97 protein-coding genes, 1 tRNA gene and 1 pseudogene (1 of these 99 cut by a window edge) are annotated in these 103970 nt (G+C 67.5%); 52 read left to right on the top strand and 47 right to left on the bottom strand.

The window, feature by feature from the left end:
• The 3 genes in view from RQP53_RS21425 to RQP53_RS21435 are tightly spaced (each overlapping or abutting the next) and all read left to right on the top strand, a layout consistent with a single transcriptional unit that may run on beyond the window.
• A protein-coding gene (locus tag RQP53_RS21425; protein ID WP_315652737.1) for an ABC transporter permease subunit crosses the window boundary here: on the top strand, nucleotides 1-108 show its 3' end. The gene continues 819 nt to the left of window position 1, outside the view; the window shows 108 of its 927 coding nt (coding positions 820-927); the start codon falls outside the window, past its left edge; its stop codon occupies nucleotides 106-108.
• Nucleotides 108-1097, top strand: a complete 990-nt coding sequence (locus RQP53_RS21430) for an ABC transporter ATP-binding protein (RefSeq protein ID WP_315652738.1) — start codon at nucleotides 108-110, stop codon at nucleotides 1095-1097. The genes RQP53_RS21425 and RQP53_RS21430 overlap by 1 nt, the downstream gene beginning before the upstream one ends.
• A complete protein-coding gene (locus RQP53_RS21435) occupies nucleotides 1049-2056 on the top strand; it encodes a dipeptide ABC transporter ATP-binding protein (RefSeq protein WP_434064137.1) in 1008 nt (335 codons plus the stop codon). The genes RQP53_RS21430 and RQP53_RS21435 overlap by 49 nt, the downstream gene beginning before the upstream one ends.
• Before the next feature lie 26 nt (nucleotides 2057-2082).
• On the opposite strand, the gene RQP53_RS21440 is transcribed toward RQP53_RS21435, so the two are convergent.
• Nucleotides 2083-2868, bottom strand: coding sequence for a hypothetical protein (locus RQP53_RS21440; RefSeq protein ID WP_315652740.1), 786 nt, complete (start codon nucleotides 2866-2868; stop codon nucleotides 2083-2085).
• A gap of 277 nt (nucleotides 2869-3145) precedes the next feature.
• Between RQP53_RS21440 and RQP53_RS21445 the strand changes: the two genes are divergently transcribed.
• The 3 genes from RQP53_RS21445 to RQP53_RS21455 are packed head-to-tail and all read left to right on the top strand — an operon-like array spanning nucleotide 3146 to nucleotide 6429.
• Nucleotides 3146-4729 carry an ABC transporter substrate-binding protein gene (locus RQP53_RS21445; RefSeq protein WP_315652741.1) on the top strand — a complete coding sequence of 528 codons (1584 nt, stop codon included), beginning with the start codon at nucleotides 3146-3148 and terminating at the stop codon, nucleotides 4727-4729.
• Nucleotides 4730-4742: 13 nt separating this feature from the next.
• Nucleotides 4743-5354, top strand: a complete 612-nt coding sequence (locus tag RQP53_RS21450) for a M15 family metallopeptidase (RefSeq protein WP_315652742.1) — start codon at nucleotides 4743-4745, stop codon at nucleotides 5352-5354.
• A 16-nt stretch (nucleotides 5355-5370) separates the two neighbouring features.
• Nucleotides 5371-6429, top strand: coding sequence for a S66 peptidase family protein (locus RQP53_RS21455; RefSeq protein WP_315652743.1), 1059 nt, complete (start codon nucleotides 5371-5373; stop codon nucleotides 6427-6429).
• A 25-nt stretch (nucleotides 6430-6454) separates the two neighbouring features.
• Here RQP53_RS21455 and RQP53_RS21460 read toward each other — a convergent pair whose 3' ends face one another.
• Genes RQP53_RS21460 through RQP53_RS21470 form a run of 3 tightly spaced genes read right to left on the bottom strand, consistent with a single transcriptional unit; the run spans nucleotide 6455 to nucleotide 12316 of the window.
• Nucleotides 6455-7234, bottom strand: coding sequence for a substrate-binding periplasmic protein (locus tag RQP53_RS21460; protein WP_315652744.1), 780 nt, complete (start codon nucleotides 7232-7234; stop codon nucleotides 6455-6457).
• A 49-nt stretch (nucleotides 7235-7283) separates the two neighbouring features.
• The gene (locus RQP53_RS21465; RefSeq protein WP_315652745.1) at nucleotides 7284-9545 is read right to left on the bottom strand and encodes a hypothetical protein; all 2262 of its coding nucleotides are present in this window, start codon (nucleotides 9543-9545) and stop codon (nucleotides 7284-7286) included.
• 2 nt (nucleotides 9546-9547) lie between these two features.
• Entirely contained in the window at nucleotides 9548-12316 is a 2769-nt protein-coding gene (locus RQP53_RS21470) for an ATP-binding protein (RefSeq protein ID WP_315652746.1), read from the bottom strand.
• Nucleotides 12317-12443: 127 nt separating this feature from the next.
• Here RQP53_RS21470 and RQP53_RS21475 point away from each other — a divergent pair, with 127 nt between their 5' ends.
• Together RQP53_RS21475 and RQP53_RS21480 are read left to right on the top strand one after the other, a co-directional pair.
• Nucleotides 12444-13163 carry a PEP-CTERM sorting domain-containing protein gene (locus RQP53_RS21475; protein ID WP_315652747.1) on the top strand — a complete coding sequence of 240 codons (720 nt, stop codon included), beginning with the start codon at nucleotides 12444-12446 and terminating at the stop codon, nucleotides 13161-13163.
• A gap of 7 nt (nucleotides 13164-13170) precedes the next feature.
• Entirely contained in the window at nucleotides 13171-14046 is an 876-nt protein-coding gene (locus RQP53_RS21480; protein ID WP_315652748.1) for a sterol desaturase family protein, read from the top strand.
• Here RQP53_RS21480 and RQP53_RS21485 read toward each other — a convergent pair.
• Both RQP53_RS21485 and RQP53_RS21490 read right to left on the bottom strand, forming a co-directional pair.
• Entirely contained in the window at nucleotides 14012-15022 is a 1011-nt protein-coding gene (locus tag RQP53_RS21485) for an alpha/beta hydrolase (protein ID WP_315652749.1), read from the bottom strand. The genes RQP53_RS21480 and RQP53_RS21485 overlap by 35 nt on opposite strands.
• Entirely contained in the window at nucleotides 15019-16212 is a 1194-nt protein-coding gene (locus RQP53_RS21490; protein ID WP_315652750.1) for an amino acid aminotransferase, read from the bottom strand. The genes RQP53_RS21485 and RQP53_RS21490 overlap by 4 nt, the downstream gene beginning before the upstream one ends.
• A gap of 159 nt (nucleotides 16213-16371) precedes the next feature.
• On the opposite strand from RQP53_RS21490, the gene RQP53_RS21495 reads away from it, so the two are divergent.
• Nucleotides 16372-16824, top strand: coding sequence for a nuclear transport factor 2 family protein (locus tag RQP53_RS21495; protein WP_315652751.1), 453 nt, complete (start codon nucleotides 16372-16374; stop codon nucleotides 16822-16824).
• 39 nt (nucleotides 16825-16863) lie between these two features.
• Complete coding sequence (gene cutA / locus RQP53_RS21500) at nucleotides 16864-17190, top strand: divalent-cation tolerance protein CutA (RefSeq protein WP_315652752.1); 327 nt, start codon at nucleotides 16864-16866, stop codon at nucleotides 17188-17190.
• Nucleotides 17191-17209: 19 nt separating this feature from the next.
• On the opposite strand, the gene RQP53_RS21505 is transcribed toward cutA, so the two are convergent.
• Nucleotides 17210-18334, bottom strand: a complete 1125-nt coding sequence (locus RQP53_RS21505; protein WP_315652753.1) for a DUF2332 domain-containing protein — start codon at nucleotides 18332-18334, stop codon at nucleotides 17210-17212.
• 57 nt (nucleotides 18335-18391) lie between these two features.
• On the opposite strand from RQP53_RS21505, the gene RQP53_RS21510 reads away from it, so the two are divergent.
• Both RQP53_RS21510 and RQP53_RS21515 read left to right on the top strand, forming a co-directional pair.
• Nucleotides 18392-19114 carry a Crp/Fnr family transcriptional regulator gene (locus tag RQP53_RS21510; protein ID WP_315652754.1) on the top strand — a complete coding sequence of 241 codons (723 nt, stop codon included), beginning with the start codon at nucleotides 18392-18394 and terminating at the stop codon, nucleotides 19112-19114.
• Nucleotides 19102-19488: a VOC family protein gene (locus RQP53_RS21515; protein WP_315652755.1), complete on the top strand. Its 387-nt coding sequence runs from the start codon at nucleotides 19102-19104 to the stop codon at nucleotides 19486-19488. The genes RQP53_RS21510 and RQP53_RS21515 overlap by 13 nt, the downstream gene beginning before the upstream one ends.
• Here the strand turns inward: RQP53_RS21515 and RQP53_RS21520 are convergent.
• Nucleotides 19439-20314 (bottom strand): sterol desaturase family protein, encoded by an 876-nt coding sequence (locus RQP53_RS21520; RefSeq protein ID WP_315652756.1) that lies wholly within the window; start codon nucleotides 20312-20314, stop codon nucleotides 19439-19441. The two genes, RQP53_RS21515 and RQP53_RS21520, sit on opposite strands and share 50 nt — an antisense overlap.
• Nucleotides 20315-20371: 57 nt before the next feature.
• On the opposite strand from RQP53_RS21520, the gene RQP53_RS21525 reads away from it, so the two are divergent.
• Nucleotides 20372-20977 carry a Crp/Fnr family transcriptional regulator gene (locus tag RQP53_RS21525; protein ID WP_315652757.1) on the top strand — a complete coding sequence of 202 codons (606 nt, stop codon included), beginning with the start codon at nucleotides 20372-20374 and terminating at the stop codon, nucleotides 20975-20977.
• Here the strand turns inward: RQP53_RS21525 and RQP53_RS21530 are convergent, their stop codons facing one another.
• Both RQP53_RS21530 and RQP53_RS21535 read right to left on the bottom strand, forming a co-directional pair.
• The gene (locus tag RQP53_RS21530) at nucleotides 20978-21466 is read right to left on the bottom strand and encodes a glutathione peroxidase (RefSeq protein WP_315652758.1); all 489 of its coding nucleotides are present in this window, start codon (nucleotides 21464-21466) and stop codon (nucleotides 20978-20980) included.
• A 41-nt stretch (nucleotides 21467-21507) separates the two neighbouring features.
• Complete coding sequence (locus RQP53_RS21535; RefSeq protein ID WP_315652759.1) at nucleotides 21508-22371, bottom strand: DMT family transporter; 864 nt, start codon at nucleotides 22369-22371, stop codon at nucleotides 21508-21510.
• A gap of 303 nt (nucleotides 22372-22674) precedes the next feature.
• On the opposite strand from RQP53_RS21535, the gene RQP53_RS21540 reads away from it, so the two are divergent.
• Nucleotides 22675-23574, top strand: coding sequence for a hypothetical protein (locus tag RQP53_RS21540; protein ID WP_315652760.1), 900 nt, complete (start codon nucleotides 22675-22677; stop codon nucleotides 23572-23574).
• Nucleotides 23575-23794: 220 nt separating this feature from the next.
• Here RQP53_RS21540 and lplT read toward each other — a convergent pair whose 3' ends face one another.
• Nucleotides 23795-25075 (bottom strand): lysophospholipid transporter LplT, encoded by a 1281-nt coding sequence (gene lplT, locus RQP53_RS21545; protein ID WP_315652761.1) that lies wholly within the window; start codon nucleotides 25073-25075, stop codon nucleotides 23795-23797.
• Between the two features lie 237 nt (nucleotides 25076-25312).
• Here lplT and alr point away from each other — a divergent pair, with 237 nt between their 5' ends.
• The 5 genes from alr (at nucleotide 25313) to RQP53_RS21570 (ending at nucleotide 30112) form a co-directional block, all read left to right on the top strand.
• Nucleotides 25313-26428: an alanine racemase gene (alr, locus tag RQP53_RS21550; RefSeq protein WP_315652762.1), complete on the top strand. Its 1116-nt coding sequence runs from the start codon at nucleotides 25313-25315 to the stop codon at nucleotides 26426-26428.
• The gene (gene arfB, locus RQP53_RS21555) at nucleotides 26425-26829 is read left to right on the top strand and encodes an alternative ribosome rescue aminoacyl-tRNA hydrolase ArfB (RefSeq protein WP_315652763.1); all 405 of its coding nucleotides are present in this window, start codon (nucleotides 26425-26427) and stop codon (nucleotides 26827-26829) included. The genes alr and arfB overlap by 4 nt, the downstream gene beginning before the upstream one ends.
• A 158-nt stretch (nucleotides 26830-26987) precedes the next feature.
• Entirely contained in the window at nucleotides 26988-27365 is a 378-nt protein-coding gene (locus RQP53_RS21560; RefSeq protein WP_315652764.1) for a PspC domain-containing protein, read from the top strand.
• 84 nt (nucleotides 27366-27449) lie between these two features.
• The gene (locus RQP53_RS21565) at nucleotides 27450-27782 is read left to right on the top strand and encodes a PspC domain-containing protein (RefSeq protein WP_315652765.1); all 333 of its coding nucleotides are present in this window, start codon (nucleotides 27450-27452) and stop codon (nucleotides 27780-27782) included.
• Nucleotides 27783-27880: 98 nt separating this feature from the next.
• Nucleotides 27881-30112, top strand: a complete 2232-nt coding sequence (locus RQP53_RS21570; protein WP_315652766.1) for a sensor histidine kinase — start codon at nucleotides 27881-27883, stop codon at nucleotides 30110-30112.
• Here the strand turns inward: RQP53_RS21570 and RQP53_RS21575 are convergent.
• Complete coding sequence (locus RQP53_RS21575; protein WP_315652767.1) at nucleotides 30105-31685, bottom strand: oleate hydratase; 1581 nt, start codon at nucleotides 31683-31685, stop codon at nucleotides 30105-30107. The genes RQP53_RS21570 and RQP53_RS21575 overlap by 8 nt on opposite strands.
• 33 nt (nucleotides 31686-31718) lie before the next feature.
• Entirely contained in the window at nucleotides 31719-32399 is a 681-nt protein-coding gene (locus tag RQP53_RS21580; protein ID WP_315652768.1) for a CerR family C-terminal domain-containing protein, read from the bottom strand.
• Between the two features lie 309 nt (nucleotides 32400-32708).
• Here RQP53_RS21580 and pepF point away from each other — a divergent pair, with 309 nt between their 5' ends.
• Nucleotides 32709-34598 (top strand): oligoendopeptidase F, encoded by a 1890-nt coding sequence (gene pepF / locus RQP53_RS21585; RefSeq protein WP_315652769.1) that lies wholly within the window; start codon nucleotides 32709-32711, stop codon nucleotides 34596-34598.
• Nucleotides 34599-34752: 154 nt separating this feature from the next.
• Nucleotides 34753-36951: a M3 family metallopeptidase gene (locus RQP53_RS21590; RefSeq protein WP_315652770.1), complete on the top strand. Its 2199-nt coding sequence runs from the start codon at nucleotides 34753-34755 to the stop codon at nucleotides 36949-36951.
• 50 nt (nucleotides 36952-37001) lie between these two features.
• Here the strand turns inward: RQP53_RS21590 and RQP53_RS24790 are convergent.
• From RQP53_RS24790 to RQP53_RS21605, 3 genes and pseudogenes are all read right to left on the bottom strand, one after another.
• Nucleotides 37002-37088, bottom strand: a pseudogene (locus RQP53_RS24790) (PEPxxWA-CTERM sorting domain-containing protein); the annotation flags it as partial.
• A 583-nt stretch (nucleotides 37089-37671) separates the two neighbouring features.
• Complete coding sequence (locus RQP53_RS21600; protein WP_315652772.1) at nucleotides 37672-38565, bottom strand: DMT family transporter; 894 nt, start codon at nucleotides 38563-38565, stop codon at nucleotides 37672-37674.
• An 88-nt stretch (nucleotides 38566-38653) separates the two neighbouring features.
• A complete protein-coding gene (locus RQP53_RS21605) occupies nucleotides 38654-39286 on the bottom strand; it encodes a LysE family transporter (protein ID WP_315652773.1) in 633 nt (210 codons plus the stop codon).
• A gap of 192 nt (nucleotides 39287-39478) precedes the next feature.
• Here RQP53_RS21605 and RQP53_RS21610 point away from each other — a divergent pair, with 192 nt between their 5' ends.
• Together RQP53_RS21610 and radA are read left to right on the top strand one after the other, a co-directional pair.
• Nucleotides 39479-39643 carry a hypothetical protein gene (locus RQP53_RS21610; protein WP_315652774.1) on the top strand — a complete coding sequence of 55 codons (165 nt, stop codon included), beginning with the start codon at nucleotides 39479-39481 and terminating at the stop codon, nucleotides 39641-39643.
• 49 nt (nucleotides 39644-39692) lie between these two features.
• Nucleotides 39693-41054, top strand: coding sequence for a DNA repair protein RadA (gene radA, locus RQP53_RS21615; RefSeq protein ID WP_315652775.1), 1362 nt, complete (start codon nucleotides 39693-39695; stop codon nucleotides 41052-41054).
• Nucleotides 41055-41068: 14 nt separating this feature from the next.
• Here the strand turns inward: radA and RQP53_RS21620 are convergent, their stop codons facing one another.
• Both RQP53_RS21620 and RQP53_RS21625 read right to left on the bottom strand, forming a co-directional pair.
• Nucleotides 41069-43003 carry a sensor domain-containing diguanylate cyclase gene (locus RQP53_RS21620; RefSeq protein WP_315652776.1) on the bottom strand — a complete coding sequence of 645 codons (1935 nt, stop codon included), beginning with the start codon at nucleotides 43001-43003 and terminating at the stop codon, nucleotides 41069-41071.
• Nucleotides 43000-43800 (bottom strand): substrate-binding periplasmic protein, encoded by an 801-nt coding sequence (locus tag RQP53_RS21625; RefSeq protein ID WP_315652777.1) that lies wholly within the window; start codon nucleotides 43798-43800, stop codon nucleotides 43000-43002. Before RQP53_RS21625 ends, RQP53_RS21620 begins: the two co-directional genes overlap by 4 nt.
• 174 nt (nucleotides 43801-43974) lie before the next feature.
• Between RQP53_RS21625 and RQP53_RS21630 the strand changes: the two genes are divergently transcribed.
• The 6 genes from RQP53_RS21630 to RQP53_RS21655 are packed head-to-tail and all read left to right on the top strand — an operon-like array spanning nucleotide 43975 to nucleotide 47602.
• On the top strand, nucleotides 43975-44397 hold the full coding sequence (locus tag RQP53_RS21630) for a hypothetical protein (RefSeq protein WP_315652778.1): 423 nt from the start codon (nucleotides 43975-43977) through the stop codon (nucleotides 44395-44397).
• Between the two features lie 44 nt (nucleotides 44398-44441).
• A complete protein-coding gene (locus tag RQP53_RS21635) occupies nucleotides 44442-45377 on the top strand; it encodes a branched-chain amino acid transaminase (protein ID WP_315652779.1) in 936 nt (311 codons plus the stop codon).
• 41 nt (nucleotides 45378-45418) lie between these two features.
• Entirely contained in the window at nucleotides 45419-45628 is a 210-nt protein-coding gene (locus RQP53_RS21640; protein ID WP_315652780.1) for a zinc-finger domain-containing protein, read from the top strand.
• A gap of 40 nt (nucleotides 45629-45668) precedes the next feature.
• Nucleotides 45669-46088, top strand: coding sequence for a YybH family protein (locus RQP53_RS21645; RefSeq protein ID WP_315652837.1), 420 nt, complete (start codon nucleotides 45669-45671; stop codon nucleotides 46086-46088).
• A 5-nt stretch (nucleotides 46089-46093) separates the two neighbouring features.
• The gene (locus RQP53_RS21650) at nucleotides 46094-47077 is read left to right on the top strand and encodes a YheT family hydrolase (protein WP_315652781.1); all 984 of its coding nucleotides are present in this window, start codon (nucleotides 46094-46096) and stop codon (nucleotides 47075-47077) included.
• 9 nt (nucleotides 47078-47086) lie between these two features.
• Nucleotides 47087-47602 carry a DUF2946 family protein gene (locus RQP53_RS21655; protein WP_315652782.1) on the top strand — a complete coding sequence of 172 codons (516 nt, stop codon included), beginning with the start codon at nucleotides 47087-47089 and terminating at the stop codon, nucleotides 47600-47602.
• Nucleotides 47603-47618: 16 nt separating this feature from the next.
• On the opposite strand, the gene RQP53_RS21660 is transcribed toward RQP53_RS21655, so the two are convergent.
• Together RQP53_RS21660 and RQP53_RS21665 are read right to left on the bottom strand one after the other, a co-directional pair.
• On the bottom strand, nucleotides 47619-48383 hold the full coding sequence (locus tag RQP53_RS21660; RefSeq protein WP_315652783.1) for a hypothetical protein: 765 nt from the start codon (nucleotides 48381-48383) through the stop codon (nucleotides 47619-47621).
• A gap of 119 nt (nucleotides 48384-48502) precedes the next feature.
• Nucleotides 48503-49051, bottom strand: a complete 549-nt coding sequence (locus RQP53_RS21665) for a c-type cytochrome (protein ID WP_315652784.1) — start codon at nucleotides 49049-49051, stop codon at nucleotides 48503-48505.
• A gap of 267 nt (nucleotides 49052-49318) precedes the next feature.
• Between RQP53_RS21665 and RQP53_RS21670 the strand changes: the two genes are divergently transcribed.
• Nucleotides 49319-49393: transfer RNA gene (locus RQP53_RS21670), tRNA-Arg, on the top strand.
• 475 nt (nucleotides 49394-49868) lie between these two features.
• On the opposite strand, the gene RQP53_RS21675 is transcribed toward RQP53_RS21670, so the two are convergent.
• Both RQP53_RS21675 and RQP53_RS21680 read right to left on the bottom strand, forming a co-directional pair.
• Nucleotides 49869-51320, bottom strand: a complete 1452-nt coding sequence (locus tag RQP53_RS21675; RefSeq protein WP_315652785.1) for a TIGR01777 family oxidoreductase — start codon at nucleotides 51318-51320, stop codon at nucleotides 49869-49871.
• 38 nt (nucleotides 51321-51358) lie between these two features.
• Nucleotides 51359-51961 (bottom strand): DUF4166 domain-containing protein, encoded by a 603-nt coding sequence (locus tag RQP53_RS21680; protein ID WP_315652786.1) that lies wholly within the window; start codon nucleotides 51959-51961, stop codon nucleotides 51359-51361.
• Nucleotides 51962-52128: 167 nt separating this feature from the next.
• Between RQP53_RS21680 and RQP53_RS21685 the strand changes: the two genes are divergently transcribed.
• From RQP53_RS21685 to RQP53_RS21705, 5 genes are all read left to right on the top strand, one after another.
• The gene (locus RQP53_RS21685) at nucleotides 52129-53880 is read left to right on the top strand and encodes a sensor histidine kinase (protein ID WP_315652787.1); all 1752 of its coding nucleotides are present in this window, start codon (nucleotides 52129-52131) and stop codon (nucleotides 53878-53880) included.
• A complete protein-coding gene (locus RQP53_RS21690; RefSeq protein WP_315652788.1) occupies nucleotides 53861-55228 on the top strand; it encodes a sigma-54-dependent transcriptional regulator in 1368 nt (455 codons plus the stop codon). Before RQP53_RS21685 ends, RQP53_RS21690 begins: the two co-directional genes overlap by 20 nt.
• Before the next feature lie 623 nt (nucleotides 55229-55851).
• Nucleotides 55852-56388 (top strand): Spy/CpxP family protein refolding chaperone, encoded by a 537-nt coding sequence (locus RQP53_RS21695; protein WP_315652789.1) that lies wholly within the window; start codon nucleotides 55852-55854, stop codon nucleotides 56386-56388.
• Nucleotides 56385-57092, top strand: coding sequence for a response regulator transcription factor (locus RQP53_RS21700; RefSeq protein ID WP_315652790.1), 708 nt, complete (start codon nucleotides 56385-56387; stop codon nucleotides 57090-57092). The genes RQP53_RS21695 and RQP53_RS21700 overlap by 4 nt, the downstream gene beginning before the upstream one ends.
• 22 nt (nucleotides 57093-57114) lie before the next feature.
• A complete protein-coding gene (locus tag RQP53_RS21705; protein WP_315652791.1) occupies nucleotides 57115-58377 on the top strand; it encodes a sensor histidine kinase in 1263 nt (420 codons plus the stop codon).
• 24 nt (nucleotides 58378-58401) lie between these two features.
• Here the strand turns inward: RQP53_RS21705 and RQP53_RS21710 are convergent, their stop codons facing one another.
• Nucleotides 58402-59424 (bottom strand): type 1 periplasmic-binding domain-containing protein, encoded by a 1023-nt coding sequence (locus RQP53_RS21710; protein WP_315652792.1) that lies wholly within the window; start codon nucleotides 59422-59424, stop codon nucleotides 58402-58404.
• 325 nt (nucleotides 59425-59749) lie between these two features.
• Here RQP53_RS21710 and RQP53_RS21715 point away from each other — a divergent pair, with 325 nt between their 5' ends.
• The 4 genes from RQP53_RS21715 to RQP53_RS21730 all read left to right on the top strand — a co-directional run bounded on the left by RQP53_RS21715 (nucleotide 59750) and on the right by RQP53_RS21730 (nucleotide 63954).
• Entirely contained in the window at nucleotides 59750-61207 is a 1458-nt protein-coding gene (locus RQP53_RS21715) for a circularly permuted type 2 ATP-grasp protein (protein ID WP_315652793.1), read from the top strand.
• A gap of 139 nt (nucleotides 61208-61346) precedes the next feature.
• Nucleotides 61347-62315 carry an alpha-E domain-containing protein gene (locus RQP53_RS21720; protein WP_315652794.1) on the top strand — a complete coding sequence of 323 codons (969 nt, stop codon included), beginning with the start codon at nucleotides 61347-61349 and terminating at the stop codon, nucleotides 62313-62315.
• A gap of 33 nt (nucleotides 62316-62348) precedes the next feature.
• Nucleotides 62349-63194, top strand: a complete 846-nt coding sequence (locus RQP53_RS21725) for a transglutaminase family protein (protein ID WP_315652795.1) — start codon at nucleotides 62349-62351, stop codon at nucleotides 63192-63194.
• 19 nt (nucleotides 63195-63213) lie between these two features.
• Nucleotides 63214-63954, top strand: a complete 741-nt coding sequence (locus RQP53_RS21730; RefSeq protein ID WP_315652796.1) for a proteasome-type protease — start codon at nucleotides 63214-63216, stop codon at nucleotides 63952-63954.
• A 9-nt stretch (nucleotides 63955-63963) separates the two neighbouring features.
• Here the strand turns inward: RQP53_RS21730 and RQP53_RS21735 are convergent, their stop codons facing one another.
• A complete protein-coding gene (locus tag RQP53_RS21735) occupies nucleotides 63964-64395 on the bottom strand; it encodes a GNAT family N-acetyltransferase (protein WP_315652797.1) in 432 nt (143 codons plus the stop codon).
• A 183-nt stretch (nucleotides 64396-64578) separates the two neighbouring features.
• On the opposite strand from RQP53_RS21735, the gene RQP53_RS21740 reads away from it, so the two are divergent.
• Nucleotides 64579-64764 carry a hypothetical protein gene (locus RQP53_RS21740; protein WP_315652798.1) on the top strand — a complete coding sequence of 62 codons (186 nt, stop codon included), beginning with the start codon at nucleotides 64579-64581 and terminating at the stop codon, nucleotides 64762-64764.
• Between the two features lie 258 nt (nucleotides 64765-65022).
• Here RQP53_RS21740 and RQP53_RS21745 read toward each other — a convergent pair whose 3' ends face one another.
• On the bottom strand, nucleotides 65023-65937 hold the full coding sequence (locus tag RQP53_RS21745) for a PhzF family isomerase (RefSeq protein WP_315652799.1): 915 nt from the start codon (nucleotides 65935-65937) through the stop codon (nucleotides 65023-65025).
• 228 nt (nucleotides 65938-66165) lie between these two features.
• On the opposite strand from RQP53_RS21745, the gene RQP53_RS21750 reads away from it, so the two are divergent.
• Nucleotides 66166-67077 (top strand): LysR family transcriptional regulator, encoded by a 912-nt coding sequence (locus tag RQP53_RS21750; protein WP_315652800.1) that lies wholly within the window; start codon nucleotides 66166-66168, stop codon nucleotides 67075-67077.
• Between the two features lie 417 nt (nucleotides 67078-67494).
• Here RQP53_RS21750 and nadC read toward each other — a convergent pair whose 3' ends face one another.
• Nucleotides 67495-68361 (bottom strand): carboxylating nicotinate-nucleotide diphosphorylase, encoded by an 867-nt coding sequence (gene nadC / locus RQP53_RS21755; protein ID WP_315652801.1) that lies wholly within the window; start codon nucleotides 68359-68361, stop codon nucleotides 67495-67497.
• Nucleotides 68362-68385: 24 nt separating this feature from the next.
• Entirely contained in the window at nucleotides 68386-69084 is a 699-nt protein-coding gene (locus RQP53_RS21760) for a fumarylacetoacetate hydrolase family protein (RefSeq protein ID WP_315652802.1), read from the bottom strand.
• Between the two features lie 108 nt (nucleotides 69085-69192).
• Here RQP53_RS21760 and RQP53_RS21765 point away from each other — a divergent pair, with 108 nt between their 5' ends.
• Nucleotides 69193-70347 (top strand): septal ring lytic transglycosylase RlpA family protein, encoded by a 1155-nt coding sequence (locus RQP53_RS21765; RefSeq protein WP_315652803.1) that lies wholly within the window; start codon nucleotides 69193-69195, stop codon nucleotides 70345-70347.
• A gap of 12 nt (nucleotides 70348-70359) precedes the next feature.
• Here RQP53_RS21765 and RQP53_RS21770 read toward each other — a convergent pair whose 3' ends face one another.
• Nucleotides 70360-71118, bottom strand: a complete 759-nt coding sequence (locus tag RQP53_RS21770) for an SDR family oxidoreductase (protein ID WP_315652804.1) — start codon at nucleotides 71116-71118, stop codon at nucleotides 70360-70362.
• 98 nt (nucleotides 71119-71216) lie between these two features.
• Here RQP53_RS21770 and RQP53_RS21775 point away from each other — a divergent pair, with 98 nt between their 5' ends.
• Nucleotides 71217-72374 carry a GGDEF domain-containing protein gene (locus tag RQP53_RS21775; RefSeq protein ID WP_315652805.1) on the top strand — a complete coding sequence of 386 codons (1158 nt, stop codon included), beginning with the start codon at nucleotides 71217-71219 and terminating at the stop codon, nucleotides 72372-72374.
• Complete coding sequence (locus RQP53_RS21780; RefSeq protein WP_315652806.1) at nucleotides 72371-73537, top strand: GGDEF domain-containing protein; 1167 nt, start codon at nucleotides 72371-72373, stop codon at nucleotides 73535-73537. The genes RQP53_RS21775 and RQP53_RS21780 overlap by 4 nt, the downstream gene beginning before the upstream one ends.
• Nucleotides 73538-73557: 20 nt before the next feature.
• Here RQP53_RS21780 and RQP53_RS21785 read toward each other — a convergent pair whose 3' ends face one another.
• Nucleotides 73558-75198: a diguanylate cyclase gene (locus RQP53_RS21785; protein WP_315652807.1), complete on the bottom strand. Its 1641-nt coding sequence runs from the start codon at nucleotides 75196-75198 to the stop codon at nucleotides 73558-73560.
• A 156-nt stretch (nucleotides 75199-75354) separates the two neighbouring features.
• Nucleotides 75355-76869 carry a CoA-acylating methylmalonate-semialdehyde dehydrogenase gene (locus RQP53_RS21790; protein WP_315652808.1) on the bottom strand — a complete coding sequence of 505 codons (1515 nt, stop codon included), beginning with the start codon at nucleotides 76867-76869 and terminating at the stop codon, nucleotides 75355-75357.
• A 141-nt stretch (nucleotides 76870-77010) separates the two neighbouring features.
• Here RQP53_RS21790 and RQP53_RS21795 point away from each other — a divergent pair, with 141 nt between their 5' ends.
• Nucleotides 77011-77958, top strand: a complete 948-nt coding sequence (locus tag RQP53_RS21795; RefSeq protein ID WP_315652809.1) for a LysR family transcriptional regulator — start codon at nucleotides 77011-77013, stop codon at nucleotides 77956-77958.
• A gap of 185 nt (nucleotides 77959-78143) precedes the next feature.
• On the opposite strand, the gene RQP53_RS21800 is transcribed toward RQP53_RS21795, so the two are convergent.
• A complete protein-coding gene (locus RQP53_RS21800; protein ID WP_315652810.1) occupies nucleotides 78144-78704 on the bottom strand; it encodes a flavodoxin family protein in 561 nt (186 codons plus the stop codon).
• Between the two features lie 18 nt (nucleotides 78705-78722).
• On the opposite strand from RQP53_RS21800, the gene RQP53_RS21805 reads away from it, so the two are divergent.
• Nucleotides 78723-79529 (top strand): YecA/YgfB family protein, encoded by an 807-nt coding sequence (locus RQP53_RS21805; RefSeq protein WP_315652811.1) that lies wholly within the window; start codon nucleotides 78723-78725, stop codon nucleotides 79527-79529.
• A gap of 393 nt (nucleotides 79530-79922) precedes the next feature.
• Here the strand turns inward: RQP53_RS21805 and RQP53_RS21810 are convergent, their stop codons facing one another.
• The 3 genes from RQP53_RS21810 to RQP53_RS21820 form a co-directional block, all read right to left on the bottom strand.
• Nucleotides 79923-80822 carry an alpha/beta hydrolase family protein gene (locus tag RQP53_RS21810; RefSeq protein WP_315652812.1) on the bottom strand — a complete coding sequence of 300 codons (900 nt, stop codon included), beginning with the start codon at nucleotides 80820-80822 and terminating at the stop codon, nucleotides 79923-79925.
• A gap of 236 nt (nucleotides 80823-81058) precedes the next feature.
• Nucleotides 81059-82369 carry an Hsp70 family protein gene (locus RQP53_RS21815; protein WP_315652813.1) on the bottom strand — a complete coding sequence of 437 codons (1311 nt, stop codon included), beginning with the start codon at nucleotides 82367-82369 and terminating at the stop codon, nucleotides 81059-81061.
• Between the two features lie 99 nt (nucleotides 82370-82468).
• Nucleotides 82469-83782, bottom strand: coding sequence for a D-amino acid dehydrogenase (locus RQP53_RS21820; protein ID WP_315652814.1), 1314 nt, complete (start codon nucleotides 83780-83782; stop codon nucleotides 82469-82471).
• A gap of 166 nt (nucleotides 83783-83948) precedes the next feature.
• On the opposite strand from RQP53_RS21820, the gene RQP53_RS21825 reads away from it, so the two are divergent.
• Entirely contained in the window at nucleotides 83949-84929 is a 981-nt protein-coding gene (locus RQP53_RS21825; RefSeq protein WP_315652815.1) for a LysR family transcriptional regulator ArgP, read from the top strand.
• Between the two features lie 472 nt (nucleotides 84930-85401).
• Entirely contained in the window at nucleotides 85402-85626 is a 225-nt protein-coding gene (locus RQP53_RS21830) for a hypothetical protein (protein WP_315652816.1), read from the top strand.
• A gap of 50 nt (nucleotides 85627-85676) precedes the next feature.
• Here the strand turns inward: RQP53_RS21830 and RQP53_RS21835 are convergent, their stop codons facing one another.
• From RQP53_RS21835 to RQP53_RS21850, 4 genes are all read right to left on the bottom strand, one after another.
• Nucleotides 85677-86099 carry a universal stress protein gene (locus tag RQP53_RS21835; protein ID WP_315652817.1) on the bottom strand — a complete coding sequence of 141 codons (423 nt, stop codon included), beginning with the start codon at nucleotides 86097-86099 and terminating at the stop codon, nucleotides 85677-85679.
• A gap of 131 nt (nucleotides 86100-86230) precedes the next feature.
• Nucleotides 86231-87001 carry a metallophosphoesterase gene (locus RQP53_RS21840; protein ID WP_315652818.1) on the bottom strand — a complete coding sequence of 257 codons (771 nt, stop codon included), beginning with the start codon at nucleotides 86999-87001 and terminating at the stop codon, nucleotides 86231-86233.
• A gap of 226 nt (nucleotides 87002-87227) precedes the next feature.
• Entirely contained in the window at nucleotides 87228-87989 is a 762-nt protein-coding gene (locus tag RQP53_RS21845) for a UPF0149 family protein (protein WP_315652819.1), read from the bottom strand.
• Between the two features lie 49 nt (nucleotides 87990-88038).
• Complete coding sequence (locus tag RQP53_RS21850; RefSeq protein WP_315652820.1) at nucleotides 88039-88980, bottom strand: LysR family transcriptional regulator; 942 nt, start codon at nucleotides 88978-88980, stop codon at nucleotides 88039-88041.
• Between the two features lie 113 nt (nucleotides 88981-89093).
• Between RQP53_RS21850 and RQP53_RS21855 the strand changes: the two genes are divergently transcribed.
• Together RQP53_RS21855 and RQP53_RS21860 are read left to right on the top strand one after the other, a co-directional pair.
• Entirely contained in the window at nucleotides 89094-89333 is a 240-nt protein-coding gene (locus tag RQP53_RS21855; RefSeq protein WP_315652821.1) for a hypothetical protein, read from the top strand.
• Nucleotides 89334-89508: 175 nt separating this feature from the next.
• Nucleotides 89509-89727 (top strand): DUF6289 family protein, encoded by a 219-nt coding sequence (locus tag RQP53_RS21860; RefSeq protein ID WP_315652822.1) that lies wholly within the window; start codon nucleotides 89509-89511, stop codon nucleotides 89725-89727.
• 94 nt (nucleotides 89728-89821) lie between these two features.
• Here the strand turns inward: RQP53_RS21860 and RQP53_RS21865 are convergent, their stop codons facing one another.
• The gene (locus RQP53_RS21865) at nucleotides 89822-91690 is read right to left on the bottom strand and encodes a phosphoenolpyruvate carboxykinase (GTP) (protein WP_315652823.1); all 1869 of its coding nucleotides are present in this window, start codon (nucleotides 91688-91690) and stop codon (nucleotides 89822-89824) included.
• 477 nt (nucleotides 91691-92167) lie between these two features.
• On the opposite strand from RQP53_RS21865, the gene RQP53_RS21870 reads away from it, so the two are divergent.
• Nucleotides 92168-92698: a hypothetical protein gene (locus RQP53_RS21870; protein WP_315652824.1), complete on the top strand. Its 531-nt coding sequence runs from the start codon at nucleotides 92168-92170 to the stop codon at nucleotides 92696-92698.
• A 117-nt stretch (nucleotides 92699-92815) separates the two neighbouring features.
• Here RQP53_RS21870 and RQP53_RS21875 read toward each other — a convergent pair whose 3' ends face one another.
• The 8 genes from RQP53_RS21875 to RQP53_RS21910 all read right to left on the bottom strand — a co-directional run bounded on the left by RQP53_RS21875 (nucleotide 92816) and on the right by RQP53_RS21910 (nucleotide 103276).
• Nucleotides 92816-93061, bottom strand: coding sequence for a hypothetical protein (locus RQP53_RS21875; protein WP_315652825.1), 246 nt, complete (start codon nucleotides 93059-93061; stop codon nucleotides 92816-92818).
• 91 nt (nucleotides 93062-93152) lie between these two features.
• Nucleotides 93153-94415, bottom strand: coding sequence for a sugar MFS transporter (locus RQP53_RS21880; protein ID WP_315652826.1), 1263 nt, complete (start codon nucleotides 94413-94415; stop codon nucleotides 93153-93155).
• Between the two features lie 53 nt (nucleotides 94416-94468).
• Nucleotides 94469-96856 (bottom strand): GH92 family glycosyl hydrolase, encoded by a 2388-nt coding sequence (locus RQP53_RS21885; protein WP_315652827.1) that lies wholly within the window; start codon nucleotides 96854-96856, stop codon nucleotides 94469-94471.
• Nucleotides 96857-96997: 141 nt separating this feature from the next.
• A complete protein-coding gene (locus RQP53_RS21890; RefSeq protein ID WP_315652828.1) occupies nucleotides 96998-98407 on the bottom strand; it encodes a glycoside hydrolase family 47 protein in 1410 nt (469 codons plus the stop codon).
• Entirely contained in the window at nucleotides 98404-99345 is a 942-nt protein-coding gene (locus tag RQP53_RS21895; RefSeq protein ID WP_315652829.1) for a carbohydrate kinase family protein, read from the bottom strand. The genes RQP53_RS21890 and RQP53_RS21895 overlap by 4 nt, the downstream gene beginning before the upstream one ends.
• Nucleotides 99338-100588 (bottom strand): AGE family epimerase/isomerase, encoded by a 1251-nt coding sequence (locus RQP53_RS21900; RefSeq protein WP_315652830.1) that lies wholly within the window; start codon nucleotides 100586-100588, stop codon nucleotides 99338-99340. The genes RQP53_RS21895 and RQP53_RS21900 overlap by 8 nt, the downstream gene beginning before the upstream one ends.
• Nucleotides 100589-100625: 37 nt before the next feature.
• On the bottom strand, nucleotides 100626-101621 hold the full coding sequence (locus RQP53_RS21905; RefSeq protein ID WP_315652831.1) for a LacI family DNA-binding transcriptional regulator: 996 nt from the start codon (nucleotides 101619-101621) through the stop codon (nucleotides 100626-100628).
• Nucleotides 101622-102169: 548 nt separating this feature from the next.
• Nucleotides 102170-103276, bottom strand: coding sequence for a hypothetical protein (locus RQP53_RS21910; RefSeq protein ID WP_315652832.1), 1107 nt, complete (start codon nucleotides 103274-103276; stop codon nucleotides 102170-102172).
• 328 nt (nucleotides 103277-103604) lie between these two features.
• Between RQP53_RS21910 and RQP53_RS21915 the strand changes: the two genes are divergently transcribed.
• Nucleotides 103605-103925: a DDE-type integrase/transposase/recombinase gene (locus RQP53_RS21915; protein ID WP_315652833.1), complete on the top strand. Its 321-nt coding sequence runs from the start codon at nucleotides 103605-103607 to the stop codon at nucleotides 103923-103925.
• The last annotated feature ends 45 nt before the right edge of the window (nucleotides 103926-103970 follow it).

Genomic DNA, 103970 nt, shown 5'->3' on the forward strand with positions numbered 1-103970 from the left:
GTGGTGACGCTGCCGGGGCTGACCCTGCTGGTCACCGTGCTGTGCATCAATCTGATTGGCGACGGCCTGCGCGACGCGCTGGACCCCAAGCTGCGGAGACTCAGCTGATGAGCCATCACGAGCCAACCCTGCTGCGGGTGCGCAATCTGCGCGTCGAGTTCGGCGCGTTCGCGGCCGTCGATGGTGTCGATCTGGAACTCGGTCGCGGCGAGCTGCTGGCCCTGGTCGGCGAATCGGGCTCGGGCAAATCGCTGGCCATGCTGGCGCTCCTGGGGCTGGTGGATGCCCCCGGCCGCGTCAGTGCCGATGAGCTCAGCTTTGCCGGCCAGGACCTGCTCGCGCTGACGCCGGCCGAGCGCCGCCGCCTGACCGGGCGCGACATCGCCATGGTCTTCCAGGACGCGCAAGCCAGCCTGGACCCGAGCTACAGCATCGGCTTTCAGATCGAGGAGGCGCTGCGCCAGCACACCGGGCTGCGCGGCGCGGCGGCGCGTGCACGGGCGCTTGAGCTGCTGGAGCAGGTCGAGATCCCGGCGGCGGCCGAGCGGCTGCAGGCCTATCCGCACCAGCTCTCCGGCGGCATGAACCAGCGCGTGATGATTGCCATCGCGATGGCCTGCGCGCCGCGGCTGCTGATTGCCGACGAGCCGACCACCGCGCTCGATGTGACGATACAGGCGCAGATCATCGAGCTGCTGCTGAAGCTGCAGCGCGAGCAGGGCATGAGCCTGCTCTTGATCACCCACGACCTCGCCGTGGTGGCCGAGATGGCGGCCCAGGTGCGCCACCAGCTGGCGGTGATGTACGCCGGCCAGATCGTCGAGACCGGCACGCTGCCCGCGCTGTTCGAGGCCCCGCGCCATCCCTATACCGCCGCGCTGCTGGCCGCGCTGCCGGAGATGAGTGCCGGCCAGGCCCGGCTCAGCGCCCTGCCCGGCATCGTGCCGGCGGCACTGGATCGCCCTGGCGGCTGCCTGCTGGCACCGCGTTGCGCCTGGGCGCAGGCACGCTGCCGGGCCGAGCGCCCGGCGCTCGTGCAGGGCCTGCGCTGCCACTATCCGCTGGGCCAGGTGCCGGCGCCGGGGAGCAGGTCTTGAACGATGAAACGCTGATGCAGGCCGAGGGCCTGACGCGCCATTACCGCGTCAGCCAGGGCTGGTTCAAACCCCGGGCCACGGTGCGCGCGCTGGACGGCGTCAGCTTTTCGTTGCGCGCCGGGCAGACGCTGGCAGTGGTCGGCGAATCGGGCTGCGGCAAGTCCACACTGGCGCGCCAGCTGGTGCTGCTGGAGCCGCCCAGCGCCGGCCGCCTGCTGATTGCCGGCCGCGATGCCGCCGGGGCCAGCGCGGCCGAGCTGCGCCAGTTGCGCCAGCAGGTGCAGATGGTGTTCCAGAACCCCTTTGCCTCGTTGAACCCACGCAAGACCATTGCCGCCACGCTGGCCGAGCCGCTGATCATCAACACCCGCCTCGGTGCCGCCGAACGCCGGCAGCGGCTGCTGGCGATGATGGAGAAGGTCGGCCTGCGGCCCGAGCATCTGCAGCGTTATCCGCATATGTTCTCGGGCGGTCAGCGCCAGCGCATCGCGATTGCGCGGGCGATGATGCTGGCGCCGCGCATCGTCGTGGCCGACGAGCCGACCTCGGCGCTCGATGTCTCGATCCAGGCGCAGATCCTCAATCTCTTCATGGACCTGCAGCAGGACAGCGGCTGCGCCTATGTCTTCATCTCGCACAACCTCGGCGTGGTGCGCCATATCGCCGACGAGCTGCTGGTGATGTACCTGGGCCGCGTCGTCGAAAGCGGCAGCAAGGCGGCCCTGTTCGAGCGCCCGCTGCACCCCTACACCCAGGCCTTGATCAGCGCCACCCCGGTGCTGCACGCGGCCCAGCGCCGCCCGCGGATACGCATCCACGGCGAAGCCCCCAGCCCCCTGGCGCCGCCGAGCGGCTGCGCCTTCCACCCGCGTTGCCCACGGGCCGTGGCCCGCTGCGCCAGCGAGGCGCCGGCCCTGCGCGAGGTCGATGGCAGGCAGGTGGCCTGCCATCTGGTCTGAGGCGGTCTGAGGCCGCCTCAGACCACTCAACGTTGAGGCAAGACCTCGGGCACGGCCTTTTCGATCTCGGTCTTCAGCTGCGCAGTGAGCATGTCGAGCTTCTCCTTCATGGTCAACATTTCCCAAGGGTCGGCCAGGCCCTTGTCGAAATCGGCGCGCATCGGAGCGCGGTTGACCACCTTGGAAGCAAGCTGCTTGCCGCTGGCCAGATCAAACAGCGAGAGCTTGAAGTAGGTGAAGGGCGCGATGTAGCCGATGCGCTCGCCGCCTTCTTCGTGGCGACGAACCTTGGCATGGCGGTCGATGTAATAGCCGACACCTTCCAGCCAGCCATTGCCGACGCCAACGCCTTGGGCATCGATCACCACCGCCGGTGCGCGAAATGCCGACAGCATCAGGAAGTGCGTCGCGTGGATCTGCTCAAAGACAGCCTTCAAGCCCGCCGGTGCCGCAAAGCTCGCGCCATCCAGCAAGGCTGCCGCGCCGCTCAGCGCCTCGGACTGGCTGAGCTTCATCAAGCTGTACTGCGCGGCCGGTGCCGCCTGCTTGATCGCGCCCTCCATGGCCAGCAGCGCCGGGGTGTCGAACACGCCATCGCTGAGCTTGAAGTTGTCGCGCAGATTGGCATCGAGCAGGCTGCCGGTATTGACCTGACGGGTCACCACGGCGAAGTTGTCGCCCAGCACCGAGGCCACCGCGATGTGGACCGGCGCCGTCTTGCTTTGTGCCCAGGCCGCCGGTGCCTGCAACAGGCCGGCCAGGGCAAGGGCACTCAGGCCCAGCCCCATCGCGTGTCGACGTGTCCACGGCATATTTCCTCCCAGCATTGGCTTTGTCATTTGATCGTCCACCTTGAATTCATACCGTCACTTGCCAGCGCGCAGCACCGACTTGCTGCCACCCGAACGGTTCGCTTCGCAGTCTATGCAGCGGCAGGCCAATGCCGATGGTCACACCCATTGGGGTGTCACGATTGACCAACAGGCCCGGCCAAGGCCAGACGGCGCCACGCCCGCCCGGTGAGCCTGACCCTCCGCAGCTCATGCTATGGTCGCCTGCCTCCTGCACCGCCCAGGCCCGCGATTCGCCATGCGTCTGTTTCTCTGTCTGCTATCCCTGCTTGCCGCTGCGCCGCTGCAGGCGGCGGCCAAGCCCAAGCCGCTGATCTATTGCAGCGAGGCCAGCCCCGAGGGCTTTGATCCGGGGCTGTGGGATTCGGCCAGCACCAATGCGGCCAACAAGCAGATCTTCCAGGGCCTGGTGGCCTTCAGGCGCGGCAGCACCGAGATCGTGCCGGCCTTGGCCAGCCGCTGGCAGATGGCGCCCGATGCGAAGAGCCTGACCTTCACACTGCGCCCTGGCGTCAAGTTCCATACGACGCCCGACTTCAAGCCCAGCCGCACGCTCAATGCCGACGATGTGATCTTCACCTTCGGCCGCTTTCTCGACCCCGAACACCCCTTCAACAAGACCTTCCCGGCCAGTTTCATCTACCCACAGAACATCGGCCTGGCGCGCATGGTCGAGGGCATGGACCGACTCGACGACATGACGGTGCGCTTTCGCCTGCGCGCGCCCGACGTCACCTTCCTGAGCTATTTCGCGATGGCCTTCGCCGGCATCCATTCGGCCGAGTACGCGGGCCAGCTGCTGGCGCGTGGCCAGGCGGCGCTGATCAACCAGCGCCCGGTCGGCACCGGCCCCTACCGCTTCAAGTCCTATACCAAGGACGAGGCGCTGCGCCTGCAGGCCCATCCCGACTACTGGCGCCAGCGGCAGCAGACCGAGCAGCTGATCTTCAGCGTCAGCCGTGAACCCAATGTGCGGGTACATAAGCTGCTGGCCGGCGAGTGCCAGATCAGCTCGCCGCTGCGCGATATCGATGTCGGCGTGCTCGATGGCCGCAGCGAGGTCACGCTGATGAAGATTCAGGCGCTGAACATCTCCTACCTGGCCTTCAACCTGAGCCGCTCACCCACCAACCGGCGCGAGGTGCGCGAGGCGCTGGACATCGCCATCGACCGCAATGCCATCTTCAAGGCGCTGTTCCCGCGTGGCGATGCGATGCAGGCGGTCAGCGCCTTTCCGCCGGCCGTGCTCGGTTACGACAAGACGCTGAAGAACGAATACAACCCGGCGCGGGCCCGCGAACTGCTGGCCCAGGCCGGCTATGGGCCGGGCCAGGGCCTGGCCATCGAGCTGTGGGCGCTTCCGGTGTCGCGGCCGACCAATCCCAATGGCCAGCTGATGGCCCAGCTGATCCAGCAGGACTGGGCCCGCATCGGCGTCAAGGCCACGATCAAGACCTATGAATGGGGCGAGTACCTGAAGCGCGCCAACCGTGGCGAGCATGACGTCTATATGAGCGGCTGGGGCGGTGAGACCGGCGATGCCGACGAGTTCCTCAGCCCCAATCTGTCCTGCGCGGCGAACAAGAATGGCGTCAAGTTCTGCAATCCGGACTTCGACCGGCTGATCACCGAGGCCCGCGGCAGCACCGATCCACAGCGCCGCATCGCGCTCTACCAGCAGGCCCAGCAGCTGTTCAAGCGCGAGCGGCCCTGGATCACCATGGCGCACTCCACCGTTTACATTCCGGTGCGCAAGGATGTCGTGGGCTTCATCATGTCGCCCAATGGCAGCGTGGACTTCGAAGGCGTCTACCGCCGTTGAAACAGAGAGCCGTATGCCTCCGATGATTGCCTGTGAAGACGTCCCCGGCCACGCCGACTTTGTGCACCTGCTGAGCCTGCCCGGCATCGCGCTGGAACTGCGCTACGCCACGCCGGACAACTTCGTCGGCCGTAACGTCTACGGCGCACTGGACTGCGCCTACCTGCGCCGTGAAGCGGCCGAGGCCTTGCAGCGCTCGGCCGCCTGGCTGCAACAGCACCGCCCCGGGCTGCGCCTGCTGGTGCTGGATGCCCTACGGCCGCAGCGGGTGCAGGAGGCGCTCTACGCCGAGCTGCAGGGCACGCCGCTGACGCCCTATCTGGCCCATCCCGAACGCGGCTCCATCCACTCCTACGGCATGGCCGTCGACGCGACGCTGATCGACGGCCAGGGCCGCGAGCTGGACATGGGCAGCGGCTTCGATGAGATGAGCGCGATCTCGCACCCCGAGTACGAGGCCGAGCTGCTGGCCCAGGGCCTGCTGAGCGCCGAGCAGCTCAGCCATCGCGGCTGGCTGCGCGCGGCCATGCGCGCCGGCGGCTTCTCCACCATACCCAGCGAGTGGTGGCATTTCAATCTGGGCGACCCCGAGCAGCTGCGCCAGCAGTTACCGCGGGTGCTCTAAGACTGTGGAGACCCCGATGTCCCTGCCCCGCCGCCAGTTTGCCCAGACGCTGCTCGCCGCCGCGGCCACCACCGGCCTCAACGCAACAGCCGACGCCGCCGCCACGGCCGCGCCGCCCGCCCTCTTGCGCGCCCGGCGCCTGCACCCCGGCGACACGCTCGGTCTGGTCAGCCCGGCCAATGCCAGCTTCGAGCGCGAACCGGTGGCCATCGCCATCGAATCGCTGCAGGCCCTGGGCTTCAAGGTCAAGACCGGTGTCCATCTGCGCGCCCGCTACGGCCATTTCGCCGGCAGCGACGAGCAGCGCGCCGCCGATATCAATGCGATGTTTGCCGATGACGAGGTGGCCGGCATCCTCGCGCTGACCGGCGGCTCGGGCTGCAACCGCATCGTCGACCGGCTGGACTACGGGCTGATCGCCAGAAAGCCCAAATTTTTCGGCGGCTTTTCCGACCTCACCTGCCTGGTCAACGCCATCCAGCGCCAGACCGGCCTGATCACCTTTCACGCTCCCTTTGCCGGCAGCGAGTGGAACGAGTTCAGCGTGCGGCAATTCAAGGCCATGGTGATGGACGGTGAGGCCGCGCTGCTGCGCAACCCGCAGGGCGAGCGCGGCGGCCAGTTGGTGCAGACCGAGGATCGCATCAGCACCCTGCGCGGCGGCCGCGCGCGCGGCCGGCTGGTCGGCGGCAATCTGGCCGTGCTCAGCTCGATCGCCGGCAGCGCCTATTTCCCGGATTGCCGCGGCGCCATCCTGTTCCTGGAAGAGATCAACGAGTACATCTACCGCGTCGACCGCATGCTGTCGACGCTGCGGCTGTGCGGCGCGCTCGGCCAGCTGGCCGGCGTGGTGCTGGGCAAGTTCAGCAAATGCGAGCCCGGTGACGGCAACTACGGCACGCTGACGCTGGACGAAGTCTTTGACGACTACCTGCTGCCGCTGCAGGTGCCGGTCTACCGCGGCGCGATGATTGGCCACATCAGCCGCAAGTTCACCGTGCCGGTGGGTGCCGAGGTCGAGATCGACGCCGATGCCGGCAGCATCCAGCTGCTGGCGCCGGCCGTGCGTGACTAAGGCCTGTTGACACGACGTCCTGCGCTCAGTGCGGCGCCGCGCAGGCCGCGGCCGGCAGCGCGTAGGCACGAATCAGCTCGGCATTGCGGCCGCTGCGGCAGTTGGCCTGCAAGGCCTCATCCAGCGCCTTGGCATCGGCCTCGCTGACGCGCTGTTTGACCAGCGCAATCGAATAGCCGAACTCGCGCACCGTGCCGGCCGCCTGCAACCCGGCCAGCTTGTGCTCACGCAGCAGGTACAGCGCCACGCTTTCGTTCATGAAGGCCAGGCCTTGCTCGCCATAACGGCCGCCGATCAGCTTTTTCAGCACGGTCAGATTGTCAGGCTCGATATGGCTGTTCAGCGCCACGCCCTGGCTCAGCTCCGCCAGCGCCGCCGAGCTGCCCGAAGGGCCGTAGACGCCGATCTCGCGGCCCTGCAGGCTGTCGCGACCGCTGTAGACAAAGCTCTGGCCGCTGCGGCTGAACAGCGTGTAGCGGGCATCGATCAGCGGCGCGGTGAAGCGGTACTGCGCGCGCCGCTGCGGTGTTTCGAGCAGCGCAAAGATGCCGTCGACCTCGCCCCGCTCGGCCTGGCCCAGCGCACGCCGCCAGGGCAGCACCTCGATCGTGCACTGCCACTGCAGCCGTTCGCAGGCCGCCTTCAGCAGATCGACCATGGGGCCGGCGGCGCGGCCCTGCTGCTCGAAGTTGTAGGGCGCAAAGGGCTCGGTCACAAAGCGCCGCACCGGTGCCGCCTGGCTGGCCGTGGCCAGCAGCAGCACCGCAGCGAACCCGGCCCTGCTGAGCGTCGCAAGCATTTGCATGTCCGCCAGCATAGCAATGCCAGCCCGCGCTGGCCGACGGTTGGCGGTATCAATCCGCGCTCGGTTCGGCCAGCTGCTTGAAACGCTGCACCAGCTCCGAGGCCTGGTCGAGCGCGGCCAGCATGTGCGCCGTCTGCACCGGCACCCGGGCCAGATGGGCCTGCAACTCGGACTGGCGCAGGCGTTGCTCGGCCAGCGCTTGCGCCAGCGCCGCGGTATCCGCCTGCAGTGCCTCGGCCAGCGTCAGGCATTGCAAGGCCGGTGCGTGGATCTGGCCGGCCACGCCGGCGACCAGGCTGCCCAGCTGGGCATGCTTTTCCTGCGCCACCAGGCGGTCCTGCGCCTCGCGCAGGCTGGCATAGCTGCCGGCATTGTCCAGCGCGATGGCGGCGTAGGCGCACAGCGAGTCGAACAGGCTGAGCAGCAGCGCATCGGGCCGTTCGGCCGTCTGCAGCAGCAGCAGGGCCAGCAGCCGGCCATGCAGCTGCAAGGGGCCGATCAGCCTGTCCTGCTGCTGCAGCGGCTGGCCCTCGCGGCAGGCCTGTTCCAGCAGGGCCTGCCAGGCGGCGTCCTGCCAGGGCAGCTCGTCGGGCGACAACAGCGCCTGCCAGCCCGGCGCCTCGCTGCTGCTCGAGGACGACGGCCGCAGCAGCTGCACGGCACGCGGCGCAAACCAGCTCTGCAGCTGCTGGCGCAGCAGGCTCAGCAGGGCCGGCAGTTGCAGCTCGGCGGTCAGGGCCCGGCCCATGGCGACCAGGTCCTGCAAGCGTTCGGACTGGGCCTGCACCAGCTGCGTGCGGCGCTGCTGCTCCTCGGCGAGCTGGCGCTGTCGCTGGGCCTCGGCATGGGCCCGCTCGGTCTGGCTCAGCACCTCGGCCGCCACCGCGCGCTGGCTGGCCTCCTCGCGCTGCAGCAGCCGCTGGGCCGCATTGGCGCGCAACAGCCAGGCGTAGGCGCCGGCGGCGTCGCCCTCGGCTTCATGGGCCTCGGCCAGCGCCCGCAGCAGCGCCACCGGCAGCACATAGCCGGCAATGGCCTCGGCACGCTGCAGTGCCTGGCGCAAATAGTGCATCGCCGGCTGGCCGTCAACACCGGCCGGCGCCGGCAGCCGGTGGCGCAGATGCAGATCGGCCAGCGCGCCCAGCGCTTCGATCTGGCGCAGCGCATGGCCGCTGTCCAGCGCGATGCGCAGCGCCGCCTGCGCGGCCACCTCGGCCTGCGCGGCACGCCCCAGGGCCGACAAGGCCAGGGCCAGGCCGCGCTGGGCATTGATGCGCAGATCGGCCTGGCCGAGCTGCTCGGCGATGCGGTGCAGGCGCTCGAACACCGGCAAGGCCTGCGCGTGTTCGTCGCGATCAAGCCGCAGCTGGCCCAGATAGCGCAGTCCAACCGCATAGAGCCGCGAGCCCTGCAGGCCGCCATCGAGCAGGTCCAGGCCCTCGTTCATCTGCGCCAGCGCCGCATCAAAGCGCTGCAGGTGACGCAGCGTCTCGCCGCTGACCAGCAGCGCCCGCGCCAGCGCCGTCGGCCAGCCACTCTGCCGGGCCAGCGCCAGCGCGCGCTCGGCCCAGGGCTGGGCCGCCTCGGGATCGTTCAGATTGTTCAGCCCGTCGACCAGGTTGAGCGCCGCCATGATGGCGGTGCGCATTTGGCCCATGCCTGTGGCCAGCTCGAAGGCCTGGATGCGCAGGCCCGCCGCGCGGCCGTAGTCGCTGTCCAGCTCAGCGGCCAGCGTGCCGCGCACCTCCATCACCCAGGCCGCCGCGGCCGGGTGCGGCCGCCCCTGCTCGAAGCGGGTCGACCAACGCTGGCGTGCCGCCACCGGATCGCGCAGCGCCTGTGAGAAGGCCAGCGTCGCTTCGGCCACATCCAGCCGAGCGGCATCGCCCGTCTCCCGGGCCAGGTCGGCTGAGCGGGCCAGCAGCGCATCCTGCTCGGCCACCCGGCCCAGCAGCCAGGCCAGCCAGCTGTGCAAATAGTGCACATCGGCTTCGCCGGCGCCGTCTTGCAGGGCGCGGAACTCCAGCGCCAGCTCGCGCAGCTCGTCGAGCCTTTGCACGGGCGCCGCACCCTCTTCCAGCAGCGCAGCGGCCTCGGCAGCGGCCAGGCGAACGCGGGCTCTGGCCCGGCGCTCGGCAGCCGGCAACTCGACCAGCAGCGCCCGGGCCAGCAGCAGGCAGCGCTGCGAATCGCGCTGGCGCAGCTGCCAGCACAGGGCCACGCGCAGCGCCTGGGTCTCGGCCGGCAGCGGGCCGGCGGCGAGCTGGCGCTCCCAGCGCTGCAGTGTTTCGTTGCTGACGAAGAGCTCCATGCTCAATCTCCCGCCGCCGCACCGGCCGCGGCCGGCAGATCGAGCACGAAGTCGCTGCCCTGGCCAGGCGTGCTGCTCAGGCTCAGCTCACCGTCCAGCCAGGCGTGGGTCCACTGCCGGCACAAATGCAGGCCCAGGCCGCTGCCGCCCTGGCCAAAACGGGTGCTGAAAAAGGGATCGAAGACACGGTCCAGATGCTCGGCGGCGATGCCCACGCCGTTGTCGCTGACGTGCAGGCGCAGCCGGCCCCGCGAACCGCTCTCCACCCACAAGCGCAGCCGTGCGTCTTCGGCGGGACGGCCGGCCAGGCCATGGCGCAAGGCGTTATCGATCAGCTGGGTCAACACCTGTTCCAGGACCTCGGCGCGGCTGTCCAGCCAGAGGTCCTCGGCCACGGCCAGATCGACCGGCAATGCCCCCTGCGCCGGTTCCTGCACCTGGCGCGCCGCCTCGACGGCGCGGCGCAGCAAGGGCGCCAGGAGCAGCGGCTGGCGCATCGCCAACAGCGGCTGTTCACCGGCCTGGCGGTAGCGCTGCACCAGGCCCAGCACGCGCAGGAGGCTGCGGCGCAGCAAGTCACCGGCCTGCGCGCAGCGCTCAAGGTACTGCGCCAGGCTGCTGCGGCGCAGCTGGCGGGATTGCAGCTCGCCGGACAGCCGCAAGGCTTCCTCGTGCAGGGTGCTGACCGCCATCATGCTGTTGCCCAGCGGCGTGTTGACCTCATGGGCCACGCCGGCCACCATCGCGCCCAGCGCCACCCGGCGCGCCTGGGCGACCAGGCGCTGGCGCGCCTCACCCAGCTGTTCATAGGCCTGGGCATTGGCAATGGCAATGCTGGCGAAGGCGGCCACACTGTTCAACCATTGCCACTGCTCGGCGCCCAGCTCACGATCATCGGCCAGCCAGACGGCCAGCAGCCCCAGGCAGCGCTCGCCCAGCAGCAGCGGCACCGCATGCAGGCGCCCCCCATCCAGCGGTCCGCTGCAGGCGCGGCGCTCCCACATCGCGCGGGCCAGCTCGCCGGCCTGCGCCAGCGCCAGCAGCTGGGGTGCGGCCTTGGCGCCGCCGGGCGAAGATCGGCGCAGGAGCAGGGTCTGGCCGCCGCTTTGCAGCTGCGCCAGCACCAACCCGGCCGCCGGCAACAGCGCGCGCAAATGACGATCCAGGGTGGCGAACAAGGCGGTGGCGCCCTGCTCGACGGTGATCTCGCGGCCGACGGCGGCCAGCCGCTCCATGGTTTCGTTAGCGCCTTGCAAGGCTTCGGCGCGGCGGGCCAGCTCCAGCGTGAGCTGGCGCTGGTGTTCGGCTTCGGTGCGAGCGCGCTCGGTGCGCTGCATGGCCTGCATGGCGATCGCTCGCTTGTCGGCCTTCTCGCTGTGCACACGAGCCCAGGCCTGGCCGGACTCGCGCAACATCCGGCAGGCCTCGGCATGCTCGCCACGCGCCGCCAGCGCCTGCGCCAAGGCCTCCAGCAGCTCGGCCGGCGCGCGAAAACCGGGCAGGCCTTGGGTCAGCGCCAGTGCGGTGCGCAGGTAGTGCAGCGCCGCCTGATCGGCGGCAATGCCGGGCGGCGGCGGTAGCTCGGCCTGCTGATGCAGCTCGGCCAGCACCCGCATGACCTCGACCTGGCGCAGCTGATGCTGGCTCTGCTCGGCCAGGCGCAAGGCCTGCAGCGCCTTGGCCTGCGCCTCCAGCGGCTGGCCGAGCCGGGCCAGCATGCGTGCCTGGCCGCTGCAGCCGTTGATCGCCAGATCGGGATGGCCGTTGCGCTGCGCGCAGCGCTCCAGCGCCTCGAAGCGCTGCAGCGCCTGGGGCCAGTCCTTGCGGTCCTCATGCCAGGCCGAGATATAGCGCAGCAAGATCGCGTAGGCGCGCGATTGCGGCAGGCCCTGCAAGGCCGCCTCGGCCTCCTGCAGCTGCTGGCCGGCCGCATCGAGCCGGCCCAGCATGCGCAGCGTCTCGCCGAATTGGCCCAACACCAGGGCCAGGCTGACCGGCCAGGCCGGCCGCCGCGCCAGCTCGACCGCGCGCTGCAGCCACTGCAGCGCCAGCTCCAGCTCTCCGAGGCTGTGCATGGCCGCGGCGGCGTTGTGAGCCGCCGTGATCGCACGCTCGACCTGGCCGCTCTGCAAGCCCTCTTCAAAGGCCTGGATGCGGGCGCTGGCGGCCAGCCCGTAGTCGCTGGCCTGGGCTGCCATGGTGCCTTGCAGTTCATGCGCCCAGGTCGCGATGCCGGGATCGTCGTACTCACGCGCCGCCAGCTCGGCATAGAGCCGCCGCCCGGCCACCGGATCGCGGTAGCAATGAACAATGGCCGCGCGCAGTTCGATCACACTGACGCGCTGCGCATCGCCGCAGCGCCGGGCCGCCGCCAGCGCTGCGTCGAACTGCTCGGGCCGGGAGCGGTGCAGCGCCTCGGACAGCACCGCCTGCAGCAAGCTCGCATCGGCGAGCAGTTCGTCGTCGCCGCCACGCTCTGCCACGCTGAGCACCTCGTCGCACAGCAGCAGCGCCGCTTCGGGCTGGGCCTTCAGCAGGGTGATCTCGGCCTCGGCCAGCAGTACCCGCATCAATGCGGCCTGCTGTTCGGGATCGCCGGCTTCGAGCTGCGCACGCAAACGCTGGCCCAGCTCCAGCGAGCGCGTCGAATCGCGCTGACGCAGATGCCAGCACAGGCGCAGCAGCAGGGCCGTAGGCACGGCGCTCGTCCCGGCGGCCGCCAGTTCGACCTCCCAGGACTGCACAAGCTGGTTGCGGACGAGATAGTTCATCGCTGTGCCCCAAGCATAGGGCTTGGCAGTGCCGTATGGCGGCGCCCCCCTATTTGCAGGGGCTGTTCAAAGCCCGGCAACAGGCACACAGTCGACCTCACCACAACCCCCCTGACGGAGGCCGCAGATGAAGGACTTTCCCTCTCGACGCCTTGGCCGTGCCCTGGCGGCACTGGCCCTTGCCGGCTGCGCGCCGGCGGCCTGGGCCAATCTGGTCAGCAATGGCTCTTTTGAACTGACGAGCGCGACGACAACCTCGTTCTTCAACAGTGTCACAGTCAACAACTGGAGCAACTCCGATATCGGCGAGGCGCTGGTGATGCCCAGCTGGTACACCAACGGCTATCTCTTCCCCGGCGTCGGCGTCGCCGGGCCGCTGCCGCAGACCAGCCCGGATGGCGGCAACTTCGTCTTCTCCGATGGCAACTATCACAACTCGCCGATCCAGCAGACCATCACCGGCCTGAGCCCGGGCGGGGCCTACAAGCTGACCTTCTGGCAGGCGCTGGCGCAGGACACCGAGCCCAACGTCACGATTCCGGGCCCGGTGACCGGCTTTTGGCATGTGTCGCTGGGCAGCTTTGCGCTGAACAGCAGCTTCATGAGCGGCAACGGCGCCACGCTGACGATCTCGCCCTGGCAGCAGCAGACGATGATCTTCAAGGCCACCAGCAGCACCGAGGTGCTGAGCTTTCTGTCGGTCGGCACCGGCGATCCGCCGCTGGTGTTTCTGGACGGCATCAGCCTGGCGCCGATTCCCGAGCCGGAGACGCTGGCCTTGATGGGCATCGGCGGCCTGGCGCTGCTGCTGCGTCTGCGCCGCGAGCGGCGAGCTCTGCAGCGCTGAGCAGGCGGTGGAGTTCTGGCTGCAGCTGCAGCAGCGCCTGCCGCCGCTGGCCTTTGATGCCATCAAGTTCGGCAATGGCCTGCTGCTCTTGCTGCTGATCCTGGCGCCGCTGGAGCGCCTGTTCGCACTGCGCCGCCGGCCACGGGTCTGGTGGCGCCGCCCCGACCTGGCCACTGATCTTGCCTACTATTTTCTGAGCAGCCTGCTGCCCTCGCGATTGCTGGCGCTGCCACTGGCGGCACTGGCCTGGGGGCTGGCCGCCGGGCTGCCCCCTGGCTGGGGTGACTGGTCACAAGCCCTGCCTGCGCCACCGCGATTCGTGCTGGCCTTTCTGGTCGCCGAATGCGGCTTCTACTGGGGCCACCGGGCGATGCACCGCTGGCCCTTGCTGTGGCGGCTGCACCTGATCCACCACAGCCCGGCCGAGCTCGACTGGCTGGCCAATACCCGCGCCCATCCGCTCGATCTGGTCTTTACCCGGCTGTGCGGCTATGTGCCGCTGTACCTGCTCGGCCTGGCCCAGGGCGGGCCGGGGCAGCTGGACACCGTGCCGCTGCTGATCAGCCTGGCTGGCAGCGTCTGGGGCTACCTGATCCACGCCAATCTGCGCTGGCGTTGGCGGCCGCTGCAGCGGCTGATCGCGACGCCGGCCTTCCACCACTGGCATCACGAGCGGCTCGCGCCGGGCCAGGCGGCTTGCAACTACGCCGCGCTGCTGCCGCTGTTTGATCTGCTGTTTGGCAGCTACCGCGTGCCGGCGGCCTGGCCGACGCGCTATGGCATCGATGAGATCGTCGCCCCGGACCTCGCCGGGCAGCTGGTGCAGCCCTTTGCCGGGCCGCCGCGGCTCAGCGAGACGCCGTCTGGCTTGCGGCCGGATTGAGGCCGCGCGCGAACTCGACGATCTGCGCGGCCATCGGCGCCGTCGCCGCCGGCGCTTCGATATCGCCGGCCAGCACATGCTGGTTGAGCGATTCGCTGAAGTCGATCTCGCTCAGCCGTTTGTTGGCGCTGCCCAGGCGCGCATAGGCGGCGCGGGCGGCCTCGACATCGATGATGGTGTCACGCGGCGACAGCATCATCAGCGTCGGCGCCTTGATGCTTTCCAGCGCGCTGTCGTTGACCTGCTTGACCAGGGCCATCATCGGGAACAGCGCCTCGGTCGGGTAGCGGTGGGTCCAGAAACGCGCTTTCAGCGCATTGCGCGGCGCCTCGTTCTGTTCGGCGCCTTGCAGCAGCCGGGCCAGTTGCCGGCCCCAGGGCCAGTTGATGATCTGGGCCCAGCGGTTCTTCGGCCCGAAGTTCGGCGACACCAGCACCCAGCCGGCCACGCCCGCGCCTTCCTCGCGCTGGGCCAGCCAGGCCGACAGCGTGGCGCCGGTCGAATTGCCGATCACCAGCACACGCTCGCCCAGCTGATGGCCGATGCGCAAGGCCTCCTGGGCATCAGCCTTCCAGTGCGCCAGCGTGGCCTGGCCCATGGCCTCGCCGGGCTGGCCATGACCGCTCAGCCGGGTGTAGAAAACGTGGCCACCGAGCGCCTCGGCGACCTTTTCCGGCAGCGGCGCAATCTCGTGCCGGGTGGCCGTGAAGCCATGCAGATAGACCACCGCCCAGGGCGCCTTCTGCTGGCCCTGCGGCCCCCAGACGATGTGCTTCTCGGTGCCCGGCGTCACATTGCCCAGCCGTGCTTCGGCGGCCGCCAGATAGGCGTCCAAGCCGCTCAGCTGGGCAGGCAGCGGCGCCGGCTTGGGCAAGGGCTCCCAGGCCAGCTCGGCATTGCGCGGGCCGATCAGGAACACCAGGCTCAGCCCCAGCAGGGCAAACGCCGCGCCACGACCGAGCCGCCTCAGGTTCACGCCAGCACCGCGGCCATCGCGTTGGCGGTGGCTTCGACGTTCTTGGTGTTCAAGCCGGCCACGCACATGCGGCCCGAGCGCACCAGGTAGACGGCGAACTCGTCCTTCAGGCGATCGACCTGGGCCGGCGTCAGGCCGGTGTAGCTGAACATGCCACGCTGGGTCAGGAAGTAGTCGAAGTTGCGGCCCGGCAGCTTGGCCGACAGCACCTCGTACAGCGCATTGCGCATCGCGTGGATGCGTTCGCGCATCTCGGTCACTTCACCTTCCCACAGGCTGCGCAGCTCGGGCGTGGAGAGCACACGGGCAACGATCTGGCCGCCATGCATCGGCGGGTTGGAGTAGTTGCGGCGGATCATGAACTTCAGCTGGCCCAGCACGTTGACGGCTTGGGCCGCGTCGGGGCAGACCACGCTCAGCGCGCCGCAACGCTCGCCATACAAGCTCATGCTCTTGGAGAAGCTGTTGGCCACGAAGAAAGGCAGGCCGGCGTCGGCCATGGCGCGGATTGCGAAGGCGTCTTCGTCGATGCCATCGCCGTAGCCCTGGTAGGCCAGGTCCAGGAAAGGCAGCAGCTCGCGTTCCTTCAGCACCGGGATCAGTTCATCCCACTGCATCGGCGTCAGGTCGACACCGGTCGGGTTGTGGCAGCAGGCGTGCAGCAGCACCACGCTCTTGGCCGGCATCGCGCGCATCGCGGCCAGCAGTTCGGCAAAGCGCAGGCCGCCGGTGGCTGGGTCGTAGTAGGGATAGGTCTTGCACGACACGCCCGAGCCTTCGAAGACGGCGCGGTGGTTGTCCCAAGTCGGGTCGGACAGATAGATGCTGCTGTCCGGGAAATAGCGCTTGATGAAATCAGCGCCGACCTTCAGGCCGCCGCTGGAACCGACGCCCTGGATGGTGACGATGCGGCCGTCCTTGATCGCCGGGTGGTCGGCACCGAACAGCAGCTCCTGCACCGCGGCGCGGAAGTTGGCCGCGCCTTCCATCGGCAGATAGGGCCGGGCGCCAGCATTGGCCACCACTTCCAGCTCGGCCTTGCGCACCGAGTCCAGCATCGGGATGCGGCCGTCGTCGTCGAAATAGATGCCGATCGACAGATTGATCTTGCCTGGACGGGGATCCTTCTGGAAGGCTTCGTTGAGGCTGAGGATGGGGTCGCCAGCATAGGCGTCGACGTGTGCAAACATGACGGGGCTCCGAGCAAAGACAGCTGGCATTATCGGTGTTTCGGCCCTGCGGCCATTCGGCATATGCGCCAGCGCGGCAGCCTCTGCGCCGACCATGCCAATTGGCCTGCCGAGGAGATCGGTGCACACTCGGCCACCCCAACTGCTCTAGGAGTTCCGATGGTCTTGCGCGCACGGCGCTACTGGCTTGCCGGTGGCATGGCATTCCTGTCGGCTGCGGCGATGGCCGGCAGCGAAACGGCTGACATCGAGCAACTGCGACGCCAGTCCGCGGCCTGGGACGAGGCCATCGTCCGCAAGGACCGGGCCGCGATCGAAGCCAATATGGCCGCCGACTTCCGTCAGATCGACGCTGACGCCGATCTCGAAACCAAGGCCAGCTTTGTCGACGGCCTGATGTCGCCCAAGCTCGTCATCGCCCCCTACCAGGTCGAGGATTTTGAGATTCGCCTCTATGGCGACACCGCACTGCTCAGCGGTCGAACACGGATGCAGGGGTCTTACGACGGCAAGCCCTTCAGCACGCACTATCGCTACATCGACGTTTATGTCCGTCGCGAGGGGCGCTGGCAAATCGTCAGCGTGCAGCTGACCCGCGTCAGTCAACGCTGAAGCCCGCCATTTCCTCAAACCCGCACAAAGCTGCTGACGATGCATCCAAGCGACCACCCCCTGCTCGTGATCACCAGCATCACCGGCCTGGACGCCGCCCGGGCACTGGCCCGTGCGATGGTCGAGCAAGGCCTGGCCGCCTGCGCTCAGCTGCAGGCGATCGAGAGCGTCTATGTCTGGCAAGGCAAGCTCTGCCAGGGCGAGGAGCAGCGCATCCTGTTCAAGACCCGCGTCGGCCAGCAGGCGGCGCTGGAGGCTGCGATACGGGCGCTGCACAGCGACGAGCTGCCGGCGCTCTATGTACTGAAGCCGGACGCCATGCTGCCTGAGTTTGCGGACTGGATTGCCAGACAAACCGGCGGTTGAGCCGCCACAGAGCCGTCGATCACAGCAACCACTGCCCCCAGCGCCCGTGCGGATGAGACCAGGCCAGCGCCTCGCTGCGCAGCTGCGCGTCGGCATCGCGCCATTGCAGCGTCCACAGCGTGCCGGTCGACGTACCGCTGAGCTCGCAGGGCGGCGGCTCCTGCACCTCGGGCGGGCGGCTGCCGGCCGCCTCGGCGCTGAGCCAGGCCAGGCCACGCTCGCGCACCAGGCGCGCCACGCGAGTCTGGTGGGCTGCGCGCTCCTCAGGCTGGAAGTAGTACAGCACCCAGGAGTTGAACAGCAGAGGCTGCACGCCGGGTTCCAGCGTGTCCAGCCAGGCCTCCAGCCGGTCCAGGCCCTGTTGCGAGCGCTCCACCGTCCAGCCGCCGTCGCGCACCAGCGCCGCGGCCTGCTTGAGCCGCTCGGCGCGGGCCAGGTCGTGCGGCCAGAGGCAGGCCAGCAGCCAGCGCAGCGCGTCTTCATCGCCAAGATCCACCGGGCTCAGGTCAACACCGCAGCGCTCGACCAGCTGACACTGCGCCTGCTCCGGCAGCCAGCCCTGCCAGCGGCAGGCGATGGTCGGCACACCCTCGGCCGCGGCGGCGCCGCGCATGGCGATGCCGTCGTCGCGCTGGTACTCATAGCGGTAGCGATCCACACCCAGATTCAGCCCGCCGCTGGCGCCGAAATCGAACAGCGACAGCCGCGATCGGCCGGTGCGCTCGGCCACCGCCTGCAGCGCCGGCCAGAGGATGGCGCTGCGGCCGGCCTCGTTGGTCTGCGTCGCGCGGGTCTGCAGATGCTCGATCAAACGGGCTTCGTGCAGGCGGGCAAAGTCCAGCAGCAGCGCCGGCAGCTCGGCATCGGGCAGGCGCGTTCCGCGAACGCTGGGGTAGTAAGACGCGAAGGCATGGCTGCTGCCGGCCAGCACCCGCTCATGCAGCGCGGCCAGCAGCAGATTGGGCTTGGCCTGACGCACCGGCGCATGGCGCATCAGCGCCAGCAGCGAGGGTTCGGCGGCAATGGCGCAGCAGATCGCCACATAGAGCGGATCGTCGATGCACTCATGGGTGGCGAAGTGCAGATAGGCCTGGCGCTGGGTGTCGATCAGCGCTGTGATGTCGGGGCTGTGCAGGTGTTCCATGCTGTCAGCTTAGGCAGGTAGGCGCTCTGCAAATGTCGGATGCCCGACAATTGTGCGATGGCCCGCACTGATCTGCTGATTGCCCTGCAGCGCTGCCTGCATCCGCTGGCGCGCGATACGGCCGAGCGTGAGTGCCTGCTTGGCGGCCTGCCGGCGCTCTGGCCGCGGCTGGCGCCTCAGCTGCGCCTGCAGGTGCTGAGGCCTGGCGCCCTGCTGCTGGCGCAGGGGGTGCCGCCGCAGGCCTTCTACGCGGTGGCCAGCGGCGAGATTGAGGCGCGCTTTACCGCGGCCGATGGCACCGTCTCGGTGATCGAGCGGCTGCGCCCGCCCTCGCTGTTCGGCCTGGCCGCCTTTGCCGCCGGTCAGCCTTCCAGCTATGAGGCGCTGGCGGCCACGCCGGCCGAGGTACTGGCAATCGGTCAGCCGGCCTATGCACTGATGATGGACGAGCTGGCCGGCTTTGCGCGCTGCCTGCTGCGCGAGTTCGCCGGCCGCTTTGACGGCACGCTGCGCCTGCTGGCCGCCTCGCGCCATGCCAGCGCCGCCGAACGGCTGCATCTGGCCTTGCAGCAGCTCGCCGCGCAGCGCGGCAGCCCGGACGAAGCGCCCGGCTGGCGTCGCCTGCCCTGTACCCAGGCCGAGTTGGCGGTGCTGGCCCATGTGTCGCGCCAGACGGTCAATGAATGGCTGCAGCAGCAAGCCCGCGACGGCCGGCTGCGACTGGGCTATCGTTGGCTCTCGATCAATGAGCCCCTGTGGAGCGAACCATGGACCGTGTGACTGGCATTGGCGGCATCTTCTTCAAGGCCCGCGACCCGGCGGCGCTGCGCGAGTGGTACCGGGTGCATCTGGGCGTGCCCGTTGAAGCCTGGGGCGGCGCCGCCTTCCAGTGGCAGACGGAAGCAAGGCCCGAGCCCAAGGGCTGCACGATCTGGAGCGTCGGTGGCGCCGACGCTGATGGCGAGGGCTTCGGCCCGAACCAGGCGCCCTTCATGATCAACTACCGCGTCGCCGACCTGGCCGCCCTGCTCGCCGCGCTGCGCGCCGAGGGCTGCCAGGTGCTGGACAAGACCGACGACTCCGAATACGGCAAGTTCGGTTGGGTCATCGACCCGGAAGGCAACAAGGTCGAGCTGTGGCAGCCGCCGGACTGAGCGTTGCCGCGTCTTCGTCGACGCTCCAGCCCAGCTGCTGCGGCTGCGCGCCGGGCCGGTAGACGAAGCTGCCGAACAGCTGATCCCACAGCGGCACGGCGGTGCCGTAGTTGTGCGCCTCGTCGAGCCGCACGCTGTGATGCCAGCGATGCAGCTCGGCCGTACCGATCAGGTAGTTCAGCCAGCCCAGGCGGCCGCGCACATTGGCGTGCACCGCCAGTGACTGAACCTGCATGAACAGCGCCGCCCACAGCAGCCAGTGCGCCGGCGCCGCCAGCAGCGCCCAGACCAGCGTGCGTGCCAGCTTGTTCCAGAGCAGGTTGACCGGATGCACCAGCACGCTATTGGCGGCGTTCAGCGTCTGCGGTCGGTGATGCAGGCCGTGGAAGCGCCAGCCCAGCGCACTGCGATGGGCCCAGCGATGCAAGGCAAACGGTGCCAGCTCGCCCAGCGCAATCAGCAGCGGCAGGCCCAGCCAGGCCGGCAGCGCCGACCACCAGGCGGCCGGCGCGCGCCCGGCCAGCAACACCAGCAGGCTGGCGTTCAGGGCCAGATCAGCCAGCGCGTCGACCAGTGCATTCAGGCCCAGCGAGCGGGCATCCTCGCGCAGCTCGGCGCGGCTGGGCTGCCAGTCGCGGCGCAGCGGCCGCCAGCGCTCCCAGGCCATCAGCCAGACCAGCGCCGCCAGCGTGGCCAGCGCCAGGCTCAGTCCGGCCGGCCAGGCCGCCTGCTGCGCCCACCAGGCATAGGGTGGCAGGGCCGCCAGCAGCAGCAGATGGGCCCAGTTCGGGCCAAGCTCATCGTTCAGGTTCAGCGTGTTGCTCATGGGGCATGATGCTGGGCCAGAAGCCCACCCGCCGCCTTAACCGCGGTTCAGACCGCCTTGACTGCCCTACCGCCCGAACTGCCGCCCTGCCCCAGCTGCGGCCCGGCCTTTCTGGCCTGGCTGCAGCGTGACGCCGCGCTGGCGCAACGCTGGCAGACCTTGCCGCGGCGGCGACTCGATCGCCAACAAATCTTGCTCGAGCAAGGCCAGCCGCTACACACGCTGTGGTGGGTCGAGCAGGGCTTGCTGCGCGCCAGCTTTGTCGATGCCGAGGGCCGCGAACGCAACCAGGGCTTCTTTCCCGAGCTGCAGTGGCTGGGCCTGCCCGGCGGTCTGCCGGCCAGCCCCTGGCAGCTGCAGGCGTTGGAGCCGAGCCGGCTGGTCGAGCTTGATGCCACCCAGCTGTTGCGCCTGCAGCAGGCTTGGCCGGAGGCTTCCGCGCTGCTGATGCAGGGGCTCAGCCTCGGCCTGGCCCGCCAGACGGCGCGCGAACAGCAGCTGCTGCTACAGGACGCGGCCAGCCGCTACCAGCAATTCCTGGCCGAGCACGCGGCGCTGGCGGCGCGGCTGAGTCTGCGCCAGATCGCCGCCTATCTGGGCATCACCGATGTCGCGTTGTCGCGGATACGGCGGCGCCTGCGACAGCGCGACGGCGCGGCTTGATCAGCCCTTCAGCGCCGTCTCGATATCGCCGCGCAGCTTGGCCGGCTCGTCGTTCGGCGCGTAGCGGGCCAGCACCTGGCCGTCGCGGCCGATCAGGAACTTGGTGAAGTTCCACTTGATGCCCTGGGTACCAAGGATGCCGGGCTTCTGCGCCTTCAACCACTGCCACAGCGGGTGGGCCTCGGCGCCATTGACCTTGACCTTGGCCATCATCGGGAAGCTGACGCCGTAGTTCAGCTGGCAAAACGACGCGATCTCCTCGTTGCTGCCCGGGTCCTGGCCGCCGAACTCATTGCTCGGGAAGCCGACGATGACCAGGCCCTGCGGCCCGTAGTCCTTCCACAGCTGTTCCAGGCCGGCGAACTGCGGCGTGAAGCCACAGGCGCTGGCAGTGTTGACGATCAGCAGCACCTTGCCACGCTGGCTGGCCAGATCGGCCGGCTGGCCGGTGATGGAAACGGCGCTGAAGTCGTAGACGCTCTGGCTCATGGCTGCTCCTCGATTGAACGAGCCGCCATCGTAGCGATGAATCAACCGGCGCGCCGCCGCTCCAGCGCCGCCAGCAGCGCCGCACCGACGATGCAGGCGCCACCGATGGCCGTCTTCAGATCGATGTGGCCGCCGCCCCAGGCGATGGCCGAGAGCGCCGCGGTCGGCACCTCGATCAGCATCACGATGGCCGTCACATTGGCGGGCAGGCGCCCGGCGCCGTATTGCAGCGACAGATTGGACAGAAAGAACAGCAGCGCCATGCCGGCCAGCGGAATCAGCCAGCCGGCATGCGGCAGGCTGGGCCAGGGGGCCAGGTCTTGCCAGGCCATCAGCGCCGCGGCCGTGCCGGCCACCAGCACACCGCCGCTGAACATCGCCAGCGCGCGGCCATGGGCGCTGCGATGAGCCTCGCGGCGCAGCATCACATTGTTCAGCGCAAAGCTGATGCCGCCGATCACGCCCAGCCAGTCGGCCTGGCTGCTCGGCAGCGGCAGGCCGCCGCCCTCCGGCCGCAGCATGGTCGCCGCGCCGCCCAGGGCCAGGGCCATGCGCAGCAGCGCCAGCGGGGTCAGCCGTTCACCGAGGATCAGCCGGGCCAGCAGCACCGCCCACAGCGGCATCAGATAGAACAGCAGCACCACCCGCACCACATCGCCGGTGGCCACGCCCCAGTTGAAGGCGGTGTTGGTGGTGCCGGCGGCCAGCATGATGATCCACAGCGCCGGCGTGGCCAGCAGCTCGCGCCAGGCATCACGGTTGACGATGCAGATGACCAGCCAGGACAGCGCATAAAAGGTCACCGTGGTCCACAGCGGATGCATGCCGGCGGCCTGGAATTGGCGGAACGGCCACCAGGACAGCCCCCAGACCAGGGCGTTGAAGATCAGACCGAGAAAAGGCATGAAGGGGGCCAAGAGACGGGCCGCTCAAGGCGGCGCTGGGGGTGGGGCGCCCAGGGCGGCGCCAGGCGGGCAGCAGCAGGGGCCGCGCCCGGGGTTGGCTGCTTGCAACAGCTTGCCAAAAAGCCCGGGCAAAGCGCGCCGGGCGGCTTGCAAATGCCCTGCAAAAAGGTACGCTGCCGCCCAGCAAACCCCAGGGTTTATAGCACGGTCATTTCCCTGGGGCGGGCAGTCCAATCGTGGCGCGCGGCAGAGTCCGGCGCGCGCCACCATGTTGTCAGCATCACGACTTAGGGAGAGCCTTCCTTGGATCATCTGGCCTGCTTCACCCCCGCGGACTTGCAAAAGAAGCCCCCGCTGGACCTGAACGCCTACCACTGGCGCCTGCTGGCCCAGGGCGATTCCTGGTTCTCCACCGCCGAGGCCAAGCTCAGCGCCCATGCCAATCTGCTGCAGGAGCTGATGTTCAGCAAGCCGACGGCGGCGATCAACTGCGCCGGCCAGAGCGATGCGCTGAGCCATATGGTCGATCTAGAATCGGCCGCCGATTTCGTCAATCTGCTGAGCGCCGACGATGCGCCGGTCTGGGATGGCATCCTGCTCTCGGTCTGCGGCAACGACCTGATCCAGGCCGCCCAGACCCCCGCCCACACCGCCGATGGGCAAGACGTGGCCCTGCATCTGCGCCTGCTGCGCCGCCAGACCGAATGGGGCCCGCCCTCGCAGGGCGTGGCGCGCTATTTCTCCGAACCCGGCTGGCAGACCTATGCCGACTATGTGCGCACCAATCTGCGCCATCTGCTGACGCTGCGCGACCAGGGCCCCTCGGCCGGCAAGCCGGTCTTCATGCATTGCTATGCGGTGCCGATGCCGCGGCCGGCCGGCGCCGTCGACGCCTCGTCCGGCCCTTGGCTGTATCCGGCGCTGAAGGCCTATGCGCTGCCGGCGGCGGACTGGGCGGCGGTCAGCCGGCTGATGGTCTTCCATCTGGCCCAGCTGCTGAAGAGCCTGGCGGCCGACAAGGAGAACTTCCCCGGCCTGCATGTGTTCGACTCGACCACGGTGCCGCTGGCCAATGCGCTGCCGGGCTCCAGCGGCGTCAGCGGCGACTGGCACAACGAGATCCATCTGAACCACAGCGGCTGCTTCAAGATTGGCCGGGCCTGGTCGGAACATGTCGGCGCGGTGCTGAGCAAGCAGAAATAGGCGCTGGGATCATTGAGCGCTGATCAGCCAGAACAAACCACAGAGCCACGGAGACACAGAGGAATACGCGGAGCATTCAAAGCTTTGAGGCTGTCTTCTCTGTGTCTCCGTGGCTCTGTGGTGTGCTTCCATTAGCTTTCGTCCAGTCAACAAGCAAGGCCAAAAAGGCCATGAAAAAAGGCGGCTCGATGAGCCGCCTTTGTTTTTGCCTGATCGGCCTTTAATGCGCGTGGTCGTCGCGGGCAATTTCCAGCAGGCGCTTGACCTCGGCGCTGTGGTGGACACAGTTGTTCTGATGCCAGCGGCGGATCAGCCACATGATGCCGGCCACGGTCAGGCCAAAGATGGTGATGGTGCCAAAAGCAGAGAGGCCGAACTTGGTCAGCGCCGCATAAAAGGCACTCAGGCCCAGCACACAGGCCTGCTCATTGAAGTTCTGCACCGCGATCGAACGGCCAGCGCCCATCAGATTGTGGCCACGATGCTGCAGCAGCGCGTTCATCGGCACGACCAGATAGCCCACCGTTGCGCCTAGCAGCACCAGGAAGGGAATCGCCACATAGAGATTGGTGACGAAGTTCAGTCCCAGCATCAACACGCCCATGCCGATGCCCATGGGGATCAGATTGGTCGCCTTGTCGAGCTTCATCGTCGCCGAGGCCAGCACCGCGCTGACCGCCGTGCCGATGACGACCACCCCGGCCAGCGACGAGGCCTGCGTCGTGCCATAGCCCAGTGCCGCAGCGGCCCAGGGGAAGACGATCACGCGCATATTGCCGGACACGCCCCAGACCAGCGTCGTCGAAGCCAGCGAGATCTGGCCCAGCTTGTCGCTCCACAGCCGTGCGTTGCACTGGCTGAAGTCACGCACCAGGCTGAGCAGATTGCGGTTCATCGGCTGCAGCGGCGCCTCGGTACGCGGAATGCCCAGATTGAACAGCGCGGCAATCGCGTAGAGCACGATCATCGAAGCAATCGCCGCCTCGGGCGCGGTATCGATGCCGGTGTTGATGAAGGGCAGCTCAAAGCCCAGCAGGATGGACGACAGCCGATGGCCGACCAACTGGCCGCCGAGCAACACACCGAGGATGATGGAACCGACGGTCAGGCCCTCGATCCAGCCATTGGCCTTGACCAACTGCGAGGGCGGCAAGAGCTCGGTCAGGATGCCGTACTTGGCCGGCGAGTAGGCGGCGGCACCCAGGCCGACGATGGCATAGGCGGCCAGCGTGTAGTCGCTGAACAGCATCATCAGGCAGCCAATCACCTTGATGCTGTTGGAGTAGAACATCACCTTGCCCTTGGGCGCGGCATCGGCGAAGGCGCCGACCAGCGGTGCCAAGAGCACATAAAAGAGTGCAAACATCGCCGCCAAGGCCGGCACCTGCCAGCTTGGCGCATTGGTGGACTTCAGCAGTTCGATCGCGCCGACCAACAGCGCGTTATCAGCCAGCGAGCTGAAGAACTGCGCGGCCATGATGGTGTAAAAGCCTTTTTTCATGAACCCAAGCGTGAACTGCCGACCTGCGTAAGAGAGCGAAACCAAGGACTGGAACGAATAGCCGTGCCCCCGGATTCGCTTCACGAAAGTTCACAAGCGGGCCATGCTGCGCCGGGTTTATAGCATGCGCCCCCCTACAAAGACTGACTTCACAGACCGGCCCGGCTGTGCTTGGCCGCGCGCTGAAGCCAGATTTCCAAGGGCAAACCCGCAGTCAGTGATGCCACAATCCGGACCATGCCACGCCCGATAGAAGCCCTCATCCACCAAGCCGCCCTCGCCCACAACCTGGCCCGCGCCCGCGCGCTGGCTCCGGACGCGCAGGTCTGGGCCGTCGTCAAGGCCAATGCCTACGGGCACGGCATCGAAAACGTCTTCGAGGCCTTCCGCGCCGCCGATGGCTTTGCCCTGCTCGACCTGGACGAGGCTCAGCGCCTGCGCCAGCTTGGCTGGCGCGGCCCCATCCTGCTGCTGGAAGGTTGCTTCGAGGCGCGCGACCTGGAACTGTGCTCGCGGCTCAAACTCTGGCATGCGGTGCACTGCGAGCAGCAGATCGACTGGCTGGCCATGCACAAGACGCACGAGCCGCACCGCGTCTTCCTGAAGATGAACAGCGGCATGAACCGCCTGGGTTTCATGCCGCAGGCCTTCCGCGCCGCCTGGACGCGGCTCAACGCCCTGCCCCAGGTCGATGAGATTTCGCTGATGACGCACTTCTCTGATGCCGACGCGAAGCGCTTCGGCCAGGACGGCATCGCCCATCAGGTGGCCGCCTTCCAGGCCGCCACGGCGGATCTGCCAGGTGAGCGCTCGCTCTCCAACAGTGCCGCGACGCTGCGTTACAACCAGCGCAGCGAGGTGCGGGCCGACTGGGTACGCGCCGGCATCATGAGCTACGGCGGCGTGCCCGACTTCCCCGAGCACGACCAGGGCCACTGGGACCTCAAGCCGGGCATGACGCTGCGCTCCGAGATCATCGGCATCCAGCAGCTGCAACCGGGCGACACGGTCGGCTACGGCAGCGGCTTCACCGCCGACCGGGCCATGCGCATCGGCACCGTCGCCTGCGGCTATGCCGATGGCTACCCGCGCCACTGCCCGACCGGCACACCGGTGCTGGTCGAGGGCCAGCGCACGCGCACGATCGGCCGGGTCTCGATGGACATGCTGGCGGTCGACCTCAGCGAGCTGCCTCAGGCCGCTCTGGGCAGCGAGGTGACGCTGTGGGGCCAGGGCCCCAAGGGTCAGGTCTTGCCGATCGACGAGGTGGCGCGCGCCGCCGGCACGATTGGCTATGAGCTGATGTGCGCCATCACCCGGCGGGTGCCGGTGACCGTCGAGCCGCTGACGTGAACCTGGACTGGTCGCCGGCCGACTGGGAGCTGGACTTCAGCTTCATCCGCGCCAGCGGCCCCGGCGGCCAGAACGTCAACAAGGTGTCCAGCGCCGTCCATCTGCGCTTTGACATCCGCCGCTCGACGCTGCCGGCCCTGATCAAGGAGCGGCTGCTGGCCTTGTCGGACCAGCGCATCAGCGGCGAGGGCGTGATCGTCATCAAGGCGCAGGACTCGCGCAGCCAGGAACAGAACCGCGCCGAGGCGGTGGCCCGGCTGATCGAGCTGGTGCAAGGCGTTGCCCACACCCCCAAACCGCGCCGCGCCACGCGCCCGACCTGGGGTTCCAAGCAGCGCCGGTTGGAAGGCAAGGCGCTGCGCGCCGGCGTCAAGGCGGGCCGCGGCCGCGTCTTGCCGTGACAACTGCCCTGATCATTGCCCTGTTCACGCCCCATTCGGCGCCGGCATGTGCAGGCCAGCCCGGCGCCCCTGCAGTTCATCGGCTGGGCCTTGGTGCCTGCGACATGCGGCCTTAACTTGGCGACATGGCAGCACGCCATGTCACAGGAGAAGCCCATATGTCCCTCAGCAATGAACTCGAACGCCTGGCCGCCCTGCATGCCCGCGGTCAGCTGAGCGACGAAGAATTCAGCCGTGCCAAGGCCCGGCTGCTGGATGATGAGGCACAGCGCGGCGACTCAAGCGCCAGCAGCGACGCTGGCTATGGCATCGGCGGCAGCCTCAATGCCCTGCAGCGCAGCCGCGACGACCGCTGGCTGGGCGGCGTTTGCGGCGGGCTGGCGCAGATCAGCGGCCTGGCCTCCTGGATCTGGCGCCTGCTCTTCATCATCGGCCTGTCTTGCGGCGGTGCCAGCGTGTTGGTCTATCTGCTGCTCTGGGTGGTGCTGCCTGAACAGCGCGAACCGGCCCCGCAGCACCCGCAACTGCGCTACTGAGTGCTTGACCCCGCGCAAGCCCCAGGCCCGCTGCCGGCGGCAAGCTGAGACACTGAATCACCAAGCGACGAGGAGGATCACGCCATGAGCATCGCCGACGACCTGCAGCAACTGGCCGATATGCACCAGCGCGGCCAGCTCAGCGATGAGGAATACGCCCGCGCCAAGGCCCGGGTGCTGGCCGGCGCTTCGGCCGCCGGCGCCGGAGCCGGTAGCGGCCCGGCAGCGATGGACGGCATCAACAGCCTGCGCCGCAGCCGCGACGATCGCTGGATTGGTGGCGTGTGCGGCGGCATCGGCCGCTTGACCGGCATCGACGCCTGGATCTGGCGCATGCTGTTCACCTTCACAGCCGTCTGTGCCGGCACCGGCATGCTGGCCTATCTGCTGTTGTGGATTTTCGTCCCCGAGGAGTGAGCCCCGGCGCCGGCTCACAGCGGGCCGCCGTTCACGGTTAGCATGCCGAGCCAAAGGCCGCGACTTCAGCGGCCCGGTCCAACGCTTCGGCAGGCTCCATGGTCCGCTTGTCCCATGCTTTTCGCCAACAGCCGCTGGCCCGCCAGCTGGTGCTGCAGCTCAGCGCGCTGGTCGCGCTGATGCTGTGTTCGCTGGCCGGCATCGCCTATGTGCTGCTGAACCGGCTGGCCGAGCAAAGCATTCCACCGGTGGTGCGGCGCACGATCAGCGTGCAGGCCCGCCAGCAGGGCCAGACCTTCCAGCTGGCCGAGGCCAGCGCGCGGCGCCTGAGCGCCGAATGGCTGCAACGAATCGACGCGCCCAGCGACGCGCAGGTGCAGGCCCGCTTCGACGCGCTGTTCGAGCGCCAGGCCGATGGCGTCTGGCGCGTCAGGCCGCGATGGCTGGACCCCGAGCGCCGACCCACCTTCTACCTGCAGCATGGCCAGCAGGGGCCCGATGCCTCGGTGCGCCGCCGTGCCGTGGCCAGCTACGAGCTGCTCAGCGAGCAGGGGCCGGCGCTGGTGCCGCCCTTCTTCTCCGTCTACACCGACTTTGTCGAAAAAGGCCTGATGGTCTATTCGCGCGGCATCGACTGGGGCCGTGGCGCCACGCCCGCCACCGACAACTTCAACTACCCGACGATGACCGGCTCCGACCCGGCGCGCAACCCGGGCCGGCGCCTGTTCTGGACGCCGGTCTACTTCGACGGCGAGGCCCGCGCCTGGATGGTGTCGGTGATACAGCCGCTGGACTGGCAGGGCCGCTGGGTTGGCACCGTGGGCCACGACATCACCATCGACGCCTTGCTCAAGCAGATTGCCGAGGCCGAGTCGCCGCTGGATTCGCTGAGCATGATCGTCAGCCGCGACGGCCAGCTGATCGCCCATCCGCAGCTGCGCGCGCAGATCGAGGCCGCTCAGGGGCAGCTGGCGCTGTCGGCACTCAAGCAACCGATGCTCGACAGCGTCTATGCGCTGCTGCGCCAACAGGCCGGTGACGAGGGGGTGGCGCGCACCGCCGATGGCCGCTATCTGGTGGGCTGGGCGCGCATCGGCGGGCCGGGCTGGTGGTCGGTGCGCGTCGTGCCGCAGGCCCGCATCGACGAGTTGCTGCAACGCACGATTGCCTGGATGTTGCTGATCGGCGTTGTGGGCCTGCTGCTGGCGGTGGCGCTCTTGCACCGTGTCGTCCGCCATCGGCTGCAACGGCCGCTGGAAGCGATCACCGGCTCGATCGAGGCGCTGGCCAGCCGCCTCCATCGCGGCGAAGAAGCGCAGCCGCTGCCGCCGCAGGCCTCGGGTGATCTGCAGCGTCTGAACTGCGCCTTCGACACCATGGCCGCCGAGCTGGTGGTTCATCGCCGCCAGGAACAGGCGGCGCAGACGGCGCTGCAAAGCGAAGTCGAGGAACGCCGCCAGGCCGAGGAGGCGGTGCGCCTGCTCAATCTGTCGCTGGAGGCCCGCGTGCGCGAACGCGGCGAAGCCTTGCAGCAGGCGCAGCACGAGCTGGTGCAGCGCGAGACCCTGGCCAGCCTGGGCGCGCTGGTGGCCGGCGTCTCGCATGAGCTGAACACGCCGATCGGCAATGCGCTGATTGCCTCCGACACCGCCACCGAGGCCCTGCGCGCGGCACGGGCCCACATCGCCAGCGGGACGGTCAGGCGCGGCGAGCTGCTGCGCCAGCTGCAACATGCCGAGGACAGCATGGCGCTGGCGCTGGGCAATCTGCGGCGCAGCGCCGGCCTGGTCGAGGACTTCAAGCAGGTCGCCATCGACCGCGCCAGCCTGCAGCGCCGGCCCTTCGGCCTGCGCCGTGTTTGTGAGGAAGTGGTGCATCTGCTGCACCACAGCCTGAAGGCGCAAGAGCACGAGGTGCGCATCCAGATCAGCGACAGCCTGAGCCTGGACAGCTATCCCGGCGCCTTTGGCCAGGTGCTGACCAATCTGGTCCAGAACGCCGTCGTGCACGGCTTCGAAGGGCGCACGGGCGGGCTGATCACCATCGCGCTGCAGTCTGCCGAAGCCGAGCAGATCGTGCTGAGCATCAGCGATGACGGCTGCGGCATTCCGCCCGAACACCTCGATCAGGTCTTCAAGCCCTTCTTCACCACCCGGCTGGGCAAGGGCGGCAGCGGCCTGGGCCTGCACCTGGTCTACAACATCGTGCACAACGTGCTGGGCGGCCGCATCGAGCTGCGCAGCACGCCCGGCCAAGGCACCTGCTTCACCCTGCAGCTGCCGCGCGTGGCGCCGGCCGAGCCCTCGACCGACGCCGAGTCGCTCAGCTGAGCAGCGTCTTCAGCGCCTCGGCCAATTCCGCCGTGCTGGCCTTGTAGACCGGCCTGGGCTGCTTGTTCAGGCCCAGCAGCTGATAGACCGCCGTCTGCGCGGCCCGCACCGAGTACTCGACGGTGAACACGACATCGTCGGCCTGCTCGCAGAACTGGCTGACGAAGGCGAAGTTCGTCGACCCGGTCGGCACCACGGCCGGCCGGTCGCTGTGATCGCGCAGCAGGAACTCGGCGGTGATATAGGGCAGCTTGACCGGCACGCAGCGGCAGTGCTGCATCAGCTCGGCTTCATGGGCACGCAGGCGCAGATGGCCAAGCAGCTCCTGCAGGATTTCGGCGCCGCTGCACTCGCTCATGGGCTTGGCGACGAAGTTGCCCGGCCGGTCGGGGAACAGCGCATAGCCCCAGAACACCTGCACCTCGGCCGGCTGATTGGCGAAATGCGGCTGCTTGGCAACGACGATGCTCATCAGCCAGTTCGAATCGGCAAAGGTCATCAGCGCGCCGGTGCCGGGCGGGTTGCCGCTGAAGTCCTCGATCAGTTTCAGCAGCAACGGCGAGCGGCAGGTGACGGTGAAGCTCTCCCAGAACGACTCGTCGACATGGTCGGCAAAGGCGCTGGGGTTGCCGAAGTCGCGTCGGTTGCGGGCAATCTTCTCCCACAGCGCCCATTCCGGCGTCTTGGCGCTGCGCAGCGGCGGCGCCTGCTCATGGCTGCCGATGCTGGCGGCGGCCGTCATCGAACCATTGGTCATGAAGACGAGATCGCCCTCACCCAGCACCACGGTGCGCGGCCCGCTGGCCTCGATCAGATAGAGCCGCTCGGCCGTGATCTCACGCGCGGCGCCGGGGCGCTGCGGCTTGAAGGCGATGTCTTCAACCACGGTGCTGCCATGGAACTGCACGCCCTGGCCGCGCAGCCAGGTCTCGATCGGCAGGATCACCGAGTCGTACTGATTCAGCGGCGAGCGGTCAACGCCGGCCAGCGTGTGGATGCGCGGAAACTCATGGACAAAGCGATGCAGATAACGCTTGAACTCCACGGCGCTGTGCCAGGGTTGGAAGGCAAACATCGTGCACCACATCAGCCAGAAATTGCTGCTGAAGAACGCCGGCGCGAAACACTCGTCGATGCGCTTCTTGCCCAGCGAGGCCTCGCTCTGGCCGGCAATGTGCAGCAGGTCGATGCGGTCGCGGGCGCTGAAGCCCATGCGATCGACGTCGGTGACGATCGCGCCGCCGCGCACCAGCCGGGCCCGGGCCTCGGTCTTGTTCAGCTCATTGAAATCCTGGAACTCCTGCAGCACCGTGCGCGAGGGATCGGTGAGCGAGGGAATGAAGCCGAGCAGCTCGTAGGTGCAGCCATAAGAGAAATTGAACATGCGGCCGCCACGGACGATATAGCCCTCGTCGGCATTGCCACTGCCATCCATGGCGCCGCCGTTGATGGCAGCGGCCTCAAGCACATGGATATCGCTGCCGCGCCAGCCGCCATCGCGGATCAGATGCGCCGCGCTGGCCAAGGCGCCAATGCCGCCGCCGATCAAATAGGCCTGTCTGCCTTGAGTCATTTACTGCTCCCTTGAGATGATGAAAACAAAACCCTAGCTTTGTGAATGCGCGGCCAGCTGGGCGCGCAGACTGATGCCGGTCAGCCGCAGCAGCTCCTCGCCGGCCGCCGCGCTGAGGCGCTGGCGCCCGAGGTGCTGCAAGAGCACGCCCTCGGTGACGCGGAAATACAACACCTGCTGGAACAGGCTGTAGCCGAGGCTGCGGCAGACGAAGTCCTGCGCCGGTCGGCCGACGATGCGGCCGATCAAGGCCTGCACCAGGGCGCGGCTGGGCGCCAGCACATCGGTGAAACTGCCCTGTCCTGGCTGCGCCGCGGCCACCGCCTGGCTGCGCAGAAAGAACTGCACCCAGCTGGCCGGCACATCCCCGGCCAGCACCGCGCGGGCCTGGGCCAGCATGAAGTCAACCAGCATGTCGATCAGCTGGCCGCGATCGGTGCAGCCCTCGCTCGCCGCCTGCAGCGCCAGCAAGGGCTGGTGCAGGCGCTGCTCCAGCTGCTCGGCAAGAAACTCGGCAGCACGCGCGACCAGCTCTTCCTTGCTCGCGAAGTGATAGGGAATCGCCGCCAGATTGACGCCGGCGCGCGCCGCCAGCATCCGCGTCGTCGCCAGCTCATAGCCGTGCTCGCCGACGACTTCCAGCGTCGCCAGCAGCAGTTTTTGCCGGGTCTGTTCGCTGCGGGTGAGCTCGCTGCCAGTGCTTGTCTTTGCCATGCGCTCATGCTCGGCGCCGGCCACTTTTCAGTCAAGCGTATGAATTGATGCAGCGCAAGGGTAGACGCCTTTGGCATCAAACGAGGCGCATCGGCGCCGAACGAAGTCAGGACTTCACACCTGCCGGCGCTGCGACAAGTCTTGAGCAGATTGGTGGAAACCCCTGAGCCCGTGACGCCACAGCGTGACGATCGCCTGAGCGCCATCGGCACGGCCAGAATGCGCTTCATCCGCCGGCACTGGCGCGGCAGCCGACGCTGCACATGCCTGCCGAGCACCCCTTTGTTGTCACCGCCCGAAAGGTCCGCCATGAAACTGCACTCCATCGCCCTGGCCGCCGCGCTTTGCCTGGCCGCCCTGCCCCCAAGCACCGCCCAGGCCGCAGACGCCGCAACAGCCGCCAAGCCGGGTGCAGCCGCCAGCGCTCAGGTCTGGGACCTGAGCCAGCTCTACGCCAGCGATGCCGCCTGGGAGAGCGAGCGCCAGGCCCTGGCCGCCGAGCTGCCCCGCCTGCGCGCGCTGGAGGGCACGCTGGGCAGCAGCGCCAAGGCGCTGCTCGCCGGCATGGACCAGATGTCGGCGCTGCGCCGGCGGTTGTCGCGCTGGGCCATCTATGCCAGCCTGAAGGCCGACGAGAACACCCAGATCACTGAGAACCAGGCGCGCCGCCAGCTGGCCAGCACGCTGGGCAATCAGTACGGCGAGGCAACGTCCTTCGTCAATGCCGAGATCGCCGCCATCGGCCGCGCCAAGGTCGAGGCCTTCATCGCCGCCGAGCCCAGCCTGGCCAAGCACCGCCAGTCCTTGACGACCATGCTGCGCATGGCCGAGCACACGCTGAGCCCCAAGGAGGAAGCGCTGCTGGCCGGCGCCGCCGAGGCGCTGGAGCAGCCGCAGCAGATCTACACGCTGCTGACCAATGCCGACCTGCCCTGGCCCAAGCTGGAGATCCGCGGCAAGACCGTGGTGCTCGATCAGGAGCAGTACGCTGCCCATCGCTCCGACCCCGACCCTGCCGTGCGCAAGCAGGTCTTCGACGCGTTCTGGCCGGTCTACAAGGCCTATGAGCGCACGATCGGCGCGGTCTACGCCGCCAATCTGCGCGGCACCGTGTTCAATGCCCGGGCACGCAAGTTCAGCAGCAGCGTCGCCATGGCCCAGGCGGACTACAACATTCCCGAGGCGGTCTACCGCACGCTGGTACAGGAGGCCAATGCCGGCCTGCCAACGCTGCATCGCTATCTGAAGCTGCGCAGCAAGGTGCTGGGCCTGCCGCAGGCCGGCTACCAGGACATGTATGTGCCGCTGGCCAAGCCGGCCGGCACCAGCTACACCCAGGCCGAGGCCGAGGCGCTGACGCTGGCCGCGCTCAAGCCGCTGGGAGAACCCTATGTGAAGCAGCTGGGCGACGCCTTCAAGCAGCGCTGGATGCACTCGCTGCCGCAGCGCGGCAAGCGCTCGGGCGCCTATATGAACGGCTCGGCCTACGACGTTCATCCCTATCTGCTGATGAGCTTCAACGGCGACTACAACAGCGTCTCGACCTTTGCCCACGAGTGGGGCCATGCGATGCACACGGTGTTCTCGAACTCGCAGCCCTACGAGAACTCGGGTTACTCAACCTTCATCGCCGAGATCCCGTCCACCGCCAATGAGCTGCTGCTGAGCGACTACATGGTGGAGCACGCCAAGAGCCGCGAGGAAAAGCTGTTTGCGCTGAGCCAGCAGCTGGAGAACCTGCGCACCACCTTCTTCCGCCAGGCGATGTTCGCCGAGTTTGAGCTGGCCTCGCACGAAGCCGCCGAGAAGGGCCAGCCGATCACCGGCGAGGGCCTCAGCAAGCTCTATCTGGACCTGCTCAAGCGCTACCACGGCCATGAGCAAGGCGTCGTCAAGATCGACGATCTGTTCGGCATCGAGTGGGCCTATATCCCGCACTTCTACCGCGACTTCTACGTCTATCAGTACGCCACCTGCGTCAGCGCCGCGGCCTTCTTTGCCGAGGGCCTGGCCAAGGGTGACACCGCCTTGCGCGAGCGCTACTTCGCCATGCTCAAGGCCGGCAACTCGGCCGACCCCTATCCGCTGACCGTTGCCGCCGGCCTCGACCTGGCCTCGCCCGCGCCCTACCGCGCGCTGGTGCGCCGGATGAATCGGGTGATGGATCAGCTGGAAGCGCTGCTGGCCGAGAAGCGCTGAGGCCGGGCCGTCCGCCGCCGCGACACGCGCACCAGTCGACGGCGGCGGCATTTTTTGGCGGCCCCTGCTGAAAACCCCGAGCGGCAACTTTCGTCACTGCCCTCGGGGCCGTTTAGCCTTGCCCGCTTCCCTTCGCCTCTTGCAGTACCCGCCCATGCGCAAATCCCTCGCCCTCGCGGCCACCGCCGCCGCCCTCAGCGCCAGTCCGCTGGCGCAGGCCCAGCAGCCGCCCGCCGCCGCCGCCAGTGTCCAGCCCGCGCATCAAAACCCCTTGTTGAAGCCGAGCCCGCTGCCACTGCAGTACCCGGCCTTCGACCAGATCCGCGACGAGGACTTCGCGCCGGCGCTGGATCAGGGCATGAGCGAGCAGCTGGCCGAGATGGCGGCGATCGCCAGCGATCCCGAGCCGGCGACGTTTGAGAACACCATCGTGCCGATGGAGCGCAGCGGCCGCCTGCTGGCCCGGACCAGCGCCGTGCTGTTCAATCTGCTCGGCGCCGATGCCAATCCCGCGCGGCTGAAGCTGCAGGCGGCCTACGCGGCCAAGCTGGCCCAGCACCGTGATGCGATCAGCCTCAACCCGCGCTTGTTCGCCCGCATCCAGGCCCTGTTCGACAAGCGCCAGCAGCTCGGCGTCGACGGCGAGGCGCAGCGCCTGATCGAGCGCTATCACAGCAACTTCGTCCGCGCCGGCGCCCAGCTGGACGAGGCGCAGAAGACCCGCATCAAGGCCATCAATATCGAGATGGCCGAGCTGGGCGCGCGCTTCAACCAGAACGTGCTGGCCGAGGTCAATGCCTCGGCCGTGGTCGTCGACACCGCCGCCGAGCTGGCCGGCCTGAGCGCCACCGAAATCGCCGAAGCCGCTGCCGCCGCCAAGGCCCGCGGCCTGGACGGCAAGTATGTGATTGCGCTGCTGAATACCACCACCCAGCCGGGCCTGGCCCAGCTGCAGAACCGCGCACTGCGCGAGCGCCTGTACAAGGCCTCGATTGCCCGCGGCAGCCGCGGCAATGAGTTCGACAACACCGCCATCGTCGCGCGCACCGCCCGGCTGCGCGCCGAGCGCGCCCAGCTGCTCGGATTCGCGACACATGCCGACTTCGTGCTGAAGGAAGAAACGGCCAAGAACACCGCCGCCGTCAACGGCATGCTGGGCCAGCTGGCGCCGGCGGCCGTGGCCGCAGCGCGCCGCGAGGCCGCCGAGTTGCAGGCCATGATCCACCGCGAGCAGGCCGCCGCCAAGCAGCCCAGCTTCAGGCTCGAGGCCTGGGACTGGGGCTTTTATGCCGAGAAGCTGCGCAGCCGCCAGTACGGCTTTGACGAATCCCAGCTCAAGCCCTATCTGGAGATGAAGACGGTGCTGGAGCGCGGCGTCTTCCACGCCGCCAGCCAGCTCTACGGCCTGAGCTTCAAGCAGCGCCGCGATCTGCCGGTCTACCACCCGAGCGTGCTGGTCTACGACGTCTACAACGCCGATGGCTCACATCTGGCGCTGTTCATGGCTGACCTGTACGCGCGGCCCTCCAAGCGCGGTGGCGCCTGGGCCACCAGCTACGTCGGCCAAAGCAAGCTGCTCGACACCAAGCCGGTTGCCGCCATCCATCTGAACGTGCCGCCGCCGGCCGAGGGCCAGCCCACGCTGATGAGCTGGGACGAGGTCAACACCCTGTTCCACGAGTTCGGCCACGCGCTGCACGGCATGTTCTCCGATGTGCAATACCCCAGCCTGGCCGGCACCGCGGTGCCGCGCGATTTCGTCGAGTACCCCTCGCAGGTCAATGAGATGTGGGCCGACTGGCCCAGCGTGCTGGCCAACTATGCGCGCCACTATCAGAGTGGCGATCCAATGCCGCAAAGCCTGCTCGACAAGATGGCTGCCGCGCGCAAGTTCGACCAGGGCTACGCCACCGCCAGCTATCTGAGCGCCGCCATCGTCGACCAGCGCTGGCACCAGCTGCAGCCCGCCCAGGTGCCGGCCGCGGCCGATGTGATGGCCTTCGAAGCCGATGTGCTCAAGCGCGAAGGCCTGGACTTTGCGCCGGTGCCGCCGCGCTACCGCATGCCTTACTTCAGCCACATCATGGGTGGCTATGCGGCCGGTTATTACGCCTATATCTGGAGCGAGGTGCTGGACGCGAACACCGTCGACTGGTTCAAGCAGCACGGCGGCCTGAAGCGCGAGAACGGCGACATCTTCCGCGCCACCCTGCTGTCGCGCGGCGGCAGCGAGGATGCGCTGCAGCTGTTCAACAAGCTGACCGGCCACGCGCCGCAGATCGAGCCGCTGCTGGAACGTCGTGGCCTGACGATTGCGCCCGAGGCCAAGCCAGCCAAGGCAGCGCAGCCTTGAAATGAAAAAAAGGGCGGCACACGAGCACCGCCCCTTGTTCAGGCCAACGCTCAGCGCTGACGGCGACGGCGGGCCACGCCGCCGATCAGACCGAGGCCGCCCAGCAGCAGCGCATAGCTGCTCGGTTCGGGCACGGTTTGGGCCTGCGTGATGCCAGCGCCAACCATGTCGGAGACGGCCAGGAAGGTGCCATCGCTGGACGCGCCGGAGCGGAACAGCACCAGATCGATGTCGGTCCAATTGAAGCTGTAGCGCGTCGGTGGCGCGTCGAACTGCAGCGTCACGTCCTTGCTGCCGACCAGCTGACCGTGGCGATAGGCCTCGACCGAGCCCCATTCATCGCCCCAGGCGCCTGGTCCCCAGGGGTTGTGCTCGAACAGCAGCGCGCTGTCCAGATTGAAACTGCCGCCGTCCTTCTCCCACAGCACCGTATCGGCACGGTAGAACTCGACGCCGTTGAGCGTCATATTGAAGGGGCGGATCAGGACCTCAGTATCTGCCTGCGCCGCCGAGGCGGCGCCCAGGGCCGCTGCGGCCAGCAGCAGCGGGCCCACTGTCTTCTTCAAACTCAAGATGTACTCCCTCTGAAAATGCCAGGGCCGCGGCGAACTGCCGGCGGCCCTGTGCCGCAGTGTCGGCACGCCGGGCGGCTTGCAGGGAGTGTCAAAGTTCACGGCCAGCCCAGGCGGTGGGCGAACTGCCGATCAAACGGATACCGACTCAGGCCGGCCGCGTCGCCGCATAGATGCTGCCCAGACACAGCGCCATGCCGGCGCCGGAAAGCAGCGTGGGCACCCAGCCCTCCAGCAGCGCCGAGATCAGCAGCGCAATCACCGGAATAACAACGCCGGTCAGCGCCGCACGGGCCGGCCCCTGGCGCTGGGCCAGCTTGAAATAGAGCACAAAGGCGGTCACCGAGCCGAACACCGCCAGATAGAGCAGGCTCAACACATAGGGCGCGCGCCAGTCGAAATGCAGGCCCTGGCCGGTGGCCAGTGACATCAGCAGCAAGAAGGCCGCGCCATAGCCCATGCTCCAGGCCAGCACCGGCACCAGGGCCAGGCCGCGGCGGGTCAGCGTGAGCGTCAAGACATTGCCGATGCAGGCCACCACCACCGCCAGCAGGCCAAAACCCAGACCGACGGCCGCCGTCGGGCGTGCGCCAGTGGAGGCGATCTCGGGCCAGAAGATCATCACCACGCCGATCACGCCACCGCTGGCACAGGCCATGAAGCGCCGCGTCACCGTCTGGCCGAAGAAGATGCGGCCGCTCAGCGCGTTGAAGAACACGCTCAGACAGAACAGCACCGCAACCAGGCCGGTCGGGATATGCCGCTCGGCCTCATAGACCGAGTAATAGTTGCCGCTGTACTGGATGATGCCGGTGGCCAGCATCAGGCCGTGAGCCGACAGCGGCATGCCCGCGAGCGACTCGCCGCGTGAACGGGCCAGGCCAGCCAACAGCAGCGCGGCAATCGCGAAGCGCCAGCCGACCGAGTTCAGCACCGGCACACCGCTGTCGAGTTGGAACAGGATCACATGCCAGGTGCTGGCCCAGATCAGCGTGGGCACCCAGAACAGCCAGCGGGTGGAGATCGGCGAAGCAGCGGACATGAGAACAGTGAGTTCGGGCCACGGGGGCAAGACCTGCCCCCCGATGAGCACCAGGATGGAATCGGAATGCGCCGGCGCGCTCAGCCGCTCAGGGCGCGGCCTTTTTGAAGCTGGCCAGCAAGGCGCCGGCAGCGATGAACAGGCTGCCGAAAGTGCGGTTCAGCGCCTTGATATGCGCTTCGGAGCGCAGCGCCGACAGCACCCGCGAGGCCAGCGCGGTGTAGCCGGCCATCACGACCAGATCGGTGAACGACAGCGTCGCGGCGATCACGCCGTACTGCGGCGTCAGGCTGCGATGCAGGTCCAGAAACTGCGGCACCACGGCGAGCAGGAAGACCGTGCCCTTGGGATTGACCGCATTGATGCCCCAGCCGCGCAACACCAGCTGGCGGCGCGTGACTTGCGTGCCCTCGCTGCTGGCCGCCAGCATGGGCGTGGCCGGCGCGCGCCATTGCTGAACACCCAGATAGACCAGATAGCCGACGCCCAGCCATTTGACGATGGCAAAACCCAGGCTGGAAGCGGCGATCAGCGCCCCCAGGCCGGCGCCGACCAGCACGATCTGCGTCAGGATGCCCAGGATCAGGCCAAAGGTGGTGAAGTAGCCGCGCCGGAATCCATGGTTGAGCCCAGAGCTCATCGCGGCAATCGCGCCGGCACCGGGAGACAGGCTGATGGCCCAGGAGGCGGCGAAGAAGGCCAGCCAGGTCGAGAATTCCATGAGGCGCGCTCCAAATGCTCCGCACCCACAACAGCCGCGGAAAGCCCGTCTTTTTAGCATGCATCGCCTTGTTTCGCCTGGGGCGGCCTGCGCACCGGAAGCCGGCCCAGCGCGCCTTTTGGCCCGGCCGGGCTTGAATCGCTGCCCAACAGCCGCATCTCCCCCCCCATCACTCACGCGAGCTCCAGCGCCATGTTCAGCTTCTTTCATCCCAAACCCGTGTACGACCCACGGCCTGTGGCCGTGCAGACGGTGCAGGCCTCGGCACGGCCGGCTGCCTTGCCTGAGCAACTGCTGGTCAGCACCGCCAAGCCAGAGGACGCCCCGCCCGAGCAGCCAGGCGCGGCCCAGCGCTGAGTCGGCCGGCGGCCCTCCCTGCCGCCACTCTGCGGCCACAATGGCGCCCATGGCCAAGGAAAAATCGATTTACTGCTGCAGCGAATGCGGCGGCAGCAATGCCAAGTGGCTGGGCAAATGCCCGCACTGCGGCGCCTGGAACACGCTGGTGGAAACGGTGGCCGAGCCCGCCGGCGCCGGCAAAAACCGCTACCAGGCGCTGGCCAAGAGCCAGCCGGTGGCGACGCTGTCCGAGATCGAGGCCAGCGACTTCGAGCGCACGCCAACCGGCCAGGAAGAGCTGGACCGGGTGCTGGGTGGCGGCATCGTTGCCGGCGGTGTGGTGCTGATCGGCGGCGATCCGGGCATCGGCAAATCGACGCTGCTGCTGCAGGCGGTGGACGCCCTGTCGACCCAGCTCAAGGTGCTTTATGTGACCGGCGAGGAATCCGGCGCCCAGGTCGCGATGCGGGCGCGGCGCCTGGGGCTGCCCGGCACGCAGGTGCGCGTGCTGGCCGAGATCAGCCTGGAGAAGATCCTCGCCACCATCGAGGTCGAGCAGCCCGGCTTCGTCGTGATCGACTCGATCCAGACCATGTACTCCGAGCAGCTGGCCTCGGCGCCGGGCTCGGTGGCCCAGGTGCGCGAATGCGCGGCGCAGCTGACGCGCACCGCCAAGGCCGGCGGCTGCGCGATGGTGCTGGTCGGCCATGTGACGAAGGAAGGCGCGCTGGCCGGGCCGCGGGTGCTGGAGCACATCGTCGACACGGTGCTGTACTTCGAGGGCGATACGCACAGCAGCTTCCGCCTGGTGCGGGCGATCAAGAACCGCTTTGGCGCGGTCAACGAGATCGGCGTCTTCGCGATGACCGACAAGGGGCTGAAGGGCGTGGCCAATCCGAGCGCGATCTTTCTGTCCACCCATGGCGAGCCGGTGCCGGGCTCCTGCGTGCTGGTCACGCTGGAGGGCACGCGGCCGCTGCTGGTCGAGCTGCAGGCGCTGGTCGACGGCGGCGGGCCCAGCCCGCGCCGGCTCTCGGTGGGCCTGGAACGCGACCGCCTGGCCATGCTGCTGGCGGTGCTGCACCGGCATGCCGGTGTGGCCACCAATGACCAGGATGTGTTCGTCAACGCCGTTGGCGGCGTGCGCATCAGCGAGCCGGCGGCCGACCTGGCCGTGCTGCTGGCCATCCAGAGCAGCCTGCGCGGCCGGCCGCTGCCCAAGGGCTTCATCGCCTTTGGTGAAGTGGGCCTGGCCGGTGAGGTGCGGCCGGCGCCGCGCGGCCAGGAGCGCCTGAAAGAGGCCGCCAAGCTGGGTTTCAGCATCGCCGTCGTGCCGCGCGCCAATGCACCGAAAAAGGCCATCGAGGGCCTGACCGTGCATGCGGTCGACCGCATCGAGGAGGCGATGGACGTCGTCCGCGGCCTCTAGAAGCGCAGTGGGATTCAGCCGCCCAGCCAGGCCCGGCCGGCATGCTTGCGCCGGTACATGGCGGCGTCGGCGGCCTTGGTCAGGCTGATCTCGTCCTGGCCGTCATCCGGGTAGAGTGCCAGACCGATCGAGCAGGTCAGCTCGATGCGCACGCCGGACAGCTCCATCGGCTGGGCCACCTGGTTGAATATCTTGTCGACGACGACCTGCGCGCTGCCGCGGGTGACCGGCCCGGTCAGCAGCACGACAAACTCGTCGCCACCGATGCGGCCCACCACATCGGTCTCGCGCACCGCATTGCGCAGCCGCTTGGCCACCATCTGGAGCAGCTGGTCACCCACCGCATGGCCGTACTGGTCGTTGATCGGCTTGAAGCGATCCAGGTCGAGCAGGATCAGCCCCAGGCTGTCGCCATAGCGGCGCGCATTGGCCAGGGCGTAGTGCATCCGTTCGCCAAAGTGGGCGCGGTTGGCCAGTTCGGTCAGGGCATCGTGCGAGGCCATGAAGCGCACCCGCTCTTCGGACAGGCGCCGTGCATTGATGTCCGACAAGGTGCCAATCATCCGCAACGCCCACTGCTGCGCATCGCGCGACACGACGCGGCCACGGGCCAGCACCCAGTTCCAGTCGCCGCTGTGTTCATCGGCCACGCGGAACTCGCTTTGCAAGGTCTGGCCGTGGCCCTTCAGGCAATGGATGAAGTCGGCCCGCACCCGCGGCAGATCATCGGGATGGACCAGGGACAGCACGCGCTGCGCCTGCGGCTCGCCGGCCTGCCAGCCCATGATGGCCTTCCAGCGCGGCGAGCAGTCGATGCGGCCGCTGTCGATATGCCAGTCCCACATGCCATCGCCGGAGCCATCCAGCGCGAAGGCCCAGCGTTGCTCGCTCTCGCGCAGCGCCTGCGTCATCCGTTCGGCCAGACCCTGGGCGCGCTCATTCGAATGCAGCAGCGACCAGCACAGCAGACCCAGCAGCGCCGCCAACAGCGCCCCACTGCCCAGCACCAGCGGCGCACCGGCCATGCCGGTGCCGGCGGCAAAGTGCTCGCCCAGCTGCAAGCTCAGCGTCCAGGTGCGCCCGCCCACATCGAGGTATTCCTGCACCCGCCGCGCGCTCGCATCGATGCCGCCGCCGGAATCAAACAGCGCCGCCTCTTCGCTCAAGACCTGACCCTCGTACAGGCGCAGCCGCAGATGGCGCGGCAGTTCGGCATAGACGCTGGCCATCAGCTCGCCCACCGCCACCGGCGCCCAGATCCAGCCGCGCAGGGTCTGGCGGCGCTCCAGCGTCGAACTCGGCGGGCTGCTGCTGTCGTACAGCGGCAGGACCATCAGCAGCCCATCGGGGGCGCCGGGCAGCAGCGGCGCCAGCGGCAGCCGCGAACTCAGCGCCATATGGCCGGAATCACGGGCCAGCAGCAAGGCATCGCGCAGCGCCGGCTCAGCCAACAGATCGCGCCCCAGTGCGGCCTGATTGCGCGGCACATCGGGTTCCAGCTGCGTGACCGGCGCATAGGCCTCGCGCACGCCGCCGGGCTGGATCAGCATCAGGCCGCGGCCTTCGCGCTGCCACTGGCGCTGCACCGGCAAGCGCTGTTCCTCGGGCAGCCAGCGCGCCAGGCCCAGGCCCTGCACGCCGGCCAGTTCCGCGCCCAGCGGCAGCATGTCGACGTAATGCTTGAAGCTGCGCGCATCGCCACTCGCTTGCGCCAGCACAAAGGCCTGGGTCGATTGCAGCAGCAGCTCGTAGGACAGCAGGCGCTGCTGCAGGCGCAACACCGCCTCATGCAGGCTGGCATCGACGACGGCCTGGGCCTGCAGCCGTTCGCTGCGCTGCTGGCGCTGCCAGAACAGCAGGGTCAGCAGCAGCACCGCCATGGCCACCGCCACCGGCCAGCCCTGCCAGCGCAGGCTGCGCGCCCAGAGCCGCCGCAGCCCGGCCTTCATGGCAGTTCCTGCAAGAGGCTGCGCGCCAGCTCGGGCTTGAAGTACTTCTCAAAGATGCGCTGCATGCTGCCGTCGCGCAACATCGCCTGCACCAGGCCGCGCCACTTCTGCTGCTCCGCCTCGCTGAGGCTGGCACGCGACATGATCAGCCCATGCGGCACCGGCTTGTCGCCGAACTCGATGATCTGGCTGAGCGCACGCAGCCGCGCCGATTCCAGCGTCGGGTAGTCGAAGGGCTCGATGATCATGGCCTGGATCTGCCCGGCCACCAGCGCTTCGAACAGCGGCGTCAAGCCGGAGGACTGAGTGATGCGCTGCCGCGCCTGCAGCTCGTCGACAAAGCGGTTGGCGCTGTCGCTGTAGCGGAAGCTGCGGATCACGCCGAGCGTCAGCCGCTCATTGGCGGCAAAGTCGGCCAGGCTCTGCACCTGGGCATCGCGTCGCACCAGCAGGTAGTACTTGTTGCTGAAATACCAGGCGAAGGCGGCGAACTTGTCGCGCTGCGGCGTGCTGATGCCCGACAGGCTGAAATCCAGTGCGCCGGCCTCGATCAGCTGCCAGATCCGCGCCCGCGGCATCAGCGCGACCTGGATGCGGCAGCCGCTGCGGCGAATCAGCTCATCGGCCACATCGCGATCGATGCCGGTGCCGGTCTGCGGCGAATAGAGCAGGCCGTGGTCGTGCAGACCCAGGCTCAGCGGCCGCGAACAATCGGGGCGCTGCGCTGCATCGGTCTGCGCCGCACAGGGCAAGGCCAGCGCCATCGCCAGCATCAAGCTCAGCCCCGCTGTTCGCATCCCACCCCTTTCAATGCCCGGCGCCCGGCGGCGCAACGGCACAATACGACGCTGCCCGGAAAGCTTCAAGAATACGCCAAGCCCGATGACAAAACCCACCTGGCCCGATCGCCTCAACGGGCTTTGCCCGGCTCTCCCACATCTGATCCCGAGCTGCCGCCTGGAGCGCGCACCATGAGCCCGCTGCTCGGGGGCCTGCTCAGCCTGGCTGCGCTGTTTGCTGGCGGCCTGCTGCTGGGCTGGAAGGGCGTGGTGCTGGCGCTGACCGTGATCGTGTTCTGGCTGCTGCTGCAGTTCAGCCGCCTGATGCGGGTGATGAAGCAGGCCGGCGCCGCGCCGCTGGGCAGTCTCAAGGGCAGCGCGCTGATGCTGCACAGCCAGCTGAAGCCGGGCATGCCCTTGCTGGAGCTGCTCAAGCTCAGCGGCAGCCTGGGCAAGAAGACGGCGCCCGACGCCTACACCTGGCAGGATGCCGGCGGCGACCGGCTCGAGATCCGCCTGCACAAGGGCCGGGTCCAGCACTGGACGCTGACCCGCGCCACCGAGGCCCCAGCCCCCGCCACAGACGACCTGCCGGCCGACACGCCGGCCGCATAAAATCCGCTTTCTTCTCTCGGCTCAGCCCCCAGCAAGGAGTTCCCATGTCACTGGATGATCGCGACGGCAAGATCTGGATGGATGGCCAATTGGTCGACTGGCGCGATGCCAAGATCCATGTGCTCTCGCACACCTTGCACTACGGCTGTGGCGCCTTCGAAGGCGTGCGCGCCTACAAGACGGCCCAGGGCACGGCGATCTTCCGCCTGCGCGAACACACCGAGCGGCTGTTCAACAGCGCCAAGATCCTGCGCATGAAGATTCCGTTCACCTTGGAACAGGTCGAGGAAGCGCAGAAGGCCGTTGTGCGCGAGAACCAACTCGAGAGCTGCTACTTGCGCCCGCTGACCTGGATTGGTTCCGAGAAGCTGGGCGTCAGCCCCAAGGGCAACAAGATCCATCTGATGGTGGCCGCCTGGGCCTGGGGTGCTTACCTGGGCGAGGAAGGCATGAGGCGCGGCATCCGCGTCAAGACCAGCTCCTACACCCGCCATCACGTCAACATCACGATGACGCAGGCCAAGGCGGTGTCCAACTACACCAACAGCATCCTGGCCAATATGGAGGCCACCGAAGACGGCTATGACGAGGCCATGCTGCTCGACGCCTCGGGCTTCGTCTCCGAAGGCGCCGGCGAGAACCTGTTCGTGATCAAGAACGGCATCGTCTACACGCCCGATCTGTCGGCCGGTGCGCTCAACGGCATCACCCGCAACACCATCTTCCACATCTGCCAGGACCTGGGCCTGAAGCTGGTCGAGAAGCGCATCACCCGCGATGAGGTCTATATCGCCGACGAGGCCTTCTTCACCGGCACCGCCGCCGAAGTGACGCCGATCCGCGAACTGGACCGCGTCGAGTTGGGCCGCGATGATTACGTCGGCAGCCGCGGCCCCATCACCGAAAAAATCCAGAGCGCCTTCTTTGACATCGTCAACGGCCGCAATCCCAAGTACGCCCACTGGCTCAGCCTGGTCTGAGCAAGACCTGGCCCCGCCACCAGCAAGAAAGCAAACCTCCCATGAGCAGCCAAGCCCCCTCCGTCGTCGAAGTCAGCGCCAGCGAGGTGCAAGGCCCGGGCGTCGTCGCCTGCCCCAATCCCAAGATGGCGCTGTGGAGCAACCATCCGCGCGTCTTTGTCGACATCACCCACGAGGGCGGCGGCAAGTGCCCCTACTGCGGCACCGTCTACAAGCTCAAGGACGGCGAGACCCTGCACGCCGCCCACTGAGCACCGCGCCGTGCAGTCCCCCAAGACCCGGGCCGCCGCGATGGCGGGCTCGCCTGACGATACCGAGCAGCAGTTCTACGAAGCGCTGCAGCACGCCGATCTGGACCGGCTGATGGAGCTCTGGTCCGACGAGGACGAAATCTCCTGCGTTCACCCCGGCGGGCCTCGCGTCGTCGGCGCCGCGGCGATTCGCGCCGCCTTCGAGGCGGTGTTCCAGCAGGGCGCGATCAGCGTCTTTCCCGAGCGCGTGCGCCGCCTGGTCAACGGCGATACCGCCATCCACCAGGTGCTGGAACGCGTGCAGGTGCAGGGCCAGGACGGCCCGCAAAGCGCCTGGGTGATCGCCACCAATGTCTATATGAAGACGGCCTTCGGCTGGCGCCTGGTCGTTCACCACGCCAGCCCCGGTACCGCGCACGACATCCAGGAAGTGGTGCAGGAACCGACCACCCTGCACTGACGCCGTTGAACTATCGCGCTCCCTTCTGGCTGCCCGGCGGCCAGCTGCAGACGATCTGGCCGGCGCTGTATTCGCGCCGCCATTTCGGCACGCCGCTGCGCTTCCGCCGCGAGCGCTGGCCAACGCCGGACGGCGATTTCATCGACGTCGACTTTCTCGACGAAGCGCCGCCGGCCGCCGAGGCAAGACCTGACACCCCGCTGCTGGTGCTCTTCCACGGCCTCGAAGGCAGCTCGCAAAGCCACTATGTGCAGGCATTTGCCGATGTCGCCCGGCGGCGCGGCTGGGCCTTTGCGATGCCGCATTTCCGCGGCTGCTCGGGTGAGTTGAACCTGGCGCCACGGGCCTACCACTCGGGCGACTTCGAGGAGATCGGCTGGATGCTGGCGCGGCTGCGCAGCGGCCACCGCGGCCCGCTGCTGGCCGCCGGCGTCTCGCTGGGCGGCAATGCGCTGCTGCGCTGGGCCGAAGAGGCCGGCGACAGCGCGCGGGCCAGCGCGAGCGCCGTCTGCGCGATCTGCTCGCCGATCGATCTGGCCGCCGCCGGCCATGCCATCGGCAGCGGCTTCAACCGCCTGGTCTACACGCGGATGTTTCTGCGCACCATGGTCCCGAAGGCGCTGAGGAAGCTCGAGCAGCATCCGGGCCTGTTCGACGGCCAGCGCCTCGCCGAGGTGCGCGATCTCTACGAATTCGACAACCTCTTCACCGCGCCGCTGCACGGCTATCGCGATACCGAGGACTACTGGGCGCGTGCCTCGGCCAAGCCGCATCTGGCGCGCATCCGCATCCCGGCCCTGGTGCTCAATGCCCGCAACGACCCCTTTGTGCCGGCCGCCAGCCTGCCCGGGCCCGCCGACGTCGGCCACTGCGTGACGCTATGGCAGCCCGCCCACGGCGGCCACGTCGGCTTCCCGGCCGGCGCGCCACCGGGCCATGTGCTGGCGATGCCGGAGCAGGTCTGCGCTTGGCTGGACCAGGCTCGCTAGACTCCCGCCATGGATGCCATCGTCGAAGCCGCACTGAAGAAGTGGCCCAATGTCCCGCACTGCTACGGCTGGCTGGCGCTGGATGCGCGCGGCGACTGGTATATGCGCGACGAGCGCATCCAGGCCGCCGGGCCCTTCCCGCGCGTCAAGGGCAGCCGCATCGAGCATCGCAAGCTGCGCGAGTTCATCGAGCGCAATTACGCGCATGACGAGGCCGGCGCCTGGTTCTTCCAGAACGGCCCGCAGCGCGTCTATGTGCAGCTGGAGATCGCGCCCTGGATCTGGCGCTTGAGTGAGGATGGCACGCTGCGCAGCCACACCGGCCTGCCGACCGAGGCCAGCGCCGCCTGGCTTGACGAGCAGGGCCATCTGCTGCTGAGCACGCCGCTGGGCCTGGGTCTGGTGCACAGCCAGGACATGCACCTGGCCGCCCAGTGGGTCGAAGACGGCCGCTGGCAGCCCGAGGAAAGATCGCTGGCCGAACTGCTGGCCCAGCACGCCGTTCAGCTGAATCCGCAGCCCTGAGCGCGGCGTCGGCGATTCAGCGCAAGCGATAGGCGGGCTGTTCGCGCAGCACGCGGATTGCGGCCCACCAGGCCGCCGCGCGGGCCTGCTGTTCGGCCGAGGCCTGCTGGCGGATCACCGCATAGAAGTCCGCCGCCAGCAAGGGCTTGGGCTGGATCAGCAGGCCCTGCAGGGCGGCATCGCTGAGCAGGGTCTCGACCTCGTCTTGCAGCGCCACCGCCGCGTCGATGCGCCGCCCGGCCAGCTTGAGCAAGAGCTGGCGGGTGTTCAGCGCCGAGTCGTCGACGCGCAGCCCCATCGCCTGCAAGGGCTCGATGGCCGCCCGCATCGAGACCCGGGTGCCGATCAGCAGGCCGGCGGCGTCAGCGCCGCTGAGCGCCTGGCCGTCCCAGTGCAGCGGCGAATCGCTGCGCAGCACCCAGACGAGATTGATGCGCGCCACCTTCTGGCTGCCATCCAGCGCGCCGGCCTTCATCGGAAAGCGGTACTGGGCCAGATTGCCGGGCGTGGGCACGGCCATGAGGGTGTCGACCTCATCGGCCTCCAGCATGGCCCGGCAGCGCTTGATCGGAAAACGCAGGAACTGCACCGCCAGCCCCACCTGCTGCCCCGCCTCCACCAGCATCAGCTCGCCAATGCCCAGATGCTTGGGGTCGTTGTACTGGTAGGGCGGCAGCGCCACATCGCCGCCACAGACGCGCCAGGGCCGCGGGGTCTCCTGCGCCAGCAGCGCGCCATGAGCCAGCAGCGGGAGCAGGAACAGCCGTCGAAACAAGCGCATGTCGGACCCCATGCGCGGCAGCATAGCGCCTGCGCCAGGGGCTGGCGACAGGCAAAGAAAAAGCCGCCGGTCTTGCAACCGGCGGCTCTTCAGGCGGGGAAAAACTCGTGGGCCTGGCGTCAGTTCGATGCGGCCGAGGCTGCGGCAGCAGGCGCCTTGGGTTCGTCAAACTTGGCGCCGCCCTCGTTGGCCATATAGACCACGGCGCGAGCGATTTCGAAATCGCTGAAATCACCGCCACCTTGGGCGCCCATATTGCCCTTGCCCTTCAGCGCCGAGGTCCACAGCGCCTCAAAGCCGGTTTTCACGCGCGGGGCCCAGGCCGCCGCATCGCCGAGCTTGGGCGCACCGGCGGCACCGGTGGCGTGGCAGGCCGCGCACTGGGCCTGGAAGACCTGTTCGCCTGTCTTCAGCGCACCAGGGTTGGAGGCGTCCTTGATCTCGATCGCGCCGACCGGCTGGATGCGAGCCGCGATGGCCTGTTCTTCCAGACCCACGCTGCCGGCGGCCGGCTTGGCATCGGTGGTGACGTAGTTGGCCAGCATGATGATCACGATGACCGGCACCACGAAGGCGAAAAACACCGCCCAGATCAGCTGCTTGGGCGTCTTGATGGGGCCTTCATGGGCTTCTTCGTGGTCGTGCGCGTGATCTTGGTTTCCGCTCATGAAATCCTCGTTGGCGTCGGCAAGGGGTTGCAAAGTGCTGCTCGCCAAAGCCTGGCGACAGCACGCAAAACCGCGGGATTATATCGAGGCTGCAGCCGGCCCAGGCCTGGCGCGGTGGACAAAACGCCGTCACGCCCCAGCAATCAGCCCGCTTAGCGGCATTCTTGCGACAGTCGTGCGCCAGAGCGGCCGCTGCCGGGCTGCCGCCAGACAAAACGCCCTCAGCCTGAGGCGTCGCAGAACCCGGCTACAATGGCCGGCTGCCACGCGACCGTGGTGAAGTGGATATCATTGGGCCCTCCGAAGGCTTAGTCGCAAGTTCGATTCTTGCCGGTCGCACCAGTCCCAGCGCGGGAGCGCTCGGGGCCAGCTGATAAGTCAGGCGTTAGTTGGCGTTATTGACACACATGCCTTACAGCAAGCTCAGCCGCCATTAGGCTTAGCCAGGGGCTGACGAGCCGCATCTCCCTCTGGCAGCGGTTCTCTGCTCAGCTCATGATGACCATCATGAGTCTGCCTGACGATTTCAGACCTGCAGCGTCATCGGTTGGCCACACCACCTTCGTCGGACTTTGCTCCGTCAGTCTCATACAGGGCCAGCGTGGCTAGGCGATCGCCAGCTGCTTTCTTGACCCGCTGCACACGCGACTTGAGTTGGAGCTCAACACGGTCTGCGAACTCGCCCGTGACCTCACCTGATCGGCCCAAGTGGCAACGGTTGTGACAGTTGGGCTGCGCAAGCCCTGCCACGGCCATCGCGCAACGCCTAGTCGCTGGCACTGCCCAGCCTCGGGCGTCACGATGCTGTCAGTGCCTGTCAAAGCGCCAGGCGTGCCGCGAGGTCGGCCAGGGCGCCTTGCAGGGTCGGGTGATGGAAGCGATAGCCAGCGGCGAGTGCTGCAGCCGGGATGGCGTTTTGACCGTCCAGCAGGATCGTCGACATCTCACCCGCCAGGCGCCGCAGCAGCGAGGCGGGGGCGCTGAGCCACACGCATCGGCCGAAGGAGGTCGCGAGGGCCTGCGCGAACTCCAATTGGCGCGGCGTATCGGGCGCGACGGCGTTCACGGCGCCGCTGAGCGTAGTCTGTTCCAGCGCAAAGCGGATCAGGCCGACGGCGTCGTCACGGTGCAGCCAGGGCGCGGGCTGCTGGCCGGTGCCGAGCCGTGCGCCGACGCCCAGGCGAGCGGCCAAGGCCTGCATCGGATAGGCGCCACCGCCGAGCCCCAGCACGACGCCGAAGCGCAGCCGCACGACGCGCGCGCCCAGGGCTTCGGCACGGCGGGCCTCATGCTCAATCGCGGCGCACAGGTCCGACTGAAACTCTCCCGGCTTCGGCGGACTCGCCTCGGTGCACGGGGCACCGTCGTTCACGGCGCCATAAAAGCCCACCGCCGAAGCGCTGACAAGCACGCGCGGGCGCTGCTCCAGCCGGCGCATCAAGCCGACCAGACGCTGCGTGACATCCACGCGGCTGTTCAGCAGGACCTGGCGGCGGGCCCGCGTCCAGGGCATGCCGAGCACACGGGCCCCGGCGAGGTTCACGATGGCGTCGATGCGGGTTTCCGACGGGATGGCATCCAGGTCGTCCACCACCCACACACCGGGACCGAACTGCGCACGAGCCTGGCGCAGATCACGTGACAGCGCGATGACGCGGCGGCCCTCACGGCTCAGCTCTGCCACCAGGGCCTGGCCCACGAAGCCGGTCGCGCCCGCGACGAGAACGGCAGGCTGGCGCCGCATCGCCGCCGGCTGCGCAGCTGCCGGTGCCGGCACGCGCCCCAGGCGGTGCCAGGCGACCAAATTGCGTAGGCTCCAGGCCAGCACGCCGACGCCGTACAGCGTGAGCAGGGGCGCCCAGGCACCATGGTTGACCGGCATCAGGCCACTCGGCGCTTGGACCCAGCCCCACAGCAAGGGCGCCATCAGCGCCAGGAAGAGCCCGTAGCTGATGGTCAGCACGGTGTGTAGCACGCGCTCAAAGGGCGGCAGGGTGCGGCTTCGGTCTTCCTCGAGGAAGTCGGCTAGCGTGATGAGCACCTCGACGGCGAGCAGTCCGGCCAGCAAAACAGCAAACGCGCCTTGCCATTGCCACCACGCCAGGCCGATGAAGATGACGCCGTAGATGGCCTCGCGCAGCGTGTGTAGGCCGAGCTCGCGCCGCGCCGAGGTGCGCTGCGGCAGCTGGGCCTGCAGCTCGTGATGCCAGAGGTTGTCGAAGGCGCCCAGAACGGCCTGGCCGCTCAACAGGATGAAAAGAGTGTTCATGGGGAAGGGTCTCCGGGGTGGGGGGTGGGGCACGTGCTTCAGTGCGTGTCCTGGGGCGTGGGGTCGAGGAACACGCCGGTCTGGTGGAAGGTCTCGCCCCAAAGCGGGTGGGTCATAGACAGGGTGAAGCGGAACAGGCCATGGCCGAGGTCGCGGTGCTCGACGCGGCAGGTGCCCGGGCTGAGCAGGCGGGGGATCGCCACGCGCCAGCCCCCCAGAACCAGGAAGTAGGAGCTGCTCTCGAACACCAGGTCGCCTGCGTGTTCGAAGACATCCAGGGCCATGCCCAGGCCGCCGCTTGTGCGCTCCTGCAGGTGGCCGGCGGTGTCCAGTTCCTTGGTCGAGCAAACGCGGCCGACGCCGTTCTCGAAGCGACGTTCCCACTCGACGCCGGCGCCGACCGGCCGCACGTGGACAGTCGTCAGCACGCCGCGAACGTTGGCCGTGACCAGCGGGCTATTGAAGGGCTTGACCAGCCACGCCAGCACGCGTCCCAACTGCGAGCAGCGCATATCCATCGAGCCGCGGTAGGTGATGGCACGATGCCCGGTGGCGAAGCGGCGTTTGACGGCGGGCGGCAGGCGCTGCCAGGCGGCGGGCCCGACGAGGGCGGAGATGTCCAGGGGCTGAGCAGTGTTCATGCCCCGGTATTCGCGACAATCGTGCCAGGGCGTGTTTCGCGACTAAGTGCTTGATTTCATTGAACGCGACGCACTAAAGCGATTACTTCGGATACAGTCGCAGTCAGCCCTGTTGTCAACTTCGTTAACACCCCATGCTGCTGATCCGATTCGCCCTGGGCTTCTCGTTGTTCGAGACCCTGGTGCTGGCCGGAGTGCTGCTCTGGTGGGCGGACCGGGTGGCCGGTGCACGGTTACTGGCCGCGTTCCTGGGAGGGTTTGCACTTTGGGTCGTGGGCAATGAACTGCCCAACTGGTGGGGCCCGGCCGCCGAGCCGGTGGCTCTGAAGCTGGTGTCGCTGGCCCCCTTCATATCGACCTTCTTCTTCCACTTCTGCGTGGTCTTCTGCCGCGTGCCGCTGGGGCGGCTCGGTGTCGCGGCGGCCTATGCGCTGGGCGCGGTGGCGTCCCTGGCGGCGCTGCTTGGGCAGCCGGGCCATCTGGTGTGGAGCGACCACGTCGGCTGGATTTTCATTGCCGGCCAACTGGGCTGGCTGGCCAGCATCGCGTGGATCATCCTTGGCGCGGGCGGTGTTGCCGTGCTGCTGCGGGGCCTAACTGTGGCCCGGCCGCCTGCGCGCCAGCAAATAGCGGCCGTCACCTGCTCCTGCATCTGGGGGCTGCTGTGCCTGAGCGGCTACGGCCTGGTGCTGCTGGACCTGCCGCTATTCCCATTCCAACTGCTGTTGCTGCCGCTCTACCCGGTCATCCTGGTCTACGGCATCCTGCGCTGGGGGGTGTTCGTCGCCAATGCATGGGCTGGGCGCGCGCTGGTGTGGACCCTGCTGCTGACCATCGGCTTGGGCATCGTGGGCTTGATGCCGCTGCTGCTGCCCTTCGAATCGCGCTGGCTGAGCGGCCTGGCCGTGGCGGCGGGTTGCCTGGCCCTGAGCGGGCCGGTGCGCCGCTTCGTGCAGCGGCTGATCTACCCGGGCGGCTCCGCGTCGGTGGCGGACCTGCAGGCCTGGCGCGACGCGCTGTTGCCGGCGGAGTCGCTGGCAGAACTGGGTACGCTTGCCGGCCAGTTACTCAGCCGGCGGCTGGGCACGCAGGTGGAGGTGGTGTTCGACGTCGCCACCGAGCCGACCCTGCCGCGCCTAAACTGCCGGCCCGGCCCATGGCGGGTGGAGCTGCAAGGCTGGGCGGCGGCGCCACCCGGCCAGCGGCATGTGGCCGAGCTGTTTGGCAGCCTAGTGCTGGAAGCGGCCATGCGGGTCGAACAGGCCCAGCAACTCGCGGCGCGAGAGCGCGAGCGGCAGCTGCAGGCGCGGCTCGCGGAGCTGGGCGCTCTGGCCGCGACCGTGGCCCACGACATCCGCAACCCGCTCAACATCATCGCGATGGCAGTGGCCACAGCACCGAGCGATACCCGCCGAGAGGTGGCCGAGCAGGTCGACCGCATCGCCCACCTGACGCGCGACCTGCTGGAGTATGCCAAGCCCTGGAAGCTGAATCCTGCCCCGGTCGACATCAGCGCCCTCGTGCGGTCCGTCGCGCGGCGCCAGCCGGAAGTGACGCTCGGCCCGGGCCTGCAGCAGCCGCTGACGGCCCCGTTGGATGCGCGCCGTGTCGAGCAGGCACTCACCAACTTGGTCGAGAACGCACGCACCGCTAGCAGCGGCGCGGTGTTCGTCGATGCCGACAGCGATGCCAGGGGCCTGCACCTGCATGTCTGTGACAACGGCCCCGGCGTGCCGGAGAGCCTACGTGAGCGGCTCTTCGAACCTTTCGCCTCCCGCAGCCCGGGCGGCACGGGCCTGGGCCTGGCCATCGTCGCGCGTGTGATGAGCGCGCACGGTGGCACGGCGGCACTCACCGAGCGCGCCGGCTGGCGCACGTGTTTCACCCTGAGCTTCCCCCATGGACAACTCCACGCCTGAGACCGGCCGCGTGCTGCTCGTCGACGACGAAGCGGCCTTCCAGCGCCTGGGCGGCAACTTCCTGCGCAGCCTTGGCCATGAGGTGAACGTTGCCGGCGACGGCGACGCTGCCATGGCGGCCTTCGCCCAACAGCGTCCGGAACTCGTGCTGCTGGACCTGGCCATGCCGCCGCACATGGACCCCGAACACGGTCTCGAGCTGATCCCGCGCCTCGCGGGCGTGCCCGTCATCGTGCTGACGGGCCACGGCGAGCACGATCTCGCCCTGCGCGCGGTCGAACTTGGTGCCTGGGACTTCATAACCAAGCCGATTGACCCAGACCTGCTGCGCTTCGTGGTAGCCCGTGCACTGCGCAAGTCCCGGCTGGAAGCCGAGCTCGTGCGGCTGCGTTCGAGCCAGGGCAGCGACGAGCTCGGCCTCATCGGCCAGACGCCGCCGATGCAGCAGCTGCGCGTGATGGTGCGACGCGTGGCGCCGACTCGCGTCAGTGTGCTGGTGCTGGGCCCCACCGGCACCGGCAAGGAGCTGGTGGCGCGCGCACTGCACGAAGGCAGCCCGCGGCGCGACGGACCGTTTGTCGTGGTGCACTGCGGTGCGCTGTCGGCCGAGCTGCTGGAGAGCGAACTCTTCGGTCACATGAAAGGCAGCTTCACGGGCGCCTACCGCGATCAACCCGGTCTCGTGGAAGCCGCGCACGGTGGCACGCTCTTTCTCGACGAGGTGGGCGAGATGCCGCCGCCCATGCAGGTCAAGCTGCTGCGCTTTCTGCAGGAAGGCAGCTTCGTGCCCGTGGGCGGTCGCACGCAGCGGCAGGCGGATGCGCGCGTGCTGGCGGCCACCCACCGCGACCTCGAAGCGATGGTGCGCGACGGCAGCTTCCGCGAAGACCTCTACTACCGCCTGAAGGGCGTCGTGCTGCGCACCCCGGCCCTGGCGGAGCGCATGGCCGATGTGCCGCTGCTCGCCGCCCGCTTCCTGAAGGGTGTTGCGCCCCAAGCGCGCTTCTCGGCAGGCGCGCTAGCCTGGATCACCTCACGCGAGTGGCCAGGCAATGTCCGCGAGCTCAAGGCCATCGTCGAATCGGCCGGGGCCCTGATGCTGCCCGATCAGCAGGAGGTGGATACCGAGCTCCTGCACCTGTCCGCGGGCGACAGTCTGGACCCCCGACGCAGCCCAGAACCCGCGCCTGGAACGGGCGTGCTTGATGCGGCGCTGAACGAACTGGAGCGCCGACTGATCCAGGACGCCATGATGGCTGCCGGCGGCAACCAATCCGAGGCCGCCCGCCAGCTGGGTGTGTCGCGCGTCGGCTTGATCAAGAAGCTGACCCGGCTGGGGCTACGTTAGCCGGAGGCTGGCCCTACGTGGCATGGCCCAGGGACGTTGGGGGACGACGTCGGGCGAGTTCGATCCCCGCTGGCGAGCGGCCCGCACTTCGACGCCAGCCGCCGTGGCGCGGTCGACGGCGGCGTTGCAGCGATGGACTAAACCGCTTGCGCGGTAGCCGCATCGGCCAGGCTCGTTGCCGCTCGAAGACGCATTCCTGCCACCGTTGAGCAGCGAGGCAACCCGCCTCGCTCTTCAACAGGAGCAGGATCATGAAGCCATCGTCCGTTTCAGGCCAGTCGGCAATGCGTTGTAAGGCCAGCTATTGCTTTACTTGCGGCCATCATATGGCCGGCTTGTCACGACTTTCTCCCCCTGTCTCGACACCACGTCCAGCGCATCATGCGCAGGCGGATGCCATGGCCGCCTGGAGGCAGCCGCAGATGCCTGCCCTACAAATCTTTACCGGACTCACACCGGACGCTGCGCTGCCCGGCCTACCTTGAGCACAGGCCCGCAAACGGCTTGCCTCCGGGCAAGCGCTTCGGACCCGATGTCGACAGCCCGCCTGCACCTGCAACAGCATGTGTGCACGGCGGGTTGATCGGTCTCCTGATTGACTCAACAGCAAGGACAGCTCCGCCATGAACAGCCCCACCCCCTCCTCCGCATTCACACGCCGCTTCGGCTGGTTGACCCGCAAGACCGTGATCGCCTTCGCCAGCGGCGCGCTGATGGCCAGCGGCCTGGCCGCCGTGGCCGGCGAAGGCATGCCGGCCATGCACGCGCATATGGCGGCCTCGGCCAGCACCCCGCAGGGCGCAGCGGCCCATGCCGACAAGATGCTCAAGCATCTCTATGCCGAGATCGATGCCACGCCCGCCCAGCAGGCCGCCATTGGCCCACTCGTCAAGCAGGCGGTGCAGGATCTGTTCCCGCTGCGCCAGCAGGCCCACAGTGCCCACGCTCAGGCACTGCAGCTCGTGCAGCAGACGCCGATCGACCGAGCCGCGCTGGAGAACGCCCGGCAGCAGCACCTGCAGCTGGCCGACCAGGCTTCGCGCCGGCTGGTCCAGCTGATCGCCGATATCGGCGACCAGCTGACGCCCGCCCAGCGCCAGCAACTGGTCCAGCACATCAATAAGATGCACGGCATGAAGCACGGCATGCAGCACGGATGAACCAGAGCGCCAGCCGCGAGCGCCTGCTGCTGGTCGAGGACGACCCGGCGCTGGCCGCCATGCTGGTCGAGTACCTGGGCCAGGCCGGCTATGGCGTGGTCCAGGTCGGCCACGGTCAGGCAGCCCTGGCCGAGGCGGCAGCCCAGGCCTTCGGCGCCGTCGTGCTCGATCTGGGCCTGCCCGATATCGACGGCCTGGATGTCTGCCGCCAGCTGCGTGCCCGCTCCGATGTGCCGGTGCTGATGCTGACCGCACGCGGCGACGCGATGGACCGCGTGCTCGGCCTGGAGCTGGGCGCCGACGACTATCTGGCCAAGCCTTTTCTGCCCCGCGAACTGCTGGCCCGGCTGCGTGCGCTGCTGCGCCGCCGCCGCGGCGAACTGCTGCCGCAGGACCAGCCGCTGCGCTTCGGCCGGCTGGAGATCGCGCCGGCCGAACGTGCCGTCACGCTGGACGGCCGGGCCTGCGAGCTGTCGGCCAGCCAGTTCGATCTGCTGCTGGCACTGGCCCGCCATGCCGGCCGGGTGATGTCGCGCGAGGCCTTGATGGACCTGATCGGCCTGGACCGGCTCGATGCCTCGGACCGCAGCATCGATCTGCACATCACCAAGCTGCGCGCCGCCATCGAGGACGATCCCCGCCAAGCGCGCCGCATCATCACCGTGCGCGGCGCCGGCTATGTGTTTGCCAAGGCGCAGGACTGAAGGGCCACCACGATTGCCTGCCATGCCCGACACCAGCAACAAGCCCCGCAGCCGCTTCCTGCCGCCCTGGCGCCTGCCGCGGCTGTATCTGCGCGTCCACCTGACCGTGCTGGTGGCGCTGCTGGTCTTTGCGCTGAGCACGATGGCGCTGTGGCACCGCGGCGGCGGGCCCCTGGAGCGGGCTCAGCAGCTGGCTGGTCGGCTGCTGCAGAACATCCTGCCGCCGGCCACGGCGCCGGCCGAGGAACAAGCCGCCGCGTTGCGCCGCCTGGCCGAGGGCGTGGCGCCGCAGGCCGAGCTGCTGGCCGCCGATGGCCACCGCCTCGTCGAGATCTATGCGCCGATGCCGCCGCACCACGGCAAGTGGTTCGGCGTGCGTCTGCCCGATGGGCGGCGCGTCTACGCCCGGCTGGACCTGGCCATCGGACCGGCCTGGTTGCGCCTGCATGTGATCGTGCTCGGCCTGGCGCTGCTGATCGGCCTGCTGGTCTACCCGCTGGTGCGGCCGCTGACGCGCCGGCTGGAGCGGCTGCAGCAGGGTGTTGAGCGCCTGGGCGCTGGTGAGCTGGGCGCCCGCGTCGCCGTGCAAGGCCATGACGAGGTGGCCCGGCTGGCACGCAGCTTCAATCAGGCGGCCGCGCGCATCGAGCAGCTGATGGCCGCGCACAAGCGCCTGCTGGCCACCGCCTCGCACGAGCTGCGCACACCGCTGACGCGGATTCAGCTGGCGCTGGAACTCAGCCGGGATGGCAGCCTGGCGCAGCGCCGCGCGGCGCTGGAGCGCGATATTGCCGAACTCGATGCCTTGCTTGAAGAGATGCTGCTGGCCAGCCGGCTGGATGCCGTTGGCCCGGCCGCCTTGCAGCGCGAGCCGCTGGATCTGCTGGCGCTGGCCGCCGAGGTCGGCGCCGCCCACGCCGAGGTGCAGGTGGAGGGTCAGTCCTTGCTGATCGATGGCGATGCCCGGCTGCTGCGCCGCCTGCTCGGCAATCTGCTGCGCAATGCCGAGCTGCACGGCCGCCCGCCGGTGCAGCTGCGCATCGACATCGACCCCGCCGACGAGCGCCTGGCCCGGCTGCGCGTCTGGGATGCCGGCCCGGGTGTGGCGCAGGCGCAGCGCGAGCAGGTCTTCGAGCCCTTCTTCCGTGGCGCCACCCAGGGGCCGGGTGTCGGGCTGGGACTGTCACTGGTACGGCAGATCGCCAACCATCACGGCGGCAGCGCCGTCTGCGAGCCGCTCACGGGCGGCGGCAGCGTCTTCGTCGTTCGGCTGCCGCGCGCCTGAACGGCCCGCGGCCGTTAAAGCGACTCAGCGCGCCGCCAGCTCGCTCTTGCCGGCCAGCAGCTGGCCGCAGCTGGCCGCGCCGCTCTGCACGGTAAAGGGCATGCCGCCCCAGGGTCCGCCCTTGCCGCAGTCGCCCGGCTTGCAGTCGCAGGACTTGCTCTTGACCAGCTGTTCCAGCACCCCCGCCTCACGGGCCGGCAGGCGCGGCAGCTTGGGCGCAAAGCTCAGGCGCAGCACATCGTCGCTATTGGAATCGCGCGGCATGACCGGGCCCATCAGCGTCTTCAGGCCCTGGGTATCGGCCACGGCGGCGGACGACTTGGCACCGGCGCGGGTGCGCTTGATATAGGCCAAGGCGACCTCCATCGCCGCATAGCCGCGTGCCGCAGACAGCGTGAAGGGCTTGCGGAAGGCGGCCAGATAGGTCGGCGCAATCTCGGCCCAGCGGGCCTTGTCGATGGTCGGCACCGGGCACAGCGCGGCGTCGTACTTGGGTGAGAGCGGCGCCTCGAAGTCAATCCAGCAGGCGCTGGAGGCGGTGACGCGCAGACTGGTCTCGGAGCGCAGCTTGGTGGCGATGTTCTCGGCGACATTGAAGCCGACACGACCCAGCTGCAACGTGCCTTCGCCGCTCTTCAGGCGTTCGGCATTGCTGGACACAAAAGGAATGCCGGCGGCACGCAGCACGGCCGGCATCTCGCCGAGCTCGCACCAGCCGCCCAGCACGATATCGACCCGCGCCGCCACCAGCGCATTGGCGGCCGCCTTGGCGCGGTCGGAATCGCAGGCGCTGTCCTTGATCACCAGTGTCGGCACCGGCTGGCCCGGCCAGGTTTTCAGCGCCAGCATCATGCCGTTGCGGATTTCCTCGCCCTGGGCGGCATTGGGCCGGCTTTCCGGCACGATGGCGCCGATCACCTCACCCGGCGCAGCCTGCACCGGCGTCACGACCTGCAAGCCCAGCAGCAGTGCTCCCAATGCGCCACGCCCCCACATTGGCAGCCCACGCGCTGCCCGGCTCAGCATCTTGCTCATTGTTGCTTTCATCACTGTTTTCCTCCTGGACCCGGCCGCGATCTCGATCTAGATGGCCGCGCTCCACCCTGCGGACGAATGCTATGCAAGCGGGGCTCGGCCTGCCTGAGGGAAAGCGCGCAGTTCGCCCGCCCAACTGTGGCGCTCAGCACACGAAGCCGGGTATATCGGGGCATTTGATGCTGGTTTGTCACCGGCCGATGCGCCGGCCTGGTGCGTCGGTGTCGCACCAAGACCAGGCGCAGCCGGGTTCGCGCACCGCCACGGCGCAGCAAAGAGATCGTTTGCACAGGCACGGGGCTTGCATTGATCATCGGGCACAAGCCTCGGAGACCTCATGCACGCGCTCACCCTGCCCGCCAACGGTCATTACGACGAGATGCTGCTCGCCAGTGGTGCGATCCGGCCGCATTACCAGCCCTTCGCCAACTGGCTGCACGCCCAGACACCCGAAGCGCTGGCCAAGAAGCGCGCCGAGGCCGATCTGCTGTTCCACAAGGTCGGCATCACCTTCGCCGTTTATGGCGACGAGGCCGGCGCCGAGCGGCTGATTCCCTTCGACACCGTGCCGCGCATCGTGCCGGCCGATGAGTGGCGGATGCTGGAGGCCGGGCTGCGCCAGCGGGTCAGCGCGCTGAACCGCTTCCTCTGGGACATCTACCACGATCACGACATCATCAAGGCCGGCCTGATCCCGGCCGAGCAGGTCTTTGCCAATGCGCAGTATCAGCCGGCCATGCAGGGGCTGGATCTGCCCCACGGCATCTACGCCCATATCACCGGCGTCGACCTGATCCGCCATTCGGACGGCGGCTACTACGTGCTGGAGGACAACCTGCGCGTGCCCAGCGGCGTCTCCTACATGCTGGAGAACCGCAAGATGATGATGCGGCTCTTCCCCGAGCTGTTTGCCCGCTACCAGGTGGCGCCGGTGGCGCATTACCCGACCTTGCTGCTGAACACGCTGCGCCATGCCAGCGAGGCCGAGCGCGCACCCGCGGGCGAGGGCGCTCACGATGCGCCGCGCGTGGTGGTGCTGACACCCGGCCCCTTCAACAGCGCCTATTTCGAGCACGCCTTCCTGGCCCAGCAGATGGGCGTCGAGCTGGTCGAGGGACAGGACCTGTTCGTCAAGGACGAGTACCTGTACATGCGCACCACCGTCGGGCCCAAGCGGGTCGATGTGATCTACCGCCGCATCGACGACGCCTTCCTCGACCCGCTGGCCTTCCGCGCCGATTCGATGCTGGGCGTGCCGGGCCTGCTCTCGGTCTACAAGCAGGGCCATGTGATCCTGGCCAATGCGATCGGCACCGGCGTGGCCGACGACAAGTCCATCTACCCCTATGTGCCGGACATGATCCGCTTCTACCTCGGCGAGGAACCCATCCTGCACAACGTGCCGACCTGGCAATGCCGCAAGCCCGAGGATCTGGACCATGTGCTGGCCCATATGGCCGAGCTGGTCGTCAAGGAGGTGCATGGCGCCGGCGGCTACGGCATGCTGGTCGGTCCGGCCGCGACGGCCGCCGAGGTCGAGGACTTCAAGCAGCGGGTGCGCGCCAACCCGAGCAACTACATCGCCCAGCCGACGCTGTGCCTGTCGAGCTGCCCGACCTTTGTCGACAGCGGCATCGCCCCGCGCCACATCGATCTGCGCCCCTTTGTGCTGACCGGCCGCGAGATCAGCATGGTCCACGGCGGCCTGACGCGGGTGGCGCTGAAGCAGGGATCGCTGGTGGTCAACAGCAGCCAGGGCGGCGGCACCAAAGACACTTGGATCTTGGAGGCGTGATGGCCCACCCCCTACGCGCTACGCGCGCCCCCTCGAAGGGGGCGCGCCCGGACGCCCGGCGGAGCCGGATCGTCGGGCTCTGCTGGGTCTGGATGAGTCCTGCCGTCGATTGCTGCGTCATTTACGCCGGAGACAAATAATGCTTTCCCGAACCGCTTCCCAGCTCTACTGGATGAGCCGCTACCTCGAGCGTTCCGAGGATCTGGTGCGCATGCTGGATGTGACGCATTCGCTGTCGCTGCTGCCGCAATCGCGCGGCGCGATGACCGAGCTGGCGGCGCCGCTGGCCGTCACCGGCACGCTGGAGGCCTATCACGCCAAGCATGCCAAGCTGGAGGCCGAGCAGCTGTTCAACTTCATGGCGCTGGATCTGGACAATCCGGCCTCGGTGCTGTCCTGCCTGCGCGAGGCGCGCGAGAACGCCCATGCGGTGCGCGGCCAGATCACCGCCGAGATGTGGGAGGCCATCAACGCCACCTGGCTGGAGGGACGCAGCCTGCCCAAGCGCGGCATTCCCAGCGTGTCCAGCTTCTTCGACTGGGTCAAGGAACGCTCGCACCTGTTCCGTGGCGCCACCTACGGCACCTTGCAGCGCAACGATGCCTACTGCTTCATCCGCCTGGGCACCTTTGCCGAACGAGCCGACAACACCGCACGGCTGCTCGACGTGAAGTCGCAGCTGATCGAGCCGGCCGTGGCCTCGCTGATGCCGGTCGACGCACCCAGCGACAGCGCCCCGGACTTCTACGCCTGGAGCGCGCTGCTGCGCTCGCTGTCGGCCTTCGAGGCCTATCACGCCGCCTACCGCGACAGCCTGGACGGCCGCCGCGTCACCGAGCTGCTGATCCTGCGCCCCGATGTGCCGCGCTCGCTGCGCGCCTGCTGCGACGAGATCAACGCCATCCTGCCGCTGATCGAGGCCCGCGCCGGCGCCGCCGATGCCGGCCGAGAGGTCAAGCAGCTGGCCGGCCGGCTGGCGCTTCGGCTGGAGTATGGATCGGTGGACGAGATCCTGGCCGAGGGCCTGCACCGCTGGCTGACCGGCTTTCTCGATGAATCGGCAACGCTGGGTCAGGCCATCCGGCGCGCCTACTTCGACGTCAACTGAGCTGCGCGTCGCTGCAATGAACGGAGCCTCGCCATGCACCTGCTGATCTCCCACGAGACGGTTTATCACTACGACCTGCCGCTGACGCGCAGCACCCAGTATTTGCGGCTGACGCCGCGGCCCTCGCGCGGCCTGCGGGTGCTGAGCTGGGATTTGCAGCTGCCGGGGCCGGCCTCGCGCTGCCTGGATGCCTATGGCAATGTGATGCATGTGCTGACGCTCGATGGCCCGCGGCAGGAGATCCATCTGTTCGCCCGCGGCGAGGTCGATACCGACGATGGCCCGCCACAGCCCGATGCCGAGCTGGATCTGGCCGGCGCGCTGCCGGTCGAGCTGTTCCTGCGCGACAGCGCGCTGACCCGGGCCGACCCGGCCTTGCGCGACTTTGCCCAGCAGTTCGCCGCCGCCTGCCGCAGCGATGCCCGCGAGGGCCTGCTCGCGATGATGACGCAGCTGGAGCAGCAGATGCGCTACATGCCTGGCGTGACCGATGCGGCGACACCGGCCGCCGAGTCCTTCGCCAATGGCCAGGGCGTCTGCCAGGACCACGCCCATGTCTTCGCCACCTGCGCGCGCCTGCTGGGGCTGCCGGCACGCTATATCAGCGGCTACCTCGCGGCTGATGCAGAGCATGTGGCCAGCCACGCCTGGTGCGAGGTCTGGCTGCCCGCGCCGTCAGGCCGCAGCGGCTGGCTGGGCTACGACGTCTCCAACCAATGCCTGGCCGATGGCCGCTATGTGCGGCTGGCGCTCGGGGCCGACTATCTCGATGCCTGCCCGGTGCGTGGCGTGCGCCTGGGTGGCGGCACCGAGGGCATGCGTGCCCGCGTCGAGGTGCGGCCCGGCCCTGGGGTCGACCCGGCCGTGCTGCAGCAGTGAATGCAGTAAATTCACGGCCATGACTTACTGCGTTGCCATGCGGCTGAAGGCCGGCCTGCTGTTTGCCTCTGATTCGCGCACCAACGCCGGTGTCGATCACATCGCCACCTTCCGCAAGATGAGCGTCTTCGAGACGCCCGGCGAGCGGCTGATCACCATCCTCAATTCCGGCAATTTGGCCACCACGCAAAGCGTGATCAGCCTGCTGCGCGAGCGCCTGGCGCACGACGGCCCGCACTTGCTCAATGTACCGACCATGTATGCCGCCGCCGAGCTGGTCGGCCGCACGCTGAAGGAAGTGGTCGCCCGCGACGCCAATGACGCCACGCTGGGCCAGGGCGTCGACTTCGGCGCCAACTTCCTGGTCGGCGGGCAGATCCGCGGCGAGGTGCCACGGCTGTTCCATGTCTACCCGCAAGGCAATTTCCTTGAGGCGACCGAGGACACGCCCTACTTCCAGATCGGCGAATCCAAGTACGGCAAGCCCATCATCGATCGCGTGATCCGCTACGACTCCAGCCTCAGCGAAGCGACCAAGTGCACGCTGATCTCCTTCGATTCGACGATACGCTCCAACCTCTCGGTCGGCCTGCCGCTGGATGTGCTGCTCTACCAGACCGACAGCTTCGCGCCGGCCGCGCCGCACCGCGTCACTCACGAGGACGCCTACTTCAACAAGCTGCGCCGCGGCTGGGGCGAGGGCCTGCGCCGCGTGTTCGCCAAGCTGCCCGATGAGGACTGGTTCAGCGGCCAGCCCTGAAGGCCACCGTCAGGGACGTGGCAAGCGGTATTCGACCTCGATCGCATTGCGCATGGCCTGGCGCTGCCAGCCCTGCGCCGCATAGAAACCGTCGGCCCGTGTGTTGGCCGCCGTACCCAGCTGCACCTCGGCGGCACCCTGGCTGAACAGCCAATCCACCGCCAGCTGCAAGAGCCGCTTGCCGGCGCCCCGCCCTTCATGCGCCGGATCGGTGAACAGCGCCCAGATCGAGGCATCGGCCAGCGCCGCGCTGGAGAAGGCAATCACCTCGCCGTCATACACGGCCACCCAGCTGCGCCCCAGGCGCTGCAGATGGTCCTCGTACATTGCCGTGGTGATGCGGCCCGGGTCGGACAGGCGGTTTTCCCGGACCGCGATACGGATGCGCGACATCGCCGGGATATCCGCGGTCGTGGCCGCGCGGAAGTGCAAGTTGTTCATCGCCGGCAGTGTGCTGCCGGCGCCGCACTCGCGCCAAAAGCCACAGCAAAAACAATAGAAACAATTCGGTTCCGGCGAAGAAACCAATCGGACACAGAGCGGCGGCACAGTGTCATCCATGCAGCGCCGGCAGCCGTTTGAGGTCTTCCCCAGGCGCATCAGCCCGAATCAGGAAGCCCTGCCATGAATGACGAGACCAGCCCACCGCCCTGGATGTACCGCAGCGAAGCCTTTGCCGAAGATCTGCTCGACCCCACACCCGAACAGTCTCGTTTTGCCGGCGCAGTGCAGCGCGCCACGCTGCTGGCCGTGCCGCTCGGGCTGGCGCTGCTCGGTGGCGCCTTCAGCATGATGGGCAGTTGGGCCTGAGGCCTCCCTGCCCAGCAGCCGGCGTGGCGGCAGCGTCCTTGGCTGATTTTGCTGGCTGAGGCGGGTTTCACGTCCCTCGCGACGATCGAGTTTGTCCACTGTCCAGGACCGACAAGCTGAACAGCGAGTTCAACGCCTACCGGAAATTGTCAGTTCAGCCCGCAAGCGCCGGATTGCACACCGTTCGGCCTACGGAAGGTCTGCATGAGTCGGCATAGCTTGGCACCGGGCCCCAGCGCCAGTGTTGCCGGGCGGCTGTCAACAACCGGGAACTTCTGCGCTGAAGAGGATGCAGCTGTCGCCGGCGATGCTGACCTCGCCCGCGCTGCCGTCGGTCTCGATCTGCACCTGCACATGCACCACCCCGTCGCGTTGCAGGGCGCGACCCTGATGCCCCTGCAGCCGCAGGCATTGGCCGTCATGTGCCATCAGGCGATGCTGCACCAGGTAGGCGCCCAGCGGTCCATTGGCATTGCCGGTGACCGGATCCTCGGCGATGCCGATCGCGGGCGCGAACATGCGACCATCGCTGGCGCCAGGCTGGCCAGCCTGTTCGGGCCGGCACTGGAACACGAAGAAACCATTGCAAGCCAGTTCGGCGCTCAGCGCCGTCAGCGCCGCCAAATCAGGCCGCAGGCCATCCAGATCGACCGCATCGGCCAAGGGAATCAACACCTTGCTGTGGCCGGTGGAAACAATCTGCACCGGCCAGCCCGATTTCAGCTGCTGGGCTTGCAGGCCCAGCGCGCCGGCGATGTGCTCACACAGAGGCGCAGCCAGCGGCACCTCGAAGCTCGGCCGGCCCTGCCACAAGGTAACGCGGCGGCGGCCGTCCGCCAGCGTGCTCAGCCGGACGCGCTGGATACCGGCCGCGGTCTTTTGGCGCCACTCCGAATCGGGCAGCTGCCATGCCGCGGCACGTGCCGCATGAGCTGCCACCGTGGCATGACCGCACAGCGGCACCTCGGTGCTGGGCGTGAAGTAGCGGATGCGCAGATCATGGTCGGGCCCCTCTGGCGCCAGCACAAACGCGGTTTCGGAGTGCTTGAGCTCGCGCGCCCAGGCCTGCATCTCGGCGGTGCTCATGCCATCGGCCTGCAGCAACACACCGGCCGGATTGCCGCGAAAGGGCTGCGCGCAGAAGGCATTGACGTGGAACAGCCGGCGCTTCATGGCTGCCCCCTGTGCGCGCTGACGGCCGCCGCCAGGCCGGCAGCCACCGCGAAGGGCCGGCTGGGCGCGGGGCTGCAATGGCCGAGCGCGGTCGGAGCGTCCAGGCCGCCGAAGGCCAGGAGACTGAGTAGAGGCGTGGTTTGTTGCATGCGCCCAGCTTGCCCGTGCGCCGTGCGCCACGACGCCCGGGTTTGCAGGACACTGCTGCGCTGGAGGAAGGAATCGCTGATGTTGGACTTTCCGCTCGATCTCTTGCGTGCCTTCGATGCCGTGGCCAGCCATCGCAGCTTCGCCCGCGCCGCGCTCGACTTGCGCCTGTCGGCCTCGGCGCTGAGCCGCCAGATCAAGCAGTTGGAGCGGCATCTGGGCATGCCGCTGTTCTATCGCTCGACCCGCTCGATGGCCCTGACCGAGGCCGGCCAGACCTATCTGGAAGCCACCCGCGAGGCCCTGGCGCAGCTGCGCACCGCCGGCCAGGCGCTGGGCCGCCTGCAGGGTGAGGTACGCGGCGAGTTGCGCCTGGGGGCTCCGGTCGCCTATGGCCGCCGCTTTGTCGTGCCACTCCTGCCGGACTTCATGCGCAACCACCCGGCCGTGACGCTGAGCCTGCAGATGAGCGATCGCTATGCGGATTTGGCAGCCGAGGGCCTGGACCTGGCGATTCGGGTGGGGCGGCTGGAGGACTCGGGCCTGCGCTCGCGCCAGCTGGCTGAAAGTCGCCGTGTGCTGGTGGCCAGCCCCGACTATCTTGCCGCACGGGGCACGCCGGCCTCGCTACAGGAGCTCAAACGCCACAGCTGTCTGGCGCTGACCGTGAACCGCGACGGTGAGCCATGGCGCTGCCTGGACCGCAGTGGCGAGCTGCACTCCATCAAGCCCACGGGCAGGCTGCGCGCCGACAACGGCGACGCGGTGCTGGCCTTTGCCCTGGCCGGCTGCGGCATTGCCTTCCTCTCGGATCTGATGGTGGCCGAGGCCTTGGCGCAGGGCCGGTTGTGCCGGGTGCTGCCTGACTGCGCCGGGCCAGCGCACGGTGTGCACGCGGTGTTCCTGGCCGACCCTGAAGGCAGCCCCAAGCTGCGCGCGCTGCTGGACTTCCTGGTGCTGCGTCTGGCCGGCACCCAAGGTCGGGCTCGGTAAGTGGCTGCGGTCAACGCTGCTGCCGGCACGCGTCCCATCATCGTGCGCAGGTCCAGCTTGGCGAAGGCCAAGCCCCGGTAGCACCCGCTTCAGCGCCCTCGCGGCAGCGCCTTAGCGTTGATCGCCGTCGCGCGGCTGGCATCAAGCGATGCTTGATCCTGTACCGCTGCGCATGGATGCGCATTCTGCGATCCAGGCCTCTGGGCGGCCGGCCCGAGCCCAGGGATCAAGCTGCTGCATATCCGCAGACAAAGGCATCGCCTCGACTGGGCTTGCAGCACTGCACATCAGCGCTGACGGTGACCGCCGCCGCGGCCACATCCATTGGCGCGATCGGCGCGATCCTGCCCATCGCGGGCCTTAATAGAAGAGACAAAGCCCCGCCATCTGTCGACCTTGATGTGCGAATCGCGGGTCTTAAAGCGGGCCTTCGACCCGCATCGAATAGTCCACCGCCTGCACGTCCTTGGTCAGCCGGCCGATCGAGATGCGATCGACGCCGGTGGCGGCAATCCAGCGCAGCTGATCCAGCGCCACGCCGCCCGACACCTCCAGCAGCGCCCGGCCCTGATTCAGCGTCACCGCCTCGCGCATCATTGCCTCGCTGAAATTGTCCAGCAGCACGCTGACCGCGCCGGCGTCCAGCGCCTCGCGCAGTTCGGCAATGCTCTCCACCTCGATCTGGATATCGACCCCGGCCTGCAGCGCCTGGGCCGCACGCAGCGCGGCGGCCACACCACCGGCCGCCGCGATATGGTTTTCCTTGATCAGGATGCCGTGATAGAGCGCCAGCCGCTGGTTGGCCCCGCCGCCCACCCGCACCGCGTACTTCTGCGCCAGGCGCAGCCCCGGAATGGTCTTGCGCGTGTCCAGCACCGCGCAGCCTTGCGGATTCGGGCTGGCGCCGGCAATCGCGTCGACATGGGCGCGGGTCAGCGTCGCCGTGGCCGAGAGCAGCTGCAGAAAGTTCAGCGCCGGGCGCTCGGCGCTGAGCAGCGCGCGGCCATCGGCGACGATGCGGCAGACGATGCTGTCGGCGCTCATTCGCGCGCCTTCCTCGACCAGCCATTCGATCCGAGCCGAGGCATCCAGCGCCTTGAAGACGCCCTCGAACCAGTCGCGGCCGCACAGCACCGCGTCTTCGCGCACCCGCACATGGGCCCGCACGGCGCGTCCGGCGGGCACCAGCTGGGCCGTCCAGTCGCAGCGGCCAATGTCTTCAAACAAGGCCTCGCGCACATTGCGCGCCAGGGCCTCGGGCAGGGTCTCGTCGTGGTCGAACATGGGCAAATCAGTCCAGGCGTGAAATCAATCCGGGGTCGCTATTGTCAGCTGCAAGCGGTCCACCCCTTCGATCTCGCCGCTGATCACATCGCCGGGCTGCACCGGGCCGACGCCGTCCGGCGTGCCGGTGTAGATCAGATCGCCGGGTTTCAGGTGGTAGAGCTGGGACAGATTGGCGATGATTTCCGGCACGCTCCAGATCATGTCGGCCAGATCGCCGTGCTGCTTCTGTGCGCCGTTAACGGCCAGGGTGATGGCGCCACTCTTGAGCAGCCCGGTCTCGCTGGCCCGCACCAGCGGCGTGATGACGGCGCTCTGCTCAAAGCCCTTGGCCGTGTCCCAGGGGCGGCCGTTGGCCTTGGCCTCGGCCTGCAGATCGCGGCGTGTCATGTCCAGGCCCGCGGCATAGCCCCAGATCGCCGCCTGGGCCACCTCGGGCGTGACGCGAAACAGCGGCGCGCCGATGGCCACCACCAACTCCATCTCGTAATGGTAGTTCTTGGTGCCTGGCGGATAAGCCACCGTGCTGCCGCTGGCCACCAGCGCATTGGCCGGCTTGCTGAAGTAGAACGGTGGCTCACGCTCCGGATCGCTGCCCATCTCGCGGGCATGGGCGGCGTAATTGCGGCCAACGCAGAAGATGCGCGCCACCGCGTATCGGGCATCGCTGCCACGCACGGCCACGCTGGGCTGGGGTTCGGGAGGGAAGACGTAGCTGCTCATGCAGGAGATCCCGGGGTAGTGCAGGAGACGCCAGCATACGACGACGTGCACACGGCCGGCAGCCCGTCCGACTGGCAAAGCCGCCCGGCTTCGTATAGGGTGGCGGCCATGACGCGTTTACCGGCCCCCGCGCCCCTCTCATCCTCGCTACCCAGCGCCACTCATGGCCGCCTTGCCGCCTCCGGCCTGCTGCTCGGTGCCCTGCTGCTGGGCGGCTGCGCCAGCCATCAGCAGCTGCCGGTGCGTAGCAGCTCGACGACGCCGCCACCGGCCCTGCCCAGCAGCCCCGATCGTGACGGCGCCGAGGCCGTGGTGCCGCCGAATCTGAACCAGGTGCCCGATGCCCAGCCGCGGCTGGAAGCCATCCGCAAGGGCGGCCCGAACAAGCCCTACGAGGCGCTCGGTCAGCGCTACGAACCGATGACCGAGGACGCGCCCTTGGTCGAACGCGGCCTGGCCTCCTGGTATGGCAAGAAGTTCCACGGCCGGCCGACCTCTTCCGGTGAGGTCTACAACATGTACGCGATGACCGGCGCCCACGCCACCATGCCCATTCCGAGCTATGCGCGGGTGCGCAACCCCGCCAATGGCCGCGAGGTGATCGTGCGCATCAATGACCGTGGCCCCTTTCACCCGGGCCGCATCATCGACCTCAGCTACACCGCCGCCCTGAAGCTCGATGTGCTGCGCGGCGTCTCGCCGGTCGAGGTCGAACGCATCACCTATGAAGCCATCCGCACCGGCGCCTGGCAGCGCGGTGCCGTGGCGCCGGTCTATGCCGCCGCCGAAGCTGCCGGTGCGCCGAGCACGGTGAGCACGGCGATGCTGGCAACGGAGAGCGCGCCTCCTTCAACTGCCTCGGCAGTGGCCAACACGCCATCAACCGCCTCGTCGAACGGCTTGCCGCAAGACCTGACCCCGCTTACCGTCAGCGCAAGCATCGCCGCCAAGCCGAGCGCAGCGCCGCCCACGGTCAGCGCCATAGCGCCAAACCCACAGGCCGCGATGCCGCTGGCGCGCGCCTCGGCCCCGGGCTTCTGGATACAGCTGGGTGCCTTCAGCCGGCTCGATGGCGCTGAGCAGTTCCGCCAGAAGCTGCTGAAGGAGCTGGACTGGATGGGCCCGCTCTTGGCCATCTTCAAGGAGAGCAGCCTGCACCGGCTGCAGGCCGGCCCCTATGCCAGCCGCGAGGACGCCCGTCAGGCGGCCGAGCGGGTGCGCCTGGCGCTGGCCCTGACACCGCTGGTGGTCGAACGGCGCTGAGGGTCGCCCGGATCAGCGGCCGCCGCCGATGTCCAGCATCGCACCGACCGTGTAACTGGCGGCGTCCGACAGCAGCCAGGCGATCGCCTCGGCGATTTCATCGGCCCGGCCCAGGCGCTGGATAGGCAAGCCGGCCACCGCCTCGGGAATGCGGTCGGCCATGCCGCCGCTGGCGTGAATCTCGGTGTCGATGATGCCGGGGCGCACGCCATTGACGCGTATGCCCTCGCCAATCACCTCGCGGGCCAAGCCGATGGTGAAACTGTCGATCGCCCCCTTGCTGGCCGAATAGTCAACATAGATGCCCGGCGAACCGAGCTGGGCCGCCCGCGAGGACACGTTGACGATGGCACCGCCCGGCCCGCCATGGCGTCGGCTCATGCGCAGAATCGCCTGCTTGGCGCAGAGAAAGCTGCCCAGCACATTGACGCGGAACACCGCCTCGATGCGGGCCACGCTCATCTCGTCGACCCGCACCGCCGGCGCGACGATGCCGGCATTGTTGACCAGGCCCGTCAGGCAGCCCAACTCGGCATCGATGCGCTCGAACATCTGCTGCACCTCGGCCTCGTCGCCGACATCGGCCGGCACGCAGATGACGCGCCGACCAAGCTGACGCAATTCTTCGGCCAGCGCCTGCGCAGCAGCGGCTTCACGCCGGTAGTTCAGCGCCAGATCGTGGCCGCGAGCGGCCAGCAGTCTGGCGGTGGCGGCGCCGATGCCACGGCTGGCGCCGGTGATCAGTGTGAGCGGTGGGGTCAGAGCTTGCATGTGCCAATTCTGTCCCAGGATTCAACGCCGCCGCCGGCTGAGCGCTATACGTCTGCATTGGCATTTGCGATGATGCGTGCGCCCGGCCACGACCACCCATGCTGACCTTCGACGCTCCCACCCTGCTGATGGTCAACGCAGTATTCAACTGCTTTGGGGCGCTGGTGTGGCTGAGCCTGGCCCTGGTGCTGCGCATTGCGCCACGGGCGGCAGGCGCGATGGCGGCGGCGCATCTGTTGCTGGTGCCAGCCTTGCTGCCCATCGAGGTCTCCGAATGGTCAGGTTGGTGGTCCGATCTGCTCAAGCTGCTGGCCATGGGCTTGCTCACCCTGGGTGTGCGCCAGCTGCTGCGGCTGCGCCAGACTCGATTGGATATCGGCCTGGTCGGGATGGGCGGCATCGTCGTGCTGCTGGTGCAGGCGCTCGCCGACCATGCCCTCGCCAGCCTGCTGCCTACCGCGGTGACGATGACACTGCTGGCCCTGCTGTGCTGTCGCGACGTTCTGATCGGTGCCGCCCCAGGCTTTCGGCGCCTGGTGACGGCGCTGATGGCGGCGCCCTTTGCCGCGCTGGCCCTGGTCAATATGGTCCGCATCGCCGCCGCCCTGAACCTGCTGCCTGGCGGCGAGCTGATGTTGCAGCCGCGTCAACAGAGCGCCCTGCTGGCCGGCCTGTGGCTGGTGCTGTGCCTGGCCATGTCGACCGGCTTGATCGCGATGGTGCTACAGCGCTTGATCGCGCGCATTGAGCAGCTGACCCGGACCGACACCTTGACCGGCGCGCTCAATCGGCGTGCCTTTCAAGAGCAGTTGCAGTTGCTGCAGGCACGTCGCCGGCGCGGCCATGCCTATGCGCTGCTGATGATTGACGTCGATCACTTCAAACGCATCAATGATCAGTTCGGCCATGCCGCCGGCGACGCCGCGCTGCAGCACCTGGTGGCGGTGCTCAAGGGTGGCATCCGTGATGTTGATCTGCTGGGCCGGCTCGGTGGTGAGGAGTTCTGCCTGCTGCTGCCCGACACGCGCCTGAATGCCGCCACCGAGGTCGCCGAGCGGCTGCGCCAGCGCCTGCACCTGGCGCCGCTGCGCTGGCGCGATCAGCAGCTGCCGATGACGGCCAGCTTCGGCCTGACGACCGGCCAGGCCAGCGACAAGGATGGCAGCGCGACGCTGGCCGCCGCCGACGCAGCGCTGTATGCCGCCAAGCGCGGCGGCCGCGACCGCGTCTGCATTGCCGAGGGCCCGAAGCCATGATGCCCGCCAGCGATCCACGCACGCTGCTGGCGGCCATCGTGCTGATCTTCCTGTTTGCCGGCATCGTCTGGCTGCTGCTGGCCTCGGGCATTCGGGTGACGCCGCGCGCCTCCTACTGCCTGGCCTTGACCAACCTGATGCTGGCCGGCTCGCTGCTGACCCATGCCGCCCGTGGTTACGGGCCGGACCTGTTGTGCTTTTGGGGTTCGGACCTGTTCGCCCTCTGCGGCTTTACCGCCTTCCGGCTTGGCATACCGCTGATCGCTGACCATGTGCCGCGCCGCTGGCCCAGCCTGGCCCTGGTGGTAGGCACCGCGCTGCTGCTGCTCGAAGTGCCCTACCGCGGCGATATGCAGCTGCATGGCGTGGTGATTTACACCGCGCTGTCGCTGCTGTGCGGCGCCGCCGGCTGGGATGCCTTCAGGCTGCTGCGCCAGCGGTTGCGCTGGCGCTCCGCGCTGGGTCTGGCGGCGCCTTTCATTGTCTTCACGCTGATGATGGCGCTGCGTGGCGTCGAGGCGTTGCTGGCACCGGAGCGCATGAACAGCATGGGCAGCAACAATGCCTTCAATATTGCCTGGCTGTGGTCAATGCTGGCGCTGAATCTGGTGATCAACGCCAACGTGGCCTTCCTGATCCTGACGCGCCTGGTGTTGAACATCCAGCGGCTGACGCGGCGCGACCCGCTGACCGACTGCTGGAACCGCCGTGCGCTCTCCGAAGCGATGGAGCGCGAGCATGCCCGGCTGCAACGTGGTTCTCGCTACACCTTGGTGATGGTCGATATGGACCATTTCAAGCGCCTGAACGACACGCTGGGCCATGCGGCCGGTGATCTTGCCCTGCAAGCCCTGGTACAGGCGCTGATGCCCTGTGTGCGCGACATCGACATGCTCGGCCGCCTCGGCGGCGAGGAGTTCTGCGTGCTGCTGCCCGATACCGACCTGGCCGGCGCGGCACTGGTGGCCGAACGGATGCGGGCCAATCTGGAGGCGCACCCCTTTGAGTACCAGGGCAAGACCTGGCCCCTGACGGCCAGCTTTGGCATCGCCGAGGCCGGCCGCGAGGAGATCAGCGCCGAGCAGGTGCTGATGCGCGCCGACCAGGCGCTCTACCAGGCCAAGGCGCAGGGGCGCAACCTCGTGCAGGCCAGCGGCGCCTGAACCGATTCAGCTCGACCGCTTCAGGCCAGGGCCACCCGGTTGCGGCCGAGGTGCTTGGCGCGGTACATGGCCGAATCGGCCCGCGCGATCAGCAAGTCGGTCGAGTAAGGCGCAGCGCTGGCCAGGCCAATGCTCAGCGTGACATCGAGGCCGGTGGCCAAATCGTTCCAGGCAAAGCGCTCCACCGCCATGCGCACCCGTTCGCAGACCTCGAAGGCGCGATCCGGCACCGTGTCGGGGAAGACGATCAGGAACTCCTCACCGCCATAGCGCAGCAGCAGATCGCTGGCCCGGGTGTTCTCCTGCAGCATCCGCGCCAGCGCCTGCAGCACCCGGTCACCGACGACATGGCCGTAATGGTCGTTGATGCTCTTGAAGCGATCGGCATCGATCAGTGCCACCGTCAGTGCGCGATTGCGCTGCTCGCAGTCCAGCATCAGCGCCGGCAGCCGCGCCTCCATGTAGCGGCGGTTGCCCAGGCCGGTCAGCGGGTCGCGCTGCGCGTGCTGTTCGAGCTCCTGGGCGCGCTCGCTCAAGGCATCGATCTGGCGGAAGGCCTGGTCGGCCAGCGCGCGCACCTGCTCGGCCTCCAGCCGCGTCACGAAGAAGCGCGATTGCGCCATCAGCTGGGCCACGCTGCGCTGGTGGGCCAGCGATTGGAAGGCCTCCAGATGGCGCAGTGCCACCGCGATCTCGCCCACCTGCTTGGCCGCGCGGTAGCCGGTCTGGTGCAGACGCTGGCGCACAAAGCCTGGCATGGCCGTGCCGGCTGCGCGCTCCAGCGCTTGCACGCTGATCAGGGCATGGCCGGCACGCCCCTGCAACAGGTTCAGTTCCGCCTGCGAGCATTGCACCCGCCAGCTCAGCGTCTGGTAGCCCTGGCTTTGCGACTGGGCCAGCGCGGAGGCCAGCAGCGCCGCAGCATCGTCCAGCTCGCCCAGCAGCATCAGCACCTCGCCGAGATTGCTCTCGGTCAGCGCCAGCGCATAGGGCTCGCCCAACTCGCGGGCATGGGGCCGCACCTCGCGGCCGTAATGCAGTGCACGCTGCAAGGCGTCTTGGGCCACCTGGGTCTGGCCGGCATCGCGCGTCATCAGGTAGGCGCCCAGCGCCACGGTGCAGAGGTTGTTCAGCGTCACCACGCGCTCATAGGGCGTGGCGCAATCGCGCACCAGCACGGCGGCGTCGTTCATCAACCGCTCGGCCTGCCAGGGGTCGCCCATTCTTTCGAAGCAGGCACCCAGCGCGTTCAGTGCGACGGCCTTGATGCCCACATCGCCCAGTTCCTGGGCACGGGCAAAGCCCTCGTTGGCGGCTGACAAGGCGGTCTCGAAATCGCCCTGCTCGGAGGCCGCCAACGCCGTCCAGCGCAGCAATTCGCACAGCTCGATGCTGGCTCCCTGCTCGCGCAACAAGGGCAGCACGGTGGCGGATGTCGACAGCATCGCGCTCAGATCGCCGCTGCGGAACAGGAAATAGCTCTTCAGCCGGCCGGCTTCGATCTGCTCATTCAGAAAGCCGTGCTGGCTGGCCGCGGTCCAGACCCGGCCGGCCAGACCCAGGCCTTCATCGAGATGGCCCTGCTTCTGCGCCGCGCGCGCCAGCTCCAGCCACTGGCTGAGCTGTTCCTGCGAGACCTCCGGCGCGAGCACTTCCGACATAGAGCCAACAACGTTTTGTCACAAACGCGCAAGCGTAGCCGAAGGCTCGCCCAAGCCTGTTGCGCCGGCGCAGACAAGCCTGCCAGAAGTCACGCTGTGCGCGAAATTCGCACAATCGTTCGCTTTTTCGCCGGCGGAGCGGCCCCAGCCCCGGGCTCAGCGGCTGGTGGGCATCACGAATTCGGCGCCCTTGCCAATGCTGGCCGGCCAGCGCTGCATGATGCTTTTCTGCTTGGTGTAGAAGCGCACCCCCTCTTCGCCATAGGCATGCATATCGCCGAACAGGCTCTTCTTCCAGCCGCCAAAGCCCTGCCAGGCCATGGGCACCGGGATGGGCACATTGATGCCGACCATGCCGACCTGAATGCGCCGCGCAAACTCCCGCGCCACATTACCGTCGCTGGTGAAGCAGGCGACACCGTTGCCGTACTCATGGGCATTGACCAGCTCGACCGCCTGGGCGAAGTCAGCCACCCGCACGCAGGCCAGTACCGGGCCGAAGATCTCTTCCTTGTAGATGCGCATCGAGGGCTTGACCTCGTCGAACAAGGTACCGCCGGTGAAAAAGCCGTTCTCGAAGCCGGCGACCTGATGGCCCCGGCCATCAACAACCAGCTTGGCACCTTCCTCGACACCGATGGCGATGTAGTTCTCGATGCGATCACGCGCCTCGCGGGTCACGATGGGGCCCATCTCGGCATCGAGCTCCATGCCGTTCTTGATCTTCAGCGTCCGCGCCCGTTCGGCCAGCTTGGGCACGATCTTGTCGGCCACATCGCCGACCAGCACCGCCACCGAGATCGCCATGCAGCGCTCGCCGGCCGAGCCATAGGCCGCGCCGATCAAGGCATCGACGGCCTGCTCGATATCGGCATCGGGCATCACCACCATATGGTTCTTGGCACCGCCCAGGGCCTGCACGCGCTTGCCGTTGCGAGCGCCGGTTTCGTAGATGTACTGGGCAATCGGGGTCGAGCCGACAAAGCTGATCGCCTTCACATCCGGGTGGTTCAAGAGGCCGTCAACGGCCAGCTTGTCGCCCTGCAGCACATTGAAGATGCCGTCGGGCAGGCCGGCGCGCTTGAACAGCTCGGCGATGAAGAGGCTGGGCGAGGGGTCGCGCTCGCTCGGCTTCAAGATGAAGGCATTGCCGGTCGCGATGGCCAGCGGCGCCATCCACATCGGCACCATGAAGGGGAAGTTGAAGGGCGTGATGCCCGCCACCACGCCCAGCGGCTGGCGCAGCGTCCAGTTGTCGATGCCGGTTGAGACCTGCTCGGTGTAGTCGCCCTTGAGCAGCTGCGGCACGCCGCAGGCGAATTCGACGATGTCGATGCCGCGCGTCACCTCGCCCTGGGCATCGGTGAAGACCTTGCCATGCTCGGCGGTGATCATCGCGGCAATCTCGTCGCGGTGCTGGTTGAGCAACTCCAGGAACTTGAACATCACCCGGGCGCGGCGCAGCGGCGGCGCGTCGGCCCAGGCCGGGAACGCTGCCTGCGCGGCAGCCACGGCGCATTGCACGTCGTCGGCACTGGCCAGCTGCAGCTGGCGGGCAACGGCGCCGGTGGTCGGGTTGTAGACCGCCTGGCTGCGGCCCGAGCTGGCCGCTACGGGCTGGCCGTTGATGAAGTGGGTGAGATCGGCGCTGCTGCTGTAGGCGGGGGTCATGGGCTGGCTCCGTAAAACGCATGCACGAGGGCATGCCGTGTTGGCTTGCGGGCAAGTCTAGGTCGCCACCCCGGCGTTGCCAATCGAGCTGGGCTGATTTGATTGTTCATTAAACTGAACAATCCAGCCGAGGTGAAGACAATGAACAAGGCCAACAAGGCGCAGACCCGCGACGACCTGCTGTGGGGCCAGCTGCATGCGCTGACCGCCGTGGCCCAGCTGGGCAGCTTCACCCAGGCGGCGCAGCGGCTCGGCCTGTCCAAGGCGGCGGTCAGCCAGCGCATCAGCGAGCTGGAGCGCGATATCGGCCAGACGTTGGTGGCACGCACCACGCGCTCGGTGCGCCTGACCGAGGCCGGCCAGCGCCTGGTCGAGCAAACCGAAGCCTCCTTCGCCCAGCTCTCGCGCAGCCTGGTCGAGGCGCGCAATGCCGCCGTGCAGCCGCGCGGGCTCTTGCGCGTCACCGCGCCTGTGGCCCTGGGCCGTCAGCATGTGGCACCGGCGCTGCCCGGCTTTTTTGAGCGCTACCCGGAGATTCGGATCGAGCTGGATCTGTCGGACCGCTTGGTGCCGCTGGCCCAGGAGGGCTTTGACCTGGCCATCCGCCACACGAGCAGCCCACCGGACACCCATGTCGCCTTCAAGCTCTGCGCCTCACGGGCGCTGCTGGTCGCCAGCCCGGCCTATCTGGCCCAGCGCGGCCGACCCACGCATCCGCTGGAACTGGCCGAGCACGACTGCCTGCCCTATCTGCGCTCCGGGCCGGCGCTGTGGCATTTCGAGCGCGGCGCGCGCCAGATCGAACGGCTGCGCGTCGGCGTGCAAGGCCCGCTGCGCGCCGGCAATAGCGAGATCCTGCGCGAGGCCGCGCTGGCCGGGCTGGGCATTGCGCTGCTGCCGGACTTCAGCGCCGGCGGCGCGCTGGCCAGCGGCGCCTTGCAGGAGTTGTTGCCCGGTTGGCGACCGGCCGGCTTCTTTGGCGATGCCATCTACGCCATCCATCCCTGGGCCAGCGGTACGCCGCGGCCGGCCAAGCTGCTGATCGAGCATCTGAAACAGCAATTCGCCCGCGGCTTCGCAGCCGACTGAGCTAGGCGCGCAAAAAAGGACGCCCAACCAGCGGGCTGGTCGGGCGTTGCAAGTCCTTCAGAAAAGGACGTCGTTGGGATCGGTGCACCGCCTGATGCCGGTGCATGGACAAGACTTTATGGGTGCGCCCGAGCAGCGCCTATCCCCAGTAGGAGGGATATCCCTAGGGAATTTGTGAGCAAAGGTCAGCGCCGTGTTTCAAAGAATGCAGCGGCCGCGGCAAGCGCCTCGGTGTCCTGCTCCACGGCGCCCGGCGCACCGCCCTTGCCCCACAGCGCACCGCACCAGTCCATGCCGAGGAACTCGGCGCACAGGCGCACGCTGTCCATCATCGGCTGGGCCTTGGCACGGTCGCCGCTGGTGGTGATCAGCCAGCAGCGCTTGCCGGCCATGCGCGCCTTGAAATCCAGGCCGGGCACCCGCATCCAGGCGCTGAAATGGTCGAGATACAGCTTCAGCGGGCTGGGCAGGCTGTACCAGTAGACCGGCGCCACCAGCACCAGCTCGTCGGCCGCCAGCGTCAGCTGCAGCAGCTCCAGCGCATCGCCTTCGGGCATCGGGTAGCTGCCGACGTCGTGGCGACGGTCAACAAACGCCGGCAGCTCACGCCGGGCCAGCGATTCCCAGTGCTGCGTCACATCGGCCGGCAGGCCGGCAGCGGCATGGCGGGCCAGGGCTTCGGTATTGCCAAGCACGCCGTCGACACGGGTGCTGGCGAGCAAAAACAGGGCAGTCTTTTCAGTCATGGCCGGGATAATACGGGCATGACCGCTCAGAAGCCCCCGGCGCGCAAGACGCCCGGCCAGCGCCCGCCGGCGCGGCCCCCCGCCCCCCACCAGCGCCCCGGCGCACGAGCGAACGGCCCCGCGCCACGCCCGCCCGCGGTGCAGCAACGCAAGCCGGCCGATCCGCTCAGCGATGCCGAGCTGGAGCTGCTGCAAGACCTGCTCGACGCCGTGCCGGCGCCGCTGGAGCCGCTGGACGTGACCATGCTGGACGGCTATCTGGTCGGCGTGCTGCTACAGCCCAAGCCGATCGCGATGAGCGACTGGGCGCCCTTTGTGCTGGACAGCGAAGGCCGCAAGCCACCGCCGCAATTCAATGCCGAGCAGCTGTTCGAGCTGGTGCGGCGCCGCCACCGCCAGCTGAACCTGGCCATCGTCGACCGCCAGTGGTTCGACCCCTGGGTGTTCGAGCTGGGCGCTGAGGACGATGAAGACGAGGAAGCCAGCCCGTCCGAGGTGGTCTTCCCCTGGGTCGCCGGCTTTGCGCTGGCCACCGAGCTCTTCCCCGAGCTGATGCGCCAGGACGCCAGCGAGCTGCTGGAGCCGCTGGCCACGCTGTACATGCATCTGGACCCTGACGATCTGGAAGACGCCGACGAGCTGCTTGAGGAGATCGAGACGCTGGAACCGCCCGAGGACGTCGAGACCGCGGTCGAAAGCCTGGTCGCCTCGACCATGCTGCTGGCCGACATCAGCCGGCCCCAGCCCAAGACCGCCACGCCAGCCGCCAAGCGCCCGCAAGCCCGCCGCGGCCCGCCGCCACGCGGCGGCTCAGGCCGATATTGAAGCACCCCGCCGCCGGCAGCCGCCGCGGCGCCCTCTGGCGACGCCCGAGGATCCGGCTTTGCCGGTCCAATGGGCGTGCCCCCTTGAGGGGGCGCGCGAAGCGCGTAGGGGGTGGGCTATCGCCGCATCCAGTTGCTCATCTCAAACAGCGTGTGCCCAATCGACTCGCGGGCCGTGTAGCCGTGCGACTCAAAGGGCAGCGAGACAAAGCGCACCCGGCCGCCGGTGCCGGCCAGCGCCTGGTACAGCCGCTCGCTCTGCAGCGGAAAGGTGCAGGGTTGTTGTCGCTGTCGCCATGGATCAGCAGCAGCGGTCCTTCAGCTTGTCCGCGTAATTGAACGGTGAGAGCTTCTGGTAGATGTCCTACGCCTCCCAGTAGCTGCGGCATTCGCTCTAGAAGCCAAACGGCGTCAGGCTGCGGTTGTAGGCGCCGCTGCGGGCGATGCCGGCGCGGAACAAGCGCGTGTGGGCAAGCAGCTTGGCGGTCATGAAGGCGCCATAGCTGTGGCCGCCGACAACCATCTTGCCGCGCTCGCTGACGCCCGGCTCCACCGCCTTGTCGATGATGGCCTCGGCATTGGCGGTGATCTGGTAGCCCCGTGGCAGATACAGCCAGAAGCTCAGCTCGACGCCATCGGCGCGCTTGAAGCGCACCCGCTCGCGGCGGATCTCGCGCAGCTGCGGCGTCGGGTCGGCGGTCTGCGTCAGCGCGCGGCGTTCGGCCAGTTGTGCGCCACTGCGCAGCTGCAGATTGGGCGGCTCGGCAAAGCTCTCGCGCGACGTGAGGATCCTGGCGCCGGCGGCTTCAAGCACCGTCACCGGCCGCTCATAGGCCTCGGTGCCGGACTGGAACAGCCGTGTCGCCTGGCCATCGGCCAGCGTGAAGCGATCCAGGAAAGGCCGGTCGCCCTGGCTGCTGGCACCCTGGCACAGCAACCAGATCGCCGCGTCAGCGCCCGGCGAGGCCCAGAACTCACGCGGGCCGGTCACCACGCCATCGACCGGCACGCCCTGCTTCAGCTTGATGCGGCCGAGCTCGCGCTGCACCCGCCCTTGCGCATCGCGCAGCTCGACGCTGCGGGCAAAGTCCTGCCAGGCCACCCGGTAGCGAAACGGCGCCAGCAGGCGCTCGGTCAGCAGATGCTTGCCCACGCGGCTCACCGCGCTGAACAGGCCCGGCTCACCAATCTCGTGCGAAGCACCGGTCTTGAGGTTCACACGGCGCAGCACCGAGCTGGCATGGTCGGCAAACAGCGCCTCGAACTGCGGCGCCGGGCCGCGCTTGTCCGGCACCGCTGCGACGACGATTTCATCGTCCGACAGCCAGACCAGCTGAGTTCCAGCACCGTGTTCAGCCGCAGCCGCGGCAACACATGGACGCGGCCGCTGGCCATATCGCCCACCCACAGCTCCACCGCCTGCGCCGTGCGCCGCTGCAGCAGTTAGCGGCGGCAGTCCGGCGACCAATTCAGCGTGTGAAAGCTGCCGCCCGCCGGCAGCGCGACGACCGGGCGGCGTGCCGCGGCGGCTCAGCGGCTGTACAGCCGTGCCGCGTGCAGGCCCAGGCCGGTGGCCACCGAGGCGAAGCGGTCGCCGCGCACCTCACGGGCTTTCGGATAGTCGGCCGCGATCCGTTCGGCCAGCACGCGCAGGCCGGTGGAGCCGCCGGTGAAGTAGAGCGCGTCGACGTCGTCGGGCTGCAAGCCGGCCAGCGCCACCGTCTCGCGGCCGGCCTGGGCGATGCGTTCGATATCGCCGCGCAGGGCCTGCAGCGCCTCGGCCTCGCCGAGCTGCACGGCCAGGCCATTCTCGACCAGGCCCAGATCGATTTCGGTATCGCCACCGCCGGCAACGGCAATCTTGGCGTCTTCGGCACGGGCGGCCATCTCGTGGCCCAGCCTGTCTTCGATCACCGTCATCAGCCGCTGGTGATGAACCGGGTTGCCGTAAAAGCTCTTCATGCTGCGCAACTCGGCAACGCGCTGCGGGCTGTAGACGGTGTTGATCAGATGCCAGGTGGCCAGATCGAAATAGACGCCGCTGGGCACCTCGCGCGGCGGCTGGCCGGCGCGCTCGGGGCCGACCGAGCGATAGCCAAACTCGCGCAGGATGCTGGCCAACTCGACATGGCGGTCGAAGTCGGTGCCGGCGATGTGCACGCCGTGGTTGGCCAGGATGTCGTCGCGGCGATCCAGGCGCTGCATACGCTCGGGGCCGACCCGCACCAGCGAGAAGTCCGAGGTGCCGCCGCCGATGTCGGCGACCAGCACGATCTGCTCGCGATCGGTCTGGCTCTCGAAATCGAAGGCGGCCGCGATCGGTTCGAACTGGAAATGCACCTCGCGGAAACCAACCGCATGGGCAGCCGCCTCCAGCGAGGCCTGGGCGGCGGCATCGCGCTCGGGCTCGCCGTCAACGAAGAACACCGGGCGGCCCAGCACCACCTTGTCCAGCGGGCCCTGTGCACCGCCGGCCAGTGCCTGGTTGCGCAGCCGCTTCAGGTAGCCGGCCAGCATATCGATGTACTTGACGCCACGGCCGCCGCCGACATCGGTGGTCTGCTCGATCAGGTTGGAGCCGAGGATGCTCTTCATCGAACGCATCAGCCGGCCATCGGCGCCTTCCACATAGGCCGCCACGGCGGCCCGGCCAAAGGCGCGCGGCGGGCCGTCGGCGTCATGGCGGCCTTCAACGAAATAGAACACCGCCGTCGGCATGGTGGTGTGGCCGGGCTCCAGCTCGACCAGCTGCATGCCGCTGCCCGACGCGCTCGGGATCGCAATCGCGGAGTTGGAGGTGCCGAAGTCAATGGCGCAGAAAGAAGCGGCGGGCGTGGCCATGGAGAGGGAAGGCACTGAGTGAGGTCACCGAGGCGCCAAAAAGGGCAAAGGGGCGCGGATTGTACCGAGCCCCTTGTTCAAGCGCCGATCAGCGCTGCTTCAGGCGTGCGCCGCGCTTCGGATGGTCTTGGCCGGCAAGGCGTCGCCGTAGAAGCCGAAGTCGATCTCCGGCCGGCGGCCGGCCATCAGCTCGGCCATCAAAAGGCCGGAGCCGGCGCCATGGGTCCAGCCCAGCGTGCCGTGGCCGGCGTTGATCCACAGATTGCGTACCTTCTTGCTGCGGCCGATATAGGGGATGTTGGTCGGCGTGCTGGGCCGCAGACCGGTCCAGTAATTGCGCTCGCTGAGGTCGGCCACGCCAGGGAACAGTTCTTCGTAGCGCTTGACCAGCGCGTCGCAGCGCACCTTGGCGGTGGGATTGTCCAGGCTCAGGTCAAAGCCATTCAACTCGGCGGTGCCGGCGATGCGGATGTGGTCGCCCAGGCGCGAAATGGCGATCTTGCGGGTGTCGTCCAGCAGGCTGACGACGCTGGCCGCCTCCGGCTTTTTCAGTCGCAGCGTGGCCGAATAGCCCTTGGCCGGATAGATGTTCAGGCACTCGCCCAGCGGCTTGAGCAGCGCCGGCGCATAAGAGGCCAGCGCAACGACATAGCTGTCGGCCTTCAGGCTTTGCTTCTTGCCGCTGGCACGCGAGGCGATCTGCACGCCGCTGATCTCGCCGCCGCTGTGCTCCAGCGCCAGGATGTCGTGACCGTAGAGGAAGGTGGCGCCGCGCTCGGCGCACAAGCGGGCCAGCTTCTGGGTGAAGACGCGGGCGTCGCCCGATTCATCGCTGGGCGTGTAGGTGCCGCCATAGACCCGGCCCTGGAAGCCGGCCAACGCTGGCTCGATCTTCAGCACCTCGTCGTGGTCGAGCACGCGGCGATCAACGCCATGACGGCGCATGATCTCGGCCGCGGCCACGCCGTTGTCGAAGTCGGCCTGGCTGGAGAAGAAATGCAGGATGCCGCGTTCGATGCGGTTGTATTCGATGCCGGTCTTGTCGACCAGCGCCTTCTGCGCGCGGTGGCTGTAGCGGCCCAGCTGCACCAGGCTTTCGACATTGCGCTCAAAGGCGGCCGTCGTGCACTGGGTCAGGAAGGACAGGCCCCAGCGCCACTGGTTCGGGTCCAGCTTGGGGCGGAACAGCAGCGGCGAGTCGTCGCGCAGCAGCCACTTGGCCACCTTGAACGGCGCGCCGGCATTGGCCCAGGGTTCGCAGAAGCAGACCGAGATCTGCGCGCCATTGGCAAAGCTGGTTTCCAGCGCGGCATCGTCCTGACGGTCAACCACGGTGACCTCATGGCCCTCTTCAAGCAGGTACCAGGCGGTGCTGATGCCGATGATGCCGGCTCCCAAAACAACGACTTTCATGCGAACTCCTTGGAAAACGTGACTGGGGCCTATCGGCTTATCGGCTACTGCGAGGCCTAGCTTGAGGGCCGGCGCTTGATGCAGCTCAGCGAGCGCCGGATTGTCGGCAGGCTCGGTGGAAATCAGAAGCCGCATTCATATCTCTCGCAGTACATTAGCCATACTTATGAAAGACCTGGACTCCGCCGGACTCGATTGCCTGGCCGCCTTGGCCGATGAGCGCAGCTTTGAACGCGCAGCGCAGCGGCTCAGCGTGACGCAAAGCGCGGTCTCGCAGCGGCTGCGCAGCCTGGAGGCGCAGGTGGGGCAGCTGCTGGTGGTGCGCTCGCGCCCGCTGCGCCTGACCGAGCCGGGCAAGGTGCTGCTGCGCTTTGCCCGCCAGCTGCAGGCACTGCGCAGCGACGTGGCTCGCGAACTGGGCGCGCGCGCCTTGCCCAATGAGCGCATTGCCATTGCCGTCAACGCCGACAGTTTGGCGACCTGGGTCTTGCCGGCCTTGGATGAGCTGGTGCGCCGCGGCGTTGGGCTGGAATTGGTCGTCGACGATCAGGACTTCACCCACGACTGGCTGCGTCAGGGCGAGGTGCTGGGCTGCGTCAGCACGGTGCGCCAGGCGCTGCGCGGCTGCGAGCTGCGGCCGCTGGGCGTGATGCGCTATATCGCCGTGGCCAGCCCGGAGTTTCTGGCGCGCGAATTGCCCGATGGCCTGAGCGCCGCCAACTTTGCGCAGACGCCGTTTCTGGTCTTCAACCGCAAGGACGACAGCCAGGTGCAGTGGGTTGCCAAGGCCTTCGGCCTGCGTTCACCGCGGCTCAATGAACGCTATGTCCCCTCGAGCGAAGGCCTGGTAAGGGCGGCCTGCATGGGCTGGGGGATCGGGGTGGTGCCGGAATTGCAGGTACGCGCCCTGCTGGCCGGCGGTGAATTGACGGCCTTGCGGCCGGAGATCAGCGTTGATGTGGCGCTCTACTGGCATCAGTGGAAGTTGATGACCGAGGCACTGGCCACGCCCGGCCGCGTGGCGCTGCTGGATCAGATTGGTGAGGCTTTGGCGCGCGGTGCGCGAGCTGCCTTGCAGCTTGAGCCTGAGTTCAGCGAACGACCGAAGAAGCGGCCGGAGCGGCAGGCAGGAGCGGTTGAGCGTTGACGTCCGTCTGCACCGGCGCCACGGCGACGATGGCGTCGCGATGAAGCTGCGTCGGCAGCGCTGCGGCAAGACTGAGGGCGCTGATGACGACCACGCCGACAACGCCGGCGGCAATGGATTGAACTGTGAAAAGTGTCATTTCTAGATGCAGTAGGCAGGGCCTTGACGCCCTGCAAGGCTTCGCAGCATAGCGAGTAACCCTTACAGCAGCCATCCATCAAAGGTAGGAGATGCAAGCAGTCTTGACCGGCCACGGGGAAACGGCTACTGCTGCACACCTTGCTCACAGACTCTTACCAGCCGTGAGATTTTCCCAACTGCGGCGAAGTCACCGCCCATTTTGGGGATTCATTTACGCCGAGCCCGATGCAGACTAGCACCAGCGATGCGCGAGAAGCCGCCAAGCCCTCAAGCCCTGGCCCTCGACGCGCTCGCCCACCGTCCCAGCGTCTCTGGACAAGTGAGGTCTGCCATGCGATTTGCCCCATCACTGCGCTTTTTCCGCCGTAGCAGCGCCACGGGTAACGCACAGGACCCGGCCGATATGGGCACTGCCTTCGGCATGGAAGCGAGCCTGGAGAACGAGGACAGTTTTTTCCGTGTCCATTCGGGGCCGGGCGAACTGGAGTCTGAACAGAGTCGCCCGGCCGCCAAGCCTGGCGAGTCGCCGCTGGCCTGGATGTCGCGACGAAACTAAGCCCCGGCTCGGCGGGACACCACTGCAGTGGCCCGGCCGGCCAGTGTTGTTCAGCGCACCACCAGCAGCGGCGTGCTGCAATGGGCCATGACCTTGGTGACCACCGAGCCCATCACCAGATTGCCCAGCGTGCCGTGGCCATGCGAGCCCATCACCAGCAGGTCGTATTTGCCCTTGTTGGCGGCGCTGGCGATCACATCGGCGGGCGGGCCCACCTTGCTGACGAAATCGGCGTGCAGCTTCTGCTTGGCGAAGAAGTTGCGCAAGGTCTTGAACACCTTGTCGGCCTCGTCCTGGTAGTAGGCCTTGACCGTGTCCTTGTCGAGCACGCCGGCAGCCCGCGGCGGCAGCGCCGCGACCGCATGAACCACGGTGTACTGGTGGGCCGGCCCCAGCCATTCATCATGTGCGGCCAGATAGGCCAGCATGCGCTTGGTATAGGAACTGCCATCAACGGCGACCAGGATCTTCATCTGCGCTCCTCAACAAGGTGCCGCAATCGGCGGCACGGCAGACACGAGTCTGGCACGATGGCATCTGCTTGTCTTGACCCATCTCAAGCAGGGGCGTCACGGCACAGTGTGATAGAAGCGCCCGCACCCGCTCAGATATCGAGGCAGAACTGCGGCCGGTAGCCATCGGCCTCACCCTTGCGCCCGTGGCCGCGGGCATTGCAGATCACCCGGGTGCTGCCGCCGGGATGGGTGAACGCATAGTCGTGCCGGCAATGCAGGTGGCCGTGAATCCAGACATCGGTCAGAGGCAGCAAGGCCTCGTCGTTATTGCAGAAGCTGGCGGTGCCGGGCTGGCGGCCATAGCGCGGATCGGCGCTGCGGATGCTCGGAGCGAAATGGGTGATGACGACGGTGGCATCAACGCTTGCCGGCTTCTGGCTCAAAGCTTGAGCCAGCCAGTCGCGGCTGACCAGCGACAGCTCGCGCACCGCGGCCGCGTCGAAGGGCTGCCCCTGCCAGCTTGAGCCCATCACCCGCTGGAAATAGCCCGCCGCACGCATCGCTCGCTCGCGCTCACGTTCGCCGAACAGATCGAAGTCACTCCAGCGCGTGCTGCCCAACAACCGAATCTGACGCCCCTGGCGGTCGCTCAGCAGCAACTCGGCATCGTCCAGCATGATGAAGCCGAGCGAATCGGACAGCTGCTGCAGTTCGGCCCGCGCTGTCGTGATCTCGCGCCGGTCGTACTCATGGTTGCCCGGCACAAAGACGACCGGCACCGGCCAATTCCGAAACAGCTCCAGGCCACGCCAGGAGCTGTCCACGTCACCGGCCAAGACCAGCAACTCGGCATCCGCCGCCACTTCCGGCACAAAGGTCTCGGTCTCCAGATGCAGATCGGAGAGCAACTGGATTTTCATGTCAGCAAATCGACAGTACCAAACGATTGAAGGTCACGCCTTATCAAGAGGCAAAACGCCTGAAACGATGCTTAGCAGCCATCGTCGCCAAGACTCAACCGATGCGATTGCCAGCCAACACCAGCAGCGCACCGCGCTTTGATCCAACAGAGCCCGGGGGTCCGGCTCCGCCGGCCCGCGGGGCTCGCCCCCTTGAGGGGGCGCGCGCAGCGCGTAGAGGGTGGGCCTAATTCCCGCCGTGGCACTGCTTGTACTTGCGCCCGGAACCGCAGGGGCAGGGATCGTTGCGGCCGACCTTGGGGCCCTCACGACGCACGGCTTCAACGCGGTAGCGATGCTGCTCGGTCAGATCGCAGAGGTCGGCCACGGTCACGACCAGTTCCTCGATCGCATCGTCCAGATCCTTCAGCGGATGCTCGCGGTCCAGCGTCGCAACGATTTCCTTCTCTTCCGGCGTCTCGGCCGGCAGGTGGCGGTACAGGCGGGCCAGCGCGGCCATCACCGCGTCGTCATCCATCTCGCCCAGCTCCGGGAAGCACAGCGCCGCGTGCTGGAAGCCGGCCACCCAGGGCATTAGCGTGCGCGCAATCGGCGTCATCGCGTCGTAAGTGGCCTGAGCCTCGGCCTGGTCGGGGTCTTGCGCCGTGGTCGGGTCGGTCTGCACCTCTTCGTCCAGATCGAGCACGACGGGGTCGAACCAGCCGTCTTCGACCAGCGCGCGGTTCAAGGCCGTGTAACGGCGCTCGACCAACTCGCGAACACGCGCCAGCCAGGCAGCGTCAACGTTCTCGGGCAGCACGCCGCCGTCGTAGTCAAAGATGTTGGGCAGCCACTCATCGATCTCGATCAGGCGCGGTTGCACCAGCACGCCACAGAGATAGCCATCCAGCATGGAGGCATCCAGGGCTTGCAGCGGCGCCGGCGTGGTGGCCAGCAATTCGTCGAGTTCTGCGAACTCGGCATCGGTCAGGTCGGCGGGTTTGCTCATGGCGCGATTGTCGCCGGGTTTGCCCGGATACGGTCACGGCCTCAGCCGTTCAGGCCGGCACGGCGGCCGACTGGACCGCCGCCTTCAACCGTTCGCGCATCCAGCGCTGGGCGCTGCGGTCTTCGTTGCGCAGATGCCAGAGCATGTCCACATGGACCGGCGACACTGCCAACGGCAGCGGCTGCTCTAGTAGCTCCTGCTTGTAGCCGGTGGCCTCAACAAAGGAGGCCGGCAGCACCGTCAGCAGATCGGACTGAGCGACGATGCGCCCGGCGGTGAAGAACTGGTTGACCGTCAGCACGATGCGGCGGCTGCGCTGGATGGCCGCCAGCGCCTCGTCGACAAAGCCATGCGGCCGGCCGGAAAAGCTGACCAGCAGATGGTGGGCGGCGCAGTAGTCGTCCAGGCTCAGCGGCTTGGCGGCCAGCGGGTGACCACGGCGCATCACGCAGACGTACTCGCTGTCATAAAGCCGGTGCTGGCGTATCGCCGCCATCTGCCCCAGGCTTTGCAACTGCGCCACTGCATTGGGGAAGTAGCCCAGGGCGAAGTCGGCCTCGCCCTGCTCCAGCAAGGCGCGTGGGTCGCGGGTCGTCAGGGGCAGCACATGGACGCGGGCTCGGGCGCCCGAGGCTTCCAGATCGGCCACCAGCGGCGGCAGCACCAGCGCGGCAGTGGCATCGGCCATGGCAATCTGGAAGGTCGAGTCCTGCGCACAAGGATCGAAGGCCGATGGATCGATCAACTCGCGCAGCCGCTCCAAGGTCTGCCGCACCTCAGGCCACAGGCCTTCGGCGCGCGAGCTGGGCTTCATGCCAAAGGCCTGGCGCACGAACAGCTCCTCGCCCATCGCCTCGCGCAGCCGCTTCAGCGCATGGCTGACAGCCGGCTGCGTCATCGCCAGGCGTTCGGCGGCCCGGGTCAGATTGCGCTCGGCCATCACGGCGTCAAAGACGCGCAACAGGTTGAGGTCGAAGTTCTGGAATGACATATGCGCAGAATTTATACCTTCAATTCGAACAATTCATTTGAAACATGTCTAGGGTAAACCCGATAATTCGCCGCATCGGTTCCACGAGGACCACCACACACAGGATTTGAGCCATGAGCGTCGCTACCCACACCTTCGGTCTGCCGCTGCACCGTACCGTGCATCACGGCGCTTCCTTCTCCGCCATCGGTGCCCGCCTCTGGCTGCGCGTGATCGCCTCGGTCAAGGCCCGCCTGGCCGCCGCTGCTGAAGCTCGTGCCGAACGCGAGCTGCTGGCCATGGCCGCGCACTACGAAGACAGCATGCCGAGCTTCGCGGCCGAGCTGCGCGCCGCGCACGCCCGCAAGAACTGAGTTGCCGCGGCGGAAGCGCCGCCCTAGGCGATGAACCTGCCCGCGATCTACGCCGGCAGGTTTTTCTTTTGCAAGCTGTGATTCATGACAGCGTGATTTCCCTAGCACGCACAGCTAACAATGCACTTACGCTCCGCAAACTGCCGATTGGGCAGCTTCAACCGTGGAGACATCGATGAAGCGACAGTGGATTGCTTTGTGCCTGGCATTGGCCGCCGTGGCCGGTCTGAGCGCAGCCTGGGCTCGACCCAATTACGGGTTCAAGATGGAGTTCCTCGACAACCAAGGCCAGGTCGTTGGCGGCCTTTCTCGCAATTGCCTGGGTCAGACGGTGTACAGCTGGGGCACCGTGACCAACAATCGTCGACTCACTGAACAGTGGGATTGCGAGTGAGTGCCTGAACAGCGTTCACTTGATGCAGAAAGCCCGCTCGATGAGCGGGCTTTTTCAATGGCGGACGTCGGCGCCAGGGGGGCGCCGCAACGGCTTACTCCGCAGCCAGACGCTGCTCGATCTTGGCCTTGGTCGCCGGCAGTTCGGCGGGCAGGTGGTAGGCCAGTTGGGTGAAGAGCTCGTCGTGCAACTTCAGTTCGGCGGTCCAGTCGGCCTTGTCGATGCGGGTGGCGACTTCGAACTGCTCCTTGCTGAAGGCCAGGCCGTCCCAGTTGATGTCTTCATAGCGCGGGGTCACGCCGAAGACATGCTCTTCGCCAGACTGGCTGCCGGTCACGCGGTCCAGCATCCACTTCAGCACGCGCATGTTCTCGCCATAGCCGGGCCAGACGAACTTGCCGTCGGCGCCCTTGCGGAACCAGTTGACGCAGTAGATCTTGGGCAGCGTGGCGCCCGTAGCCTCAAGCTTCTTGCCCAGATCCAGCCAATGCTGGAAGTAGTCGGCCATGTTGTAGCCCATGAAGGGCAGCATGGCGAAGGGGTCGCGGCGCACCACGCCCTGCTGGCCGGCAGCCGCAGCGGTGGTTTCCGAACCCATCGTCGCGGCCATGTAAACGCCTTCGACCCAGTCGCGCGCCTCGGTCACCAGCGGCACCGTCGTCGAGCGGCGGCCACCGAAGATGAAGCCGTCAATCGGCACGCCGGCGGGGTTGTTCCAGTCCGGGTCCAGCGCCGGGTTGTTGGTCGCGGCGACGGTGAAGCGGGCATTCGGGTGCGCGGCCTTGGCGCCGGTTTCCTTGGCGATCTCGGGCGTCCAGTCCTTGCCTTGCCAGTCGATCAGATGCGCCGGCGGGGTGTCGGTCATCGATTCCCACCAGACATCGCCATCGTCGGTCAGCGCGACGTTGGTAAAGATGACGTCCTTGTTCAGGCTGGCCATGCAGTTGAAGTTGGTCAGCGTGTTGGTGCCCGGCGCGACACCAAAGTAGCCGGCTTCCGGGTTGATGGCGTACAGGCGGCCATCGGCACCGGGCTTGATCCAGGCGATGTCGTCACCAACGGTCGTCACCTTCCAGCCGTCAAAGGCCTTGGGCGGGATCAGCATCGAGAAGTTGGTCTTGCCGCAGGCGCTGGGGAAGGCGGCGGCAAAGTGGTACTTCCTGCCCTCGGGCGAGGTCAGGCCCAGGATCAGCATGTGCTCGGCCAGCCAGCCCTGGTCGCGGCCCATCGTGGAGGCGATGCGCAGCGCGAAGCACTTCTTGCCCAGCAGCGCATTACCGCCGTAGCCCGAACCGTAGGACCAGATCTCGCGGGTTTCGGGGTAGTGGACGATGTACTTGGTCTTGTTGCAAGGCCACTTGACGTCGGCCTGGCCGGCTTCCAGCGGCGCGCCGACGGTGTGCACGCAGGGCACGAAGGCGCCGTTATCGCCCAGCACGTCCAGCACGGCACGGCCCATGCGGGTCATGATGCGCATGTTCACGGCCACATAGGGGCTGTCGGACAGTTCCACGCCGATGTGAGCGATCGGCGAGCCGATCGGGCCCATGCTGAAGGGCACGACATACAGCGTGCGGCCCTTCATCGCGCCCTTGAACAGCGCCTTGTCGCTGGTCTGCAGCAGTTCGCGCATCTCGGCCGGGGCCATCCAGTTGTTGGTCGGGCCGGCGTCTTCCTTGTTCTGCGAGCAGATATAGGTGCGGTCTTCCACGCGGGCGACGTCGCTCGGATCGCTGCAGGCCAGGAAGCTGTTCGGGCGCTTGGCGGGGTTGAGTTTCTTGAAGGTACCGGCCTCGACCAGCTGCTGGCACAGGCGGTCGTACTCGTCCTGGCTGCCGTCGCACCAGTAGACGTCCTTGGCCTGCGTCAGCGCAGCGATCTCCGCCACCCAGGCGATCAGACGCTGGTGCTTCACATAGGCCGGCACGTTCAGGCGCAGCCCTTCCATCACGGGTTGGTTCATGGCAAGTCCCATTCAATTTAAAAGCAGAATTGGGTCAAGCTCGGAGAGCGGGCGTACTGCAGAAGGAACCGCAGAACCTCGCGGGCCGGGCCTGGCCCAATGCCGCTCACAAGGCCAGGCGCGGATGCGCGCACAGCTGCTGACAGGCACTTGCCGAGCCTGTGGGTACAGCCCGGCGGGTTCACCGAAACGCGTTTGGCGCCGGTGGGTCGTTGATTGTCACCCCAATGTAACCATGCCGTAACTCCCGCATTCGGGCTGGTTATGCATTTCCGGAATAGCCTCATGCCGAGCGCAGGCGGTGCGCAGGTGCGATTGACGTTTCAGCGACTTTGTTCACGCTCACATGCCGCCGTCGAAAACCTCAGGTGCCTGAACTTTTCGCCTGCGAATGAACCCGGAGAAGGCACCAGCCCGCATCGCGACTGGCAGTGCAACGAGGCCACCCGGCGACGGTTCCACGCTAGTGCACCGCCGATGGGACGACGCCGCCGGGAGCCAGATGGTTCTGCAAGCAGGCCTCTTGCTGCGCTGCGCAAGACCGGTGTTCCCGACGGCGCCCGGGCGAAGCAGACATTCTTGGCTTCGTATGACATCGCACAGACTCGGAACGTCACCGCGCAGATTCTCTGTGGCGTCAGCGTGTCGCAAAGTTTGCAGCGTTCGGGTCGAACGTCTCGGCACGAATCGCGTGGCAAGACCAAACCGGCCCAGCTGCTTTGCGACGCGTTGACGATGTTCGTAGTTGGCGACCGCGTGGCTGCCGGCCGGCTCAAGCTTCCGGCGCATCCAGCCCTTGCAGTTGAAACGTCAAAGCTTCACAGCTTGAAGGAGAAGATCATGGATGTACTGCTTGTCTTGATTGTGCTGTTGCTGTTGTTTGGTGGCGGAGGTGGGCTGTATTGGGGCATGGGCATGGGTTGGGGCCTTGGCCCTGTAGGCTTGATCCTTGTGGCCTTTGTCGTTGCGCTCCTGCTCTTCGGCTATCGAGGGAGAGGGCGTGGCTGAAGACAATAGCCTGCACGAGGCCGTGATCATTTGCAGCCCCCATCCGGTGATCTCGAAGGGCTGGCCTGAGGCGCTCGCGTCCACGCAAAAAGGCTGGAACCGAATTGCCGGCAGGCCTCAGCCCTGACGCCTCATCTTCACCCCGGCTGTCGCCGCGCTGAGGCTGTCGGTGTCTTGTGCCGGCAGCGCCTGCCATTGCGCTTGCGCGGCGAGTTCGGCCGCGGTGGCGGGGTCGGCGGTGACGAGGTATTCATGGCTGCTGCGTTCGACGAAATAGGCCGTGCGGAAGCGCTGCAACAGGCCGCCGAGGGCTTGGCGGGCTTGGGTGCTGGGGCCGGTGTAGCTCAGAGTCAGCGTGGTCATCGTGGGTGCCTTTGTTGAAGCGCCTGGGGCTCTTGGCCCCAGGCTATGTGCTCAACGCGGGCACGCCGATGGCGTTGACTCAGGCCTCCACTCATTGCGCCGCGTACATCCGCGCGTACTTGACGCCGAAGTAGAGGATGAAGGCATAGCAGGCCGCAGGGAGCAGGAAGGAGGCCTGCACTCCCAGGCTGTCGGCCAGCGCGCCTTGCGCAAAGGGCACGACGGCGCCGCCGACGATGGCCATGCACAGGATGCCGGAGCCCTGGCCGGTATGCTTGCCCAGGCCGTGCAGCGCCATGCTGAAGATGGTCGGGAACATGATGGAGTTGCACAGGCCGACCGACAGGATCGCCCACATCGCGATGGGGCCCTTGCCCAGCATGGCCGTGAGCACCAAGGCGATCGCCAGCAGCGAGTTGAAGGCCAGCGCCTTGCCGGGGCTGACGGCGCGCATCACCAGAAAGCCAATGAAGCGCCCCACCATCGCACCGCCCCAGTAGATGCTGACATAGCGGGCCGCATCGGCATGAGCCAGGCCAGCGATCTGAGCCTCGCCGAGGAAGTTGACCAGGAAGCTGCCGATGCTCACCTCCGCGCCAACGTACAAAAAGATGCCGATGGCGCCCAGCACCAGATGGCGATGCGCCCAGGCCGACCCCTGGCCTTCGCCGGCCAGCGGCACGTCGTCGCCATCGGCAATCTGCGGCAGCTTGGCGGCCAGGAACAGCACGGCCAGCAGCGCCAGGGCGCCGGCCAGCGCCAGATAGGGGCCACGCACGCTGGCCGCATCGGCCACGGCGCCGACGGCGGCGAGGATCAACGCGCCACCAACGGCTGGGCCAATCGTCGTGCCCAGCGAGTTGAATGCCTGGGTCAGGTTCAGCCGGCTGGAGGCCGTGCGAGCCGGGCCGAGCACCGTCACATACGGATTGGCCGCCACCTGCAGCACCGTGATGCCCGAGGCCAGCACAAAGAAGGCGAACAGGAACAGGCCGTAGCCGCTGGACGCCGCCGGATAGAACAGCGCACAGCCGCTGGCGGCAATCAGCAAGCCAGCCACCGCGCCCTTCTGATAGCCGATGCGGCGGATAAGCGCACCGGCCGGCAGCGAGACGATGAAATAGGCGCCGAAGAAGCAGAACTGCACCATCATCGCCTGCACATAACTCAGCGTGTAGATGGCTTTCAGATGCGGGATCAGCACATCGTTCAGCGAGGTGATCAAGCCCCACATGAAGAACAGCAGGGTGACGATGACGAGCGGCGCCGTCGTGTTGCCCTCGCCGTTGAACTTTTCCCCGCCTGCGCTCGGCTGCGGCGCGGCGCTGGCCGTGTGGTGTGCCATGTTTGCCATCGTGCTTGTCTCCTGCTGTTGCTCTGTGTCGGTTGGTTTGCTCGGGCTGCCGTTCAGGGGGCGAGGCCGGCGGGGGGCTGGGGCAGATGGGCGGCGCGGGTGCCCCAGCCTGTGGTGTCGGGCTGCGCCGCGAGCTTAAACGCCAATGTGCCGGCGGACTGCAGCTGTTCCCAATCGAGCCAGACCCTGTTCAGCGCCCGGCCCTGCCAGTTGACCGCTTGCACATAGCGGCGCTCACCGGCTTGCGCCTCTTGAGCCTCGATGCGCAGCGTGCGGCCTGGCGCCAGATCGATCTCGGCACGGGCAAAGCGCGGCGCATGCAAGAGGAAACGACCGCTGCCCGGCATGTCCGGGTACAGGCCCAGCGCGCTGAACAGGTACCAGGCCGACATCGTGCCCAGATCGTCGTTGCCGGTGACGCCGTTGGGCGCGTTGGCAAACAGCGTCTCGGCGGCGCGCAGCACCGTCGTCGTCTTCCAGGGCTGGCCGATCAGCGTGTAGACCCAGGGCGCGTGCAGATCGGGCTCGTTGTTCGGGTTGTAGCGGAACTGGCTGTAATAGCTGTAGGGCCCGACCACCCAGGACTTGCGCACCGCCGCGGCCGGATCGGCCAGCAGCGCCGGGTAGTCGAAGAACTGGTCCAGACGTTGGCCGGCCTGCGCCGGGCCCCCCATGGCCGCCACCAGGCCCGGGATGTCCTGGCGTACCAGCCACTGGTACTGCCAGGCCGTGCCTTCATGGAAGCCGCGCTCGGAGCGGGGGTCGTAGCTGCGGTCCATCTCGCTGAACCAGTCGCCGCCGGGCAGGCGTGGGCGCGGGAAGCCGGTCTGGCCGGCCTCACGGTCCTGCACCGAGCCGTCCCAGACCTTGCGCCAGTTCAGCGCGCGCTGGGCGAGCAACCGCGCATCGTCGGCATGACCCAGCGCACGGGCCATCGTCGCCAGCGCGCCATCGCCGAGCGCGTATTCCAGCGTGGCCGAGGCGCCGTGGTGCGGGTCCACATCCATGCCCTTGGCCGGGTAGGCACGGTCGTAGGGCACAAAGCTCTGGCTCAGATAGCTGGGATTACCGGCCCGGCCCTCAGGGCGGACCAACTTACGCGGCACACCAAACGCGTTCTCGCGCAGCGCCGCATAGGCCTCGCGCTCGCGGCCTTTCAGCGCGCCATAGCGCCACAGGTCTACCAGGAAGGGCGTGACCGGGTCGCCGGTCATGATGTTGGTGTCGAAGTTCGCATAGCCCCAGCGCGGCAGCCAGCCGCCCTGCTCGCGGATCTTCAGCACCGAGGTGGCGATGTCGCGGGCACGCTCGGGGCGCAGCAGCGCGAGCAGCTGGTTCTGTGCGCGGTAGGTGTCCCAGAGCGAGAAGAACTCGTAGTAGGTCCAGCCCTTGGCGGTGTGGATGGCATCGTCATAACCGCGATAGCGACCGTCCGCATCATTGCCGGTCAGCGGCTGCAGCAGGGCGTGATAGAGCGCGGTGTAGAAGACGGTGCGATCGTCGTTGCTGCCGCCGGTGATGCGCACGCTGCCCAGCTCGCGCTGCCAGTTCGCCTCGGCCTGCTCGCGCATCGCGTCGAAGCTCAGCGGCTGCGTGCCGGCCATGCCTTCGGCGCGCAGATTCACGCGAGCACCTTCGGCATCCACATGCGAGACCGCGCTGACCGCCGTCACCGCCGGGCCATGCGTCAGATCAAAGCTCAGCCACACGCCATGCGGGCGGGCCTCGCCCTGCTGGCTGGGGCCCGAGCTCCCAGGTTTTGCGCCGGGCTTGCCACCGCGATCGTCCCAGATGCCGTGGGCGCTGAAGGGGCGGTCGAAGACCATGCGAAACCAGGTCGTGTACTGGGCACCGCCGCAGAAACTCTTGGTCGTGATCTTGCCTTCGACGCTGCGCTCGTCCACCACACGCACCTCGCTGCCCACCACCGCATGCTTTTCGTTCGCCTGGCCAAGGTTCAGCAGCAGGTGGCCGGTGGAGGTGCCGGCGGCAAAGGTGTAACGTTCGGCGGCCGCGCGGGTCAGCGCCGTGGCTTCGGCCGTGATGCCGCCGTAGCTGGTGAGTTGCACCTTGTAGTAGCCGGCCCGGCCGACCTCGCCCTGGTGCGTGTACTCGGCCGCATAGCGCTTGTAGTCGAAGCTCTCGGCCTTGCTGGTATCGAAATCGCCGCCGGGCCCGATGCGGCCGGTCACCGGCAGCACCGGCAGCTGGCCGCCCTGCTCCCAGCAGCCGGCGCCGGACAGATAGAAATGCCCGAAGCCGCGGATGCGCGTATCGCTGTAGCGCCAGCCGGCGTAATGCTCACCCGTCGGGCTCACCTGGATCATCCCGAAAGGCGCCGAGGCGCCGGGGAAGGTGTTGCCCTCATCCTGCGTGCCGATGAAGGTGTTGACCGGCATCGCGTCCGGCGCGGCCTGCAGCACAGCAGCCGGCAGGAGCATCGCTGCGCCGAGTGCAAGACGCCACAGAGACACAGAGCCACAGAGGCGGTGCTGCCTTTGTGCCCTGCGTGACTTCCTCTGTGTCTCTGTGTCTCTGTGGTTCGTTCTTGACAGCATGGCAAGCATCCCCGCGATGGCAACTCAGCGCGCCGGCAGGCGCAGCGGATGGGCTTCGGTGTTGAAGGTCACGGCCTCGAAGTCCAGCGCCGTCTTGGGCGCGAACAGCAGGTAGAAGTACTTGAAGGTCTCGGCGAACACAAAGCTCTCCATCGAGTCTTCCTGCTGCTTGCTGCGCACGTCCTTCAGCGCCGCATAGCCGGCCTCGCTGCGGCAATGCTGGACAAAGGCCTCGAAGAACTCGCGTCCCATGGCGCGGTAGCGGGCGTCGCCGGTGTAGTGGTGCAGGTAATAGGCCGATTCGATGATCTCGGGCCGCAGCGCGTACTCGGGCGACAGCACCTTCATCGTCCGGTAGTCCATGGACTCCGGCTCCACGCCGTGCAGCCGCCACATGCGCAGCCCCGATTCCTGCAGCTTGCGCGCCCGCTTCAGGTCGCCGCCCAGCGCCAGCAGCGCGGGCATGAAGGCGTCCAGCGCGCCGTACTGCGTCTTGATGCGCTTGCCGCTGTTCATGTCGGCATGGCCGTACCAGAAGCCGGATTTCGTGTCCTCACCCAGCACCTGGTTGACACCGGCAATGCTGTGATCCCACATCTGCTTGCACTCGGCATCGCCGAACAGGCGCCAGCATTTGTAGAGGTACTCGTAGTAGGAATCGATGCCGCCGCCGATGTGCGCGTCGGTGCGCTCCCAGCGGCCGCTCTCCACATTGATGGCCGAGCCGACCACGCCGCTCGGGGCGGCGCGGCGGTAGGTCTCGACCAACGCACGCTTGGACTTTTCGAAGTAGACCGGATTGCCCGTCAGCTGGCTCAAGAGGCCGAACTCCAGCACCAGCGTGCCGGTCTCAGCCGGGTTGCTGACCGTGCCGCTGACTTGGCCGGTACGCAGATTCACATGGGTGTAGGGCAGGCCGGTGGGTGAATCGAACACCGGCAGCAGGCGCTTGCCCAGGTCTTCCGCCTTGGCCAGCAGGCGCGCATCGCCGCTGAGCTGGTAGCCGGAGAGCAGGCCGCCGAGCAGGCGGATGGTGATCTCGAAGTTCTGCACCTTCATGTCGTGATCGAAGGAGAGCTGAGTGGCGATCAGCTCACGGGCCTCGTCGGCTTCGTCCTTCAGGCCCATGATGATCAGCGTATCCAGCGCATCGACCGGCGTCATCAGCAGCGACTGCGCATACCAGTCGTGCGGCTTCTTGCTCAGCGGCTTGAGCGCATCGTGACCCCAGGCGTACTGCTTGTAGCCCTGCCAGGCATGGCGGGCTTCATCCTTGACGCGCTGGGCCAGCACGGCGGACTCGGCCTCGGTGACCGGTTTGAGGGCGGGCGTGGCCGCATGCGCCATGGCGGAGACGGCGGGCAGCACGGCCAACGCCAGCACGCGCAGACCTTTCAGGGCGCGAACCATGGGAGTGAAGGGGGTGGAGCTCATGATGAAAAAACCTCTTGCTTCTTCTCTGCTTGCAGCATCTCGAACAAATGGCCCATGGCCTGCGGTGTCGGTGGCGTGGCGCCGGACTGCAGGCAGGCCGCGGAGCCAGCCGCCAGCGCCGCGTGCAAGTGCGCTTGCAGCGGCCGCTCGGCGTGGCGGCTGAGGCTGTAGAGCAGGCCGGCCACGCTGGCATCGCCAGCGCCCACGGTGTCCACCACCTGCACCGCCGGCGCGCGGGCATCCACGCGCTCGCTGCCACGGTAGAGGCTGGCGCCTGCGCCGCCGCGGGTCAGCAGGCACAACGCCTGCGGGTTCGGCACGCGCAGCCCTGCCAGCGCCTCGTCCTGCTCCAGCTCAGGAAACAGGCCGCGCAAATCGTCGTCAGACACCTTGATCAGATCGGCCAGCGCGCCCATGCGCTGCAGCGTGGGCGTGTAGCGCTCGTCCATCAGATTGCGGTAGTTGGGGTCGTAGCTGATCGCCACGCCCTGCTCCTTCAGCCGCTCGGCCAGGGCCACCAGCCTGGAGGCCAGCGGCTCACGTGCCAGGCTGATGCCGCCGAAATGCGCCCAGCGCAGGCGGCGCGACCAGCCCTCGGGCAGCACCTCGACATCGAAATGCAGATCGGCACTGTCGTCGCCGATGAAGAAGTAGCGCGGCGGCTCGCCCTGCTCGACGATGGCCAGCAGCGGCGCGCGCTGCACGCGCTGCAGCAGGCGCAGATCCAGGCCCACGGCCTCGCTGGCGGCCCAGAGTTCGTTGCCGAAGCGATCGCGGCTGATCGCGCCGGCAAATGCGGTGCGCTCGCCCAGCGCGGCCAGCGCGCGCGCCACGTTCCAGACCGAGCCGCCCACGCGGGCCACCCAGCGTTCCTCGCCCTGGTGAATCAAGTCGGTCAGCGCCTCGCCGGCGCAGAGCATCAGCGGTGCGTCATGCATGGCCAGCCTCGCCAGCTTTGCCATCAAGCGCGGCCACGATGTCGTAGCAGGCGCCCATGGTGTGATAGTCGACCTTGCCGGCGGGGCTCTTCTCGTCGCTGTACTTGCGGTTCAGCGCGTCGAGGATGCGCCACCAGGCGCCGTGCTCGTGGTCGACGAAATGCGTCCAGCTGTAGGCCCAGAGGCGCTGGTACCAGTCCCAGTAGAAGGGATGCTGGGTGCGCTCGGCCAGCAGGGCGGCGGCGGCGGCGCTCTCGGCCTGCACCCAGAAGTACTTGTCGGCATCACAGATGCTGAGGTCGGGCGCGATCGAATAGCACAGGCCGCCGTGCTCGGCATGCCAGCCCTTCTCCACCGCCACCTTGAACAGGCGCTCGGCGGTGGGCAGGGCCCAGCTCAGGTCTCTGCCCAGAGCACCGCCATGTGCGCCACCCAATGCTTCCAGCTGCAGCAGCAGCTTGGCCCATTCGGTGAAGTGGCCAGGCTGGTAGCCCCAGGGACGGAAGAGGTTCGCCGGGTCATTGACGTTGAACAGCCAGTCCGGCTGCCAGTGCAGGTCGTAGTGCTCCCAGATCAGGCCGCCGCAGCGCTGGGCCTGGCGCTGGGTGATGTTGTGGGCCAGCGTGTAGGCGCGCTCCAGATAGCGCAGCTCGCCGGTGGCGCGGTAGGCCGCCAGCATCGCTTCGCAGGCATGCATATTGGCGTTCTGCCCGCGATAGCTGGCGCGCTGGCGCCAGTCGCGGCTGGCTTCGTCGGCATAGAGGCCGGCCTCGGCGTCCCAGAAGCTTCGCTCCAGCAGCTCGAAGGCTTCGGCAATCCAGGGCCGCGCCTCGTCCAGCCCGGCCATCGCCGCGTGGGCATAGGCCAGCAGCACAAAGGCCTGGCCATAGGCGTGCTGGGTGCCGTCCAGCACCTCGCGCTGGCCGTCCTTCCAGTTCAGCAGCCAGGTGTAGCCGCCATATTCAGTGTCTCTATGCACCTCGCGCAAGAACTGCAGCGCATGCTTGAGGCCTTGCAAATGGCTGGCCTCGCCAAAGTGGCGGTAGGCCATCGCATAGGTGAAGACGAAGCGTGTGCTGCTGACCAGATGGCGCTGATGCGCGTCGTAAACGCTGCCGTCGTCCTTGAAGAAGTGGTACATGCCGCCGCTGGGATCGATGCAGCGCGGGTGGTAGAAGCTCATGCTGTGCTGCGCATGGGCGAGCAGCACCGCCCGAGAGCGATAGTCGGGGTGTTGGGTCATGGTGATGGAACTGGTAGGGGCGCTGCTTGGGGTGGGGCTACTCGTCGCAGCTGCTTTCGCGCACGATCATTTCGACCGGCAGGGTCAACTCGGCAGGAGGCTCTTCGGGCTTGTTGTGGCGCAGCAGCAGGCTCACGCCGGAGGCGCCCAAGGCCTCCTTGTCCACACGCACGGTGCTCAGCGGCGGAACGGCCACGGCCGCGCTGCTGATGTCGTCAAAGCCGACCACCATGATGTCGTAGGGAATCTTCAGGCCTTCGTTCAGGCAGGTCTTCATCGCCACCAGGGCCGTGCTGTCGTTGTAGCAAAACACGGCATCGGGGCGCTTGGGCAGCTTCAGGAGGCTGCGCATCGCCTCGACCACGCCCTCGTCGCCTTCGCCCATCGTCGGCACGATGACTTCGAGATCCGGATCGGCATGCACCTTGGCCTCGAACAGCGCACGGCGAAAGCCGCGGATGCGCTGCTGGATGCTGTAGTGCGCCGGCGAGCCCGAGAGCATCGCGATGCGGCGCTTGCCGCTGCGCAGCAGATGGCGGGTGGCGAGAAAGCCGCCGAGCGCGTTGTCCGGGTTCACCGAGGCAAAGCCGCGGCGGTGCATGTCCACCAGCACCACCGGCTTGCCGGTCAGCTGCAGCGCGCTGAGCACTTCGGGCTCGAAGAAGCCTGCACACAGGATGGCATCCGGCTGATGCACCCGCACCTGCTCCAGCACCGGCTGCGCCGGGCCGACGACCACGAAGGACAGCGCAATGCCCTCGCGCCGGCAGGCCTCTTCGGCGCCATGCAGCACCGGCGAGAAGAAGGGGCTGGAGGCCAGCGTGTTGTGCTGGCTGTGCAGCAGGAAGGCAATGCGCCGGATGCGCCCTTTCTTCAGCTGCGAGAGGTCATAACCCAGCCGCTGCGCGGCCTCGCGCACCTTGTTGCGCGTCACCTCCGTCATGCCCGCCTGGTTCTTCAGCGCCCGCGACACGGTGCCGATCGACAGCCCGGTGGCCTCCGCGATGTCGCGGATGGTGACGGGCTGGCTCACAGCTGCGCCCCCCACCGCGCACCCCACAGGCCCACTGCCATTGCATCCATCCGCTGTCTCCGTCGTATTGCGGGCCAGGTTTATTAAACGCCTGAATCGCCTTGTTTAGTGCCCCAAACGCGCTGCATTCGACGCGTTTGTTCATGGGTATTTTTTATATCCGGCGGGTGGGAGGGGCGTCAATCGATGGGGCAAGAATGGATTGAATTTAGTGCGTTTTACTAAACAAACGCAAGGATGCAAATGCTCAGAAGCGGGGTGGCATGCTCTAGCTGTTTGCCGATGATCAACCCACGGCTATCTAGCGACTGTTTTCGACCCTGAGCGGCCGATCGACTACGTCAAACAGCTGGCACGAAAGCAGTCGCTCAAGGGGGTTGACCGGCACTCAGAGGAAGGTGCCACTTGGCCGCGGAAGGAAAGTGCCACGATCGCCTGCAACGGCTACGCGGCGACTGCCGTAGCGCGTTAGGTTGAAGAACCCGTTAGGCGCAACACGGCTGTGAATCTCGGCATCGATAGGCGAAACATCGGGAAGAAGGACCCGCTTATTCGCCTACGCGACGACCGCGTTCTGAGCTGCGCCTGTTGAACCAATCCAAGAGCGCCTGGCTTCCTTTCACGCGAATCACCGCGTAGTCAGTGCCCCTGTGACCAAATATGTAGAAGACTTGATCGACCTTGTACAGGTACAAGCCCTCTGTCCCAGGAATGCTGGCCCAATCGGACAAGGCAGCGCTGTCATTGGCTTTCACCTTGAACTGCTTTACTACTTCCCCATCGACCCTCACCGTCACGTCGCCGAACGCAGTGTCATTCTTCTTGTCGTCGCGACGCTCCGGGCTGGTGATATCGCTGATCTCGAACCTGACCCGAAACAAGCCACCGCTCGGTCTTGGCAAGTCAACCACTCCGGAAGTTCGCTGTTGAATAAAGAGAATGTCCAGCGCACCAGCGTTCATCAAGTCGCTCTGGAGCTTGGCTTGTCCCTTTAGGACTTGAACTTGATTGGAGGCGCTTCCTACGCTTTCTTCTGCCTCCCGGGCCTTGACGATTGCTGAGCGCGCGCTGGCTTCGGCCGCATTCGCTGAGAACTTCGAGGCCTTGGCCGCAGCGGCAGTTTCAGTCGCTGTGTTGACGACCTGCGAGCGAATAGCTTCAGCACTAGACGCTGCCGCTGATGCCGAGTGTTGCGCCGACGTGATGGCAGCCATCATGTCCCTAGTCTGACTTGCGACCACCGCCGCTGCATCGGATGCGCGTGCCAGCGCAGACTTGGCCTTCTCCTCTGCTTCCTCAGCCTTCAGTTCGGCATTTTGCGATGTGGAGTACGCATTCCAGGAGCCGAGTCCAAAGAGGCCCAGAACTAGGCTCATTGCAGCAAAGGCGCCCCAATAGCGTACCTTCAGATAGAGAGCCACCTGCGATTCGATTGCGCTTTGCCCGGGGGCACGTGCAAGTGCCTCATAGATGAATCGATCGGCGCCCAGCTTGTCGAGAGTTGGTTGGCTACTCGGCAGTGCGAGTTGCTTTGAGACCAGCTCTGCCAACCGAGCCTGAAAGTCAGGCAGATTCGTGAGTGTTAGAAGTTCGGCCATTTGCGCGGCGCGCGTCTGGGCTTGCTCTGCGGCATGTCCGTCTACTGGCTCTGACATCGTACGTTCCCTTGGAGGTGGCGAGGCGCAACTCAGGTCAGTGGGGCTTTGCCAAGACCTACAGCCGGCCGGATCGAATCTATCGACCTCCCTGTCATTGCCACTCGTTGCGGGCAATCCTAGGCTGTCAACACCTAGACGTTCGGGCTGAGCGGCCTGCCGTCGTGGCTCGACCCAAGCAAGTCATTCGGCATCACTCGAACTGTCGCTGTTTCCTGATAAAGCAATGGGGAAAGGACAGAAACTAGCTGCCCAATTGAGGCAGACCTCTTTCCCTGATCTTGAATGTTGCACGGATGAGCGTGTCCGAGCGTCACCAATAGTGGGGATGAAACGCCCCGGATTCCGCAAGCTCAACTTGATCGACGAAGCCAACCGCGAGGCGCTGTGCCTCGAGGTCGGCATCTCGATTCCATCGGCGCGGCTGATTCGAGCGTTGAACCGCCTGATCGAGTGGTATGACGCGCCGGACAGCGTCCGCATGGACAACGGCCCGGAGATGACCAGCCACGACTTCATCGAATGGGCTGCGGCCAAGGGCGTCAAGCTTAATCACATCGAGCCCGGCGAGCTGAATCGCCCCGGATTTCGAGGAGGCTCCAACTCTGGAGAATGGAGCCATGAAGAAGTCCCCGAAGTTTTCGCCTGAGGTGCGCGAGCGCGCGGTGCGTATGGTGCTGGAGCACCGCGCAGA

The organism is Roseateles aquae (assembly GCF_032337115.1).
Classification (GTDB): domain Bacteria; phylum Pseudomonadota; class Gammaproteobacteria; order Burkholderiales; family Burkholderiaceae_C; genus Roseateles_C; species Roseateles_C aquae.

Coding starts and splice junctions, on each gene's coding strand:
- RQP53_RS21785 (WP_315652807.1), bottom strand. CDS start 75,198: ATGTCGGAAGTGCTCGCGCCGGAGGTCTCGCAGGAACAGCTCAGCCAG.
- RQP53_RS21565 (WP_315652765.1), top strand. CDS start 27,450: ATGAGCATCGCCGACGACCTGCAGCAACTGGCCGATATGCACCAGCGC.
- RQP53_RS21490 (WP_315652750.1), bottom strand. CDS start 16,212: ATGTTTGCACACGTCGACGCCTATGCTGGCGACCCCATCCTCAGCCTC.
- RQP53_RS21560 (WP_315652764.1), top strand. CDS start 26,988: ATGTCCCTCAGCAATGAACTCGAACGCCTGGCCGCCCTGCATGCCCGC.
- RQP53_RS21710 (WP_315652792.1), bottom strand. CDS start 59,424: ATGAAAGCAACAATGAGCAAGATGCTGAGCCGGGCAGCGCGTGGGCTG.
- RQP53_RS21430 (WP_315652738.1), top strand. CDS start 108: ATGAGCCATCACGAGCCAACCCTGCTGCGGGTGCGCAATCTGCGCGTC.
- RQP53_RS21895 (WP_315652829.1), bottom strand. CDS start 99,345: ATGCATGACGCACCGCTGATGCTCTGCGCCGGCGAGGCGCTGACCGAC.
- RQP53_RS21530 (WP_315652758.1), bottom strand. CDS start 21,466: ATGAGCCAGAGCGTCTACGACTTCAGCGCCGTTTCCATCACCGGCCAG.
- RQP53_RS21915 (WP_315652833.1), top strand. CDS start 103,605: ATGAAACGCCCCGGATTCCGCAAGCTCAACTTGATCGACGAAGCCAAC.
- RQP53_RS21770 (WP_315652804.1), bottom strand. CDS start 71,118: ATGCAAGCTCTGACCCCACCGCTCACACTGATCACCGGCGCCAGCCGT.
- radA (WP_315652775.1), top strand. CDS start 39,693: ATGGCCAAGGAAAAATCGATTTACTGCTGCAGCGAATGCGGCGGCAGC.
- RQP53_RS21575 (WP_315652767.1), bottom strand. CDS start 31,685: ATGACTCAAGGCAGACAGGCCTATTTGATCGGCGGCGGCATTGGCGCC.
- RQP53_RS21460 (WP_315652744.1), bottom strand. CDS start 7,234: ATGCAAATGCTTGCGACGCTCAGCAGGGCCGGGTTCGCTGCGGTGCTG.
- RQP53_RS21590 (WP_315652770.1), top strand. CDS start 34,753: ATGCGCAAATCCCTCGCCCTCGCGGCCACCGCCGCCGCCCTCAGCGCC.
- RQP53_RS21885 (WP_315652827.1), bottom strand. CDS start 96,856: ATGCTCCTGCCGGCTGCTGTGCTGCAGGCCGCGCCGGACGCGATGCCG.
- RQP53_RS21800 (WP_315652810.1), bottom strand. CDS start 78,704: ATGACTGAAAAGACTGCCCTGTTTTTGCTCGCCAGCACCCGTGTCGAC.
- RQP53_RS21465 (WP_315652745.1), bottom strand. CDS start 9,545: ATGGAGCTCTTCGTCAGCAACGAAACACTGCAGCGCTGGGAGCGCCAG.
- RQP53_RS21825 (WP_315652815.1), top strand. CDS start 83,949: ATGAAAGACCTGGACTCCGCCGGACTCGATTGCCTGGCCGCCTTGGCC.
- RQP53_RS21850 (WP_315652820.1), bottom strand. CDS start 88,980: ATGTCATTCCAGAACTTCGACCTCAACCTGTTGCGCGTCTTTGACGCC.
- RQP53_RS21750 (WP_315652800.1), top strand. CDS start 66,166: ATGTTGGACTTTCCGCTCGATCTCTTGCGTGCCTTCGATGCCGTGGCC.
- RQP53_RS21445 (WP_315652741.1), top strand. CDS start 3,146: ATGCGTCTGTTTCTCTGTCTGCTATCCCTGCTTGCCGCTGCGCCGCTG.
- RQP53_RS21700 (WP_315652790.1), top strand. CDS start 56,385: ATGAACCAGAGCGCCAGCCGCGAGCGCCTGCTGCTGGTCGAGGACGAC.
- RQP53_RS21680 (WP_315652786.1), bottom strand. CDS start 51,961: ATGAACACTGCTCAGCCCCTGGACATCTCCGCCCTCGTCGGGCCCGCC.
- RQP53_RS21475 (WP_315652747.1), top strand. CDS start 12,444: ATGAAGGACTTTCCCTCTCGACGCCTTGGCCGTGCCCTGGCGGCACTG.
- RQP53_RS21520 (WP_315652756.1), bottom strand. CDS start 20,314: ATGAGCAACACGCTGAACCTGAACGATGAGCTTGGCCCGAACTGGGCC.
- RQP53_RS21720 (WP_315652794.1), top strand. CDS start 61,347: ATGCTTTCCCGAACCGCTTCCCAGCTCTACTGGATGAGCCGCTACCTC.
- RQP53_RS21705 (WP_315652791.1), top strand. CDS start 57,115: ATGCCCGACACCAGCAACAAGCCCCGCAGCCGCTTCCTGCCGCCCTGG.
- RQP53_RS21655 (WP_315652782.1), top strand. CDS start 47,087: ATGGATGCCATCGTCGAAGCCGCACTGAAGAAGTGGCCCAATGTCCCG.
- RQP53_RS21610 (WP_315652774.1), top strand. CDS start 39,479: ATGTTCAGCTTCTTTCATCCCAAACCCGTGTACGACCCACGGCCTGTG.
- RQP53_RS21865 (WP_315652823.1), bottom strand. CDS start 91,690: ATGAACCAACCCGTGATGGAAGGGCTGCGCCTGAACGTGCCGGCCTAT.
- RQP53_RS21645 (WP_315652837.1), top strand. CDS start 45,669: ATGGCGGGCTCGCCTGACGATACCGAGCAGCAGTTCTACGAAGCGCTG.
- RQP53_RS21450 (WP_315652742.1), top strand. CDS start 4,743: ATGCCTCCGATGATTGCCTGTGAAGACGTCCCCGGCCACGCCGACTTT.
- RQP53_RS21635 (WP_315652779.1), top strand. CDS start 44,442: ATGTCACTGGATGATCGCGACGGCAAGATCTGGATGGATGGCCAATTG.
- RQP53_RS21660 (WP_315652783.1), bottom strand. CDS start 48,383: ATGCGCTTGTTTCGACGGCTGTTCCTGCTCCCGCTGCTGGCTCATGGC.
- RQP53_RS21505 (WP_315652753.1), bottom strand. CDS start 18,334: ATGGAACACCTGCACAGCCCCGACATCACAGCGCTGATCGACACCCAG.
- RQP53_RS21900 (WP_315652830.1), bottom strand. CDS start 100,588: ATGACCCAACACCCCGACTATCGCTCTCGGGCGGTGCTGCTCGCCCAT.
- RQP53_RS21830 (WP_315652816.1), top strand. CDS start 85,402: ATGCGATTTGCCCCATCACTGCGCTTTTTCCGCCGTAGCAGCGCCACG.
- RQP53_RS21725 (WP_315652795.1), top strand. CDS start 62,349: ATGCACCTGCTGATCTCCCACGAGACGGTTTATCACTACGACCTGCCG.
- RQP53_RS21875 (WP_315652825.1), bottom strand. CDS start 93,061: ATGACCACGCTGACTCTGAGCTACACCGGCCCCAGCACCCAAGCCCGC.
- RQP53_RS21715 (WP_315652793.1), top strand. CDS start 59,750: ATGCACGCGCTCACCCTGCCCGCCAACGGTCATTACGACGAGATGCTG.
- RQP53_RS21665 (WP_315652784.1), bottom strand. CDS start 49,051: ATGAGCGGAAACCAAGATCACGCGCACGACCACGAAGAAGCCCATGAA.
- RQP53_RS21780 (WP_315652806.1), top strand. CDS start 72,371: ATGATGCCCGCCAGCGATCCACGCACGCTGCTGGCGGCCATCGTGCTG.
- RQP53_RS21510 (WP_315652754.1), top strand. CDS start 18,392: ATGGCCCGCACTGATCTGCTGATTGCCCTGCAGCGCTGCCTGCATCCG.
- RQP53_RS21620 (WP_315652776.1), bottom strand. CDS start 43,003: ATGAAGGCCGGGCTGCGGCGGCTCTGGGCGCGCAGCCTGCGCTGGCAG.
- RQP53_RS21570 (WP_315652766.1), top strand. CDS start 27,881: ATGGTCCGCTTGTCCCATGCTTTTCGCCAACAGCCGCTGGCCCGCCAG.
- RQP53_RS21765 (WP_315652803.1), top strand. CDS start 69,193: ATGACGCGTTTACCGGCCCCCGCGCCCCTCTCATCCTCGCTACCCAGC.
- RQP53_RS21745 (WP_315652799.1), bottom strand. CDS start 65,937: ATGAAGCGCCGGCTGTTCCACGTCAATGCCTTCTGCGCGCAGCCCTTT.
- RQP53_RS21630 (WP_315652778.1), top strand. CDS start 43,975: ATGAGCCCGCTGCTCGGGGGCCTGCTCAGCCTGGCTGCGCTGTTTGCT.
- RQP53_RS21855 (WP_315652821.1), top strand. CDS start 89,094: ATGAGCGTCGCTACCCACACCTTCGGTCTGCCGCTGCACCGTACCGTG.
- RQP53_RS21535 (WP_315652759.1), bottom strand. CDS start 22,371: ATGCCTTTTCTCGGTCTGATCTTCAACGCCCTGGTCTGGGGGCTGTCC.
- RQP53_RS21605 (WP_315652773.1), bottom strand. CDS start 39,286: ATGGAATTCTCGACCTGGCTGGCCTTCTTCGCCGCCTCCTGGGCCATC.
- RQP53_RS21840 (WP_315652818.1), bottom strand. CDS start 87,001: ATGAAAATCCAGTTGCTCTCCGATCTGCATCTGGAGACCGAGACCTTT.
- RQP53_RS21580 (WP_315652768.1), bottom strand. CDS start 32,399: ATGGCAAAGACAAGCACTGGCAGCGAGCTCACCCGCAGCGAACAGACC.
- RQP53_RS21730 (WP_315652796.1), top strand. CDS start 63,214: ATGACTTACTGCGTTGCCATGCGGCTGAAGGCCGGCCTGCTGTTTGCC.
- nadC (WP_315652801.1), bottom strand. CDS start 68,361: ATGTTCGACCACGACGAGACCCTGCCCGAGGCCCTGGCGCGCAATGTG.
- RQP53_RS21695 (WP_315652789.1), top strand. CDS start 55,852: ATGAACAGCCCCACCCCCTCCTCCGCATTCACACGCCGCTTCGGCTGG.
- RQP53_RS21775 (WP_315652805.1), top strand. CDS start 71,217: ATGCTGACCTTCGACGCTCCCACCCTGCTGATGGTCAACGCAGTATTC.
- RQP53_RS21640 (WP_315652780.1), top strand. CDS start 45,419: ATGAGCAGCCAAGCCCCCTCCGTCGTCGAAGTCAGCGCCAGCGAGGTG.
- RQP53_RS21625 (WP_315652777.1), bottom strand. CDS start 43,800: ATGCGAACAGCGGGGCTGAGCTTGATGCTGGCGATGGCGCTGGCCTTG.
- RQP53_RS21790 (WP_315652808.1), bottom strand. CDS start 76,869: ATGACCCCCGCCTACAGCAGCAGCGCCGATCTCACCCACTTCATCAAC.
- lplT (WP_315652761.1), bottom strand. CDS start 25,075: ATGAAAAAAGGCTTTTACACCATCATGGCCGCGCAGTTCTTCAGCTCG.
- RQP53_RS21735 (WP_315652797.1), bottom strand. CDS start 64,395: ATGAACAACTTGCACTTCCGCGCGGCCACGACCGCGGATATCCCGGCG.
- RQP53_RS21675 (WP_315652785.1), bottom strand. CDS start 51,320: ATGAACACTCTTTTCATCCTGTTGAGCGGCCAGGCCGTTCTGGGCGCC.
- RQP53_RS21440 (WP_315652740.1), bottom strand. CDS start 2,868: ATGCCGTGGACACGTCGACACGCGATGGGGCTGGGCCTGAGTGCCCTT.
- RQP53_RS21805 (WP_315652811.1), top strand. CDS start 78,723: ATGACCGCTCAGAAGCCCCCGGCGCGCAAGACGCCCGGCCAGCGCCCG.
- RQP53_RS21600 (WP_315652772.1), bottom strand. CDS start 38,565: ATGTCCGCTGCTTCGCCGATCTCCACCCGCTGGCTGTTCTGGGTGCCC.
- RQP53_RS21845 (WP_315652819.1), bottom strand. CDS start 87,989: ATGAGCAAACCCGCCGACCTGACCGATGCCGAGTTCGCAGAACTCGAC.
- RQP53_RS21795 (WP_315652809.1), top strand. CDS start 77,011: ATGAACAAGGCCAACAAGGCGCAGACCCGCGACGACCTGCTGTGGGGC.
- RQP53_RS21515 (WP_315652755.1), top strand. CDS start 19,102: ATGGACCGTGTGACTGGCATTGGCGGCATCTTCTTCAAGGCCCGCGAC.
- RQP53_RS21470 (WP_315652746.1), bottom strand. CDS start 12,316: ATGAACTATCTCGTCCGCAACCAGCTTGTGCAGTCCTGGGAGGTCGAA.
- RQP53_RS21835 (WP_315652817.1), bottom strand. CDS start 86,099: ATGAAGATCCTGGTCGCCGTTGATGGCAGTTCCTATACCAAGCGCATG.
- RQP53_RS21740 (WP_315652798.1), top strand. CDS start 64,579: ATGAATGACGAGACCAGCCCACCGCCCTGGATGTACCGCAGCGAAGCC.
- alr (WP_315652762.1), top strand. CDS start 25,313: ATGCCACGCCCGATAGAAGCCCTCATCCACCAAGCCGCCCTCGCCCAC.
- RQP53_RS21890 (WP_315652828.1), bottom strand. CDS start 98,407: ATGAGCTCCACCCCCTTCACTCCCATGGTTCGCGCCCTGAAAGGTCTG.
- RQP53_RS21820 (WP_315652814.1), bottom strand. CDS start 83,782: ATGAAAGTCGTTGTTTTGGGAGCCGGCATCATCGGCATCAGCACCGCC.
- RQP53_RS21870 (WP_315652824.1), top strand. CDS start 92,168: ATGGGACGACGCCGCCGGGAGCCAGATGGTTCTGCAAGCAGGCCTCTT.
- RQP53_RS21815 (WP_315652813.1), bottom strand. CDS start 82,369: ATGGCCACGCCCGCCGCTTCTTTCTGCGCCATTGACTTCGGCACCTCC.
- RQP53_RS21455 (WP_315652743.1), top strand. CDS start 5,371: ATGTCCCTGCCCCGCCGCCAGTTTGCCCAGACGCTGCTCGCCGCCGCG.
- RQP53_RS21860 (WP_315652822.1), top strand. CDS start 89,509: ATGAAGCGACAGTGGATTGCTTTGTGCCTGGCATTGGCCGCCGTGGCC.
- cutA (WP_315652752.1), top strand. CDS start 16,864: ATGCATCCAAGCGACCACCCCCTGCTCGTGATCACCAGCATCACCGGC.
- RQP53_RS21495 (WP_315652751.1), top strand. CDS start 16,372: ATGGTCTTGCGCGCACGGCGCTACTGGCTTGCCGGTGGCATGGCATTC.
- RQP53_RS21910 (WP_315652832.1), bottom strand. CDS start 103,276: ATGTCAGAGCCAGTAGACGGACATGCCGCAGAGCAAGCCCAGACGCGC.
- RQP53_RS21690 (WP_315652788.1), top strand. CDS start 53,861: ATGGACAACTCCACGCCTGAGACCGGCCGCGTGCTGCTCGTCGACGAC.
- pepF (WP_315652769.1), top strand. CDS start 32,709: ATGAAACTGCACTCCATCGCCCTGGCCGCCGCGCTTTGCCTGGCCGCC.
- RQP53_RS21880 (WP_315652826.1), bottom strand. CDS start 94,415: ATGGCAAACATGGCACACCACACGGCCAGCGCCGCGCCGCAGCCGAGC.
- RQP53_RS21760 (WP_315652802.1), bottom strand. CDS start 69,084: ATGAGCAGCTACGTCTTCCCTCCCGAACCCCAGCCCAGCGTGGCCGTG.